This is a genomic window from Streptomyces sp. NPDC003300, from assembly GCF_040610915.1.
GTDB lineage: Bacteria > Actinomycetota > Actinomycetes > Streptomycetales > Streptomycetaceae > Actinacidiphila.
Genome location: NZ_JBEXNE010000004.1, coordinates 1 through 113434, shown reverse-complemented (window position 1 = coordinate 113434; position 113434 = coordinate 1). Strand labels below are relative to the sequence as shown.

General features: G+C 70.2%; 102 protein-coding genes, 1 tRNA gene, 1 other RNA gene and 6 pseudogenes (1 of these 110 cut by a window edge). 46 read left to right on the top strand and 64 right to left on the bottom strand.

Annotated elements, in window-relative coordinates; all coding sequences use genetic code 11:
• From ABZX65_RS07630 to ABZX65_RS07570, 13 genes are all read right to left on the bottom strand, one after another.
• Positions 1 to 554 carry the beginning of a hypothetical protein gene (locus tag ABZX65_RS07630; RefSeq protein ID WP_355336000.1) on the bottom strand. It extends 715 nt beyond the left edge of the window, so 554 of the gene's 1269 nt are visible here — the first part of the coding sequence; the start codon lies at positions 552 to 554; its stop codon lies beyond the left edge, outside the window.
• 229 nt (positions 555 to 783) lie between these two features.
• A complete protein-coding gene (locus ABZX65_RS07625) occupies positions 784 to 1125 on the bottom strand; it encodes a VCBS repeat-containing protein (protein WP_355335998.1) in 342 nt (113 codons plus the stop codon).
• A 152-nt stretch (positions 1126 to 1277) separates the two neighbouring features.
• The gene (locus tag ABZX65_RS07620) at positions 1278 to 1727 is read right to left on the bottom strand and encodes a DUF2199 domain-containing protein (RefSeq protein WP_355335996.1); all 450 of its coding nucleotides are present in this window, start codon (positions 1725 to 1727) and stop codon (positions 1278 to 1280) included.
• A gap of 289 nt (positions 1728 to 2016) precedes the next feature.
• The gene (locus ABZX65_RS07615) at positions 2017 to 2688 is read right to left on the bottom strand and encodes a response regulator transcription factor (protein ID WP_355335994.1); all 672 of its coding nucleotides are present in this window, start codon (positions 2686 to 2688) and stop codon (positions 2017 to 2019) included.
• A complete protein-coding gene (locus ABZX65_RS07610) occupies positions 2685 to 3947 on the bottom strand; it encodes a histidine kinase (RefSeq protein ID WP_355335992.1) in 1263 nt (420 codons plus the stop codon). Before ABZX65_RS07610 ends, ABZX65_RS07615 begins: the two co-directional genes overlap by 4 nt.
• A gap of 377 nt (positions 3948 to 4324) precedes the next feature.
• Positions 4325 to 5143 (bottom strand): ABC transporter permease subunit, encoded by an 819-nt coding sequence (locus ABZX65_RS07605; RefSeq protein WP_355335990.1) that lies wholly within the window; start codon positions 5141 to 5143, stop codon positions 4325 to 4327.
• On the bottom strand, positions 5143 to 6072 hold the full coding sequence (locus ABZX65_RS07600) for an ABC transporter ATP-binding protein (protein ID WP_355335988.1): 930 nt from the start codon (positions 6070 to 6072) through the stop codon (positions 5143 to 5145). Before ABZX65_RS07600 ends, ABZX65_RS07605 begins: the two co-directional genes overlap by 1 nt.
• A 286-nt stretch (positions 6073 to 6358) precedes the next feature.
• Positions 6359 to 8182 (bottom strand): alkyl sulfatase dimerization domain-containing protein, encoded by a 1824-nt coding sequence (locus tag ABZX65_RS07595; RefSeq protein WP_355335986.1) that lies wholly within the window; start codon positions 8180 to 8182, stop codon positions 6359 to 6361.
• Positions 8183 to 8370: 188 nt separating this feature from the next.
• Positions 8371 to 9654 (bottom strand): GAF domain-containing SpoIIE family protein phosphatase, encoded by a 1284-nt coding sequence (locus ABZX65_RS07590; RefSeq protein ID WP_355336427.1) that lies wholly within the window; start codon positions 9652 to 9654, stop codon positions 8371 to 8373.
• Positions 9540 to 10607 (bottom strand): RICIN domain-containing protein, encoded by a 1068-nt coding sequence (locus ABZX65_RS07585; protein WP_355335984.1) that lies wholly within the window; start codon positions 10605 to 10607, stop codon positions 9540 to 9542. Before ABZX65_RS07585 ends, ABZX65_RS07590 begins: the two co-directional genes overlap by 115 nt.
• 22 nt (positions 10608 to 10629) lie before the next feature.
• A complete protein-coding gene (locus ABZX65_RS07580; protein WP_355335982.1) occupies positions 10630 to 11178 on the bottom strand; it encodes an EF-hand domain-containing protein in 549 nt (182 codons plus the stop codon).
• A gap of 302 nt (positions 11179 to 11480) precedes the next feature.
• Positions 11481 to 12098, bottom strand: a complete 618-nt coding sequence (locus tag ABZX65_RS07575; protein WP_355335980.1) for a DUF6879 family protein — start codon at positions 12096 to 12098, stop codon at positions 11481 to 11483.
• On the bottom strand, positions 12091 to 12360 hold the full coding sequence (locus tag ABZX65_RS07570) for a hypothetical protein (RefSeq protein WP_355335978.1): 270 nt from the start codon (positions 12358 to 12360) through the stop codon (positions 12091 to 12093). The genes ABZX65_RS07575 and ABZX65_RS07570 overlap by 8 nt, the downstream gene beginning before the upstream one ends.
• Positions 12361 to 12841: 481 nt before the next feature.
• On the opposite strand from ABZX65_RS07570, the gene ABZX65_RS07565 reads away from it, so the two are divergent.
• Positions 12842 to 14974 carry a tetratricopeptide repeat protein gene (locus tag ABZX65_RS07565; RefSeq protein WP_355336426.1) on the top strand — a complete coding sequence of 711 codons (2133 nt, stop codon included), beginning with the start codon at positions 12842 to 12844 and terminating at the stop codon, positions 14972 to 14974.
• A gap of 5 nt (positions 14975 to 14979) precedes the next feature.
• Here the strand turns inward: ABZX65_RS07565 and ABZX65_RS07560 are convergent, their stop codons facing one another.
• A complete protein-coding gene (locus ABZX65_RS07560; protein WP_355335976.1) occupies positions 14980 to 17064 on the bottom strand; it encodes a UvrD-helicase domain-containing protein in 2085 nt (694 codons plus the stop codon).
• A 194-nt stretch (positions 17065 to 17258) separates the two neighbouring features.
• On the bottom strand, positions 17259 to 19268 hold the full coding sequence (locus ABZX65_RS07555; protein ID WP_355335974.1) for an ABC transporter ATP-binding protein: 2010 nt from the start codon (positions 19266 to 19268) through the stop codon (positions 17259 to 17261).
• A 318-nt stretch (positions 19269 to 19586) separates the two neighbouring features.
• Between ABZX65_RS07555 and ABZX65_RS07550 the strand changes: the two genes are divergently transcribed.
• On the top strand, positions 19587 to 20513 hold the full coding sequence (locus tag ABZX65_RS07550) for a patatin-like phospholipase family protein (protein WP_355335972.1): 927 nt from the start codon (positions 19587 to 19589) through the stop codon (positions 20511 to 20513).
• Positions 20510 to 21718 carry a hypothetical protein gene (locus tag ABZX65_RS07545; RefSeq protein ID WP_355335970.1) on the top strand — a complete coding sequence of 403 codons (1209 nt, stop codon included), beginning with the start codon at positions 20510 to 20512 and terminating at the stop codon, positions 21716 to 21718. Before ABZX65_RS07550 ends, ABZX65_RS07545 begins: the two co-directional genes overlap by 4 nt.
• Before the next feature lie 208 nt (positions 21719 to 21926).
• On the opposite strand, the gene htpG is transcribed toward ABZX65_RS07545, so the two are convergent.
• Complete coding sequence (gene htpG / locus ABZX65_RS07540; RefSeq protein ID WP_355335968.1) at positions 21927 to 23894, bottom strand: molecular chaperone HtpG; 1968 nt, start codon at positions 23892 to 23894, stop codon at positions 21927 to 21929.
• A 197-nt stretch (positions 23895 to 24091) separates the two neighbouring features.
• On the opposite strand from htpG, the gene ABZX65_RS07535 reads away from it, so the two are divergent.
• Positions 24092 to 24361, top strand: a complete 270-nt coding sequence (locus tag ABZX65_RS07535) for a DUF1905 domain-containing protein (protein ID WP_355335966.1) — start codon at positions 24092 to 24094, stop codon at positions 24359 to 24361.
• Between the two features lie 95 nt (positions 24362 to 24456).
• On the opposite strand, the gene ABZX65_RS07530 is transcribed toward ABZX65_RS07535, so the two are convergent.
• The 3 genes from ABZX65_RS07530 to ABZX65_RS07520 all read right to left on the bottom strand — a co-directional run bounded on the left by ABZX65_RS07530 (position 24457) and on the right by ABZX65_RS07520 (position 27384).
• Complete coding sequence (locus tag ABZX65_RS07530; protein WP_355335964.1) at positions 24457 to 25062, bottom strand: hypothetical protein; 606 nt, start codon at positions 25060 to 25062, stop codon at positions 24457 to 24459.
• 128 nt (positions 25063 to 25190) lie between these two features.
• Positions 25191 to 25814, bottom strand: a complete 624-nt coding sequence (locus ABZX65_RS07525; protein WP_355335962.1) for a GNAT family N-acetyltransferase — start codon at positions 25812 to 25814, stop codon at positions 25191 to 25193.
• 184 nt (positions 25815 to 25998) lie between these two features.
• Positions 25999 to 27384: a damage-control phosphatase ARMT1 family protein gene (locus ABZX65_RS07520; RefSeq protein WP_355335960.1), complete on the bottom strand. Its 1386-nt coding sequence runs from the start codon at positions 27382 to 27384 to the stop codon at positions 25999 to 26001.
• A 236-nt stretch (positions 27385 to 27620) separates the two neighbouring features.
• Here ABZX65_RS07520 and ABZX65_RS07515 point away from each other — a divergent pair, with 236 nt between their 5' ends.
• The 4 genes from ABZX65_RS07515 to ABZX65_RS07500 all read left to right on the top strand — a co-directional run bounded on the left by ABZX65_RS07515 (position 27621) and on the right by ABZX65_RS07500 (position 32728).
• A complete protein-coding gene (locus ABZX65_RS07515) occupies positions 27621 to 28487 on the top strand; it encodes a sensor domain-containing protein (RefSeq protein ID WP_355335958.1) in 867 nt (288 codons plus the stop codon).
• 205 nt (positions 28488 to 28692) lie between these two features.
• On the top strand, positions 28693 to 30006 hold the full coding sequence (locus ABZX65_RS07510) for a serine/threonine-protein kinase (RefSeq protein ID WP_355336425.1): 1314 nt from the start codon (positions 28693 to 28695) through the stop codon (positions 30004 to 30006).
• Between the two features lie 341 nt (positions 30007 to 30347).
• Entirely contained in the window at positions 30348 to 30827 is a 480-nt protein-coding gene (locus tag ABZX65_RS07505; RefSeq protein WP_355336424.1) for a universal stress protein, read from the top strand.
• A gap of 98 nt (positions 30828 to 30925) precedes the next feature.
• Positions 30926 to 32728, top strand: coding sequence for a prolyl oligopeptidase family serine peptidase (locus tag ABZX65_RS07500; protein ID WP_355335956.1), 1803 nt, complete (start codon positions 30926 to 30928; stop codon positions 32726 to 32728).
• A 353-nt stretch (positions 32729 to 33081) separates the two neighbouring features.
• Here ABZX65_RS07500 and ABZX65_RS07495 read toward each other — a convergent pair whose 3' ends face one another.
• The 10 genes from ABZX65_RS07495 to ffs form a co-directional block, all read right to left on the bottom strand.
• Positions 33082 to 33987, bottom strand: coding sequence for an SURF1 family protein (locus ABZX65_RS07495; RefSeq protein WP_355335954.1), 906 nt, complete (start codon positions 33985 to 33987; stop codon positions 33082 to 33084).
• Positions 33988 to 34186: 199 nt separating this feature from the next.
• A complete protein-coding gene (locus tag ABZX65_RS07490) occupies positions 34187 to 35590 on the bottom strand; it encodes a hypothetical protein (protein ID WP_355335952.1) in 1404 nt (467 codons plus the stop codon).
• The gene (locus ABZX65_RS07485; RefSeq protein ID WP_355336423.1) at positions 35587 to 36216 is read right to left on the bottom strand and encodes a SigE family RNA polymerase sigma factor; all 630 of its coding nucleotides are present in this window, start codon (positions 36214 to 36216) and stop codon (positions 35587 to 35589) included. The genes ABZX65_RS07490 and ABZX65_RS07485 overlap by 4 nt, the downstream gene beginning before the upstream one ends.
• 364 nt (positions 36217 to 36580) lie before the next feature.
• Complete coding sequence (locus tag ABZX65_RS07480) at positions 36581 to 37642, bottom strand: aspartate-semialdehyde dehydrogenase (protein ID WP_355335950.1); 1062 nt, start codon at positions 37640 to 37642, stop codon at positions 36581 to 36583.
• Complete coding sequence (locus ABZX65_RS07475) at positions 37639 to 38961, bottom strand: aspartate kinase (RefSeq protein ID WP_355335948.1); 1323 nt, start codon at positions 38959 to 38961, stop codon at positions 37639 to 37641. The genes ABZX65_RS07480 and ABZX65_RS07475 overlap by 4 nt, the downstream gene beginning before the upstream one ends.
• A gap of 172 nt (positions 38962 to 39133) precedes the next feature.
• On the bottom strand, positions 39134 to 39799 hold the full coding sequence (locus ABZX65_RS07470; protein WP_355336422.1) for a DUF5063 domain-containing protein: 666 nt from the start codon (positions 39797 to 39799) through the stop codon (positions 39134 to 39136).
• Between the two features lie 91 nt (positions 39800 to 39890).
• Positions 39891 to 40490, bottom strand: coding sequence for a recombination mediator RecR (recR, locus tag ABZX65_RS07465; protein WP_355335946.1), 600 nt, complete (start codon positions 40488 to 40490; stop codon positions 39891 to 39893).
• A gap of 55 nt (positions 40491 to 40545) precedes the next feature.
• The gene (locus ABZX65_RS07460) at positions 40546 to 40878 is read right to left on the bottom strand and encodes a YbaB/EbfC family nucleoid-associated protein (protein ID WP_355335944.1); all 333 of its coding nucleotides are present in this window, start codon (positions 40876 to 40878) and stop codon (positions 40546 to 40548) included.
• A gap of 277 nt (positions 40879 to 41155) precedes the next feature.
• The gene (locus tag ABZX65_RS07455) at positions 41156 to 43546 is read right to left on the bottom strand and encodes a DNA polymerase III subunit gamma and tau (protein WP_355335942.1); all 2391 of its coding nucleotides are present in this window, start codon (positions 43544 to 43546) and stop codon (positions 41156 to 41158) included.
• A 29-nt stretch (positions 43547 to 43575) separates the two neighbouring features.
• Positions 43576 to 43666, bottom strand: an RNA gene (gene ffs, locus ABZX65_RS07450) — signal recognition particle sRNA small type.
• Positions 43667 to 43742: 76 nt separating this feature from the next.
• Between ffs and ABZX65_RS07445 the strand changes: the two genes are divergently transcribed.
• The 4 genes from ABZX65_RS07445 (at position 43743) to ABZX65_RS07430 (ending at position 46440) form a co-directional block, all read left to right on the top strand.
• Positions 43743 to 43830 (top strand) — tRNA-Ser (locus ABZX65_RS07445).
• Between the two features lie 596 nt (positions 43831 to 44426).
• Positions 44427 to 45080, top strand: a complete 654-nt coding sequence (locus ABZX65_RS07440) for a hypothetical protein (protein ID WP_355335940.1) — start codon at positions 44427 to 44429, stop codon at positions 45078 to 45080.
• A gap of 51 nt (positions 45081 to 45131) precedes the next feature.
• Entirely contained in the window at positions 45132 to 45761 is a 630-nt protein-coding gene (locus ABZX65_RS07435; protein ID WP_355335938.1) for a hypothetical protein, read from the top strand.
• Positions 45762 to 45786: 25 nt separating this feature from the next.
• Positions 45787 to 46440, top strand: a complete 654-nt coding sequence (locus ABZX65_RS07430) for a hypothetical protein (protein ID WP_355335936.1) — start codon at positions 45787 to 45789, stop codon at positions 46438 to 46440.
• A gap of 242 nt (positions 46441 to 46682) precedes the next feature.
• Here the strand turns inward: ABZX65_RS07430 and ABZX65_RS07425 are convergent.
• Positions 46683 to 47491, bottom strand: a pseudogene (locus ABZX65_RS07425) (IS5 family transposase).
• 132 nt (positions 47492 to 47623) lie between these two features.
• Entirely contained in the window at positions 47624 to 48112 is a 489-nt protein-coding gene (locus ABZX65_RS07420; protein WP_355335934.1) for a transposase family protein, read from the bottom strand.
• Positions 48113 to 48162: 50 nt separating this feature from the next.
• Here ABZX65_RS07420 and ABZX65_RS07415 point away from each other — a divergent pair.
• Positions 48163 to 48666, top strand: a pseudogene (locus ABZX65_RS07415) (mobilization protein); the annotation flags it as partial.
• Between the two features lie 86 nt (positions 48667 to 48752).
• On the opposite strand, the gene ABZX65_RS07410 reads toward ABZX65_RS07415, so the two are convergent.
• Positions 48753 to 50033 (bottom strand): twin-arginine translocation signal domain-containing protein, encoded by a 1281-nt coding sequence (locus ABZX65_RS07410; RefSeq protein ID WP_355335932.1) that lies wholly within the window; start codon positions 50031 to 50033, stop codon positions 48753 to 48755.
• Positions 50034 to 50260: 227 nt separating this feature from the next.
• Here ABZX65_RS07410 and ABZX65_RS07405 point away from each other — a divergent pair, with 227 nt between their 5' ends.
• From ABZX65_RS07405 to ABZX65_RS07365, 9 genes are all read left to right on the top strand, one after another.
• A complete protein-coding gene (locus tag ABZX65_RS07405) occupies positions 50261 to 50773 on the top strand; it encodes an ATP-binding protein (RefSeq protein ID WP_355335930.1) in 513 nt (170 codons plus the stop codon).
• 65 nt (positions 50774 to 50838) lie between these two features.
• Positions 50839 to 51198: a hypothetical protein gene (locus ABZX65_RS07400; protein ID WP_355335928.1), complete on the top strand. Its 360-nt coding sequence runs from the start codon at positions 50839 to 50841 to the stop codon at positions 51196 to 51198.
• 82 nt (positions 51199 to 51280) lie between these two features.
• The gene (locus tag ABZX65_RS07395; protein ID WP_355335926.1) at positions 51281 to 51484 is read left to right on the top strand and encodes a hypothetical protein; all 204 of its coding nucleotides are present in this window, start codon (positions 51281 to 51283) and stop codon (positions 51482 to 51484) included.
• Positions 51485 to 51489: 5 nt separating this feature from the next.
• Entirely contained in the window at positions 51490 to 51900 is a 411-nt protein-coding gene (locus ABZX65_RS07390) for a hypothetical protein (protein WP_355335924.1), read from the top strand.
• Between the two features lie 79 nt (positions 51901 to 51979).
• Complete coding sequence (locus tag ABZX65_RS07385) at positions 51980 to 52159, top strand: FxLD family lanthipeptide (RefSeq protein WP_355335922.1); 180 nt, start codon at positions 51980 to 51982, stop codon at positions 52157 to 52159.
• A gap of 82 nt (positions 52160 to 52241) precedes the next feature.
• Positions 52242 to 55316 carry a lantibiotic dehydratase gene (locus ABZX65_RS07380; protein WP_355335920.1) on the top strand — a complete coding sequence of 1025 codons (3075 nt, stop codon included), beginning with the start codon at positions 52242 to 52244 and terminating at the stop codon, positions 55314 to 55316.
• Entirely contained in the window at positions 55313 to 56587 is a 1275-nt protein-coding gene (locus tag ABZX65_RS07375; RefSeq protein ID WP_355335918.1) for a lanthionine synthetase C family protein, read from the top strand. The genes ABZX65_RS07380 and ABZX65_RS07375 overlap by 4 nt, the downstream gene beginning before the upstream one ends.
• 30 nt (positions 56588 to 56617) lie before the next feature.
• Positions 56618 to 58696, top strand: a complete 2079-nt coding sequence (gene fxlM / locus ABZX65_RS07370) for a methyltransferase, FxLD system (RefSeq protein ID WP_355335916.1) — start codon at positions 56618 to 56620, stop codon at positions 58694 to 58696.
• Positions 58697 to 58780: 84 nt separating this feature from the next.
• Complete coding sequence (locus ABZX65_RS07365; protein ID WP_355335914.1) at positions 58781 to 59869, top strand: hypothetical protein; 1089 nt, start codon at positions 58781 to 58783, stop codon at positions 59867 to 59869.
• Between the two features lie 62 nt (positions 59870 to 59931).
• Here the strand turns inward: ABZX65_RS07365 and ABZX65_RS07360 are convergent, their stop codons facing one another.
• Positions 59932 to 61941, bottom strand: a complete 2010-nt coding sequence (locus ABZX65_RS07360) for a PQQ-binding-like beta-propeller repeat protein (protein ID WP_355335912.1) — start codon at positions 61939 to 61941, stop codon at positions 59932 to 59934.
• Positions 61942 to 62107: 166 nt separating this feature from the next.
• Positions 62108 to 63292, bottom strand: coding sequence for a hypothetical protein (locus ABZX65_RS07355; RefSeq protein WP_355335910.1), 1185 nt, complete (start codon positions 63290 to 63292; stop codon positions 62108 to 62110).
• 401 nt (positions 63293 to 63693) lie between these two features.
• Here ABZX65_RS07355 and ABZX65_RS07350 point away from each other — a divergent pair, with 401 nt between their 5' ends.
• Complete coding sequence (locus ABZX65_RS07350) at positions 63694 to 65262, top strand: restriction endonuclease (protein ID WP_355335908.1); 1569 nt, start codon at positions 63694 to 63696, stop codon at positions 65260 to 65262.
• 976 nt (positions 65263 to 66238) lie between these two features.
• On the opposite strand, the pseudogene ABZX65_RS07345 reads toward ABZX65_RS07350, so the two are convergent.
• A pseudogene (locus tag ABZX65_RS07345) lies at positions 66239 to 66461 on the bottom strand (site-specific integrase); the annotation flags it as partial.
• 359 nt (positions 66462 to 66820) lie between these two features.
• Between ABZX65_RS07345 and ABZX65_RS07340 the strand changes: the two are divergent.
• Both ABZX65_RS07340 and ABZX65_RS07335 read left to right on the top strand, forming a co-directional pair.
• Positions 66821 to 67330 carry an HAD domain-containing protein gene (locus ABZX65_RS07340; protein ID WP_355335906.1) on the top strand — a complete coding sequence of 170 codons (510 nt, stop codon included), beginning with the start codon at positions 66821 to 66823 and terminating at the stop codon, positions 67328 to 67330.
• 144 nt (positions 67331 to 67474) lie between these two features.
• Complete coding sequence (locus tag ABZX65_RS07335; protein ID WP_355335905.1) at positions 67475 to 68830, top strand: hypothetical protein; 1356 nt, start codon at positions 67475 to 67477, stop codon at positions 68828 to 68830.
• Between the two features lie 245 nt (positions 68831 to 69075).
• On the opposite strand, the gene ABZX65_RS07330 is transcribed toward ABZX65_RS07335, so the two are convergent.
• Together ABZX65_RS07330 and ABZX65_RS07325 are read right to left on the bottom strand one after the other, a co-directional pair.
• A complete protein-coding gene (locus ABZX65_RS07330) occupies positions 69076 to 69282 on the bottom strand; it encodes a hypothetical protein (protein WP_355335903.1) in 207 nt (68 codons plus the stop codon).
• A 150-nt stretch (positions 69283 to 69432) separates the two neighbouring features.
• A complete protein-coding gene (locus ABZX65_RS07325; protein WP_355335901.1) occupies positions 69433 to 70080 on the bottom strand; it encodes a response regulator transcription factor in 648 nt (215 codons plus the stop codon).
• A 447-nt stretch (positions 70081 to 70527) separates the two neighbouring features.
• On the opposite strand from ABZX65_RS07325, the gene ABZX65_RS07320 reads away from it, so the two are divergent.
• Both ABZX65_RS07320 and ABZX65_RS07315 read left to right on the top strand, forming a co-directional pair.
• Positions 70528 to 70830 (top strand): trypco2 family protein, encoded by a 303-nt coding sequence (locus tag ABZX65_RS07320; protein WP_355335899.1) that lies wholly within the window; start codon positions 70528 to 70530, stop codon positions 70828 to 70830.
• Between the two features lie 530 nt (positions 70831 to 71360).
• The gene (locus ABZX65_RS07315) at positions 71361 to 73958 is read left to right on the top strand and encodes a tetratricopeptide repeat protein (RefSeq protein ID WP_355335897.1); all 2598 of its coding nucleotides are present in this window, start codon (positions 71361 to 71363) and stop codon (positions 73956 to 73958) included.
• A 45-nt stretch (positions 73959 to 74003) separates the two neighbouring features.
• Here ABZX65_RS07315 and ABZX65_RS07310 read toward each other — a convergent pair whose 3' ends face one another.
• The 3 genes and pseudogenes from ABZX65_RS07310 to ABZX65_RS07300 form a co-directional block, all read right to left on the bottom strand.
• Positions 74004 to 75701, bottom strand: coding sequence for a protein kinase (locus tag ABZX65_RS07310; protein WP_355335895.1), 1698 nt, complete (start codon positions 75699 to 75701; stop codon positions 74004 to 74006).
• Positions 75702 to 76068: 367 nt separating this feature from the next.
• Entirely contained in the window at positions 76069 to 76752 is a 684-nt protein-coding gene (locus ABZX65_RS07305; RefSeq protein WP_355336421.1) for an NPP1 family protein, read from the bottom strand.
• A gap of 318 nt (positions 76753 to 77070) precedes the next feature.
• Positions 77071 to 77184 (bottom strand): annotated as a pseudogene (locus ABZX65_RS07300) (IS5/IS1182 family transposase); the annotation flags it as partial.
• Between the two features lie 33 nt (positions 77185 to 77217).
• Here ABZX65_RS07300 and ABZX65_RS07295 point away from each other — a divergent pair.
• The gene (locus ABZX65_RS07295) at positions 77218 to 77556 is read left to right on the top strand and encodes a hypothetical protein (RefSeq protein WP_355336445.1); all 339 of its coding nucleotides are present in this window, start codon (positions 77218 to 77220) and stop codon (positions 77554 to 77556) included.
• 52 nt (positions 77557 to 77608) lie between these two features.
• Here the strand turns inward: ABZX65_RS07295 and ABZX65_RS07290 are convergent, their stop codons facing one another.
• Complete coding sequence (locus ABZX65_RS07290) at positions 77609 to 78100, bottom strand: hypothetical protein (protein ID WP_355335893.1); 492 nt, start codon at positions 78098 to 78100, stop codon at positions 77609 to 77611.
• Between the two features lie 11 nt (positions 78101 to 78111).
• Positions 78112 to 78519 carry a hypothetical protein gene (locus ABZX65_RS07285; protein ID WP_355335891.1) on the bottom strand — a complete coding sequence of 136 codons (408 nt, stop codon included), beginning with the start codon at positions 78517 to 78519 and terminating at the stop codon, positions 78112 to 78114.
• A 75-nt stretch (positions 78520 to 78594) separates the two neighbouring features.
• Between ABZX65_RS07285 and ABZX65_RS07280 the strand changes: the two genes are divergently transcribed.
• From ABZX65_RS07280 to ABZX65_RS07270, 3 genes are all read left to right on the top strand, one after another.
• On the top strand, positions 78595 to 78801 hold the full coding sequence (locus ABZX65_RS07280; protein ID WP_355335889.1) for a hypothetical protein: 207 nt from the start codon (positions 78595 to 78597) through the stop codon (positions 78799 to 78801).
• Positions 78780 to 79178: a hypothetical protein gene (locus tag ABZX65_RS07275; protein WP_355335888.1), complete on the top strand. Its 399-nt coding sequence runs from the start codon at positions 78780 to 78782 to the stop codon at positions 79176 to 79178. The genes ABZX65_RS07280 and ABZX65_RS07275 overlap by 22 nt, the downstream gene beginning before the upstream one ends.
• A 674-nt stretch (positions 79179 to 79852) precedes the next feature.
• Complete coding sequence (locus tag ABZX65_RS07270; protein WP_355335886.1) at positions 79853 to 80329, top strand: nuclear transport factor 2 family protein; 477 nt, start codon at positions 79853 to 79855, stop codon at positions 80327 to 80329.
• A gap of 300 nt (positions 80330 to 80629) precedes the next feature.
• Here the strand turns inward: ABZX65_RS07270 and ABZX65_RS07265 are convergent, their stop codons facing one another.
• The gene (locus ABZX65_RS07265) at positions 80630 to 81058 is read right to left on the bottom strand and encodes a MarR family winged helix-turn-helix transcriptional regulator (RefSeq protein ID WP_355335884.1); all 429 of its coding nucleotides are present in this window, start codon (positions 81056 to 81058) and stop codon (positions 80630 to 80632) included.
• Positions 81059 to 81133: 75 nt separating this feature from the next.
• Between ABZX65_RS07265 and ABZX65_RS07260 the strand changes: the two genes are divergently transcribed.
• From ABZX65_RS07260 to ABZX65_RS07250, 3 genes are all read left to right on the top strand, one after another.
• Positions 81134 to 81616 (top strand): cupin domain-containing protein, encoded by a 483-nt coding sequence (locus ABZX65_RS07260; protein WP_355335882.1) that lies wholly within the window; start codon positions 81134 to 81136, stop codon positions 81614 to 81616.
• A 69-nt stretch (positions 81617 to 81685) separates the two neighbouring features.
• Positions 81686 to 81877 carry a hypothetical protein gene (locus ABZX65_RS07255; RefSeq protein WP_355335880.1) on the top strand — a complete coding sequence of 64 codons (192 nt, stop codon included), beginning with the start codon at positions 81686 to 81688 and terminating at the stop codon, positions 81875 to 81877.
• Positions 81878 to 82156: 279 nt separating this feature from the next.
• Complete coding sequence (locus ABZX65_RS07250; RefSeq protein ID WP_355335877.1) at positions 82157 to 82501, top strand: nitroreductase/quinone reductase family protein; 345 nt, start codon at positions 82157 to 82159, stop codon at positions 82499 to 82501.
• Between the two features lie 47 nt (positions 82502 to 82548).
• On the opposite strand, the gene ABZX65_RS07245 is transcribed toward ABZX65_RS07250, so the two are convergent.
• From ABZX65_RS07245 to ABZX65_RS07190, 12 genes are all read right to left on the bottom strand, one after another.
• The gene (locus ABZX65_RS07245) at positions 82549 to 83694 is read right to left on the bottom strand and encodes a hypothetical protein (RefSeq protein WP_355335874.1); all 1146 of its coding nucleotides are present in this window, start codon (positions 83692 to 83694) and stop codon (positions 82549 to 82551) included.
• Positions 83691 to 83999, bottom strand: coding sequence for a helix-turn-helix domain-containing protein (locus tag ABZX65_RS07240; protein ID WP_355335872.1), 309 nt, complete (start codon positions 83997 to 83999; stop codon positions 83691 to 83693). The genes ABZX65_RS07245 and ABZX65_RS07240 overlap by 4 nt, the downstream gene beginning before the upstream one ends.
• On the bottom strand, positions 83996 to 84751 hold the full coding sequence (locus ABZX65_RS07235; RefSeq protein WP_355335869.1) for a hypothetical protein: 756 nt from the start codon (positions 84749 to 84751) through the stop codon (positions 83996 to 83998). The genes ABZX65_RS07240 and ABZX65_RS07235 overlap by 4 nt, the downstream gene beginning before the upstream one ends.
• Positions 84751 to 85098 carry a hypothetical protein gene (locus tag ABZX65_RS07230; RefSeq protein ID WP_355335866.1) on the bottom strand — a complete coding sequence of 116 codons (348 nt, stop codon included), beginning with the start codon at positions 85096 to 85098 and terminating at the stop codon, positions 84751 to 84753. The genes ABZX65_RS07235 and ABZX65_RS07230 overlap by 1 nt, the downstream gene beginning before the upstream one ends.
• 2 nt (positions 85099 to 85100) lie before the next feature.
• Positions 85101 to 85925 (bottom strand): hypothetical protein, encoded by an 825-nt coding sequence (locus tag ABZX65_RS07225; protein WP_355335863.1) that lies wholly within the window; start codon positions 85923 to 85925, stop codon positions 85101 to 85103.
• A 98-nt stretch (positions 85926 to 86023) separates the two neighbouring features.
• Complete coding sequence (locus tag ABZX65_RS07220) at positions 86024 to 86719, bottom strand: Crp/Fnr family transcriptional regulator (protein ID WP_355336420.1); 696 nt, start codon at positions 86717 to 86719, stop codon at positions 86024 to 86026.
• 452 nt (positions 86720 to 87171) lie between these two features.
• The gene (locus tag ABZX65_RS07215) at positions 87172 to 87693 is read right to left on the bottom strand and encodes a Pycsar system effector family protein (protein WP_355335860.1); all 522 of its coding nucleotides are present in this window, start codon (positions 87691 to 87693) and stop codon (positions 87172 to 87174) included.
• Complete coding sequence (locus ABZX65_RS07210; RefSeq protein WP_355335857.1) at positions 87690 to 88493, bottom strand: hypothetical protein; 804 nt, start codon at positions 88491 to 88493, stop codon at positions 87690 to 87692. Before ABZX65_RS07210 ends, ABZX65_RS07215 begins: the two co-directional genes overlap by 4 nt.
• Positions 88490 to 89875, bottom strand: coding sequence for a hypothetical protein (locus tag ABZX65_RS07205; RefSeq protein ID WP_355335855.1), 1386 nt, complete (start codon positions 89873 to 89875; stop codon positions 88490 to 88492). Before ABZX65_RS07205 ends, ABZX65_RS07210 begins: the two co-directional genes overlap by 4 nt.
• Positions 89876 to 89902: 27 nt before the next feature.
• A complete protein-coding gene (locus ABZX65_RS07200) occupies positions 89903 to 90526 on the bottom strand; it encodes a hypothetical protein (protein WP_355335853.1) in 624 nt (207 codons plus the stop codon).
• A gap of 92 nt (positions 90527 to 90618) precedes the next feature.
• Positions 90619 to 91173, bottom strand: a complete 555-nt coding sequence (locus ABZX65_RS07195) for a hypothetical protein (RefSeq protein ID WP_355335850.1) — start codon at positions 91171 to 91173, stop codon at positions 90619 to 90621.
• Positions 91173 to 92186: a hypothetical protein gene (locus tag ABZX65_RS07190; RefSeq protein ID WP_355335847.1), complete on the bottom strand. Its 1014-nt coding sequence runs from the start codon at positions 92184 to 92186 to the stop codon at positions 91173 to 91175. The genes ABZX65_RS07195 and ABZX65_RS07190 overlap by 1 nt, the downstream gene beginning before the upstream one ends.
• 251 nt (positions 92187 to 92437) lie before the next feature.
• Between ABZX65_RS07190 and ABZX65_RS07185 the strand changes: the two genes are divergently transcribed.
• The 4 genes and pseudogenes from ABZX65_RS07185 to ABZX65_RS07170 all read left to right on the top strand — a co-directional run bounded on the left by ABZX65_RS07185 (position 92438) and on the right by ABZX65_RS07170 (position 98337).
• Complete coding sequence (locus ABZX65_RS07185) at positions 92438 to 93745, top strand: helix-turn-helix transcriptional regulator (protein WP_355335844.1); 1308 nt, start codon at positions 92438 to 92440, stop codon at positions 93743 to 93745.
• A gap of 8 nt (positions 93746 to 93753) precedes the next feature.
• Positions 93754 to 96996: a TIR domain-containing protein gene (locus tag ABZX65_RS07180; RefSeq protein ID WP_355335842.1), complete on the top strand. Its 3243-nt coding sequence runs from the start codon at positions 93754 to 93756 to the stop codon at positions 96994 to 96996.
• An 87-nt stretch (positions 96997 to 97083) separates the two neighbouring features.
• Positions 97084 to 97179, top strand: a pseudogene (locus ABZX65_RS07175) (IS5/IS1182 family transposase); the annotation flags it as partial.
• A 339-nt stretch (positions 97180 to 97518) separates the two neighbouring features.
• Positions 97519 to 98337: a hypothetical protein gene (locus ABZX65_RS07170; protein WP_355335839.1), complete on the top strand. Its 819-nt coding sequence runs from the start codon at positions 97519 to 97521 to the stop codon at positions 98335 to 98337.
• Positions 98338 to 98498: 161 nt separating this feature from the next.
• Here ABZX65_RS07170 and ABZX65_RS07165 read toward each other — a convergent pair whose 3' ends face one another.
• From ABZX65_RS07165 to ABZX65_RS07155, 3 genes and pseudogenes are all read right to left on the bottom strand, one after another.
• Positions 98499 to 98879, bottom strand: coding sequence for a Rid family hydrolase (locus ABZX65_RS07165; protein WP_355335837.1), 381 nt, complete (start codon positions 98877 to 98879; stop codon positions 98499 to 98501).
• Positions 98876 to 100003, bottom strand: a complete 1128-nt coding sequence (locus tag ABZX65_RS07160; RefSeq protein ID WP_355335835.1) for an enolase C-terminal domain-like protein — start codon at positions 100001 to 100003, stop codon at positions 98876 to 98878. Before ABZX65_RS07160 ends, ABZX65_RS07165 begins: the two co-directional genes overlap by 4 nt.
• Positions 100004 to 100166: 163 nt before the next feature.
• Positions 100167 to 100925, bottom strand: a pseudogene (locus ABZX65_RS07155) (creatininase family protein); the annotation flags it as partial.
• A gap of 41 nt (positions 100926 to 100966) precedes the next feature.
• Here ABZX65_RS07155 and ABZX65_RS07150 point away from each other — a divergent pair.
• A complete protein-coding gene (locus ABZX65_RS07150; protein WP_355335832.1) occupies positions 100967 to 101938 on the top strand; it encodes an ROK family protein in 972 nt (323 codons plus the stop codon).
• 74 nt (positions 101939 to 102012) lie between these two features.
• On the opposite strand, the gene ABZX65_RS07145 is transcribed toward ABZX65_RS07150, so the two are convergent.
• The 5 genes from ABZX65_RS07145 to ABZX65_RS07125 are packed head-to-tail and all read right to left on the bottom strand — an operon-like array spanning position 102013 to position 107225.
• A complete protein-coding gene (locus tag ABZX65_RS07145) occupies positions 102013 to 102837 on the bottom strand; it encodes an ATP-binding cassette domain-containing protein (protein ID WP_355335829.1) in 825 nt (274 codons plus the stop codon).
• Positions 102834 to 103748: an ABC transporter ATP-binding protein gene (locus tag ABZX65_RS07140; protein ID WP_355335826.1), complete on the bottom strand. Its 915-nt coding sequence runs from the start codon at positions 103746 to 103748 to the stop codon at positions 102834 to 102836. Before ABZX65_RS07140 ends, ABZX65_RS07145 begins: the two co-directional genes overlap by 4 nt.
• Entirely contained in the window at positions 103745 to 104653 is a 909-nt protein-coding gene (locus tag ABZX65_RS07135) for an ABC transporter permease (RefSeq protein WP_355335823.1), read from the bottom strand. The genes ABZX65_RS07140 and ABZX65_RS07135 overlap by 4 nt, the downstream gene beginning before the upstream one ends.
• Positions 104650 to 105654 carry an ABC transporter permease gene (locus tag ABZX65_RS07130; protein ID WP_355335820.1) on the bottom strand — a complete coding sequence of 335 codons (1005 nt, stop codon included), beginning with the start codon at positions 105652 to 105654 and terminating at the stop codon, positions 104650 to 104652. Before ABZX65_RS07130 ends, ABZX65_RS07135 begins: the two co-directional genes overlap by 4 nt.
• Complete coding sequence (locus ABZX65_RS07125; protein ID WP_355335818.1) at positions 105651 to 107225, bottom strand: ABC transporter substrate-binding protein; 1575 nt, start codon at positions 107223 to 107225, stop codon at positions 105651 to 105653. Before ABZX65_RS07125 ends, ABZX65_RS07130 begins: the two co-directional genes overlap by 4 nt.
• Positions 107226 to 107279: 54 nt before the next feature.
• Between ABZX65_RS07125 and ABZX65_RS07120 the strand changes: the two genes are divergently transcribed.
• From ABZX65_RS07120 to ABZX65_RS07110, 3 genes are all read left to right on the top strand, one after another.
• Positions 107280 to 108200, top strand: coding sequence for an IclR family transcriptional regulator (locus ABZX65_RS07120; RefSeq protein WP_355335815.1), 921 nt, complete (start codon positions 107280 to 107282; stop codon positions 108198 to 108200).
• A 116-nt stretch (positions 108201 to 108316) separates the two neighbouring features.
• Positions 108317 to 109327 (top strand): serine hydrolase domain-containing protein, encoded by a 1011-nt coding sequence (locus ABZX65_RS07115; protein ID WP_355336419.1) that lies wholly within the window; start codon positions 108317 to 108319, stop codon positions 109325 to 109327.
• Positions 109328 to 109448: 121 nt separating this feature from the next.
• Positions 109449 to 109964, top strand: coding sequence for a hypothetical protein (locus ABZX65_RS07110; RefSeq protein WP_355335812.1), 516 nt, complete (start codon positions 109449 to 109451; stop codon positions 109962 to 109964).
• A 121-nt stretch (positions 109965 to 110085) separates the two neighbouring features.
• Here ABZX65_RS07110 and ABZX65_RS07105 read toward each other — a convergent pair whose 3' ends face one another.
• On the bottom strand, positions 110086 to 110529 hold the full coding sequence (locus tag ABZX65_RS07105; protein ID WP_355335809.1) for a hypothetical protein: 444 nt from the start codon (positions 110527 to 110529) through the stop codon (positions 110086 to 110088).
• Between the two features lie 117 nt (positions 110530 to 110646).
• Here ABZX65_RS07105 and ABZX65_RS07100 point away from each other — a divergent pair, with 117 nt between their 5' ends.
• The 4 genes from ABZX65_RS07100 to ABZX65_RS07085 form a co-directional block, all read left to right on the top strand.
• A complete protein-coding gene (locus tag ABZX65_RS07100) occupies positions 110647 to 111588 on the top strand; it encodes a LysR family transcriptional regulator (RefSeq protein WP_355335807.1) in 942 nt (313 codons plus the stop codon).
• Between the two features lie 121 nt (positions 111589 to 111709).
• Positions 111710 to 112279 carry a SigE family RNA polymerase sigma factor gene (locus ABZX65_RS07095; protein ID WP_355336418.1) on the top strand — a complete coding sequence of 190 codons (570 nt, stop codon included), beginning with the start codon at positions 111710 to 111712 and terminating at the stop codon, positions 112277 to 112279.
• Entirely contained in the window at positions 112276 to 112779 is a 504-nt protein-coding gene (locus tag ABZX65_RS07090) for a PASTA domain-containing protein (RefSeq protein WP_355335804.1), read from the top strand. Before ABZX65_RS07095 ends, ABZX65_RS07090 begins: the two co-directional genes overlap by 4 nt.
• A 167-nt stretch (positions 112780 to 112946) precedes the next feature.
• A partial coding sequence (locus ABZX65_RS07085; RefSeq protein ID WP_355335801.1) for a putative T7SS-secreted protein occupies positions 112947 to 113434 on the top strand: 488 nt, incomplete at its 3' end.

The window sequence follows — 113434 nt, the reverse complement described above, 5'->3', positions numbered from 1 at the left end:
GAGGCGAGGTGCGACGTGGTCGCGGTACCGGACGCGAGGTCGACCACCGCGAGACCGTCGGCCGTGGTCCCGCCCGCCGTGGAGGTCTTGTAGGACAGCGCGAGCGCGCCGGTCGTGGCGGCCGCCGCCCGCAGTCCGAAGGCACCGCTGGGCAGGCCCGTGACCACCCGGTCGGTCGTGACTCCGTCAGCGACACTCATCAAGTGCGCCTCGGTGCACGTGTCATCCGTGGGATACGGCACCCGGCACGCCACCACCGTCGATTCGACGACCCCCCTCAGGGAACGGTTCCTCCCCAACGGAACGACCGAGATGTCACCGGTCCCCATGTCGTGCAGTTCCACCCGGTGGTCCGTGTCGTACTCGGTGCCGCGCTCCAGGGCCACGACGTCGGACACCGACCCGTGCATCAAGGTCGCGGTGGACCGGCCGATGTCCCTGCCGAGCGGCGTGGTGGCACCGCCCGCGTACCGGGTCCACAGCAGGTCGGAGTCCAGGCCGATCGAGAGGAAGCCGGTCGTACCGGCGCTGATGACATCCGCCGGAACCGGCAACGGCGGCGTGGCGCGGGGCGTGAGGCGTGAGGAGGGACGGTTCGAACGGTACCGATCCGCCGGGAACGTGAATCCTCCGGCGGCCCCCCACGTTCGAATTCGCCAGGATCGTAGCAGTCCACGGTCTTGATCGCCGAGGTCCGCGCGGCGGGCCCGGACCCCGACAACCTGACTGATCTGCGGCTCCGCGCCCCGGCCGACGCCGACAGTGACACCTCCCACCTGGTGATCAACTGCGCTGCGCAAGCCGGGAGTTGGCGCGTGCCGGGGTCAGAAGGTGCCGTTGAGGCCGTACCAATCGGCGCCGGTCCTCGATGCCGTCACCGGTGAAGTCGCCGTGCCGGGTCATCGCCGTCATGGAATTCCAGCCGGGGCCGATCAGCCGTCCGCGACCGCTGCTGCCGGGAACGAACCACAGCCGACCGGCCAGGTCGCGGGACAGCACGTCCGCGTACCGGTCGCCGTCGATGTCCCCGAACCCCGCCTTCACCGGGCTCTTCTCCGCCAGCCACCACCCGTAGGACGGCTCCGTGCGCTCGCGCTCGGTCTTGAAGAACTTCAGCGAGGTCATCGTCCGCAGATACGAACCACCCGCGCCTTCCCCCGCACTGCCGGGCTGCTGGCGGGACACCGATCCGGCGAGCCGATGCCCGGCGGTGGTGGGGTACTTGACGCGATCGGGAACGCGGGCGCCGGGCCATTGCCGGTTTGCCTCGGGTGTGGTCAGGCCGGGTGGAGTACCGCCGTGGCGATCTCGCGGACGCGGGCGGGCGTGATTCCGGTGCGCTGTTCGACGGCGAGGGGGTGGTCGGTGGGTTCGAGCTTGATGAAGGGGCGGGTGCCGAGCGGCCGGGTGTGGGCGTTGGTCTTGAGGTCGGTGGTGCTCTCGGGATAGAGGGACAGCTCGGTGCTGAGCCAGCCGAAGTACGGCTTCTCGGCCTCGCGGCCCTCGGTGTCCCACAGGTCGACGGCGCGGGCGAAACTGTCCTTGCTCAGGGAGACCCAGACGCCCCATGAGAAGACGTCCTCGCCGCCGATCACGGGTATCTCGATCAGGCCCTTGATGAAGAAGTGCTGGCCCCTGATGACGCACTGGTCCGACGACAGCATGCTGTTCGTATCGGCCTCGAAGGCGGGGTCCCAGACGTCCGGGGCGGGGGTCGAGTAGCTCATGGGGAGCTCCGCGTGATGGTTTCCGCAGCACGAACACGTGAAGCCGAGATCGTCAGACATGGCGGGATCCTAGTGGTCACGAAGCGCGAGGCCGCACCCCGAGGTTTCGGGCCCGCGCCCCGGGGATTCCCGTTGCCCGTACGCATCGCCGGGCGCGTACGGGTGGATCGGTTCCGTGCCGGAAGCCGCCGTCCCGCGAGACCTCGGGGCCGGGCGCGGGCCGAGTCGAGCGTGGGACGTGGGACGTGGGACGTGGCGGGAGGGCGGCGGAATCCGTACGTTCCGGCGGTCAGCGTTTGGAGCGGACCAGACCGGCGTCGTAGGCGAGGATGACGGCTTGGATGCGGTCGCGGGCGCCGATCTTGGCGAGGACGCGGCCGACGTGTTTTTTGACGGTGGACTCGGAGAGGACGAGGTGGCGGGCGATCTCGGAGTTGGTCCAGCCGTTGCCGATGGCGACGAGGACTTCGCGTTCGCGGGCGCTGAGTTCGCGGAGTCGGGGGTCCTGGGCGGCCGGGGAGTCGGGCGGGGTGAGGACGTGGTGGGCGTGGGCGTCGAGGAGGCGGCGGGTGAGGCTGGGGGCGACGACGGCGTCACCGGTGGCCACGGCCTGGATGCCCGAGACAAGTTCCTCGGGGCCCGCGTCCTTGAGGAGGAAGCCGCTGGCCCCGGCGCGCAGGCCCTCGTAGGCGTACTCGTCGAGGTCGAAGGTGGTCACGATGAGGACGCGGGTACGGCCGCCGGCCGCGATGATCTGGCGGGTGGCCTCCAGCCCGTCCATGCCGGGCATGCGGATGTCCATGAGGACGACGTCGGGGCGCAGTTCGGCGGCCATGCGGACGGCCTCGGCGCCGTGGGTGGCCTCGCCGACGGGGGTCACGCCCGGGCTGCCCTCGAGGAGCATGCGCAGGCCGAAGCGCTGCATGGGCTGGTCGTCGACGATCAGCACGGAGGTGGTCATGGCAGGTGGCTTTCCGCCTTGTGGTCGGTGGGGTCGACGGTCGCGTCGAGCTGGACATCGACGGTCCATCCGGGCTGGTCGGTGGTGGGGCCGATGGTGACCGTACCGCCGTACAGGGCGACGCGCTGGCGGATGCCGACGAGGCCGTGGCCGTGCTCGTCGTCCCCGGTGGCGGGCGCCGCGGGGCCGGCGGCGTGCGACGGGGGGCCGGTGTCGGTAACGCGGATGCGTACCGTCCCCGCGTCGGCGGTCACGGTGACCCGCGAGGCGGTGGCCGTACCGGCGTGCTTGAGGGTGTTGGTCAGGGCTTCCTGGACGATGCGGTAGACGGTGAGTTGCAGGCCCTCGCCCAGCTTGGCGAGTTCGCCCGTGGTGCGGTACGTCACCGCGAGGCCCGCCGCGCGGACCCGTGCGAGGAGCATGTCGAGGTCGCCGATGCCCGGTTGCGGTCTGAGCCGCCGGTCCGCGGCGTCGTCGTCCCCGCGCAGGACGCCGAGCACGCGGCGCAGTTCGCCCAGCGCCTGCCGCCCGGTGTCGCCGACCATGCGCAGGACCGGGGTCGAGCTCTCGTTGTTGCGGGCGGCGAGCGTCGAGGCGCCGTCGGCGAGGGTGACCATGACGGAGAGGTTGTGGCCGACGATGTCGTGCATCTCGCGGGCGATACGGGTGCGTTCGGCGGCGGCGGTGAGCCTCGCGCGCTGGTCCCGTTCGACCTCCAGGCGCCGGGCGCGGTCCTCCAGCGCGGTCAGGTACAACCTGCGGGTCCGCAGGGTCAGACCGGTGGCGACGGCGGCGGTCACCAGTCCGAGGAGGAAGAAGAGGACGAGGAACTCGCTGCCCGCGGGCTCCAGGGCGAAGACGTCGACCACGTTCGCGGCGGCGGCCACGGCGGTGGCCCAGCCCAGCACGCGCGGGGAGCTGTGCCGGGCGACATTGTGCAGGGCGATGAGCGGGCTGAACGAGGCGACGAGCCCGGCGTCCATCGCGGACTGGACGAGGAAGGCGGCGATCGTCACGACCAGCACGGTGGCCGGGGCGCGGCGGCGCCACCACAGCGGCAGGACGAGCGCGGCGAACAGCACGTAGAGGGTGGCGGTCGACGGCGCCCCGTGCGCGTCGGCCGCCGCGACGGCCGCGGGCGCGCCGCCGGAGAGCAGGTTGGGCAGGCAGACGCCCGCGAAGAGCAGGACGACCGCGGTGTCCAGCAGCCAGGGGTGCCGCCGGTCGTACTCCCGCAGGAGGCCGCTGGCTTGCAGCATGAGGTTCAGGACCGGGTGCCCCAGGGCGGCCTCGGGACCGAGGGACGGCACCGGCGTCCCCCGGTCCGGGGCGGCGAAGGCGGTTCGGGGGTCGCGGTCGGAGAATCCGGCCCCGGGGCCCCGGTCCCAGGCGGAGACCTCGACGCGGGGGTTCCGCCTCCTGGCCAGAAACCCGACCCTGAGATCCCGCCTCCTGGCCAGGAACCGCGCCCTGGCATCCCGGCCACGAGCCCTGACATCGCGGCCACGAGCCGAAAGCCCGTCCCTGACATCCCGGCCCCGGGCCGCGATCGTGGCCCTGAAGTCCCGGTCCCGGTGCATAAGCCTCATTGTCACCGCTGGTGACCCTTCCGACGAACGGTCGGCCGCCGCGACGATCAGACGTCGGACCGCTTCAGCCGGATGGCTGCGGCGCCCAGGGCCACCGCCACCCAGGCGGCGAAGACGGCGAGTCCCGCGCCGGGCGACAGGGAGTCCGACGCCTTGTGCAGGGCGTAGATCGCCGAGCCCGCGTTGCCGGGGGTGTACCGCTCGACCGCGTCCTGGAGCGAGTCGGGCAGCAGCGCGGTCAGGCCGGGCAGCAGCATCAGCAGGCCGACCAGAGCGGCGATGCTCCCGGAGGCGGAGCGGATCAGCGTCCCCAGGGCCACGCCGAACACGGCGAACAGCGCGAGGTAGACACCGGCGCCGACCAGGCCGCGCAGCACGCCCTCGTCGCCCAGGGACAGCGCGATGTCTTCGCCGCGCAGGCTCGCCGCGCCGAGGCCGAAGGTGACCACGGCGGCGACCGCGGTCAGGACCAGGACCAGCGAGCCGATCACGGCGCTCTTCGACGCCAGGACCGGCCACCGGCGCGGCACCGCCACGTAGGTCGAACGGACCATGCCGGTGCTGTACTCGCCCGCGGACATCATCACCCCGAGCACGCCGACGATCAGGCCGGTGACGCCCGCGCCCGTCAGCGCGAGGCCGACCGGGTCGTCGGGCGTCCCGGTCGCGTCGGCGCCGGGGGGACGGTAGACGGCGGCGGCGATCACGCCGAAGGCGACGAGTACGGCGACCGAGGCCCCCAGGGTGATCCAACTGGAGCGCAGCGAAAGGAACTTGCTCAGCTCCGAGCGCAGGACGCGGCGGCCGGTCACCCCCTGCCCGTCCCGGTCGGCGCGTACGGCGACGGCGATCGTGTCGGTGGTCATCAGGCGGCCTTCCGCTCGGTGCCCGCGGGGTCGCTGTGGTACTCCACGGAGTCATGGGTGAGGCGCATGAAGGCCGTCTCCAACGAGACGGTCTGCGGGGCCAGTTCGTACAGTGCGATCCCGCAGTGCGCGGCGACCGTACCGATGTCGCGGGCCGCCCAGCCGTGGACGAGCAACTCCTCGTCGGAGGAGGACGTGATGGTGACGCCGGGCGCGGCCAGCGCGTCCCGCAGTCGGGCGGCCTCGCCGCTGACGACCCGCACCCCGCCGCCGCCGGCCTGGTGCGTGAAGTCCTTGAGCGAGGTGTCGGCGAGGAGCCGTCCGCGCCCGATGACCACGAGGTGATCGGCGATCAGCTCCATCTCGCTCATCAGGTGCGAGGAGAGCATCACGGCCCGGCCCTCGGCGGCCAGCCCGGTCAGCAGATTGCGCACCCACAGCACGCCCTCGGGGTCGAGGCCGTTGACCGGCTCGTCGAGCATGACGGCCTCGGGGTCGCCGAGCAGGGCGGCGGCGATGCCGAGCCGCTGGCCCATGCCGAGCGAGAACGCGCCCACCCGCTTGCCCGCCACGCTGCCGAGTCCCGCCAGTTCGATGACCTCGTCCACCCGGCCGCGCGGAATGCCGTGCGTGAGCGCGAGCGCCTTCAGGTGCCCGAACGCGCTGCGCCCCGGGTGGACCCCCTTGGCGTCGAGCAGGACACCGATCTGGCGCAACGGCGCCCGGTGCCGGGCGTACGGGCGGCCCCCGACGGTCGCCGAGCCCCGGGTCGGGGCGTCCAGGCCGACGATCATGCGCATCGTCGTCGACTTCCCCGCCCCGTTCGGCCCGAGGAAGCCCGTCACCTCACCGGGCTTCACGGAGAACGACAGCCGGTCGACCACCGTCTTGTCCCCGTACCGCTTCGTCAGTTCACGCACTTCGATCATCGGCCTCTGGTCCCCTGGTCCTCTCACGTCCCGCGCGCACGCCTCGCGTACGGAACTCACGCGCTCACCGCGTTCGCAGCAGTCGTCGCACTCATCGCGCTCGTCGCGCTCGTCACACTCATCGCGCTCGTCGCGCTCCTCGCGCTCGTCGAGAACGCGGCGCGACCCGCACCTTCGACGTTACGAGGGCGGGCGGGGCGATCCCTGGAACCGTGGGAGACCCTTCGGCACGGCACTGGTACCGCGGTACCAGTGCGCTCTCATCACCCAGAACGACGGGCGCCGCTCACGGCGTGACGAGGGGGAAGTCCGGGTCCGGGGTGGCGAGGAGGGAGAGGAGGCGGGAGAGGGTGTCGGGGGTGCCCTCGGTGGTGACGTTGTCGAGGTTCCGGGTGGCGAGGGCGGTGAGGAGCTGGGCTTGGGTGAGGGTCAGGGTGAGGTCCGCGGTGGTGGCGGTGGGGGCGCCGGGAGTGGACCGGTAGGTGAGGGCGCCGTTGGACAGGGTCAGGCGCCAGGTGCGGCGGTGGTCGGTGACGTGCCAGTCCATCGTCAGCCGGGTGTCCCAGGCGCGGGGGCCGTCGACGCGGACGGCGAGGGAGTCGATGAGCTGGTCGACGGTGAGGGCCATGGCCATCTCGGGGTTGGCGGTGTCGAGGCGGACCTTGGCGAGGCGGCCGCGCAGCTCCATGGCACCGGTGAGGTAGAAGTTGCGCCAGGTGCCGTTCTCCGCGCCCTGGCCGAGGCGGTCGTAGACGGCGGCCAGCGCCTCGCGCGCGCCCTGGTGTCCGGGCTCGGCGAACACGGCGTGGTTGAGGAGCGTGGCGGCGAACCGCAGGTCGTCGGCGTCGGCGTACTCCCGGCCCTTGGCCACGAGGGCGTCGGTGCCGCCGTAGTCGGCGGCGAAGCGGCGGGCCTGCTCGACCGGCGGGTGCTCCCACAGGTGGGCCGGGTTGCCGTCGAACCAGCCCATGTAGCGCTGGTAGACCGCCTTGACGTTGTGCGAGACCGAGCCGTAGTAGCCGCGGGCCGCCCACGTACGTTCCAGAGCGGGCGGGAGGGTGAGCTCCTCGGCGATCTCCGGGCCGGTCAGGCCCTGGTTGATGAGCCGCAGGGTCTGGTCGTGGAGGTAGGAGTAGAGGTCGCGCTGCCCGGTGAGGAACGCGGTGATCTCCTCCTGGCCCCAGGTGGGCCAGTGGTGCGAGGCGAAGACGACGTCCGCCTTGCCCTCGAACATCGCCAGGGCCTCGGAGAGGTAGTGCGCCCAGATCCGGGGGTCGCGGACGACCGCGCCGCGCAGGGTCAGCACATTGTGCAGCGTGTGGGTGGCGTTCTCGGCCATGCACAGGGCCCGGTGGTCGGGGAAGAGGAAGTTCATCTCCGAGGGGGCCTCGGTGCCGGGGGTGAGCTGGAAGGCGATGCGTACGCCGTCGACCGTCTCCTCCTGCCCGGTGCTGGTGATGTGCACCGTCGGCGGCACCAGGCTGATCGTGCCGGTCGAGGTCGTCGCGCCGAGACCGGCGCCGATCTGGCCCGCCGGTCCCTTGGGCAGCTCCGCCCCGTACATGTAGACCGCGCGGCGGGTCATCGCGGTGCCCGCGTACACGTTCTCCGCGACCGCGTGCTCCAGGAATCCGGCCGGGGCCAGGACCGGGATGTCCTGCTCGCTGCCGTGCGGGACGATGGCGCGCGAGCCGCCGAAGTGGTCGCCGTGGGAGTGGGTGTAGACCAATCCGGTGACCGGGCGGTCGCCGCGGTGCTCGCGGTACAGCGCCAGGGCCGCCGCCGCGGTCTCCGTCGAGATCAGCGGGTCGATGACGACGACGCCGCGCTCCCCCTCGACCAGGGTCATGTTCGACAGGTCGAACCCCCTGACCTGGTAGATCCCCCGCGTGACCTCGTACAGGCCGTACCGGGCGCAGAGCTGCCCCTGCCGCCACAGCGACGGATTCGCGGTCGGCGGGCACTGCGCCGCCGTCATGAACGCGTACGCCCCGCAGTCCCACACGACCGATCCGTCCTCGGCCGTCACCGCGGTGGACGCGGGCGCGGCGACGAAGCCGCGGTCGGCGTTCGCGAAGTCCCGGACGTCGTCGAAAGGGAGGTCAGCCATGAGACGAGGCTAGGGCGCTATGCAGCTTTTGTCCTCAGGGCGCCGAGATGAATGGCTGAGGTGAACGCCGAGGTGAGCGCCGAGGTGAACAGGGGGCGGCGGCCCGGCGGCGCGAGCGGTCAGAGACCGGCCGCGCGGGGGGGCCAGTCACGGTCAGAGACCGGCCGTGCGGGGCGGGGCGGGCGGGGTCAGATACCGGCCGTGCGGGGCGGGACGCGGAGCGCCAGCAGGGCGGTGTCGTCGCTCGCCCACCCACCGCTGTGGTCGTCGAGGACGCGGCCGATCCGCTGGACGACGGAAGGGGCGTCCATGCCGTGGCAGGCGGCGAGGGCGGCGGCGAGATTCTCCTCGCCGAACAGCGGCCGCGGGGCTCCCGGGACGATGGGGCGGGGACGGGCCTCGGTGGCGCCGTCGGTGTAGAGCAGAAGCGTGTCGCCGGGCGCGAGCCGGAAGCGGACGTCGGTGAGGTGCACGTCGGGCAGGACGCCCAGCAGGCTGCCGCGGCGGCCCGACTCCTGGACGCGGCCGTCGGCGCGCAGGATCAGGGCGGGCGGGTGCCCGGCAGTGCACAGCCGGCCGGACACGCCGGTGGCGGTGGTACGGAAGGTGGCGTGCACGGCGGTCAGGAACCGGCCGTCCGTGCGCTGGTCGAGCAGCGCGGAATTGAGGTGGTCGAGAACCACGGCGGGCGACAGGTGCTGCGTGGCCTGCGCGCGCAGGGTGTACCGGGCCAGCGCCGTGACCTTGGCGGCCTCCGGGCCCTTCCCGCACACGTCGCCCATCGTGGCGCACCACCAGGGGCCGCGGGCCTGGAAGAGGTCGTAGAAGTCGCCGACGACCATGCCGCCGTCGGCCGGGGTGTACGAGGCGGCGGCGTCCAGACCGGAGACCGTCGGCAGGACGGGCGGCAGGAAACTGTCCTGGAGGCTGCGTACGAGGTCGGTGGTCGCGGCCAGCGCGGTGCGCGCCGTCTCCAGCGAGGTCCGCAGATTAATCTCGTTGCCGACCGCCCGCGCGAGGGTGGCCAGCGTGGCCAGTTCCGTCGGGCGCCAGGCGTGCGGGCGGTCGTCGATCACGCACATGCTGCCCAGCACCTCGCCGCCCGGTCCGAGGATCGGGTAACCCGCCCACGCGCCGATCTTCATCGGCTGTACGGAGGGGTGGTCGCGGGTGCGCGGGTCGGTGGCCGCGTCCTCGACGGCGAAGGGCTCGCCGTCCAGGCCGACCAGGAAGTAGCAGAAGCTCTCCCGCACCGGATTCTGCCGGCCCGCGATCTCCGTGATGTCGACCCCGACGCACGACTTCCAGAACGAGCGGCGCTCGTCGACCAGCGTGATGAACGCCCGTGAGCAGCCGGTCACCGCACCGGCCAGGGCCGCCAGGTCCTCGAACTCCGGCTCGGGACCGGTGTCCAGCAGGCCGGTCGCCGCCACCGCGGCCAGCCGCCGCGGATCGTCGAGCGCGGCGGGCAGCCCGTCCGCCCGCAGCCCGCCCCGGAAAGCCACACCCTGCATCGCAGCGCCCTCCCGGACGATCCCGGCCACCCGCGACCGGGGGCCAGAGAGGAGCCGCCGCGCACACCGACGGACGCCAAACATTTGACGTATGGCAACAATAACCACGGACGGGGGCGGGGAGCGGCCGTGCGGGCCACATTCTCCCGCCGCGGGAGGCCGGGCGGCGGCGGGGAGCCGGGCACGCCACGGCCACGGGCACCGCGACGCCGAGTGGTGTGATCGTGAGCACAGGGGCCGCGGGCGCGGCCGGTGCCTGGTCCGGGCCTGATCCGGGAGCGGCCGGGGCGTGGCCGGTGCCTGATCGGGGCCTGATCCGGGAGCGGCCGGTGGCTGGTCCGGGCCCGGTCGGGGAGGCCGGGCGTCGGGGGCGGGCGTAGAGACGTACCGCGGGGGCGTACGTACGCGGGCACGTACGCCCCTCCCGCCGCGGCCGGGACCCGCGTACCGGCTTCTCGATGCGCCGACCGCCCACCCGCCCGAGGCCGGGCCGGGCTCAGCCCGGAAGCGTCCACGCCTTGTTCGCCCCCGTTGCAGTCCCAGATCTGCAACTGCGTCCAGTCGGCCGTCGAGAAGCCCGGATCGTCGAGGCAGCGGCCCGACCGCGGATTGAGCAGCGGCCCGTCGGACCGCGCGACCCAGCGCTGATTCGCGCCGCCGTTGCAGGACCAGAGCTCCACGAGGGCGCCGTTGGCGGTGGCGGCCCCGGCGATGTCGAGGCAGCCGCCCAGCGCGCGGACCGCGCCGCCCGCGCCGGGAGTGACCGTCCGCTTCTGCGCGGCCGTGCCGTTGCAGGTGTAGAGCTGGACGGCCGTGCCGTTCGCGGTGCCGCTGTTCGCGATGTCGACGCACTTGCCGGGGATGCCGGAGGTGATCGCGCCCGCCGTCGTGACGCCGGCCCGGCGCCTCACGCACGGGCCCGCGGCGGCGACCTCAGTGCCGCTGCGTCGGGAACCGTCCGCACAGCCAGTTGCCCGGCTCCGCCGGGTCGTCGCTGATCCAGAACTGGCGCCACAGCAGGGTGAATTCCTCACGGCTGAGGTGGCCGTCCCCGTTGAGGTCGAGGAGTTCGAAGACGCCGGTCATGTCGACGGGCCGGCCGTTCCAGGTCTCCACGAGCGTGCGGTGCTCCTCCGGGGAGATGACGCCGTCACCGTTGGCGTCCACGGCCTCGAACACGGTGTCGGCGGTGGCGACGACGTCCGCGATCATCGTGGGCAACCGGTCGACGAGCGCGAGCAGTTCACCCCAGTCGACCGCGCCGTCCCCGTTGGTGTCGCCGGTCTCCAGTAGCGCCGCCCACCAGCCCATCAGCAGCGTCTCGACCCGTGCGCGCAACTCCGTGCCCGGCGCCACCGCGGGCAGCCGGTTCCAGCGGGCGACGAGCGCCCTGAAGTCCTCCTCGCGCAGGTAGCCGTCACCGTCGGCGTCGAATGCGCCGAACATCCCCCTGAGCTTCTGCTCCTGAAACGCGCTGGCCATGAGCGGTCCCCCTCGACCTCGACCCGAACCACGAAGCACCCGTGCCCGCCGCCGCGCGGCGACAGCGGGCAACAATCAACGGTAGGCCGGGACGCGCTCGCGCCACCACAAGCACATATGTATGGACATTCACCCTTCGGGGCCAGCCGCGCCCCGGCCTCCAACGCCCGTCCGCCGCGAGGCAGTCGACCCCTGACGGATGCGCGGAGACGCCGGACGGCCGCGTCCGCTCCGCGGCCCCCACCTGGCACCTCACCGCCTGCGTGGTCCTCGCGAACGCCTAGGGGCCGCCCGGCGGTCGGCTAGCCGACGCCGTCGATGACCGGCGGTGAGAGCGTGGCGATCTCGCGGTCGAAGAAGTCGCCGAAGGGCTCGCCCCGCGCGTAGAGCGACGCGAACCCCGCCCTGGTCTCGGCGATCAGGGCGGGTTCCGCGTACCGCCTGGCCCCGTCCGCGTTTCCCTCGTCGTCGTACTGCACCTCGTACATCACCACGTCACCGAGGATCACGACCTCCGGCACCGTGCGCTCGCGCTCGATGTCCGCGATCGTCCGCGCGTCCAGGACCCTGATCCGGTCGCCCACGGCCGCGCGCAGGCGCAGAACGTGCAATTCCCACTGCACGTACGGCGTCACGGGGAATTCGACGACTCGGAGCCGCCGCTGCGCGACGCCCAACTCCTCCGCCTCGGCGAACTGCCGGGCGTAGGCCGGACGCCTTTCCTCGATGAGCGCGAGTGCTTCTTCCCAGCGCCCGGCGGCGAATGCCTCCCAGCTCGCGAAACCGCGTTCCTGGAAATGCTGGCCGCGTTCCAGCTTGTCCTGGCTCCTGACGCCGCTTTTGAGGATCCGGAAGAATTCCTCGTGGTAGGCGGGCCGGGCGAGGCGTTCGAAGGTGCCGTTGGGAAAGGAGTCAAACACTGGGAATGTCCGGTTTCGCCGCGATCAGCATGTTTCTCGGGATGACGACGAGTCGCTCGTCGGAGCCGACCGAGACCCCGGCGGGCAGATTCCGCCCGAGGGAGGCCGTCAGATCCCGGCCGATGACGGCGATGTCGCCGTTCTCCAGCTCCCAGATGTCGGGGCAGTCGGGGGTGTCGGTCGTATTCCCCAGCTCCTGAGGTGATTTACCGAGGCGCTTTAAGAATGTGGTGTCGGGATTTGCTTCCCATGGTCTGGTCATGGTTGCCCCCAGGATCGGCTGCGTACTGTCGTACCGCGTGCGGATCGTACCCGCATCGGCGTCACTACAGCCGGAGCGTACCCGATAACCAGCCGTCTGGCATATGCCACGACGGCGGCGACCGCCTTCGGATGCCTATCGCAATTCGACTCCCGGTGCAATAATGATCCACGCCGGACGTGAACGGTCCTCGAATTGGCTCAAAGCCAATATGATCAGATTATTGAATGGTAGGGGGAGCTGTGGATCCGGAACTCGCGGTGCTCACGCGGACCGCCGGAGCCCCCGTGGTCGCCCCGATGGCGACCGACGCCTGGCGGACCACGACCACGCGTCACCGCGTCCTGGCACAAGGGCGCCGCGCCCGGACCGGTCGCTTCCGGACCGCTCGCCTCCGGACCGGCCGCTTCCAGCCCGGCCGCGCCCAAACCCGCCGCGACCAGCGCGTCACCGAGCGGTGAGCGGTACGACCGGCGGGTCCATGGACGGCCGGGCCCAGGACGACGGCCGGGTCTACCAGGCGTCGGGAGATCAGCACATCAGCGAGCACCACCACTACGACGGCGGCCCGCAGGCCCCGGCCGGTCCCGACTCGGTGCGCCGGCCCGCCGTCGGCCGCCCGCCCCTGGTCCTGCGGGACCGCACCGAAGTCCTCGACCGGTTGAGGAGCGCCCTCACCGCGCAGAGCGGCGACGACATCTTCGTGCTGTACGGCATGGGTGGCTGCGGCAAGACCGCGGTCGCCCACGCCTTCTTCCAGACCGCCACCGCCGAGTACGGGCGGGTGGGGCTCTGGGTGAACGCCACGGACCGGGCCAGCCTGCGCTCCGGGATGCTCGCGGTCGCCGCGGACCGCGGCGCGGCCGACGGCGAACTGCTGGCCGCCCGCAACGGCTACCGGCCCGCGGCCGACCTCGTCTGGCGGTACCTCGCCGGCTCCCCCGATCCCTGGCTGCTGGTGCTCGACAACGCGGACGACCCCGCGATCCTCAGCGACGGCAGCTGGCTGCGCACCAGCCCGCGGGGCACGGTGCTGGTGACCACCCGCCGAGCCGCACCCCGCTGGTGGCCCGGCGCGGAACTCCAGCACATCGGCGTCCTGCCGCGCGAGGACGCGGCGCGCGTCCTGCGCGACCTCGCCCCGCACACCGGCACGCTCGCCCAGGCCGCCGAGATCGCCGACCGCCTGGGCCGCCTCCCGCTCGCGCTCACCCTCGCGGGCGGCTTCCTCTCCCACCAGGTCATAGAGCCCTGGACGATGGATGTGTACGGACGCCATCTGGAGGAAGAACTCCCAGTCCAGTTGCTCGACCGAGGGGCCGATGCCTTGAGTGATGCGGACCCCCGCCATCTGGTGGGACAGACCTGGCAGTTGACGCTCGACGCCTTCGCGGCGCGCGGACTGCCCGAAGCGGTCGACCTGTTGCGTCTGATCGCCCGGCTGGCCCCCGAGCCGCTGCCGCTGTCGGTCCTCAACGACGACGGCATCAGCGCCGTATTGCCCCGCGGTCGCGCCGAGTCGGCGCTGCGCGCCCTGCTCGACCACTCGCTCGTCGAACGGGTCGACGTCGGCGACAACGCGGGGCTGCGCTGCGTTCTCGGCCACGGCGTACTGCTCGACAGCGTCGTGGCCGCCACCCCGGCGGCGCAGGCCCCTGTGCTGGACGCGACGGCCGGCCGCCTGCTCGGCGCCGCGCTGCCGGAGGTGCCCGACGCGGGCCCGTACGATCCCCGGCTGCGGCTCCTGGCGCCCCACGTACGCGCACTGCTGCGGCGGACGGGCGAACCCGCCGCCGTCGCCGAGGTGTTGGAGGTGGCCACCCGGCTGGCCACCGCGATGCACCGCACCGGCGACTACCCGTCGGCGTGGGAGACCGTCGGCGCGGCGGCGGACATCGCGGCGCGGACGCTCGGCGACGGACACCGGGCCGTACTCGCGGCACGCTCACGCGCCGGACGGGTCCTGTTCCGGCTGGGCCGCTACACCGAGGCCGAGGAGTCGCTGCGGCGCACGCTCACCGCCCAGCGGCAGCGGTTCGGAGCCGACGACCCGGACAGCCTCGACAGCGCGCACGGGCTCCAACTCGTCCTGCGCAATCTCGGCCACGCCGAGGAGTCGCTGACGCTCCTGTACGCCACGGCCGCGGGCCGCCAGGCCGCGCTGGGGCCGTGGCATCCGCTGACGCTGCGCTCCCGGTCCAGCATCCTGGCCGCGCTCGGCGCCGCGGAACTGACCGCGGAGGACGGACGCACGGGCCTGCTGTCGCTGCCGGGGCAGTGCGCGGAACACCTCGGCGTCGACCACACCGTCTCCGTGGGGGCCCGCCACAACCACGCCTGGGCGCTCTTCCAGTTGGGCCGCCTCGAGGAAGCCGACAGCGAGATCGGCGAGGTGACCGAGACCTATCTGCACCGCTTCGGACCCGACTACCCCATCGCCCTCGCCGCCCGCCAGCTCCAGGCCCGCACCCGCACCGCGCTCGGTCACACCGGCGAAGGCATCGCGCTCATGGACGACGTCGTCGCGCGCCGCGCCCAGAGCCTCGGCCAGGACCACCCCTTCACCGTCGCGAGCCGCGACCTCCTGCGGAGGCTGCGCGCCGAGCGTCCGTAGACGCGTCACGCCTGGGCGGCGGGAGTGACGCTGCCCAGCCAGAGGGTGTCACGGGCGCGGGTCATGGCGACGAAGAGCTGGCTGCGGCCGAGTTCGCGGCGCTCGCGCTCGGTCTCGGAGAGCCCTTCGGCGCCGGTCAGCAAGGAGGCGTCGTACCGCGGAAGGTAGACGCGTTTGAACTCAAGTCCCTTGGCGCGCCGGTAGCTTCCGAGCTTGACGCCCTCGACGGCGTGACCGGCGTAGCGCTCCAGCGGGCAGACCGGGAGGCCGGAAGCCGTGAGAAGGTCGCGGTAGCGGCCGATGGCCCGTACGGAGGGGCAGAGCACGGCGGAGTCGGCCCGCTCGGCGGGGGTCAGGGCCAACAGCGCTTCCAGCAGGGCCCGGTCGTGGTCCTCGACGGTCGGCCGGTCCACGCGCCGCACCTGGCCGTCGTGGTAGGTCAGGTCGACTTCCCTGGCGCCGGAGCTGCGTACGCCGTCGATGTCCTCGAAGGCGTCGTCGGCGACCACCGCGAGGGCCGCGTCGAGGATGTTCTTGCTGTTGCGGTAGTTGGTCCTGAGCACCTGCCCGCGCTCGCCGCGGATGTCGATGCCCGCGTCGGAGAGCCGGAATCCGCCGGGGTAGACGGCCTGTTGCCCGTCCCCGACGAGCAGCAGGCCGTTGGGAGCGTCGCCGATCAGGGCGTGCAGCAGCTTGACCCCGACGAGGGTCAGGTCCTGGACCTCGTCGACGATGACGGCCGCGTACGGCGCGGCCTCGGTGGAACTGCTCGCCTCGGCGAGCGCGAGGGCCAGCACGTCGTTGAAGTCGTGCACACCGCGTTGGACGCGCAGCGACTCGTACGCCTCGTAGAGTCCCCAGACCGCCTGCCGGTGGGGCCTTCGCAGGCCCACCCGACGGCGGCGGCGCGGCAGGACGGCGTATTCCTCGAAGGAGGTGATCCCGCGGCCCTTGATGACGTAGTCGATCTCGTCCTTCCAGTAGCGCGGCAGCGGGTCGAGTTCGGTCAGCGGGCTGTCGCGCCCGGCGTGCGTCCAGGCGAGGCTGAAGGCCGTCTCGGCCTTGTCCCCGTTCAGATTCACCGGCACACCGCGGTCCTGCGTGTACTGCTGCGCCCACGAGTGCAGGCTGCGGAACTCCACCCGGTCGGCGACCGCGGGGGACATCGCGTGCAGGAACGTCTCCTGCACGCGCGGGAGGTTGCTGGCGAAGGTCACGTACAGGACGCGTCCCGTGGTGCGTTGGGCGAGGTAGGACGCGCGGTGCAGACCGACGACGGTCTTGCCCGTACCGGCGGGTCCGCTGATACGGGCGGGACCGGACCAGTTGCGGCGGACGAGGGCCACCTGGTCCTGCGCGAGGAAGGTCATCCACTGCTCGATCGGTGCCCGCATGGCGGCGTCCAGTGCGGCCTCGCGCATGCCGTCGAGGTCGAACAGCCCTGCGGCGGGCAGTTCTTGGCGTCCGGAGCGCGGCACGCTGGTCGGCTCGGTGACGGGCTCTGTGGCGGGCTCTGTGGCCGGCTCAGTGACGGGCTCTGTGGCCGGCTCTGTGACGGACGATCCCTCGTACTCGGGGAACACCCGCCCCAGGTGGTCGGCTATGACGCGCACCGAGGCGGCGTTGAGCCGGTGACGCTCCGCCAGCAGATACGGACCGACCTCCCGCTCCCCCAGGAGCCGGATTCTCCCCAGCGCGGTGTCCACGCGCTTGTCGGCGAAGACCATCAGCGGCCGGACCGCGACCGGGGACATCCCCAACGAGGCGACCGCCGTCTCGGCGGCCTTGGTCACCGCCGAGAGCTTGCGCGCGTGCTCGTCCCTCACCTCACCGCCCGCGAGGAGCCGGCCGTCCTCGACCTCCGGGTCGGCGCGCCAGTTCTTGACGTCCACGACGAAGACACCGGCGGGCCCGACCAGCAGCATGTCCACGTTCGCGGACCGCGTACCCGGCCACCGCCGGTCCACCAGAAGCCGCCAGCCGCGCTCGGTCAGCACCAACAACTGTGCGCTGACGCGCTGTTCGCCCTCGCTCGCGCTCTCCCACTGCCGCGCCTGCCGCCGCGCCGCCTGCCACTGCTCCCGCAGCAACCGCTCCTGCCGACGCGCCTCTTGAGCCCGCCGCGAAGCCGATCCCCCCGCCGCCATGGCCCACCCCCTCCCACGTAGCGCGACGATCATAGGACGCTCCGCTACGAAGCGGCAGGGGGCGTCGGCCGGGGCGAAGTGCGGCCGGACCGGCGGCGTGTCGGCAATTCCGGCGCCTCCGTAGTCGTCTCTCGGCCTCAGAGGTCGGCCGTCTGCTGCTGCTCCACGGGGCCGGAGGGCTGGCCGGGGATACCGGGCGCGCGGTCGTTCTGGAGGAGCCAGAGGTCGTGGAAAAGGCCGGGGGTGTCGCGGAGTTGGGCGAAGGTGCCGTACTGGACGAGGCGGCCCTGGTCGAGGACGGCGATCTTGTCGGCGACGGTGACATTGGTGAGGCGGTGGGTGACCAGGACGACCGCGCGGTCGGCGGCGAGGGTGCGCAGGCCGGTGAAGATGCGGTGTTCGGCGCGGGGGTCGAGGGCGGCGGTGGGTTCGTCGAGGACGAGGAGACCGGCGTCGCGGTGGAAGGCGCGGGCGAGGGCGACGCGTTGCCACTGGCCGCCGGAGAGTTCCTGGCCGCCCCACCACTCGCGGGCCAGGAGGGTGTCCAGGCCCGAGCGCAGGGACGTGACGACCTCGTCGGCGCCGGAGGCGTGGGCAGCCGTATCAACTGCCCTGTGCGGGTGGTCGGTTCGGGGCTGGCCCAGCGTGATGTTGTCGCGGGCGGTCAGCGGCCACTTCGCGTACTCCTGGGGTACGACGGCCACGCGTGACCAGGCGGCGTGCGCGTCCAGGGTGCGGGTGTCGGCGCCGTCCCAGACGACGGCGCCGCGGTCGGGGAGGTAGAGGGCGGACAGGAGTTTGCTGAGCGTGGTCTTGCCCGAGCCGTTCTCGCCGACCAGGGCGAGGACTTCGCCGCGCCGCACGTCGAGGCTGACATCGAGCAGGGCGGGCCGGTCGGCGTGCGGGTAGGTGTACGTGAGGCGGTCGGCGCGTACGACGGCCGGGCCGGTCGGTACGGTCTCGCCGCGGGCGATCCGGTGGCCACCGGCCTCGTCCAGAAAATCTGACCAGTCGTCAAGGTACATCCCGGTACGGAAGATGATGGCGCCGTAGCCGATGATGCCGCGCAGTCCTGAAGCGACCGTGCGCAGCGCGAACGTCGCCGTGCCCGCGGACGCGACGGACACGCGGCCGGTGCTGATCAGGAAGAGCAGCGCCGCCCAGACCGCTCCGGCCGCGACTCCCCCGGCCAGGCTCCCGACGAGCGACATCTTCGCCGCGCGCCAGGCGGCCCGGTCGGTCGCGGCGTCCACCCGCGCTCCGGCCGCCCGGTACTTGCCGAGCAGGAAGTCGGCCATCGTGCCGGAACGGATCTGGTCGGCGTGCTGCTTGTCGACCAGATTCCACCGCAGGACGCTCAGCAGGCGGCGGTCCTTCATCGTCTCCAGCGACGCGAGGTAGTTCAGCCGCGCCCCCCGTACGCCCGCGATGGCCTGCGGCAGCGCGGCCAGGACGAGCAGCGGCAGCAACACCGGGTGGACGCTGGTCAGTACGGCCGCGGCGGCGATCAACGATGCGGCGGCGGCGAGGATGTTCTGGGACTGGTTGAGCATGTCCTGCGAGACCTCGACGCCCCGGTCGGCCGCGTCCCAGCGGTCGTTGTAGCCGGGGTGGTCGTACGCGGTCAGCTCCGCGTGGGTCGCCGCGTCCAGCAGCCGCAGCTCCGCCTCGCGCGAGATCCGCGGGGCCAGGCGCGTGGACAGACCGGTGATCGCGATGCCGAGCACCGCCCGTACGCCCGCCGCCGACGCCAACAGGGCCAGGGAGGGCGCGGCTTGGCGGAGCCGTTCGTCGATGTGGCCCGACGCGATGACGGCCGTGATCGTGCCGGTCACCGCCAGCAGGCCGAGCGCCTCCAGCACGCCGGACAGGACCTGGCAGGCGAGCAGCGCGGTGACCGCCTTGTGGTCCACGTGCCAGGCCATGCCGAGCGCCCGGCGCACCAGTTGGGGCAGTCGGCGGGCCATGGCGCGCAGCGTGATCGCGTAACCGGCCTCCTCGCTGCGGTCGCCCGGAAACGTCAGGCGCAACTCCTCGTCGGGTACGGCCTTTTCGTCGTCGCCGGCAGCAGCGGTGCGCGCCGTGGATGTGGCCGTGGGGGGTTGGCCGGTCGTCGGAGGCTCTTCGGTCGTCGGGGGTTCGGTCATCGGTGTACGCCCTTCGCCGTGACGTGGCGGTCGGCACCGGACCGGCTCGGCGGAAGGAGGACGAAGGCACCGGCTCGGCCCGCCCGGCTCGCGCCGACGCGACGCGGCCCACCAGTCTGCTCCAACCGCCCCGCCGCCACCCCCCGCTCGCGAAGCCCCGGTCGGCGCAAGGACGCAGCCGCCGCCTCGACGGCGTACGCCGGTCCGCTACGGCCCGCGCCGTCCGCCGCGAAAGCGCCCGGCCGCCGAGGCGGCACCGCGCCTGTGGCGAGTTCGGGCGGCTGATTGGGGGGAAGGAGCGGGGGCACGCGTTCTGGCATGGACCACAGTGCGGGTGAAGCGGGGGGACCGGCGTTCGTGCTGGGGGGCGGCGGGGCCCTCGGGGCGTACGAAGTGGGCATGCTCAAGGCCCTGTTCGCGCAGGGGGTGAAGCCGGGGATGGTGCTCGGGACCTCCGTCGGAGCGATCAACGGGGCCGCCGTGGCCGCCGAGCCGTCGCAGACCGCCGTCGGCCGGCTGATCGAGCTGTGGACGGGGCTGGGCAAGGCCGGGGTGTTCGCCGGTTCGCTGATGGGCCGCGTGAGCACCGCCGTGCGGAGCCGTACGCACCTCTACACCCCGGCGCCGCTGGTCGACCTTCTGCGTGAGCACGTACAGGTCGCGCTCATCGAGGAGTTGGAGGTGCCCTTCCAGTGCGTGGCGGCGAGCATCGAGAACGCCGCCGAGCACTGGTTCGACCGCGGCCCGCTGATCGAGGCGGTGCTCGCCTCGTCGGCCGTGCCCGGACTGCTGCCGCCGGTCGACGTCGACGGCGAGCACTTCGTGGACGGCGGCCTCGTCAACAGCATCCCGGTGGGCAGGGCCGTCGCCCTGGGCGCGCGCGAGATCTACGTCCTCCAGGTCGGCCGCATCGAACGGCCGCTGACGCCACCGAAGTTGCCGTGGGACGTCGCCATGGTCGCCTTCGAGATCGCCCGCAGGCACCGGTTCGCCCGCGACATGGCCGACCTGCCGTCGGACGTGACCGTGCACGTACTGCCCAGCGGGGCGGCGTCCGGTGAAGCGGCCGGGGCGCTGGGCCAGTTGCGGCACCGGGCCTTCGGGCAGACGGCGGACCGTATCGAACGGGCCTACGCCGCGTCGTCGCGGTATCTGGAGAGCGCGCTCGACGGGGCCGCCCCCAAGTCCCTTGTCCCGGAGGGCTCCGGCGCCGAGGACCCGCACTCCGCCGAGGGTCCGGCGTGACGGGCCTCGACTCCGGCCTGAACGCGGGGACGGGTCCGGCGAGTTCAGGCACGGGTCCAGCTACGGGTCCAGCGAGCACGGGCCCGGCGGGTGCAGGTACGGACGCGCTCGCGAGCGCCGACCCGGCCGCGCGGGTCCGGCCGTCGACCCGTACCCGTACCCGTACCCGTACCGGCACCGCCGCCGCTGCCGCGGGCGCCGCGCTGGTCACGGCCGCCCGGCGTACGGTCACCACCGCGCTCGTGGTCGCGCTGATACCGGTGGCCGCGGCGCTCCTCGTCACCGTGACCGTACTCAGCGCGCCCGTGTCGATCCCGTCGCGCGGCGCGTGGCGGCCCACGCGTATGGCCGGATTCCTGCTCGTCTACCTCGTCGTGGACCTCACGGGAGTGCTGGCGGCCTCCGCGCTCTTCCTGCACCACCCCCGGGCGGACCGGGACCGGCGGGCGGCCGAGGCGTTCGCGCTCCTCGCGCGGCTGCTGGCCGTACTGCGCAAGGTGGCGGACCGGCTGTTCCGGCTGGAGGTGGAGATGACGCCCGCGCTGCCCGTGGGCGACCGGCCGCCGGACGTACCGCTCGTGGTGTTCGTCCGGCACGCGGGTGTCGGCGATTCGTTCCTGCTCCTCCAGACGCTGCTCACCGACGTACGCCTGCTGCCGCACACCGTTCTGAAGGGCGTCCTGCGCGCCGATCCGTGCCTCGACGTCCTGCTCGGCCGGGTCCCGCACTGCTTCCTGCCACCCGCGCACGGCACCGCCGAGGCCGCGATCACCGAACTGGCGGCGGGGCTGCGGTCGCGCGACGCGCTCGTGATCTTCCCCGAGGGCGGCAACTTCACCCCGCGCCGCCACCGCCGCGCCATCGCCAGCCTGCGCCGCCTCGGCCAGTACCGGCGCGCGGCCCGCGCGGCCCGGCTGCGGTACGTGCTGCCGCCGCGGGACGCCGGAAGCCTCGCCGTCCTGGCCGCCGCGCCCACCGCCGAGGTGGTCTTCGTCGTCCACTCCGGCCTCGATGTCATCGCGTCCGCGCGCGCCGCCTGGGACTTCCTGCCGTTCCGCCGCCCGGTGCGGGTCCACTGGTGGCGGATACCGGCGGCCGAGGTCCCGGTCGGGGACGCGGCGCGCAGCGAGTGGCTGCTCGGGCAGTGGGAGCGGATGGACCGGTGGACGGCGGAGCAGGCGGTCGCGGCGACGCCGCACGTATAGAGGGCGCGCGTACGGCGGTTCGCGTACGGGGGTCGCGTGTGCGGCGGCTCGCGTACGGGGGTCGCGCGTACGGCGGCTCGCGTACGGGGGTCGCGCGGTGCGGCGGCTCGCGCACAGGGGCTCACGCGTACTGGGGCTCACGCGGAGAGCCGGGGGCCGTACGGCGATCCGTACGGCCCCCGGCTCCAGCGCCCTCAAGAGCCCTGTCTCACAAGGTGCGTTCGAGGCGGTCCGCGACCAGCTTCACGAAGCGGGAGGGGTCGGGGAGTTCGGCGCCCTCCGCCAACAGGGCGAGCTGGTGGACGAGTTCGGTGGTCTCTTCGAGGGCCGGGTCGTCGGGACGCTCGGCGTGGGTGCGGTTGAGGCCGACGACCAGCGGGTGCTTGGGGTTGAGTTCGAGAATCCGCTTGGCATGCGGGATCTCCTGGCCCATGGCGCGGTAGATGTTCTCCAGCGCCGGTGACACGTCGTTGGTGTCCGAGACGACGCAGGCGGGCGAGACGGTGAGCCGCGAGGAGAGGCGTACGTCCTTGACCTGCTCGCTCAGCAGTTCCGTCATACGGGCGAGCAGGCCCGCGAACTCCTCCTGCTGCTTCTCCCGTTCGGTCCCCGCCTCCTGCTTCTCCTCCTCCGTGCCGAGGTCGACCTCGCCCTTGGCGACGGAGCGGAACTGCTTGCCGCCGAACTCCGGTGCCGTGTCGACCCAGACCTCGTCCACGGGGTCGGTCAGCAGCAGCACCTCGATGCCGCGGGCCTGGAACGCCTCCATGTGCGGGGAGTTCTCGACGGCCTGCCGCGATTCGCCGGTGACGTAGAAGATGTGCTCCTGGCCGTCCTTCATCCGCTCGACGTACTGCGCGAGCGTCGTCGGCGCGTCCTTGTCGTGCGTGCTGGCGAAGGAGCTGACGCCGAGGATCGCGTCACGGTTCTCGAAGTCGCCGAGCAGTCCCTCCTTCAGGACGCGGCCGAACTCCCGCCAGAATGTGGCGTATTGCTCGGGCCGCGCGGCCATCATGTCCTTGACCGTCGACAGCACCTTCTTCGCCAGCCGCCGGTGCATCAGCTCGATCTGGCGGTCCTGCTGGAGGATCTCGCGCGACACGTTCAGCGAGAGGTCCTGCGCGTCGACGACTCCCTTGACGAAGCGGAGGTACGGCGGCATCAGCGCTTCGCAGTCGTCCATGATGAAGACGCGCTTCACGTAGAGCTGGACGCCGCGCTTGTAGTCGCGCATGAACAGGTCCTGCGGCGCGTGCGCCGGGATGAACAGCAGCGCCTGGTACTCGAAGGTGCCTTCCGCGTGGAGGCGGATGATCTCCAGCGGGTCGTTCCAGTCGTGGCTGATGTGCTTGTACAGCTCGTGGTAGTCGGCGTCGCTGACCTCGTCGCGGGAGCGGGCCCACAGGGCCTTCATGGAGTTCAGCGTTTCGAGCCGGGGCTCGGGCTTGGGAGCCGCCGCGTCAGTACCGTCCTCGGCGTCGCCTTCGGTGTCGGTGTCGGTATCGGCGTCGCCTCCGGGCGCGGGCTCCGCGGCCATCCTGATCGGCCAGGTGATGAAGTCCGAGTACCGCTTGACGATTTCCTTGATCTTCCACGGTGAGGTGTAGTCGTACAGCCGGTCCTCGGCGTCCTCCGGCTTCAGCCGCAGCACGATCGCCGTCCCCTGCGGGGCGTCCTCGACGGTCTCCACGGTGTACGTCCCCTCACCGCTGGACGTCCACCGCGTGCCCTCGGTCTCCCCCGCGCGCCGCGTCAGCAGCGTGACCTCGTCCGCCACCATGAAGCTCGCGTAGAACCCGACCCCGAACTGCCCGATCAGGCCCTCGGCGGCGCCCGCGCCCTCGGCCTCCTTCAGCTCCCGCAGGAACTTCGCCGTCCCCGAGTTGGCGATCGTCCCGATGAGCTGGACCACTTCCTCCCGGGACATCCCGATCCCGTTGTCCCGCACGGTGAGCGTACGGGCCTCCCGGTCCACCTCCAGCCCGATGTGCAGGTCCGACACGTCCACGTCCAACTCGCTGTCCCGCAGCGCTTCGAGCCGCAGCTTGTCCAACGCGTCCGAGGCGTTGGACACCAACTCGCGCAGGAACACATCCTTGTTGGAGTAGATCGAGTGGATCATCATCTGCAGAAGCTGACGCGCTTCCACCTGGAACTCGAACGTCTCGGTCGGCATGGTCCGCTGTTCCTTCTCACATCACCGGCTGACAGGCACTGACCGCAGCACTGTAGATGAGCCCCCGCCGCCCGCACGTCAGCCTTCGCGGCCCGCGATGAGTTTCCGCCTCGCCGCCGGTCCTACCTGGGTGAACGCCCGCGGACGTCCCCGGCCGGGGCGCGCCACCGAAAGCTCCTGAACAGGCGGTATCCACGATGGACAAGCGATTCACCGCGACCCTGCTGAAAAGCCCGAACAAGGGCGGCTGGACCTACGTCGTCTGGCCCGAGTCCGCCGCCTTCTTCGGCACCCGCGGCCTCGTCAAGGTCCGCGGCACGATCGACGGCCACCCCTTCCAGAGCTCCTTCATGGCCCTCGGCGACGGCACCCACAAACTCCCCGTCACCGCCGAGCTGCGCAAAGCCATCGGCAAACAAGAGGGCGACACCGTCACGGTCCACCTCCAAGAGCGCCTCCCCTCCTAGCCCCGCCCCGCCCCCAAAAAACCACAAGGCGGGTACCCGAACGGTGCTAGAGGGGTGCCGAGTTGGCGGACCTGCGCGCTCGCGGTCGCGCGCCGCTATGACGTATGCGCGCCGCCCGCGATCGCGGCTCTGACGACGGTGGCGGTGTCGAAGGCGTCGCCCAGGGAGCACAGCACGTCGCCGTCTATCGCGTGCAGTTCGAGGCGGTGGACCTGACGCGTCGTGCCGCCCTGGCCGATGGCGACGGAGTCCTCGCGCTCGACGACGCGGATGTCCGGCCAGGGGTGGACGTCGATGCGGGCCGGGCGGGTGATGACGATGCCGCCGTCGAAGACGTGCAGCCGCGGGATGCGGTTGTCGCGGCGCTTCTCGTAACGGAACGCGGTGATCGGCAGCGCGAGGGCGAGGACGAGGAAGGTGACGCCGATCGAGGTGACCACCGGGTTGTACGGGTGGAGGACCAGGCCGATGCCGGGCGCGAGCAGGACGACCGCGAGGCCGAAGGCGACGCAGCCGACGTCACCGCCGCCGAGCGCGTGGACGGCGCGGGACTCGCCGAAGCCGTGCCGTTGGGCGAGTCGGGCGACTTCGCGCAGGGTGGCCGGGCCGTTCGTCCCCGCCGCGTCCCGCGAACCGCCGCCCGTATCCGTACCCGTACCCGTACCCGCATTCGTACCTGCTGCCGCTCCCGTGTCCGTCATCGCCCCGCCGCCTCTCCCCCGCGCGCGGCCGCGTACCAACGGCCGTGCCTCTCCTGCTCCTTACCCGCGGGCGGGGGTGCCGTACCTCCGCCTAGGAGGTACGGCTGCCTGTACGGCTGCGCGTACGCCTATACGGCCGCGGCGCGCGGCTCGCGCCACATCGGCCACATGTGAGGCCCGTCCGGGAGGTCGATCGTGCGGCCGGTGAAGACGAAGCCGAGCCGCTCGTACAGGCCGCGGCTGCGCTCGCTGCTGGCCTCCAGATACGCGGACAGGCCGTCGCGGTCGCAGCGTTCGAGGACGGCGGAGATCAGTTCGGTGCCGCGGCTCTGGCCCTGCAACTCCGCGTCCACGGCGATGAGCAGCAGGTATTCGTGGGCGGGGCCCGTGGGGTGGCCCTCGCCGAGGATGCGGGCGATCTGCTCGACGCGCTCGTTGTCCGGGTCGACCGCCTCGCGGAAGGCGGCGGGGTCGTCGTCGTCCGCGTGCGCCTGGGCGTCCTCGGGCGCGTCGGTGGTCGCGGGTATCGACATCCACAGGGCGACCGCCTTGCCGTCCTCCGTCATGTCGACGTAGCCGTCGGCGAGTACCTGGTCGGCGAAGGCGCCCATCAACGACGCGTGCTTGCGCAGCCGGTGCTCCGGGTCGGGGAAGACCCAGCTACTCACGGGGTCGTTCCTGAACACCTTGTCCAGCACCCCGACCACGACCTCCCGGTCGTCCGCCCCGGCCCTCCGGATCGCCACACCCATCGCCCTGTCCGCCCTTCACGTCGTCGTCCTGTGTCGTCTCACGTTGTCGGTGCGCGCTGCACCGTACGCGTCTGATCAACTGATCATGCGCGTACGGCGGTTGCAGCCTAGAGGGTGCGGCCCGGTGTGTCCGGGCGTGCCGGGGAAGAGGGCGGAGACGGTCCTTCCCCGCGGGGCCGGAGCTTCAGACCGTACGCACCTGGACGACGGCGTACGTCCCGCTCGTACGCCAAGCCCCGCCGTTCGCCGCGCTGTTGGCGTCGAGCGCGGTGACCGTACCGGCGTCGAGGCCGACGATCACATCGGACTTGAGGGTGCGCAGGGCGGCCAGCGGACTCGGGAAGTAGCCGGTGGGCAGGGAGAATTCGGTCGTCGGGGGCCACAGGCGGTCGCCCACCAGGCGGCGGTAGTTGAGGTCGCCCTTGAGCACCGTCAGTGTGGCGCGGCCCAGTTCGGCCCGCAGATCGGCGGGCATGTCGGCGTACGGCAGCGGCGCGCAGGCGAACGGGTGTGCGCGGACGGCGAGTCGGCCGGTGCCCATCGCCGACCACAGCCGCGCGCCCGTCTCCCGCGCTCTGCGGCCCGGCGCCTGCCCGATCCGGCGCAGGCAGTCGACGACGTCCGAGGTCGTCGCGTCCGAGACGAAGTACGGGTACGGCTTCACGTGCAGGACCGCGGTGGCGGCGCGGCCGGTGTGCAGGAGATGGTCGATCAGGATCAGGTCGGGGATCAGCTCGCGGCCCGCGTTGTCGGCGATCACGGTCACTGCCGCGGTGCCGGGCGGGGCGGCGGCGAGGTGCCGCCAGAGGACGGCGCTGTCGTCGGCGAGGAGGTTGTCGGAGGGGGTGCTTGTGGGGGCGTGGGTGGGGGACGCGTTCACGGAGGGCGTGTTCGTGGAGGACGTGTTCGCGGAGGACGCTTCCGCCGTAGGAGCTTCTGCCGAAGGCGCTTTCGTGGAGGACGCGTTCGCCGTAGACCCGCGCGCCGTAGACCCGTTCGCGGAGATGCGGAAGCCGAGGTCCGCGCGGTTGCCCCACAGGGCGCCTTGGAGGACGGCGCGGTCCCGGTCGTCGGGGGCGAGGTCGTCGAGCGCGTCGAGGGCGGCCAGTTCGTCGGCGACCTCGGGCCCGGTCAACTCGGCCCGCTTGAACGGCCCGAAGGGGTCGACGCCCTGCCACGGCCCCGGCCCGAAGTAGCCGACCGCGTCGAGCAGCCTGCGGTAGAAGTAGCTCTCGGCCCACAGGAAGGGCACCTCGTACCACGACGCACGGCCGACGTACGCCTCCGCGCCCCATCCGGCCCACCGTCGGACGTCGTCGGCGCGGGTGCGGGTGTCGGTGCCGGTGTGGGTGCCGGTGTGGGTGTCGGTGCCGGTGTGGGTCGACAGCGGGCCGATCGGCGGGCCCGAGGTCGCGTCGGCCGAGGCGGGCGCGGCCGTCTCCTCCGCGAGCGCGTCGAGTGCGCGGCGCTGCTCGGGCGGGTACGGGAAGGCGTCCGCGACCTGCCTGATCAACGCCGGGTGGCGGTCGGCCAGCACGCTCCTGGCGAAGGAGCCGGGCGTACCGCTCATGACGACGGGGGCGGCGGGGGCCGCGGGGTCTGACAGGCCGGCGGGGTCTGACAGGCCGGATGGGCCGGATTCGGGCGGGACGTCTCCTGTTTCGCGCACCGTTCAAGAATGGCAGGGGGTGGGGCTGGCCCCACCCCCGACCGGCCGGGCTGCCGGATGCCGCGAGAGGGGTGCCGAGCGGGATCGTCTAGGTATCAGGACGGAACGGTCCCCACCGCGATGATTCGAGGCCAGCGATGACCGCCAGCACATTCCCCCACGCCACTCAGAGCGCCGCCGCTCAGGCGTCCGCCGCGCAGACATCCGCCACTCAGGCCGCCGCCACTCAGGCGTCCACCGCGCAGCCGCACTCCTCTCCTCCCGCCGCCGCGTCGCAGGCCCGGCCCGGCCTGCTGTCGGCTCCGGACGCCGGGCATCCCGCGTACGGTTCGCCCGCGAAGGGTCCAGGACCCGGCCGCGTCCCGCCCGGCTTCTGGCGCGCGCCCTTCTCCGCCGTCACCTTCCGCGAGGTCGGTTACACGCTCACGTCGCTGCCGATCGCCATCGCCGGATTCGTCTTCGCCGTCACGATGTTCGCCGTCGGCACCAGCCTCGTCCTCACCGCGATCGGGGTGCCCGTCCTGGCCGCGATGCTGACCGGGGCCCGCGCGCTCGGCGGCGCCGAACGCGCCCGCGCCGGGAGCCTGCTCTCCCTCCGCGTCGGCGAGCCCGCCCCCGTACCCGCGCCCCGTACCCCCGGCCGCTGGGCCGCCATGACCGCCAGGCTCCGCGACGCCTCGGCCTGGAAGGCCCTCCTCTTCCAGGTCCTCATGTTCCCCTGGCGCGTCGCGAGTTTCGTCCTCACCCTGACCTTCCTCGTCACCGGCTGGACCGTCGCCCTCTACCCCGCCTACGCGTGGGTCTTCCCCCGTTACGTCGACTGGCCCGGCTACCGCCTCTTCGAGTACACCTCCGGCGGCGTCCACCACGCCTACTACCTCTCCTCCCCCCTCCAGATCGCCGGCGCCTCCCTCCTCGGCCTCCTCCTCGTCTTCCTCACCCCGCCCCTCGTCCGCGCCCTCACCACCGTCGACCGCGCCGCAATCCGCTCCCTGCTGTCGTAGGGCGGGGCCCGCACCCGCGCGAAATGAGGGACCGCACTCCGCAGAGGGGCCGTCATACTGGGCGCCTGGCCAGACGGGGGACGCGAGGAGGCGGCTGGGCGTGCACGGCCCGAACGACACGAGCGGCACGAGCGATACGAACGGCGCGAGCGCCTCGAACGGCTCCAACGGCACAGCGACAGGCGCCGACGCGAAAGCGACCCGCATCGGAAGCTACGTCGTCGTTCGCAAGCTCGGCGAAGGCGGAATGGGCCTGGTGTACCTGGCCCGTTCGCGGGGAGGCCGCCACGTGGCGGTAAAGGTGGCGCGGCCGGAACTGGCCGCGGACCCGTCCTTCAGGGAGCGCTTCCGCGCCGAGGTCGCCGCGGCGCGCATGGTGGGCGGTTTCCATACGGCGCCGGTGGTGGATGCGGACCCGGACGCGGAGGCCCCGTGGCTGGCGACGGCGTACGTGCAAGGTCCGACGCTCGGCCAACTGCTCGCCGCGCGGGGCCCGATGGGCGAGGAACAGCTCAAGGCGCTGGGCGCCGCGCTCGCCGAGGCGCTGGAGGCGATCCACCGCTGCGGTCTGGTGCATCGCGATCTCAAACCAGGCAACATCATCATGGCCGAAGACGGCCCGCGCGTACTGGACTTCGGCATCTCACGCGCCGTCGAGAACACCCGGATCACCACCACGGGCACCTCCTTCGGCACCCCCGGCTTCCTCGCCCCCGAGCAGGCCGAGGGCCGTGACGTGGACGGCGCCGCCGACATCTTCGCGCTCGGCGCGGTCCTGGTGGCCGCCGCGGGCGGCAGCGCCTTCGGCGGCGGCACGCCGGTCGCCCTGATGTACCGCTCCGTGCACCACGAGGCCGACGTCTCCGCCGTCCCGGAGGCGATCCGCCCGATGGTCGCGGCCTGCCTCACGAAGGAGCCGTCCCACCGCCCGAGCACGGACCAACTCCTCGACTGGTTCGGCGATTCGGGTACGGCCGAGGCGGGTACGGGCGACGCCCCGCACCGCACCGGGGACGCGGCCCCCCGTACCTCGGACCCGCGGACTCCCGTACCCCCGCCTCCTCCGGCCGCCGCCAACCCGTACGCCTCAGGGGCCGTTCCGCCGCCTCCCTCGTACGCGCCCGGCGTCCCCGGTCCGTCGATCCCGCCGTCGACCCCGCCGTCGACCTCGCTGGCCACGGCCTACCCGGCGCATTCGCCCGCCCCGGTCCCGGGCGTCCCGGCCTGGTCGCCGGAGGACGACGTCCCCGAATTCCTGGCGATGGACCGGAAGAACGCACTACTTGCGGACGATTACGGCATCTCCCTCGGCGAGAACGGCCAGACCGTCGACCTCCCCTGGCCGATGATCCGTTTCGCCGAGTGCGTCGTGGAGGACCACGAATCCGTCTTCCGGATGGCCGTCGTCCTGACGAACGGCACCATCCGCACCGGCCGCGTGTCCAGCCGCAGCCTGGCCGAACTGACCGAGTGGGCCATGCGGTTCACCCTGGTGCGCGACCGCTACCTCCGCCAGTAGCCGTTTCCCACGGCCGCAGCGGTGAGCCGCGCGGGCGCCAACTCCGTATCCAGCGGAGGCGCGAAGGCCCCGCGCCTCCGCTTCCACGACGGCTCGGAGCCGCGCGCGCCGCCCCGGCCCGGAAGCCGGACGCGTATCCGACGCGGACCGGCGACCGCCCGAAATGCCCCGCCACGCACCGCTTGTCACGCACGCTTGGCGTGTGGGCCGGCCGTTTCCGGGTCGGACGGGCAAGCGAGGCGAGGGAGACGGCCATGGGCGAGGCGGCGCGGAACACGGAGACGGGCACGGCAGCGGGCGCGGGTACGGGCACGGGCACGGGCTCCGGCGAGGGCTCCGGTATCGGCTCCGGTACGGGCACGGCCGCAGGCAGGATCGTCGTCGGGGTCGACGGCTCGGAACCGTCGCTCAAGGCGCTGCGCTGGGCCGCGCGGCAGGCGGCCCTGACCGGCGCCGCGCTGGAAGCGGTCATCGCGTGGGAGATGCCGTCGGCGTACGGCTGGGCCGGGCTGCCGGGGCTGCCCGACGACGTCGATCTGGAGGCCAACGCGGACCAGATCCTGGCGCGGGCCGTCGAGGCGGCCCTCATGCCCGAACAGGCCGCGGCCGTCACCCGCCGTACCGTGCTCGGCAACCCGGCCCAGGCCATCCTCGACAGCGGTGAGGGCGCCGACCTGATCGTGGTGGGCGTGCGCGGCCACGGCACCTTCCGATCCACCCTCCTCGGCTCGGTCAGCCACACGGTCACCGTGCACGCCTCGTGCCCTGTCGTGGTCGTACGCGGCACGGCGGGCACGGCCCCTGCGGGCGGCGCGTCGTAGCGGCGGGGCGATGATCCGCGGCGGCCGGGGCACGGAGTTATCCACAGGCTGTGAAGAGTGGGTGCCCGAATGTGGTCGGGGCGGAGCATCATGGGGGCATGAACGAGATCACCGGATCCCCGGCGGGGTCCATGCCGGAGTGGGAGAAGCGCTTTCGGGCGCCGCGGGTCGGGCTGCCCGAGTGGGCCGAGGACGCCCCGGACCGCAGCCTGTTCGTGTCGAACGTGACGGGGACGTACGAGCTGTACGCCTGGGACCGGACGACGGGCGGGCGACGGCAGGTCACCGACCGGCCGAACGGGACGACGGACGGCACGCTGAGCCGGGACGGCGCGTGGGTGTGGTGGTTCTCGGACACGGACGGGGACGAGTTCGGGATATGGATGCGGCAGCCCTTCGCGGGCGGTGAGGACGTACCAGCGGCGCCCGGTCTGGAGGCGTCCTACCCGGCCGGTCTCGCGCTGGGCCCCGGCGGCCTGGCCGTGGTCGGACGGTCCACCGACGACGAGGGCACGTCGGTGTACGTGGTGCGGCCGGACAGCGAGCCGGTCGAGGTCTACCGGCACGCGGAGTCGGCGAGCGTCGGCGACCTCTCGGAGGACGGCACGCTGGTCGTGATCGAGCACACCGAGCACGGCGACGCGATGCACAGCGCGCTGCGGGTGCTGTCGGTCGCGGACGGCTCGACGGTCGCGGAGCTGGACGACACCGACGGCGGCCGGGCCGAGCTGGGCCTGGACTGCCTGGGATTCGCCCCCGTCGTCGGCGACACCCGCCTCCTGGTCGGACACCAGCGGTCCGGCCGCTGGCTGCCGATGATCTGGGACACCGCGACCGGCGTGGAGACGCGGCTGGCCATAGACCTGCCCGGTGACGTGCACGCCGAGTGGTATCCGGACGGCTCGGCGCTGCTGGTCGTCCACGACTACCAGGCGCGCGGCGAGATGTTCCGGTACGACCTGGCGGCCGGCACCCTGGCGCGGCTCGACACCCCGCCGGGTTCGGTCAGCGGCGCCACCGCCCGGCCCGACGGGACGGTGGAGTACCTGTGGTCGTCGGCGCAGCGCCCGCCCGCGGTGCGGTCCACGACCGGCGCCGTCGTGCTGGAGGCGCCGGGGCTGCGGGCGCCGGAGTCGGTGCCGGTGGAGGACGCGTGGGTGGAGGGTCCCGGCGGCCGGATCCACGCGCTGGTCCAGAAGCCGGTCGGCGAGGGGCCGTTCCCGACCGTGTTCGAGATCCACGGCGGTCCCACCTGGCACGACTCGGACTCCTTCGCGGCGGGTCCCGCGGCCTGGGTCGACCACGGCTTCGCGGTGGTCCGGGTCAATTACCGCGGTTCGACCGGCTACGGCCGGGAGTGGACGGACGCGCTCAAGCACCGCGTCGGCCTGATCGAGCTGGAGGACATCGCGGCGGTCCGCGAGTGGGCCGTGACCTCGGGCCTCGCCGACCCGCGGCGGCTGGTCCTGTCCGGCGGCTCCTGGGGCGGCTATCTGACCCTGCTGGGCCTCGGCACCCAGCCGGAGGCGTGGACGGTGGGCATAGCGGCGGTCCCGGTCGCCGACTACGTGGCCGCCTACGCCGACGAGATGGAGGCCCTCAAGTCACTGGACCGCACCTTCTTCGGCGGCTCCCCCGAGGAGGTCCCCGACCGCTTCGAGGCGTCCTCCCCGCTCACCTACGTCGAGCGGGTCGCCGCCCCCGTCTACATCAGCGCGGGCATGAACGACCCGCGCTGCCCGATACGCCAGATCGACAACTATGTCGAGCGGCTGCGGGAGCTGGACAAGCCGCACGAGGTGTACCGGTACGACGCGGGGCACGGTTCGCTGGTCGTGGAGGAGCGGATCAAGCAGGTCCGTCTGGAACTGGCCTTCGCGCTGAAACACGCGGGCGGGTAGGCGGCAGGGCGGTGGCCCCGGGGTTGGACCGGCCCGGATCCGACCCCAGGGCCAGCCCCGGGCCTCCGGCCAAGCGGCCGGGCGGGCGGATGCGCGTACGGCCGGACAGCTGGACGTGCGCCTCGGCGGACGAAAGGCGTCCGGACAGTCAGCCGGGCCAGCGCACGGCTGGACATGCGGCTGGACGTGCGGCCAGGGTGCGCCTCGGCGTCCGGCCCTGGGCGTCGGCGGACGCAGACGCGGTGACCACAGCGTCCGCCCGGCCCGCGCCGGAAGCGTCCGGCCCTAGGCGTCGGCGGACGCAGACGCGGTGACCACAGCGTCCGGCCGGTCCGCGCCGGAGGCGTCCGGCCCTAGGCGTCGGCGGACGCAGACGCGGTGACCACAGCGTCCGCCCGGTCCGCGCCGGAGGCGTCCGGCTCTGATTCCGCCTTCGGCCCGGACCCCGGCTCGTCGTCACCGTCGTCGGGGACAAGACCCAGCGCGGCGTCGGCGCGTGTCTCGGCCTCGCGGCGGGCCAGTCGGAACCACATGAAGACGACGAAGCCGGCGAAGACGAACCACTCACCGGTGTAGCCGAGGTTCTGGAACGCCTTGATGTCCAGGCCGCTGTTGGGGGCCGCCGCCGGGGGCACCGCCTTCAGCGGCGCGGCGGGGTCGCTCGCGGTGATCCAGCCGCTGTAGACGGGGTAGGGCAGCACATTGACCAGCGAGGCGGCGCTGATCATGCCGAGCTGTCCGGAGGGCAGCGCGCCGTTGGACTGCACGCCGTCGGTGCCGGTGCTCTCCGGGTACTGGAGGGCACCGGTCACGGTGACCTCGCCGGTCGGCGCGGCCGGTACGGCACCGGTACGCGCGGCGGCGGAGGCGTCGCCCGGCAGCCAGCCGCGGACGACGGGCAGGGCGGCGCCGTCCGCGCCGACCCGCAGGGGGGTCAGTACGTAGTAGCCGTCGTGGCCGTCGAGGGTGCGGCCGGGGACCAGGAGCTGATGGGAGGAGTCATAGCGGCCGGTCGCGCTCACCGAGCGCCCTGAGGCGCCGTCGGGCACCTGGGTGCGCGGCTGCGGCAGCAGTGTCGCCAACGGCACCGCCGCCTCGGCGACGGCCTTGCCCTGGGCGTGCTCGGCGCTCTTGTGGGAGTCGACCCGCAGCTCGAACCGGCTCAACTGCCAACTGCCCATGAAGACGCAGAACGGCACGGCGAGCAGTGACAGCACGCTGACCGCCAGCCAGCGCGGGGTGAGCAGGAACCGGTACACACCACAACGGTACGGGGGGCCGTTCGCGGCCCCGCAACCGGGGACCCGCACCGGCCCGGAGCCGACGCCGGGCGCGCGGCCAGGCGCAGGGCTCGGCCCCCGGTGACCAGGAGCGCCGGTCCTGGTCCCGCGAGGTGCGGGGAGGGGGTCCGGGGAGAGTTCCCCGAAGTCGCCGAAGTACCCGCAGTGCCCGGAGGCCCTACGAGCCGGAGCCGGTCGCTCCCGAGTCGGTTCCGGTGCCGCCGCTCGTCCCCGTACCGGGGGTGGTGTTGCCGCTGGTGGTGCCGGGGAGCGCGGCCGTCGTGTAGAGGGTGCCCGCGCAGGCGTTCTGGATGACGGGGCCGTCGACGACGGGGGCGCCCGCGGCCGGGGTGTGGTTGAGGGCGACGCTGCCGGGGGGCGGGCTGGTCGGCGGGTCACCGCTGCCCAGCTGGGTGGAGGCGCCGTTGCTGCCGCTGCCACTGCCCGTGCCGGTGCCCGGGTCGGAGCCGGTGGGGCCGCCGGTGCTCGCGGGGTCGCTCGACGTCGGCGTGGGTGTCGGGGTGGTCGGCGGCGTGGTGGGCGTCGTGGGGCAACCGCCGGTGCCGTTGCCCGCGGGGATCCACGCGAACTGCACCTCGTAGGTGTCGCCCGGTGCGAGCACCACGGGTCCGTCGACGCCGGAAGGCAGCCTGCTCGCCGGGTCACCCGGGGTGTGGCCGACGACCTGGATACGGGAGGGGTCGGCCGAGCCCTCGGCGAGGACCTGCACCTGCCCGCTGCCGGGGACCGTACAGGGGACGCCGGAGACGTTGGCGACGCGGAACCAGCCGTAGACGCGGCCGGAGGAGTCCGGGGAGTCGGCGGAGCTGGTGCCCTGGCCGAGCTGGACGCTGGAGCAGTCGGGCGCGGAGACCGCCGCCGAGTCCGAGGGGGTGGTGGTCGCGGGCGGCGGATCGTCGGTGGGGCTCTTCGTCGAGGTGCCCGCGCCGCCGGTGCCGGTGGCCGCCTGGCCCGAGGAGGGGCCGCCCGCCCAGTAGTTGGTGTGGCCGTCCTGGCCGGGGGCGGAGGCGTGGGTGCTGGAGACGTTCGCCGGGAGGGCGTTGGTGCTGCTGGAGGTGTCGGCGGCGTGGATCAGCGCGGGCACCGCCATGCCGGCCAGGACCACGGCCGCGGCGGCACCGGCCAGCGCCTGCCGACGGTGCTGCCTGCGGGCCGGGACCGCGCGCCGCAGGTGGTCGAGCGCCTCGGGGGACGCCTCTATGCCCTGGACGGCGTTGTGCAGCAGCGCCCGCAGCGCCGCCTCCTCCGGGGTGTGCTCGACGCCGTCGGCACTGTCGAGGTCGAGTTCGAGACTGGCGAAGTCGAAGCCGCCGTCGAGGCCGAAGAGGCCGTCGGCACCGGAGCCGTAGCCGGATGCACTGTCGGAGCCCGAGGCGGAAGTGCGGTCGGCGCCGGAGCCCGAGGCGGAAGCGCCGTCCGAGCCCGAGGCGTCAGCGGCGTCGGGGGAGCCGAAGCCCAGGTCGCGGCCCCGGCCCTCGCCGTGGTCCGCGCCCTTGCCCTGGTCCTGATCCTGGTTCTTGTTCTGGTCTTCCATACCGTGCGCGTCGTCGGGGGTGGTCATGCCGTCGCCTCCATCGCGACGCGCAGCGCCGCGATGCCTCGCGAACCGTACGCCTTCACCGAGCCCAGGGAGATACCCAGGGTCTCGGCGACCTGCGCCTCGGTCATGTCGGCGAAGTATCGCAGCACCAGCACCTCGCGCTGCCTGCGCTGAAGCGTACGCATCGCGGCCTTGAGCTGGTCGCGCTCCAGGATCTCGTACGCGCCCTCCTCCGCGCTCGCCATGTCGGGCATCGGCTTGGAGAGCAGCTTCAGGCCCAGGATGCGGCGGCGCAGGGCGGAGCGGGAGAGGTTGACGACCGTCTGGCGCAGATAGGCCAGGGTCTTCTCCGGCTCGCGGACCCGGCTGCGGGCGGAGTGCACCCGGATGAACGCCTCCTGGACCACGTCCTCGCAGGAGGCCGTGTCGTCCAGCAGCAGCGCGGCGAGGCCGAGCAGTGAACGGTAGTGCGCGCGGTAGGTCTCGGTGAGGTGGTCGACCGTGGTGCCTACTGCCATCGCCGAGTCAGAGTCCTCGCCTTCCGCGGCCGTGACCCGCACGACCGGCCAGGGCGCGATCACCGGGATGCCACCGGAGAGCGCACCGGACGCCGACGTGCGTGGACGCGGCAGCCGGGGCGGCGTGATCGTCCCGTGCCGTCCGAATGCCGTCTCGATACCCAGTGCCTCCGCCACGACTGTTGGACACGCATCCCCCCCTCAGGGTTGTACGCGCAAGACACGCCGCTCGACGGAGCGTCAAATATCCCCATGCGTACCAGCTCTTCCTCAACGCCCTGTTTGCACCGACGCTTCCCCCCGGACCACGCTCGGTGTGCAGCACCTTAGGGACCAGACCATAGGGCAGTGCGCTGACACAAAGACGCTCCCCCGAGCGAGTCGGTTCCCGCGGGGGAATGCAAAGTCTCCAACGTTCGGGTACGTGAGTTCAAGTGGTCCAGACCAGCAACTTCGTCCCCGGGCACATTGCCGAGGACGCGCCCGAGCGGCCTCAGACGGCGATGTCCGCCGCCACCACCTCGGCGATCTGGACGGCGTTCAGCGCCGCGCCCTTGCGCAGATTGTCGCCGCAGACGAACAGTTCGAGGGCGCACGGGTCGTCGAGCGAGCGCCGTACGCGCCCCACCCACGTGGGATCGGTGCCGACCGCGTCCGCGGGCGTCGGGAACTCACCCTGCCCCGGGTCGTCGGAGACCACGACACCCGGCGCGTTCCGCAGGATCTCGTGCGCCCGCGCGACCGTCACCTCGTTCTCGAACCGCGCGTGCACCGACAGCGAGTGGGTCGTGATCACCGGCACCCGTACGCAGGTCGCCGTGGCCCGCAGACGGGGCAGCCCGAGGATCTTGCGCGACTCGTTGCGTACCTTCATCTCCTCCGACGACCAGCCGTCGTCGCCCGCGAGCGAGCCCGCCCACGGCACCACATTGAGCGCCAGCGGCGCCGCGAACGGCCCGAAGTCGCCCACCGTGCGGCGCAGATCGCCCGCCTGCGTGCCCGCGTCCGTCCCCGCGACCTTCGTCATCTGGTCGCGCAGCGCCGCGATCCCGGCCTGCCCGGCGCCCGAGGCCGCCTGGTACGACGAGACGATCAGCTCGGTCAGCCCGAATTCGGCGTGCAGCGCCCCGACCGCCACGATCATCGACAGCGTCGTGCAGTTGGGATTGGCGACGATGCCGCGCGGGCGCATCCGTACCGCGTGCGCGTTGACCTCGGGCACCACCAGCGGCACCTCGTCGTCCATCCGGAAGGCGCCCGAATTGTCCACCACGACCACGCCCTTGGCCGCCGCGATCGGCGCCCACCGCGCGGCCACCTCGTCGGGCACGTCGAAGAGCGCGACGTCGATCCCGTCGAAGGCCGCCTCGTCGAGCGCGACGACCTCCGCCTCGGTACCGCGCACCGGCAGCAGCCGCCCGGCCGAGCGCGCGGACGCGACCAGCCGGATCTCCCCCCACACGTCCTGGCGCGTGCTGAGGAGTTCGCGCACCACCGTGCCGACCGCTCCCGTCGCCCCCACCACGGCGAGCGACGGTCGCGGCGCGGCGCTCATCGCCCGGTCCCTCCGTAGACGACCGCTTCGTCGCTGTCGCTGTCCAGGCCGAACGCCGAGTGCACGGCCTGCACGGCGGGCTTCACGTCGTCGACCCGGGTCACCACCGAGATACGGATCTCGGATGTCGAGATCAGCTCGATGTTGACGCCCGCGTTGGACAGCGCCTCGAAGAAGGTCGCCGTGACACCGGGGTTGGTCTTCATGCCCGCGCCGACCAGCGAGATCTTGCCGATCTGGTCGTCGTAGCGCAGCGAGTCGAAGGCGATGACCGTCTGCGCCTTGGTCAGCGCCGCCATCGCCTTCTGGCCCTCGGCCTTGGGGAGCGTGAAGGAGATGTCGGTGAGCGCGGTGGCCGCGGCCGACACGTTCTGGACGATCATGTCGATGTTGATCTCGGCGTCCGCGATGGCCCGGAAGATCGTCGCCGCCTCGCCCGGCTTGTCCGGCACGCCGACCACCGTGATCTTGGCCTCGGACGTGTCGTGCGAGACGCCGGAGATGATCGCCTGCTCCATCGGACTGTCTCCCTGTGCTGACTCGTACGCGGCACGCGCTTGCTGCGGTCGCGGAAGGTTCGCGGGCCGTTCGCTGCTCACCCAGGTGCCGGGCAGCCCGGAGAACGACGACCGTACGTGGATCGGGATGTTGTAGCGGCGCGCGTACTCCACACACCGGTGCAGCAGCACCTTGGAGCCGGAACTGGCCAGCTCCAGCATGTCCTCGAAGGCGATCCAGTCCATCTTGCGGGCCTTCTTGACCACCCGCGGGTCGGCCGTGAAGACGCCGTCGACGTCCGTGTAGATCTCGCACACCTCGGCGTCCAGCGCCGCCGCCAGCGCCACCGCGGTGGTGTCGGAGCCGCCGCGCCCGAGCGTGGTGATGTCCTTCTTGTCCTGCGAGACGCCCTGGAATCCGGCGACGATCGCGATGTTGCCCTCGTCAAGCGCCGTACGGATACGGCCGGGCGTGACGTCGATGATCCGCGCCTTGTTGTGCACCGAGTCGGTGATCACCCCGGCCTGGCTGCCGGTGAACGACTGCGCCTCGTGCCCGAGGTTCTTGATCGCCATCGCCAGCAGCGCCATCGAGATGCGCTCACCGGCGGTCAGCAGCATGTCGAACTCGCGCCCCGCGGGAATCGGTGACACCTGCTCCGCGAGATCGATCAGCTCGTCCGTCGTGTCGCCCATCGCGGACACCACGACGACCACTTGGTGGCCCGCCTTCTTGGTGTCGACGATCCGTCGGGCGACGCGCTTGATGCCTTCGGCATCGGCGACGGAGGAGCCGCCGTACTTCTGCACGACAAGGCCCACGTGCGCTCCTCGCTCAGGGATTCCCAGGGGGTGCCGGGGGATTTCCAGGGGTTGTTGCGGTCGGCCCAGTTTAACGAGCAGGCACGATCCGCCCCGCACGTATCGCATGGTGAGATACGTCGCCCGAGGCGTGATCAGCCGCAAGTTTTACGGCCGGAGGCGCGGGGGCGTCCTACGTCGCCGGGCGCAGCCCCAGCGTCCCCAGCTCGGCCTCCATGACCTTGCCCGCCTCCTCGGCCAGCTCCTCCTCGTCGTCCCCGTCGCCGCCGGTGTCCAGGCCGTCCAGCTCGTCCAGCGGGCTGTCCAGCCGTACGTGGGCCACGAGCGACTGGAGCGCGCGCAGGCTGGCACTGGCCGTGGAGCCCCAGTTGGACAGGTACGAGAACTGCCACCACCACAGCGCCTCGGAGATCCTCCCGGCCCTGAAGTGCGCGAGGCCGTGTGTGAGATCGGCCACGACATCGGCCATGTCGTCGGAGATACGGCAGGCCACCGGCGTCGACCGCGGCACGTACGGGTCGAAGACCTCGGAGTAGACGTCGATCGGTTCGAGGAGTGCCGCGAGCCGCTGCCGCAGGTCGTCCTCGTCCGGCTCGGGACCGACGTCCGGCTCGTACCGCTCGTCCGGGACGATGTCCTCGTGCGCGCCGAGCCGGCCGCCGGCCAGCAGGAGCTGCGAGACCTCCAGCAGCAGGTACGGGACCGCGCTGTCCGGATCGTCGCCCTTGGCGACCTCGCGGACCGAGAGGATGAAGCTCTCGATCTGGTCCGCGATCTGTACGGCGAACTCGTCCGGTTCCTGCTCCGTGCCCGCCACGTCCTGTGCCCGACCCCGCATCTGGTCCTGCTTCTGCTTCCGGTCCTGCCTCTGGCCCTGCGCCTGAGCCTGCTTCTGGCCCTGGTCCTGGTCCTGCTTCTTCGTCACGGTCTCAGACATCCAGCAACCGCCTCCCTTCGAAGGCCCGCCCCAGCGTGACCTCGTCCGCGTACTCCAAGTCACCGCCCACGGGGAGGCCGCTGGCCAGTCGCGTGACCCGCAGTCCCATGGGCTTCACCATCCGGGCCAGGTACGTCGCTGTCGCCTCGCCCTCCAGATTCGGGTCCGTCGCGAGGATCAGCTCGGTGACGGTGCCGTCCGCGAGACGGCTCAGCAGCTCCCTTATCCGCAGGTCGTCGGGGCCGACGCCCTCGATCGGGCTGATCGCGCCGCCGAGCACGTGGTACTTCCCGCGGAACTCGCGGGTCCGCTCGACCGCCACCACGTCCTTCGGCTCCTCGACCACACAGATCACCGAGGGGTCGCGGCGCGGGTCACGGCAGACCCGGCACTGCTCGTCCTGCGCGACATTGCCGCACACCCCGCAGAACCGCACCTTCGCCTTCACCTCGGACAGCACGTGCGCGAGGCGCCGTACGTCCGCCGGATCGGCCTGAAGGATGTGGAAGGCGATCCGCTGGGCGCTCTTGGGACCCACGCCGGGCAGCCTGCCCAGTTCGTCGATCAGGTCCTGGACCACGCCTTCGTACACGCCGACGAGCCTTCCTCACGGTTTCCGCGGTTCTCCGGTGGGGTTTCCGGAGGGGTCAGAACGGGAGGCCGGGCATGCCGCCCAGCCCCTGGGCGAGCGGGCCGAGCTTGGCCTGCTGGATCGCCTGCGCCGCCTCGTTCGCGTTGTGCACTGCGGCGACCACCAGATCGGCGAGCGTCTCGGTGTCGTCGGGGTCGACCGCCTTGGGGTCGATGACCAGGCCGCGCAGCTCACCGGCGCCGGTCACCTTCGCGGTGACCAGGCCGCCGCCCGCGGTGCCCTCGACCTCGGTCTCGGCCAGCTCCTGCTGGGCCGTGGCGAGGTCCTGCTGCATCTTCTGGGCCTGCTGGAGCAGCGCCTGCATGTTCGGCTGACCACCGGGAATCACGGTTTCACTCCTGACTGGCGTCTGCGGTGCGGTGCCACCTTTTTCGTGACAGGGCGAGCCTACGTGTTCGTACGGCCCAGCGCCCTACGCCGTACGGAGGATCGGAACCGGGCGGAGACCACCCGACGGGAGTACAACGCGTCCACCAGCGGTGGGGTGCCCGAATCCGGTGGTGAACTCGGCCGGGGACGGGTCGGGTCGTGGGCCGAGTCCTGGGCCGCGGACGAGGTCGGGCCCCGCGCCGTGCCCTGTGCGCCGCGCTGAGGGCGCCGCGCCCTCAGTCGTGCGCGATCTCCTCTATGACCGTGGCCCCCAGCTCCCGCACGAAGAGGTCGTGGCCGCTGAGCGCGGAGTCGACGAGATCCGGGTCGTCGTCCTCGGGGACGTCGTCCTCCAGCGGAGGCGGCATGTCGTCCATGGGGGGCGGCCCGGACTGGTAGGACGCGGACGGCGCCTGGGACGAGGAGTGGGACTGGTACTGACCTTGGCCCGGCCCCTGGTCGTGCCCGTATCCCTGTCCCTGGCCCTGGGACGAGGGGGGTCCGGCCTGGAAGTCCGGTCTCGGGGCGCCCTGGGGCCGGTCCTGCCCCTGGCGACCGGCCGACGGCTGCGGCGGGCTCGAGGGGCGGGGGGCGCCACCGCCGCCTCCGTAACCGCCGCCTCCGCCCTGCCCGCCCGCTCTCCCGGCGCCGCCGCCCCCGTTCGGGGCCACGATGGCCTCGATCTTCCACTGCACGCCGAGCGCGTCGCTGATGGCGGCCTTGAGTACGTCCTCGCTGCCGCTGTTCGCGAAGCTGTTGCGGGCGCCGGGGTTGTCGAAGCCGACCTGGAGGGTCTCCCCGTCGAAACCCGCCACCTGGGCGTTGTTGAACAGCAGCATCCAGGTCAGGCGGCGGCGGTTCTTGACCGCCTCCAGGATGTCCGGCCACATCTGGCGCACCCGGCTGGGGTCGCCGAGCGAGGCGGTCGGGGCGGGGGCCTGGGTCTGGGCCTGGGCCGGTGGGGTCTGCGGCGCGGCGGGCGGGGGCGCCTGAGCCGGGGGCTGCGCCGGGGTCCGGTTCTGCGGCTGGCCGGGCGAGGCGGCGGACGGCCAGGCACCGGGGCGCTGGGCGGGGGGTGCCTGGGCGGGCGGCACCTGGGCCGGGGGTGTCTGGGCGGGGGGCGGCGGCACGGGCGGTGCGGCGGGCGCGGCGGCCTCGGCGGCGGGTGCCTCGGAGGGTACGTACGCGGGTACGGCGGGGGCCGGGGGCTGGGCCTGCGGTTGGACCTGGTGCGAGGGCGGTGCCTGGGCGGGGGCGTACGCCGTACCGTTCTCGCCCGAGGTACGGCCGCCGCCGAGTGCGGCTCTGGCGGCGGCGGGTCCGACGGCCTGCGGCGCGCCCGTGCCCGTACCCGTACCCGTACCCGGACCCGTACCCGTACCCGTACCCGTGCCGCTGGACGGGCCGCCGCCCTGGGCGAATCCGGCGGAGACCCCGGCGGCGACGCCGCGCTCCAGCCGTTCCAGGCGGGCCTGCAACGAGCGCTCGTCCTCGTAGGCGGCGGGCAGCAGCACGCGGGCGCAGATCAGCTCCAGTTGGAGGCGGGGCGAGGTGGCGCCGCGCATCTCCGTCAACCCCGTATTGACCAGGTCGGCGGCGCGGCTCAGCTCTGCGGCGCCCAGCACGGAGGCTTGCGCCTGCATCCGCTCCACCACGTCGCGCGGCGCGTCGATGAGGCCCTTGTCCACGGCGTCCGGGACGGCCGCGATGATCACCAGGTCCCGTAGCCGTTCCAGCAGGTCGGCGACGAAACGGCGCGGGTCGTGCCCGCCCTCGATCACCCGGTCGACGATCTCGAAGACCGCCGCCCCGTCCCCCGCCGCGATCCCGTCCACCACCTCGTCGAGCAGCGCGGCGTCCGTGTAGCCGAGCAGCGCGGTCGCCATGGCGTACGTCACGCCGTCGGCCGCCGCGCCCGCCAGCAACTGGTCCATGACCGACATCGAGTCACGTACCGACCCGGCCCCGGCCCGTACGACCAGCGGATACACCCCGTCCTCCACGGCGATGGCCTCGCGCTCGCACACCTGCGCCAGGTAGTCGCGCAACGTGCCGGGCGGCACCAGCCGGAACGGATAGTGGTGCGTACGCGACCGGATCGTGCCGATGACCTTCTCCGGCTCGGTGGTCGCGAAGATGAACTTCAGGTGCTCCGGGGGCTCCTCGACCACCTTCAGCAGGGCGTTGAAGCCCTGCGGGCTGACCATGTGGGCCTCGTCGATGATGTAGATCTTGTACCGACTGCTGGCCGGGCTGAAGAACGCCTTCTCCCGCAGATCACGGGCGTCGTCCACACCGCCGTGCGACGCCGCGTCGATCTCGATCACGTCGATCGACCCCGCGCCGCCCCGCGCCAGGTCCACGCACGACTGGCACACCCCGCACGGCGTCGGCGTCGGCCCCTGCTCGCAGTTCAGGCACCGCGCCAGGATCCGCGCGCTCGTCGTCTTCCCGCAGCCTCGCGGCCCGCTGAACAGATACGCGTGATTGACCCGGTTGTTCCGCAGCGCCTGCTGCAACGGGTCAGTGACGTGCTCCTGTCCGATGACCTCGGCGAAGGACTCGGGACGGTAGCGGCGGTACAGAGCAAGGGACACGCCTACGAGGTTATCCGGGCCCACCGACATCCGGCCCCGTCATCCCCGCCGGCCCACGCAAAGACCCCCCACGCACCCGCCAGAGCCCACCTACCCTTGCTGCCTTCCGGCCCTGGGGGAGTTCAGCGAGATAGCGCCACGTGAGGGGCTGCCGCCCACCCTACCCGATCCCCCACCCCCCCATCGAGTTCGCAACCACCCCCCCACGCCCTGTACTGTTCCTCCCGGAGGATTCGCCTAGTGGCCTAGGGCGCACGCTTGGAAAGCGTGTTGGGGGCAACCCCTCACGAGTTCGAATCTCGTATCCTCCGCCAGTGCCTCACCGGGCACGATGTCGAAGGGCCCCCTCGTCCGCGAGGGGGCCCTTCGACATCGTGGTCTCAGTTCTGGTCTCAGTTGACGCCCTGTGCACTACGCGTTCGAGGTCCGCAGGGTCATGACCGCATTACTCGGCTATCTCCGCACGGGCACGACCGCAGAGCGAGCGGTGCCCGGCGGCCCTGGAATTCCGCAACCGGCCCCGGCGGCTTCTACCGACGCCCGCGCTTCGGTGGACCGAGGAGTTCAAGCGATGCGTGGCGTACAGGACCTGCACTCGGAGCTGGCGGCGTACCTCGGGCGGAGCATTGAGTACCTCGAAGATGTCCTCCACGACGTCGAAGCGGTCGCGAAGCAGCTTGGTCGAGCCACCACGACGATCGCTGCTTGAAGGGATGGTCGAGCACGAGACTGACGTGTGGGCCGCCGCCATGAAGCACCAACTCGAGGCTGCCACCCGGGTCGCCGAAGCTTGGCGCTCCCAGATGGAGGGTCTGGAGTCGTAGGTCGGGGAAACCACCTGTCTGCGGCCGCAGGGTGGTTGTAGGCTCGCCTGTTCAGCTCTTGACAACTGACGGACGGAGGCAGGGCGTTGGCGGACATTAGAGCGCTGATAGAACAACTGCACTTCTTGATCGGATCATCTCAGACCTATGTTGCGAACGATGGTTGGACCTTTTCCAGCGGCGACCAATCTGACCCCGTAGCGCTTTGCAATCGACTTGATTCTGCGATCGAACGAATTGCGCTACCAGGCTCGCCGTATATCAAACAGTTGGAGGCTGCTCGCCGTCTTCCACAGCCGTACAAGCTCACGGAGACGCGCGCCGTTGCATTGGGCTTGCGCGACGACATGATCGCCGGATGGTTTACGTCTACGGTTGAGCTTGTACATGCCGAGACACACAGCGACTATCTTGAAATGTCGGAAACACTGCTTCGGTCGGGGTACAAGGATGCGGCTGCCGTCATTGCAGGGACAGCCCTTGAGGTTCATATCCGTGCACTTTGTGTAAAGCATGGCGTTGACACGGAGGTAGCTGACGGAGCACCGAAGAAGGCAACCGCCATGAACGCCGAACTCAAGAAGGCTGACGTCTATGCGACGTTGCAAGAGAAGCAAGTTACCGCTTGGATGGATCTCCGGAACCAGGCCGCACATGGAAACTACAAAAAGTACGAAATCAATGAAGTCCGAGCACTGGCAAGCGGCGTCCGAGAGTTCATGCTCAGGTACCCGGCGTAGCCTGTCCAACAGATATAAACCTACGGAGGCACGACGTTGACTATCAACGACATGGTGAAGCAGCTCGATGAGCTGATCAAAGAGGCTGAGAAGCTGACGGGGACGAAGGTGCGTTATGACGACCCAAAAATCCCGCGAGTTCAGATCCTCGCGAACCGCTTGGAGGCTGCGGTTACTCGACTTACAATGCAAGGGTCGGTATACGCACAACAGCTCAAGCGGGGTAGCGGATTTAGCGCTCAAGCACGTATGGAGCACAATCAGCAGGTCGCCGTTACCTTGCGGGATGACCTCCAAGCCGGCTGGACCGAGACGGTAGTCGAACTAGTGCATGCCGACACCTACGGCGACTACTTGGAAATGGCCGATGCGCTACTCGCAAAGGCATACAAGGACCCTGCGGCGGTCATCGTGGGTACGTCGCTTGAAGTCCACCTGCGCGCATTGTGCGTGAAGAACAACATCGCGACGGTCGTCGGTGCCAACCACAAGAAGGCCGACACCATGAACGCCGACCTCAAGAAAGCGGGCGTCTACGACGGGCTGCAGCAAAAGCAGATCACCGCGTGGCTGGACCTGCGCAACAAAGCAGCTCACGGCAACTACGCCGACTACGACAAGGAGCAGGTCGGACTATTCGTAGACGGCGTGCGGGCGTTCATCATCAAGTACCCGGCGTAAACAAGAGGGGCACGAACGGGGAGACATGCAGGACCTGGAAAGCATGGTGTTTCAACTGGACGACCTGATCGTCATCGCCGACAAGGTGATCGATGAAGACTGGAGCGACGATAACCCGAGGGGAAACCGTTTGGCGCGGATCGCATGCAACCGTCTGGAGGCCGCGATCAACCGGATCGCCCCCACTGGTACGCTTTACGTGGCGCGGCTCGACGAGTGGCAGAACGAAGTCTTAGAGATGAAGTTCGAAGACGTCTATAGCATCGCCGTAGCGCTGCGGGACGACCTCAAAGCGGGCTGGGTCAGGTCCGTCGTGGAGTTGGTACACGCGGACACGTATGACGACTATCTCCTTATGGCGTCGTATCTTATCGAGTCCGGTTACAAGGACGCGGCGGCCGTCATCGTGGGAACCTCGCTCGAAGTGCATGTGCGGTCCCTGTGTGCGCGGCATGGTGTTGAAATCACCCTGCCGAAGGGATCGCCGAAGAAGGCGGACGTCATGAACGCCGACCTCAAAAAGGCTGGCGCCTATAACGACTTGCAGCAGAAGAGTGTGACGGCCTGGTTTGGGCTCCGCAACAAAGCAGCTCACGGAGACTACGACGACTACGATGAGCGCGATGTGCTGCACCTCATTCAAGGCGTCCGTGACTTCATCCTGAAGTACCCGGCGTGACGTGGGCGAACCCCGTAGGGCACGGTTAGGCCAACCGTAGGTCTGCCCCTGCACCCGTAGCTAATCTTGACGAGCAAGAACGCCATGGCCGATCCGGACGGAGGATGGACGGTGGAGCTAGCTCAACGAAACTACGAAGCCTGAAGCCACCCGAGGCTTTTCTCAGGTGGCTTCAACCCACTCGACCGAGCTGCTGCCCGCTGATGTGTCGCACAGCATCCCGGACAGAGTGCTTCCAGCGGCTAACACTGTGAGTTGATCTGTCGCAGGGCGATCAGGAAGCAGGCGAGTTTGAGGAAGGCTTCGTGGATGTCGGCTCTGCGTTCCCAGCGCATGCGGAGTCGCTTGAAGCCGTGGAGTCAGGCGAAGGTGCGCTCGACGACCCAGCGGTGGATGCCACGGCCGGTGCCGTGTCGCGTGCCGCGGCGGGCGATGGCCGGCACGATACGGGGGGCGCGGACCCTGGTCGCGGTAGATGTCGTGGTCGTAACCGCGGTCCGCAAAGAGCGAGTCCGGCCTTCGGCGAGGGTGACCGCGCCGGCCGCGAATGGTCGGGATCGCGTCGATCAGCGGCAGGAGCTGGGTGACGTCGTTTCGGTTCCCGCCGGTGAGGATGACTGCCAGCGGTGTGCTGCGGCCGTCGGTGATCAGGTCGTGTTTCGAGCCCGGTCGGCCCGGTCGACCGGCGAGCGGCCCGTGTGGAGCCCTCTTTTAGCGCCCTGACGTGCGAGGAATCGACCACGGCTCTCGACCAGTCCAGCCGGGCGGCCTCGTTCAGCTCGGCAAGCAGGACTTCGTGCCGCTGCCACACGCCGACCTCGTTCCAGTCCCGCAACCGGAGCAAGCAGGTCATCCCTGATCCGAGACCGAGTTCCTACGGCAGGTGCTCCCACTGGATGGCCGTGTGTAGCACGAACAGGATCCCGCAATGCACCTCACGGTCTGCTACCAGCTTGCGGCCCGGATACCGGAACCGCCGCTCCCTCCTCGGCAACAGCGGCTCGATCCGCTCCCACAGCTCATCCGACACGATCCACGGCGAGGCTCCCACGACCAGCCCAACACCCAACTTGCACACCAGACTCGGCCACCAGCACCGCTCCACCTCATTGTGTTAGCCGTTGTTACGAGCTCGTGCATGGTTGTGATCGGGGAATGGTGGCTCAGCAATTGGCCTCGTTGATCACGTTGTTCGTCGTGCGGGAAGTGTGGCCTTGATGGACAGGTCGGCCGTCTGCTGATCGGAAAGGAGGCCGGCGACGGCTTGGACGGTGTCGGGCAGGTGATGGTGGCCGTGGTGCCGGGCGAGTGCCTTCCAGTTCTTGAGGTGGGCGATGCCGTGCTCGACGGGGATGCGCCGTGAGGAGTGGGCGAAGCGGGCCTGTTCGTGGTGGGCCATCAGCCATTGCAGGTGTTCGAGGTGCTTGCCGCGGCGTTTTCGCGGTGGGGTGACGACCTGGCCGTAGGTCTGTGCGGCCAGGCCCTGGTAGCCCGCGTCGGCGAGTATCTCCAGGTCGATGGTGCCGGCCAGGAGGTCGACCAGTCCCGCGTCCCGGACCTGGGTGATGTCGGCAACCGACCCGGCCCGCACCTCGCCGCAGAAGAGGATCCGGCCTCGGGCGTCGGTGACGACCAGGGCTTTCATCGCGTTCATCCGGCTTTTGCCGGACACGAACCTCGCCCGTCCAGGCTGATGGGCTGCCGGTCGTCGGACCCGGATCTCGGTGGCACACGGCCCGAGGCCACGCACAGCAGGCCGCCGCCGCCCACCAGAGCGTCCAGCACCTGCAAGCCGCCTACGCCCAGGCAGCCGCACCCCAACTCGCCACCCTCGCAAAGCGCCAGCCCAACCCCGACACCCGCGCCACCCTCGCCAACGACCTACGCGCCGCCATCCCCGACCACGCCACCCGCATCCTCGCCGACCCCGACTGGCCCGCCCTCGCCACCGTCCTCGCCGACGCAGAAGCGGGCGGCCACAAACCAGCCCGCCTCCTCACAGAAGCCGCCGAACAACGCGAACTCCACACCGCCCGCCAACCCGCCCGCGTCCTCATCGCCCGCATCCAACACACGGCCCGCAACCCCGCCCCCAACCGTCGAGCTGAGGCAGCCCGCCTCCGCTCCCAATCGTGGTCATCGTTCAAGCCCGCACAGGGACGAGTGCCTGAGCCTCCCGCCCACGTCTCCCCGTCCGAGGCGCAGAAGCCCCAGCGTCGGCGGTGACGTAGTCCGTCGATGGCTGCCACGGAAGGCGATCAGCCAGAACGTCAGCCGGTCCCATCTGTGAGGGAGGCTTGAGCACCCGGCCGTCAGCTCGCGAGCGCCTCGCCGAGCCTGGCGTGGGCAGCTCCCGGAAGCACTTGGTGCAAGATCTCCGCCCGAGCCCGTACGAGTCCGTCCCGGTACGCCTCCGGCAGCCGCTCCCAGATGGCGACCGCCTTGTCGGCGGCCGCGGTCGGGTCGCCGTCGGTATGGAGGCAAATCGCGGCGTCCATCTCCAGCAGGGCGCGGGTCATGACGGACGGCGAGCGGGTGAGGGCGAGGGCGGCCTCTTGCTCGGCGTAAGCCTCACGTGTGCGGCCGAGGAGGGTGAACGCCTGGGAGAGGTGGACGTGGTGCTTCTGGAGCGGGTAGCCGAACCAGGTGTCGGCGGCCTGGGTGCCGTCAAGGTGTTCCGCGATGAGGCGGGCGTCGGCGACGGAGCGAAGCGCTCCCCGCTGGTCTCCAATCGCGGCCAGAGCCCGCGCGTTGACGGCCGCCGCCAAGGCCGCAGCGGCGGACGGGTTCGGCCCGGCCTCGACTCGGGCCCGGCCGGCGAGATCGGCGGCGGCCTTCGGGGCACCGTAGTTGAGGGGGACCATCGCGTGACGGGCCAGCGCCCAGGCGAGCATCTGCCGGTCGCCGGACTCGCGGGCGGCCTGCTCGGCGGTGGTGAACCAGCCATGCGAGTCACGCTGGTCGCTGCGGTCGTGTTGGATGATCGCCACAAGCCCGGTGATGCCAGCGGCCGTTCGGGCAAGGTCTGCTCGCGCGGCAGCCGCGTGCGGACGGCTGAGGACGGCGCGCAGCAGGTCGAGGTCATCGCGCATCTGCGTCAGGACGACGGTGGGAGGACGGCCGCGATAGCCGCCGCGGTGCCGCTCGAAGGCGCCATCGAGGTAGGCGAGGTCGCCGGCATCGGAGCCAGTCAGCGCCGCGTTGATGCCCTGGCGCGCTTCCGCGATGCCGGGCAGAGCCACCGCTCCCGTTGCCGCCGCCGCTGCCGCGCCAAGGAACTGTCGTCGGTCCACCTCCGTGCCCTCCTCTCCCCCCTCACCACTATCCGGGCGATTCTGGAGTCTGCGCCACTGCTTACTCGCCGCGACCGCCCTGACGATCTTCTCCACCGGCAGGCCGTACGCCTCGGCCAGAAGCGGGTGCCAGGCGGGGACGGGTAAACGACGTTCGGTTTCCCAGCGTTTGAGGTTCTCCCGGTCGAACCAACGGCCGCCCTGCGCCTCTTGCAGGACCAGCGCCTGTTCCTCGCGGGTGCGCCCTGCGGACTCGCGCGCCGTCCGCAGCATGGCGCCGATGCCATCTGGTGCCATCATGCCCGCCTCCCCAGTGTCTCAAAGTCCGGCAACGGATCCTGGCCCCCCAAAGCGGCCCCCCGGTGAAAAACGCACCCCCCGCCGGCACCCGCAATCATGCACAGCCAGCAGTTGACTGAGGGCTCGAACGACAGCAACGGTACGCAATCGGACTACTACGTCTTCCCCTTCGCGCACCGATCCCACTCCTCCATCACGGCTTGCCCCCGGTCGAAGGGTCTCTCGTCATGCGCGCCCACTCCAGCAACTTCTCCATGGTCAGCGATCCCTCGTCCGTGCCTGCCGCCCGGCGACGAATCGAAGAGCTGACCACCGAGTGGGGCCTGCGCCTGGACGAGGACAGCACCCTCGCGCTGGCCACGGTCGTCTCCGAGATGGTCACCAACGCACTCCAGCACAGTGGGGGACGGGAATTCGCCGTCAAGGTAAGGGCCAGCCCTGACAACCGTCGCATCCTCATCGAGGTCCACGACGACTCCTCCGCCTTGCCGCGAACGCTCTCGGCCGCGGACGACGCAGAGGACAGCCGGGGAATGTGGCTGATCAATCAACTGGCCACCGCGAGCGGCGCGGAGCCCACGAAACGCGGCAAACGCGTCTGGGCCGCGATCGCAATCCCCGAGCAGCCGCTCACCCGGCGCAGACTCGCGCTGCGCTCCGGACGAGCCACGCGAGCCGTCGTCAGTCGCCTGGCCTGTCCTCGCCACCGACCGATATCGGCCGGCGCCCGTGCCAGTTGATATCGCGGCCCGCTTCGGTATCGACGCACAGCCGCAGCCCGCACCCGCAAGGAAACCCACCCGCCATGACGCTCTTCCCCATCTGCGGCGAGACCACCCGGCTCCCGGTGCCCCTCGTCCAGCAAGCCCTCCGCCTCGCCGGGCCACACCGAATGCCGGAGGACGCCGATCTTGAGCTGGACTTACGGTGCCATCTTCAGAAGCACAGCGCCGACGATCACTACGCGCTCGTCCTCAGCCTGCCCGGTGTAACCAGCGGTGCGTTGTGGGCCCACTGGACGGGGGGCACTCATCCCATCGCCCTCAAAGTGCTCCCGGACTGCCCGTCGATCGACCCGGATTCACGTGAGCCCTGCTGCGAGTTCGCCGACCATCCAGGTGCGCACAGCTTTCAGTTCGACCCCGCGTCAATCGAGTCGTTCTGACGGCGGCCTCGATCACCCTCTCCAGGGACGAGCGCCAAGGGGCCGTCACCCAACCGCCGCCCGTAGAAACGGAGCAGAAGCCATGACCATCGTCTCAACGATCGCAAGACCCGCCACCGCCGCGTCGCCCACCCGACAGCCGTCCATGGCCGGAGCCTTCATACGGGGCAGCACCTGGTCGATCAGCACCAGGAATGGCATCACCGTCGTTGGCTACCTGCCCTCCTGGGCCGCCGAAGATCCCAGCAAAGCGGATGTCCTCCCCCAAGGCTTCCCGCCGAACTGATCGATGTGGCGCACTGGAGCCCTTTCGACGGGCAGCCGGTACGCATCCACAACCCCGCCCACGCGGACGACGACAACCGGGCCGGCGAGGCCGATGACACCGTCTTCAGCGGCAACATCACCTGCTACCCCCACAGCGAAGACATACGGGAACGCACCCCGTACGCCGACGTCCGCGTGGTCGGTGACCTCTGGATCAACCACCTCACGCCCGCCGACGTCGTCACCCTCGCCGCCAAGCTCCGCTCCCAAGCCGACTACTTCGAGAAGGACGTCGCTCCGGCTCTCGAACGCGCACGCAGCGACTGGGTCGCTCACCGTCCGGATCACGAGGTTTCCGGCTCGGGGGATGCCGCTGAGCCCCGCTCACTGGACGACATGACCCCGACCGGTAGCTGGGAAGCGGCAGACGCGTAGTCGCCCTCACGCCCTCCGCAGACCAGCGCTTTACCCGAAGCACCACCCCGTAATTTCCATCCTCAAAAGGAGAGTTGGCATGAGTCCCAACATCGTGCACACCACGAGCGCGAACCCCGTGGTCACAGACGCTGCCACCACCGACGGCTTCGACCTGGACGTCACCTTGGTCGAGGTCGGCGACGTCGCTGGCCTGATCAGCCTGACGGATGACGGCTGCGGCGAGACCTGCGGCGCCTGCACCACCAACGTGGCCTGACCGTAGGCACACGCAAATGCAGGCTGGTGCCTTCGTCACCCCGTAGGACGAAGGCACTGGCCGCCCGGACCAGGAGGTAGTGATGGCTTCGAGCAGCGCGTTCCGCGCCGGTGGGACCGCGCTCATCCGTGCGGTCGCTCGGCCGAAACTCCCTGTCCCCCCGGTTCCTGACCTCAACGACGCTTCCCCCCACGGTGCGGCTCTCCGGCTGGCGTGGCTACGGGAGGTCTGGTCCGAGGAGGACGTTGCCGAGGCGCTGGAGCACGCCAGCCCGGTCCTCGCCTCCCAGGTACGGGCCCTGTGTTCGTCCGGCGATCCCTCCGACCGTGATGTGCGGCGCGCCGCCGCCTCGATGGCCCGCTACGTGTTGCGTGCCGAGCAGCGGGCAACTCCCTTCGGCTTGTTCGCCGGCGTAACCGCAGCCACCATCGGGACAGGAGCAGGGGCGACGTGGGGTGCGGACCATACGGTCATCGCGCGGGCGAGCGCGGAGTGGCTGACGGCCGTCGTCGAACGGCTTGAGTCATGTCCCGAGCTGCTGGAGCGACTTCCGGTGATCCTCAACAACACCGCCCAGGTGCGCGGTGAACTGCTGGTCGTGCCGTACGAGTCCGACATCCACAGCGACCGGCGGCGTGCGGTTGAGGCATCCATTGCATTGACCGAACCGGTGCGAGTGATCCTGGATGCAGCAGCCCGCGAACCCATCTGCGTGGGCGTCCTCTCCGACAAACTGACTGCGGGCTTCCCCGAGGCAGGTCCGGGACGGGCCCAGCGACTCGTGCAAGGACTGATCCACAACCACGTGTTGATCACCAGCCTGCACGCACCGAGCACCGAGACCGACGCCCTGGACTACCTGCTGGGCCAGCTCGACGCCGTCAACGCCGACACGGTCGCTCCGGTCGCCGACACCATCCGCGAACTGCGGGCCGTACGGGCCGACCTGCGCAACTGCAACTCCCTCGGTGGCCGGGCCCGCGCCGCAGCACGGATGCGGGCGCTGGTCCCGGGTCTGCGCCGCCACCCCCTCGCCCTCGACGTGCAGCTGAGCGCCGAGGTGGAGCTGCCCGAGGAGGTCGCCCGCGAGATCGAACGGGCCGCCTTCGTCCTGACCCGGATCAGCGCCGCGCCGTACGGGACCGCAGCGTGGAAGGCGTACCAGCGGCGCTTCTACGAGCGGTACGGCATCGGCACGATGGTGCCGCTCACCGAGGTCGTCGCCGACAGCGGCACCGGCTTCCCCGACGGGTACCCGGGCACCCAGGCCGCCAAGGACCGCTCCCGGCTCTCCGTACGCGACGACGCCCTGGTGCGGCTCGCCCAGGCTGCCGTCCTCGATGGCCGCAACGAAGTGGTCCTCACCGAAGAGCTGATCGCCGCGATGGAACTGGGGCCCGAGCACCCCAGGGTCCCGCCGCACCTGGGAGTCGGCGTCCGGGTGCACGCTGCCAGCACCGAGGAACTGCGATGCGGCCGGTTCCGGCTGGAAGTGGCGAGCTTGTCCCGCGGCGTCGGCGTCACCATAGGCCGGTTCCTCAGCGTGCTGGCTCCCGAAGACCGCGAGCGGCTGGCAGCAGAGCTGGCCGACTTGCCGGTCGCCGACGCCGGCACCGTCGCCGCCCAGTTGTCCTTCCCGTCGCTGCATCCCACCAGCGCCCATGTCACGCGCGCTCCCCAGGTCCTGCCCACGGTGATCAGCGTCCAGGAGCACCGCGCCCCGACCGGCGACGTGCTCACCCCGGCCGACCTGGCGGTGGCCTGTGACGGGCGCCGGATGTACCTGGCCGCGCCTGCACGTGGGCAGCGGATCGAGGCCATCGGGATGCACGCGCTGAACCTGAAGGAGCACACGCCGCCGCTGGTACGGTTCCTCACCGAGCTGTCCCGTGCCCAGTGCGCGCAGGTCACCCTGTTCGACTGGGGCGCCGCGAACGCGATGCCGTTCCTGCCGCGGCTGCGCTACGGCCGTACGGTGCTCGCCCCGGCCCGGTGGCGGCTGGAAGCCCCCGAGCTGCCCGGCCGCGACCGCCCGCAAACCCAGTGGGACACCGCACTTGAGGACTGGCGGACCCGGCGGCGGATGCCGCAGCGAGTCCACCTGGCCGAAGGCGACCGACGCCTGCTTCTCGACCTTGGCCACGGCGCGCACCGAACCCTGCTGCGCCAGCATCTGAACCGCGCCACGTCGGCGGTCCTCGTGGAAGCCCCGGACGCCGATGCCTACGGCTGGTGTGACGGCCGCGCGCACGAGGTCGTCGTACCGCTCAAGGCGACCCGGCCCCCGGCCTGGCCCGCGCTGCCGACCCCCACCCCATCCCGGGCCTTCTCCCCGACGCAGATCCAGACGCCTGGCGCCTCCTCGTTGCTGCTGGCCACCCTCTACGGCAACCTGCGCCGCCAGGACGTTCTCCTCGCCGGGCACATCCCCGACCTGCTGGACCGACTCGGCTGCCCGCCGTGGTGGTTCATCCGCTTCCGCGACCCCGACCACCACCTGCGGCTGCGCATCGCGCTGCCCGATCCCGACGCCTTCGCCGAGACCGCACGTACCGTCGCCACCTGGGCCAACGAACTGCGCGCAGCCGAACTTCTGTCGGACCTGTGCTTCCCCACCTCCTACCAAGAGATGGGCCGTTGGGGCTCCGGCCCGGCCTGGGACGCCGCCGAGGAGGTGTTCCGTGCAGACTCGCGCGCCGTCGTCACCCAACTCGCCCAGCGCCAAAGTCCGCCGCAGCGCGCACTGGTGGCCGCGCACACCATCGCCATCGCCACCGCGTTCCTCGGCAGCACCGAGGCCGCGATGCGCTGGCTGATCACCCATATCCCCTCCACCGCGCCCGCCCCCGTGCCGCGTCCGCATTTCACCGAGGCCGTACGGCTGGCCGACCCGTCCGACGGCTGGGCGGCGCTGCGCGACGTAACTGGTGGGCAGGCCATCGTGGAAGCGTGGGCCGACCGGGACGCCGCGCTCGCCGCCTACCGGCCCCACCTCCCCGGCCCCGACACCCAAGGCATCCGCCTGGACGACGTCCTCTCCTCACTTCTGCACGTCCACTTCGTACGGCACGTCGCGGTCGACTTCCCCGAGGAGGAGATCTGCCTCTATCTCACACGCGCCGCCGCCCTGGCCTGGCTCTCCCGGAGGGCACGATGACCGTTCCCCACGCGCTGGAGGTGGCCGATGCGGTCGCCGACCTCCTTGCCGACCCCGACACCGCCCCGGTAAGTCCGCGCACCACAACCACCGACCGGCAGCAGCTCGCGTACGGGCCCCTGGGGATCGCGCTGCTGCACATCGAACGCGCCGCGGCCGGTCTGGGCCCGTGGCAGCGCGCCCACGCCTGGCTCACCGCCACCGCCCGGGAGCCGTTCACCAGCGGACCCGACAGCCATCCCTTCTACGGCGCTCCGGCCCTCGCTCATGCCGTGGCCTGCGCCACCGAGCACGAACCCGGCCCGTACCAGCGCGCCCTCGCCAGCCTCGATGCGCAGATCGACCGCGACGTCCGCCGGCGGCTCGACACCGCCCACCGCCGCATCGACGCCGGTGGCCTGCCTGAGCTGGCCGAGTTCGACGTGATCCGAGGACTCGCCGGCTACGGCCCCTACCTGCTGCACCGCGACCCGCTCAGCTCCACCCTGAGCAGGGTCCTCCACTACTGCGTCCGCCTCACCGAGCCGGTCGCCCACGACGGCGAGGCTCTGCCCGGTTGGTGGACAGCCTCCGGCCCTTCCGGCCGCCCGGACGAGCGGTTCCCCGGCGGGCACGCCAGCAACGGCATGGCGCACGGCATCGGCGGCGTGCTCGCGCTGCTAGCCCTCGCCGCCCGGCGCGGAACCACCGTCGGCGGCCACCACGAAGCGATCCGAACGATCCTGGCGTGGCTGGACCGCTGGCAGGAAGAGACCGGCACCGGCGTTGCATGGCCCTACTGGGTCACCCGCGCCGACCTCCGCGAAGGGTGTCCCTCCCCTTCCGCACCGCGCCGCCCCTCATGGTGCTACGGCACAGCCGGCCTCGCTCGCGCCCAGCAACTCGCCGCCCTCGCCCTCGGCGACGCACGCCGCCAAGTCGAGGCGGAGGCTGCCCTCGTGGTCGCCCTCACCGACTCCGCGCAGCTCAAGGCCACCACGGACGACGGCCTGTGCCACGGTTACGCCGGGCTCGCCCACGTCGCGGCCCGCATCGCCGCCGACGCCCGCCCTTCGACCGCCGGGCAGCTCCGCGCCGCGATCCCGGGCCTCTTGGCCGCGGTGTGCCCACCGGGCACCGATCCCGCCAGCGTGGCCAAGGCACTGGTGCAGGACGAGGAAGCCGGACCGGGGTTCCTCGATGGCGCCGCAGGTGTGGCCTTGGCGCTCATTGCCCCCGCCACCGCCTCGCCGCCCCTATCCACCTGGGACTCCTGCCTGCTCCTCGCCTGACTGATCCCGCCGATCGAAGGACCCCTGCCCATGGACCCGGACCGCTGGTACCAGCACAACGTCGTCTTCGCCGACCGCGAGAGCGGCCAGCGCGCCATCACCGAACGCCTCGGCCCCACCCTCCTGGAGGCCGAGGAAGCCGGGCAGCTTGACGGCTGGTGGTTCATGAACAAACAGCCCTGGCCACTTCGGTACCGCGCCGCGCGGCCGTCGTCGCTGGTCCAGTCAGTCTTGAGCGAACTCGTCGACAGCGGGCCGGTGAAGGCCTGGCTGCCTGGCATCTACGAGCCGGAATCCACCGCCTTCGGCGGAGCCCTTGCGATGGACGCCGCCCACGACCTGTTCCACGAGGACAGCCGGCACCTGCTCACCTACCAGCCCGGCCCTGGGCACCTGGGCCGCCGAGAGACCGCCGTCCTCCTGCTCAGCGCCCTGATGCGCGCCGCCAACCTGGATTGGTTCGAGCAGGGCGACGTGTGGGCGAAGGCCGCAACGCTACGACCGGCCACCGACTTCGCCCCGGAACAGGCCGCTGTCCTGATCCCGGCGATGCGCACGCTGATGACCGTTGATGCCCGCAGCCTGTGCCGTCCGGACCGCCCGTTCGACGGGCGCGCCGAGTGGGTGGCCGCCTTCGAGCGGGCCGGAACGACGCTGGCCTACCTCGCCACCGAGGGCAGCATCACCCGCGGCCTGCGCGCCGTCATCACCCACCATGTGATCTTCCACGCCAATCGCGCGGGCCTCCTCCCGGAGGACCAAAGCGCCCTGTTCACCACCGCACGAGAGGCAGTCATGGGATCGAGTGACAACGCCGCGTCGTCCACCGAGGCCACGCCCGACACCACTAGCGTCAAGGCGGTGACCACCGACACGATCACCCCCAACGGGGCCGAAGCCGCTCGACTCCGCAACGCCCTGGTCGACCAGATCCGCACCTCCGGATACGCCCGCACGCCCGCCGTCGAGACCGCGCTGCGGACCGTTCCCCGCCACCTCTTCGTGCCCGACGCGACCCTCGAAGACGCCTACGCCAACAGCCCGGTCAACATCAAGTACGACAACGACGGCACGTCGATCTCCTGCGCCTCCCAGCCCGGAGTCGTCGCCCTCATGCTCGACCAGCTCGACGCCCGCCCCGGCGAACGCATCCTCGAACTGGGCGCCGGTACCGGCTACAACGCCGCACTCCTCGCCCACCTCGTCGGCGAGAAGGGCCACGTCACCACGATCGACGTCGACGACGACCTCGTGGAAGGCGCCCGCGCCCACCTGGCCGCGGCCGGCTTCAGCAACGTGGAGGCCCTGACCCGCGACGGCGCCGTCGGCAACGCCGCAGGCGCACCGTACGACCGGATCATCGCCACCGTCGGAGCACACGGCGTCCCCCACGCCTGGCTCGACCAGCTCGCACCCGGCGGACGCCTCGTCGTCCCCCAACGGCTCAAGGGCAGCGTGTCCCGCTCCATCGCCTACGAGCAGCACGACGGCCGCTGGACCAGCGTCAGCAGCAAGATGAACACCTTCATGCCCCTGCGCCGCGGCATCGCCGACGACGACCGCCGCGTCATCCCCCTCAGCACGGACGGCACTGTCCGGCTCCAGGCCCCCGCCGGACAGCCCATCGATGCCGACACCCTGGCCGGCGTGCTGGATCAGCCGCGCACCGAGGAGTGGACGGGCATGACCGTCCGCGCGATGGAGTCACCGGAGTGGATGGAGCTGTTCGTTTCCTGCTTCCTGCCCTCGGGTCTGATCCGGATGCTGTTCCCGGCCGACGCGAAGGGCACGCTGCTCACCGAGGACCCTTACCCGTCCTCGACTGCGGCCGTCGATAAGGGCGCCGTCACCTACCTCGCCCGCCGCCTCTTGAAGACGACGACGGCCGAGGGCGACAAGCTCTGGGAATTCGGCGTCATCGGCCACGGCCCCGGCAGCGACGAACTAGCCGCCCAGGTCGCCGACGCGATCCGCACCTGGGACCGCGACTACCGAGGCCGTGAAGCCACCTTCGAGATCCAGCGACTCGACGCACCCGCGATCGAGCAGCGGCCCGGCCTCTTCGCCATCGACACCCCACTGAACCGCATCGTCGCCGACTGGCGGTAACGCCCGCTCACATGAGGGGAGCCCGCACGCGTAGCCGACGGGCTCCCCCGGTCCCTACCCACACCGTCACCGACAGGCGGACTCATGGACCCGCACGGCCCGATAGCAAAACGCTTCCCCCTCGTCGCCCGCTTCCGCCCCGCCTGCCTGCCCCCGCCCGACCGCGTGCAGGCACTGGCGGACCTGGCCAGCCGGGCCGCTGAGCAGAACGATCAGGGCTTGGCCTCCACCGTCTTCAACCAGGCGGCACTCCTCGCCTCAGACGTCGGCCTCCCCGACCTCGCCCGGTCGATCTGCCACCGCCACGCCCAGGCATACCTGACCGCAGGCCCGCTTCCCGCCATGAGCGCCATCCGCGGCCTCGAACCCCTGATCAACCTCGCCCGCCTACAGATCCGCGCCGGCAACCCCGACAACGCCCGCCAACGCCTCCTCGACCTCTACGAAGCCGTCGGCACCGGCACCCCCGTCACCTTCGAGGGCATCACCGTCCCAGACAACCTCACACACACCGACAAAGACCGCCACGAAGTCCACGCCTGGCTCTGGCGCGTCCTCCTCGCCGACGGCACCCGCACCCTGACCACCACAGGCCGCTGGCCCGAAGCCCTCGCCCACATCGAGCGCCACCACGGCATCGGCACCCGCATGCTCGACGGCCGCCAAGTCGCCATCGTCGCAGCCCTCACCGAAGGCCGAACCGACCGCGCCGCCGCTCTGCTCACCACCACGGCCCCGGGCGAACCGTGGGAGCAGATCGTCACAATTTGCCTGACGGTGTTCTGCCGCCGCGACGCCGACCAAGCCGTCGATGGCCAAGTCGCACACCTGGTCAACGTCTATCTGGGCCACGTGGCAAAGCCGGGCCTGACCATCTTCGATATCCGCCTCGGCCTAACGGCCTTTGATGCGGCTTGCACCCCAGCCCATCCGGAAGCACGCAAGCTCGCCGAGGACATCGTCCGCCGAGCTATAGATGCCCACGACGGATACGCGGCTCGCGAACTCGCGATGCATCCTGTGGCCGTCGCGCTCGTCGCAGCCACGCAGGCCCAGGACTGCCGTGACCTGATCCGAACCTGCGCACTGGGAGTCGGCACCATCCCAGATGAGCTCCAGGCAACTCTCTCCGGCGCCCTCGACACCGCCGGACGGGTACTCACCGCCCGGTGACCAAGACTCGTGCGGTGAGCAGCCGCGTCGACCTCAAATCCCCGACTAACACATGCGTCAATTCATACAAGCGGTAGCGCTCGAAGGAAGCCTCCGCTCACCACGTAGAGAACTCCGTCGACAACTGGGGGTGGCTGCGCGGGATCGTGGGACCAGAGCGCATCTGCGACGGTGCGCCTCTTCCCGGTGCTCTCGTCGAATGCGAGGAGTTGACCGGCGCGGTGTGCGGCGAACACGGTTTCGCCGACAGCGAAGGGCTGCTTGTCGAATGCGCCCGGGCCGCGGTGGGTCCAAAGGACTTCTTCGGCGAGGTAGTCGTAGGAGGTGAGCCGATGAGGATCCCGGGTGGGAACGACGACGGTCCGGCTCGTCGCCAGAGGAGCAGCGCTTATTCTCGCGCCGCCCTCGATACCCCACCGGGTGGTCCCCTTCGTCGCGTCCACGGCGAAGAGCCGGCCTTCCCTGTCCACGAGGAACACCACGGGGCCTGCCTCCTGCGGTGCCACCGCTGCCTGCGCCGTGGCGTGTTCCCACCGAGCGGTGCCGTCGTCAAGGTTGAGGGCAACTGTCCTGTCGCAGGAGTTGCCAGCGCTCAACACCATGTAGGCGGATGTCTGTCCAACCGTCCAGTGCCGGATCGAAGGCAGATCGACCGATCGCCAGCGTTCCTTGCCGACGGTCGCGTCCAATGCCACAAGGTGGGACGCCCCTGGCTGGGAGGAGGCGGAGCTGTCTGTCACCAGCACGTACACGTTCTCGCCGCGAACGACAGGCGGGGACCCAATCGTTCCGGTGCTATCGCGCCACGACCAGAGCCGTTCCCTGGACTGGCAGTCGATCGCCATCAGTCCGCCGGCTTCAACCGCGAAGTACAGGGTTCCGCGATCGTGAACGACCGCACCCTCTCGGACCCGAAACGGCAACGGTCCCCGACGCTGTCCCGACCGAAGATCCCGGGGACGCAACTGCCGCATGGCAGCGACCTCGTAGACCGTCCCCGCTCCGACCACCGGAAGGCCCGACGTGCGTGGGTGCTTCCACAGTTCCTCTCCGGTAGCCGCGTCGACGGCGCGCAAGAGACTGCGGTCGCGCACGACAATGACCCCTTCGGAGAACTGCGGCTGGGTCGCGCCCTCGCCGACCTTGAGGGGCGGCCAGAGGTCAGCACTGTCACGGACTAATCTCCCTTTGGTGCCACGTGACGTCCGCTTCGCCACGGGAGTGGCGGCCCGGGATCCGTTCGGTTCCGGGAGCGCAGAAGGCTCGCCGGCAAAGGCGGCGTGTCCGTACAGGTCGGCGCGGATCATCGAACGCGTGACCTCGGCTCCCCGTGAGGCGTAGGTGCCGGCCAGTTCCGCCAGGCGCGAGAACAGTGCATCAGCCTCGTGGTTCGACCGGTTCGGCGTGCTGGGCAAAAGTCGTTCGACCGCGCTCGTCCTGTCGGAGAGGTCAGCTCCCTCAAGTCGGATCGGCAGAAGGCTGAGTCGATACAACAGGCGCCATGTCAGCTCCTGTACCGACACATCCGCAGTCCCGCTTCCGCCCCGGACTGCCGCCTCAACGATCGCGTCCAACTGCACAAGCCGACGACGAGCCCTGCTGTCAGCATCGCTCGCGGCCTTGGCGCGGAAGACGCCCTCGGTTCCGGACGAAACCGCGATCGTCGCCAGCGCCCCCAGTTCGTGCGCGGGTACGCATCCGGGCACGACCGCCAACCCGAGGGCCCAGCGCCCGCTTCTCAGGAGCGGCCACCGCTCATGGACAACGTCGAGATACGCGCCAATGAGCCGAACGGAGGACTCGTCCGCCGCGGTGAGTTTGGGCCGCCGCCGGACCCCGATGGCCAGCGCATGCGGAGTGCCGTGCACCCCCACACCTCGCACCAGCAGGTCATCCACGCTGCTGTCCGACCACGCCTGGAAACGCACCGACTCCGGACTCACGCCGTCGCCGAGACCGGGAACCGGTGCCCTCGTCAGCAGGTGAGAGAGCAACACCGCCCCCTGCTGGTGCTCAAGCCGGGTACCGCCCCCGCCCGTGGCGTACGGGTGGACTCCAGCAACCTTGCCCATCAATGCTTTCCCTTCCCGCCCGCGGTGGGTCCGCTGGCTCCGTCCATCGGCCGGGAAACGGCAGCGTTCCTCCTACCCGCACCTTGCTCGCTATGGGGGGAAAAGATAGTGGCCATACGCGTGCAGCGGCGCACTTCGACATCTTCGCCCAGCCCTGCGGGCGCAGTCAGTCGGAGTTACTCGTGTGATGGCGGGGAAATGCCTCGCCGACCGGCCAAACCTCTGGCAGACCGAGGACAGCATGGACAGAGGAAGCCGCTGGCTGGCGTGTGACTTGGACGCCGACGAGCTGTGCAGTTGCCCAGGTAGGAAGGATGGGGGCTGGAAGTGAGCTGGGGTCTGGGCTTTGCCAGAGGACGGGTGGGTTCTTCGTCCAAGTCCACGGTGCTGGGTTGTGGACGGTGAGTACGCCGCTGACCCGGCCGTGGCCGTGGGCGGAGGTTGCAGTCCAGTAGCCGTCGCGCTTTCGGCCGAGGGCAGGTGTGCCAGCGTGGGCATACTCGACGGAGGTTCCGTACAGCGCCGTCTCGGTGTCCACATCTTCAGGGAAGAAGGCCGCATGGCCAACTGCCACGATGAACGGCAGCGCTAGGTCGCCGTACTTCCCGCCTTTCCTCCTGACCGCGTCAAGCACCCGACCCGGCTGGTCGTCGAGCCCGTCTGACACGGGATGGATGCCGATCGTCCTGCTTGTTGGGTTACCTCGCGCACCGGGATCGCGGGGGAAGGCCTGGAATGTGACGCTCCAGTCGCCGTCCTGCCAGGTGTGTTTCGGCAGTGGAACCTTGCGCTCGTGTTCGGCAATGACTTGGTCGGGATCCAGGCTTGCGAGCCACCGCGTCAGCTCGGCCTTCAGCCGCTTCTGCGGCGGCGTTGCCGATCCGGCTCTTTCGAGCTGGTAGGACACGAAAAAGTTGGGGCTCGGCACACGATCGATGGCGTCGGCCAGTTGGGGCGGGAGCGGGTTGGACGCGTAGCCACTCAGGCGCTGGGCCGTCCAGATCGCCTCGACGACAAACTGCTCGCCGTCGCGGGTGACCAGGAAGTCAGGGTTCTTGCCACGGGTGCCTATGCCGGGCTCGATCTCCACGGTGCATCCGGAACCGAGCAGCATCTCGTGTAGGTACAGCTCCCATAGCGCGGAGAAGACGTTCGTGTCGGAGTTCCGGTCCAACAGCCGGCTGCACACGCCGGGCTGAGCGTGGTCCGGGAGGTGCGACCACCACTCGTTGATCACATCCCGAACCTGGTCCCAAAAAGGACCGGCGATCCTCTCGAAGAACTCGGCGTCCCTCTCCGCCGCTCTCTTCGGCGACGCATCCGTACGGTCCCAGTTGGTGTAAACGACCATGGCCAGCGATCGTAGATCACTCGGCCGACTACTTCTGTTTGTTTTCCACTGCGCTGCAATGGATGGCAGGGCTCACCAGATTTCCGAGTCGTGCAGCAAGGTCGGCGCAGGTGCTGTCCAGCTTCCGACGCTGCCGAGACGTCGGCGGTCAGCCTCCAGCCGTCAGGAGCTATCAACGGCAGCCACTGACCGGGGGACGGTCAAGAACGAATGTGCCATCCGCTGCCAGAAGGGTCGCCGAGTTGCCCCCGAGGAAGACGACATGGTGTCCGGCGATAGCTCCATAGGGCTGTTCGTGACCAGGGAGCCGCTCGACGAGGGCCTACTGACGCGATCCACTCGGTGCGGGATACTACGGAACGGCTCCGATTTGAGACTCACGTACAGGGCTGGGGGAAGCGGTGGCGGGGGCGAACGACCCATACGCACGGGAGGTTGCGCGGCAGGCCAGAGAGCAGGAGAGGGCCCGCAAAGCAGCCGAGACCGAGGCCAAGCGGAAGGCACGCGAGGAGAAAGTTGCGTACGAGGCAGCCCGTGCGCAGGAAGCTGTCGACCGGACCAGCGTCACCGAGCACGACGTCGAACAGTTGTCAACGCTGCTGCGCGCGGCGGTGCTGGACGGAGAGCCACTGACGTTCGAGCGACTGCGGCAGGAGTTCGTCCCCGCTCCGTTCGTCCCACCCGTCGGACGTACCAAAGCTGCACCAACACCTCGTTGGGAAGAGTTCGAACCAGAGGCGCCACGCGGGTTGCGGGGGGCACTCGGGTTCGGGCGGCGTGGATACGAGGCAGAGGTCGAAGTGGCTCGCGAGCGCTTCGACAGGGCGCTGCGGGATCACGCACGCGACGAGAAGAAGCGCGGTAAGAAGCTGCAGGAGGCGCGCGCTCGGCACGCTGAACACAATCGGGACGAGGCCGCGCGGATCGGGGCGTGGAATGACGCACTTGAGCAGCGTCGCAACGCCTATCGTGACCGGGATGTCGAAGCGGTCGAGTGGTTCGTCGACCAGGCCCTCGCTGCTTCCGCGTACCCCCACGGCTTCCCGAAGGCGCATAAGGTCTCCTACCAGGCAGACACGGGTGACCTCCTCGTTGAGATCGACCTCCCCCTGGAAGACGTGGTCCCCGCTGCTCGTGCCTACCGCTACGTCAAGACGCGCGATGAGATGACGCCCGTCCCGCGCCCTGAGAAGGAGCGGAAGGAGCTGTACGCGTCGGTCCTGGCCCAGACGGCTCTGCGCACGGTGCACGAACTCTTCGCGGCCGATACCGACGGCGTGGTCCAGTCGATCGCACTGAACGGGCATGTAGCCACGATCGACCGGGCTACAGGACGAAAGGTGCACCCGTGCTTGATCACGCTTCAGGCGGAACGCACCGAGTTTAGCCAACTGGTGCTGACCCAGGTCGACCCACGGGCTTGTCTGAAGCGGCTTCGCTCGCTTATCTCGCCGAATCCGTACGAGCTCGAACCGGTGCGCCCGCTCGTCACGTTCGACTTGTCCAAGTTCCGGCTCATGGACAGTTTGGACGTCGTGGCTGGCCTGGACAGCCGACCCGTGCTGATGGACCTGAAGCCCACGGAGTTCGAACACCTCATCCGGCAGCTGTTCGAAGCTATCGGCCTCGACAGTGTGAACACTCAGCCTTCGAAGGACGAGGGCGTCGACGCAGTCGCGATGAACACTGACCCGGTCATGAAGGGCCTGTGCATCATTCAGGCCAAGCGCACCAAGAACGTAGTGCCCTTCGAGACCGTCTCCGCGCTCGCCGGCGTCGTGGAACACAAGCGAGCAGCCAAGGGCATCCTGGTGACCACCTCCTGGTTCGGCCGAGCCAGCGAGGCGTTCGCCAACGAGCACGGGCGCCTCGAACTCCTCGACGGAGCCAACCTGGTGCACCTGTTCAAGGAGCACATGAATCTCGACGTCATCCCCGGGCCGGTGCCACCGAAACGGCGCCCTCGGTAGCCGCGGAGTCGCACCCGACATCCTCGCGAGGCACGGGGCATGGTCTCGGCTCCGGCCTCATTCGCCGCCATCGGGCCCCGTCCGACAAATCCGACGCAGACCGGGCGTTACCACCAGCCGTTACGGGAACGCCAGATCGGCGTGTGCTGACCCGCCACCTTTCGATGCACCAGTACCCCAGCGATATAGAGGGGTTTGAAGGCCCACCAGCACAGCCACAGTTCGCCTAGCAGCAGGTATCCAAACAACTTGAAGCCGCCTGCGATGCAGCCCGGCCCCCCGCTGTTGCTTGTCCCGCGGCGGCGTGACCTACCGCCGACGTGGCCGCTGATCGAGAACGGACCAGGGAGCGGGACACGCCAGCTCATGCGCACTGAGCCTCCCCCCTCGCGCGCACGGCAGCTAACGCAGACAGGGCGGTGCAACAACGCATGGATCCCCCAGAGATGGCCGTAACAGCCGGATATACCCGACCGAGGCGTCGCATTTTGCCATACTGCGCAACCCGGAGTGTGCGGATTCGAGCTGACTCGATGCCGCCGACCCACCTTCCCCCAGACAGATTGCTTTGGGGGGCGCCCGGTCTTCTCCCGCGCTGCGTCGAGGAGACCGAAAAACCACTGCTGTTGTCCGTCTCGTCCCGCCGTACGTTCGACCTCGCACCGCTAGGCGCTGGCCGTCGTGGTGGCACCCGGCCATGCGCCCCCTCTGGCCGGCAAGAACGTATGGTTCGCTGGTCTCAGTTCTGGTCTCATTCAGCCGCGTTCGGGTCCGTCCGCCACCCGCCCATGCGTCGGATCGGCCGCAGGTCAGACCGCCTCCGCTTCCTCCCGCACGCCAACGTGACCCGTTGGAAAGCGTGTTGGGGGCAACCCCTCACGAGTTCGAATCTCGTATCCTCCGCCATTGCTCTCACCGGGCAATATGCCGATGGCCCCCACCGTTCGCGGTGGGGGCCATCGGTGTCTTCCCAGCCCCCGTTGTCCTGGTTTTTGTCCACAGCGGGCGTTCCCGGGTGGCCCCAGATGGCACCGGCGATCTTCCGCGCCACGTCCTTGAGCATGGCGTCCGGCACACGCAGGTAGCGCGCCCGCATGCTGGCATACGTGCCCGGCTCCCACCAAGGGCCGTTTCCCGTCGTGGTAATCCGTGTTCGGGCTCAGCGGGCCGCCCAGCGGTTTGATGAACACGTAAGTTGACCCTCACCCTGGCCAGGTCAGAGTGTCGGCCCCAGTTGATATGGTCCATCCCCGCGGGCGCGGGGAGCAGACGACCACGCCGTGGACATCGCCGATGTGGGAGGGTCCATCCCCGCGGGCGCGGGGAGCAGTCTGCTTGACCTGCGGTCGTTCCGTGGATGTCGGCCGTGCAGAACCAACTTCAAAGAAAGCCGCAAAAAGAATATTCCTCCCATGGGCCGACACCTAGTCGTCCAGCAAACAGAATACGGACGGCAAGCGAGGCACCTGGCGGGCGCATCACGCCAACGGCGCGCACACCACGTGGCACAGTCGGCGATCCGCTTCCGGGACAACCTGTCTGCCCGTACGGTGCAGGTGTGCTCGCTCCCCCGCCCCGGCCCCTCCTCTTTCTCGACGTCGACGGACCACTCATTCCCTTCGGGGCGACACGGGAGGAGTACCCGGACGGATATCCGACGTACGTGCCGCAGGAAGCCGGTGCGAATCCGCTGCTTGCCAGGGTCGATCCGGCTCTCGGGCGCAAGTTGCTGGCGCTGCCCTGCGATCTGGTGTGGGCGACCACGTGGGAAGCCGAGGCCAACGAGTGCCTCGCGCCGCTCCTGGGGCTGGCGCAACTCCCCGTGGTCACCTGGCCGGAACCCTCAGAGGAACGCAATCCGTCCGGGCTGCACTGGAAAACGCGCACTCTTCTCGACTGGGCTGCCGAGCGCCCCTTCGCCTGGCTCGACGACGAGATCTCCGACGCCGACCGCACGTGGGCGCAGGCGCACCACCCCGCACGAACCCTTCTCCACCGCGTCGACCACCGCCACGGCCTCACCGACACGGACCTCGCCGCTGTTGCGATGTGGTTGCACGGCAGTTAGCGGTCCCCGCCCGGCGGTCACTGACAGAGCCACGGTCTGGCCAAATACCAACCTGCGCCGACCTATGCTCACTTGCTTGCGCTCCCCCGCCTCGTCCTACCGTCCTCCGGCTCACGTCATATGACATCAACGGAAGGGCTGTCGGTGAACGAGGACGAGTCCAAGGCCATTGCCGAGATCCTCGAAGAGCTGAGCACCACCTCCCATGTCCAGGTCCGCTCATCCGCCGAACTCGCCGACCAGGTCAGCAAGGCAGCAGCGGAGGAGGACAAGAAACGGTTGGAGGACGGGCGGGGTCCGCAGCGCCGCCGCACCGACTACCGAGCCGTTCGGACAGCTCCGCAATCGTTGGCACTCACGCCGTGGCAGGTCATCCACGCCATCAGCCTCGGTGCCGCCGCGGGCCGCCAGGGCGCGGGGCGAGGTCTCGCCGAGCACTGGGGCAGCCTCCGCTACAGCCAGGCCATGGAAGCCAACCGGGGCCGTTACCTGCAGCTATCGTCCGAGGGACGCGATCTCCTGCGCTTCTACAAGGCCACGCAATCCGGGGAAATCGGCACCGGCTTCGCTTCGCTGCTGGCCGAGAACGTCGTCAGGTCCCGGTACCCCGACCACTCGGTCTCTGTGATCCCGGCGGATGTCGCCCTCAAGGCCGACTGGACTCTGCGCAGTTCCGGTACCGACGGCCGCCCGGAGGCGCTACAGCGACGGCCCCACTTCTTCGTCGAAGCCTGGCAACCGGGGCAGCCGTCCCACGTCCTCCTGCTCGCATCCAAGGGCAGACACAGCAGCGTTCGTCAGGTGCACAAGCAGCTCAGCACGGCCAGCGCCCACGTGGAGTCCGTGCACATCGGACCGTACGGCACAGTCCCGTACCTGCTCATCGGCACCGAGATCCCCACAAAGGAAAGCCTCGCCGTGCACGTTTTGGAGGTGCCGGGCGCCACCGCTCTCCGCCCGCCCGGGAAGCCATCGGCGCCCGATCTCGACCTCTACCTGGAACAGGAGAACCGCGCGGCCGACACCGTACGGCCCGCGGGTCACGGAGAGACGACCGTCCCCGGATTCCAGATAATGCCCGACTCCTTCGCCTGGTTCAGCTCCGTGCTGGCACTGACGGAAGCAGCCGCTCTCATGGCCTTCACTGGAGGCGGCAAGCCCACTGTCCAGTATCTGACCAAGGAACAAGGGAAACGCCACTTCCAGCACGACGCCAACGCCAACACGGCCAGGCTGCGCGACGCAGAGCACACCATCCACGGCATCGACTTCGTCGGCACCGATCACATCTATCGCCTCAACGGCACCCGAGTAGAGGCGTTCTCCGGCCTCCGGAGGAGCCTGTACCTGCACCTCCACCATGGGCGCGTCAACGAATACCGACGCGAGGTACACGACTTGCGCGGGCAGTGGCCGGACCACAGCACATCGAAGCAGTGGAACGCGGTGTCCGTCCGCGCCGATGGAACCGTCATGGCCATCCGGCTCCGGGGCGAGTGAGCTGGAGGGCAGACACAGCTACTGACCGGTCATCCCCGTGAGCGCGGGGAGCAGCCGACCATGGGCTGGCTCTTCGACTTCGCGCGGGGTCCATCCCCGCTCGCGCGGGGAGCAGGGCGGTCGCAGCTTCCTGCGCGGCGCGGGCTTTGGTTCATCCCCGCTCGCGCGGGGAGCAGTCTGACTGACCTGCAGTGATTGCGTGACGCGAGCCGCACAGAACCAACTTCAGAGAAGTGGCGGCGTCCCTATCCCAGCATCGCCCGTGTCATCACGGGCGGCGATGCGGTGAGATCCAGCGCCGCCTCCTGCTCGGCGTAGGCCTCGCGCGTACGCCCCATGAGGGTGAACGCCTGCGAGAAGTGGACGTGGTGTTTCTGGAGCGGGTGGCCGAACCACGTGTCGGCGGCCTGACTCCCGTCGATGCGCTCCGCGATCAGGCGGGCGTCGGCCACAGAACGAAGCGCGCCTTGGTGGTCCCCGGCGGACGCGAGTGGCCGAGCGGGTCGCGCTGGTCACCGGGGTGGTGCTGGATGATCGCCACCAGTCCGGCGATCTCGGCGGCCGTGGCTCTGCGGCCACTCCCTGTGGGACACCGACCGTGTTCAGTTCCCCTCCAGGCGCCGGTAACTCTCCTGAGTGATGAGGCGGTATCCGACGTTGCGCACCGTCGCGATGAGGCCGGGGACGGCCAGTTTCGACCGCAGTTCGTGGATATGCACTTCGAGCGCCCGTTCCGGGTCCTTCGCACCGTTGCGTGACAGGCAGTTGACGAGATGGTCCCGGCTCAGCGCCTGGCCGGCCCGACGGGCCAGCGTCACGAGCAACTCGTATTCTGTCGGCCGCAGTTCCACTTCGGTCCCGCGCACGGTCACCCTCCTGGACTCCTGGGAGATCCGGAGCGGTCCGTAGGCGATGTGGGAGCTGCTGTTTCCCGTCGTGACGGCGGGGGCCGGGTGTCCCGCGATGCGCAGCCGTGCGACCAGTTCATCCAGGCTGAACGGCTCCACGAGGAATTCGTCGATCCCCGCCTCGCGCCCGGCTTTCCAGGCATCCGTGTCGGCGTGCCGGGTGATGGCGACGATCGGGGCGCCGCAGGCGGCACGCAGCCGTCCGCACTTTCCCAGAACCGGATTGTTGATCGTGTCGCACTCCAGCAGAACGACGTCCGGCCAGTGGCCCGCCAGCGCCAGCTGGTCGATCCGCGGCACCGTGAGAAGGGCGAACCCCATTGGCTGCAGGAGGATCACCATCTCCCTGTGCCGACGGACGGGACCTGTGAGCAACACCTTCATGACGGTCAGTCAACACCACGCCGAAGCTCATCGTCAGCTCAACGCGGGAGGTGCCCCGCGGTCATGTCGTGGTGAGCTGGGAACGCAACACTGCCACGTCGGGGGCTGCTCGAAGTGGCCGGTTCCGGCGCGGCCGGCACCGCAGGAAACCACGGGGGGACACGCACTGATCGGGCCCCCTCGCCGAAGAGAGAGCTGCCGAGGACATGAACAAGAAGAAAAGCCGCGGACCGGGGAACACCAGGCGCAGGGGCGCTCTGGGCTGCGCGATCTTCCTGCTGGGAGTCGCGTCACTGTGCGCCTGCAACGACTCGAACATCTCGAAGTTCGATGCGGCTCCGGCCCTCCCCCGCGGTGTGGCCGCACCGCTCCATGGACATGGCTTCCCTGCCTGGGAGCACATTCGTGGACACTGACGCGAGCGTGGGCCTCGCGGCGGCGGTGCTCGGGGTGCGCGCCGAACTCCAGGCGGCGATGGCTGAGGGCGCGGGGCAGGACCTGCGGTTCAGGGTCGGGCCGGTGGAACTCGAATTCGACGTGTCCGTGGTCCGGTCGGGCGGGGCCGGGGCCAAGGTCTACGTGCTCAGCGGGAAGGTGGACCGGACCTCGACCGTGACGCACCGCCTGAAGCTGACGCTCTCCCCGCTGGACGATCGCGGCCACGACATCCTGGTGAACGGCACCCTCCCCGCGATCCCGGAGTTCTAGGCCGAGCCGACGGAAGGGACGCCATGAAAAGCAGTGGAACAAGTCGCGTGATGGAGGTCTTCGCGGAGCCCCTGCCGCGCGGCGAGGTGCGGATCGGGACCGGGACGTGGATCGGGGGAAACCTGATCCTCACTGCCCGGCACGTACTGCTGGACGAGGAGCGGCATCTGGAAACCGTCGCGGTGCGTTTCCTGAACCGCCCCGGCCTCGTCCGCGCCGCCGTCGCCTGGCTGGGGGACGGCGACCTTGACGCCGCTGTGCTGCGGGTCGTGGAATCCGCCGACAGCGCTTGGCGGCCGCCCGATGTCACCGCCGAGCTGAGGTGGGGTGTGCTGAGCGGGAGTTCACCCGTACGTGTCAGCGCGGTTGGGCTGCCCGCGAGTGTGCGCCGTCATCCCGACAGCGGCGGTGATTCCGATCAGGTCGAGGGGTCCATCGGCCCCCTCGCCGGGCAACGCGCGGAGCGATATCAGTTGGGTTTGGTCATCGCCCCGGACCGGGACCCGTCCGGCGGCTCGGGATGGGCCGGCATGTCAGGGGCCGCGGTGACCTGCGGCCGCCTGGTGTGCGGCATCGTCATCGAGGATCGGAAGAACTTCGGAAGCAGACGGCTGAGTGTGCTGCCGGTGTACGTCATGGCCCGCAGTGCGGAATTCCGCGCGCTCGTGGAGGAGGCGACCGGGCGCCCCCTCATGCTGGAATCCGCCGAGCTCCAGGGATACCTCGCCCCCTGGCACCTCGACATCCGCCCGAGGACCCCGGCCTGCCTGCTCCGACCGGAATACGAGACGGTGCCTTTCCGGTCGCGCGCGGAACTCGTCGAGCTGAGGGAGTGGTGCGCGGCCGACGGAGCCCTCTCGGGACGCCTGGTGATCGGGAAAGGCGGCCAGGGGAAAACCCGGCTGGCCCGCGAGCTGGCGGCGGAACTTCTGAGCGAGGGCTGGACCGTCGGCCGTCTCCGCACCCCGGAGCACGCGGCCGCCTGCGCCGCACCCGCTGAGGCAGGGTCGCGTGACGTCGCGGAGGCAGTCGCCCGCACCACCTCCAAGGTATTGCTGGTCGTGGACTACGCCGAGAAGAACGTCACCGCGATGCGGGCGCTGATCAACACCCTCGCCCTCGACACACCGCTGAGCCAGGTCCGTGTCCTCATGCTGGCTCGCAGCGACGGGGAATGGTGGCAGAAACTTCAGCAAGAGGACAAATACCAGGTCCTCTCGCACCCGCCCCTCGAACTGGGCCCGCTCGCGGAAGCGGACCGCGCCGAGACCTACGCCGAGGCCGTGAAGTGCTTCGCGGCGGCACTGCGGAGCGTCGAGGGCTACGCACACACCGACCTCGATCCCCTGCCGCTCGACGCCCCCTCCCCGGATGTGCTGCGTGACGGTCATCCGCTGACGCTCCACAACGCCGCGCTGGCCGCCGTGCTTGAAGCGGCGTCGGTCGACGGGAGAACCACTGGCGGGAAAGCGCCCATGGACGTCATCCTGGCCCACGAGACTCGTTACTGGGCGTCTATGGCCGAGTCCCGGGGTCTCGGTCACGAGCCGCCCGTGACCGCGCTGACCGCCGCCCTCCTGGTGGGGGCCGCAGACAGGGACGAGGCCGAACGCACCCTTGCCGCCTTGGACACCGGACCGAGCCCCGCCGCCACAGCCGATCGCCGCCGCCTCGCCGCCACGATCAGCGACCTGTACCCGTCCTCCGGAGGGCAGGAGTACTGGGGCAGCCTGCAACCGGACAGCCTCGCGGAACACTGGTTGAAAAAGGCGCTCACCGAGGAGCTCGACGGGCGCGCCCTGCTGTCCAGAGTCCTTCCCGCCGTCAGCGACCGGCAGGCAGGGCGCGCCCTGGGAATCCTCGGCCCGCTGGCCGACGAGACTCCGCTCCTCGAAGGCCCTGTCCGGGAGCTGATCGCCGAGCACGCGGAGCGGCTCGCCCGACCGGCTGTCCAGGTGGCGCTCCGTTCCCGGACGAGCCGCGTCCTGTCCGAGGCCCTCCGGGAGGTGCGGATGGAATCCTTCACCGACGCCCGGGCCGTGACGGCTCTTCTTGAGGCAATTCCCCAGAGCACGCAAATGCTCGCCGAACTGGCCCTGTCCGCGGCGCTCCGCCAGGTGTCCGACCGCCGCCGGTCGTACAGTCGCCACGGCTCGATCCGTTCGCTTCAGCGCCGCACACGTCTCGCGGACCTGGCACGGGCTGAGAGCGAGGTCGCGTTCAGGCTGTTCGACGCGGGTCGGTATTGTGACGGTCTCGCGTACGCCGACCGGGCCGAGAAAAGGCTCGAACGACTGACGCGGGCCAGGGCCACAGATGAGGAGAGGTCCCTGTACGCCTCGGTGCTCAGGACCCGCGCGACGCTGTTGAACTGCGTGCGCCGACGGGGGAAAGCACTCCGTGTCATCGATCACGCTATCGCGATCCACAGGAAGCTGGCCGACTCTAGCCCTGACGGGCAGGCAGAGTTGGCGTCCGCCCTCCGCAACCGGGCAGCGTACCTCCACGGGCTCAAACGGCACCCGGAGGCCCTTGCCTCGATCGGCAGCGCAATCGGCATCCAGGAGCAGTTCCGCGACGTCCTCCCCGACACCCGGGCCAGCCTGGCGAAGATGCTCAGTATTCAGGGGCGGTGCCTGACCGCACTGTCGAGATCCGAGGAGGCTCTGGAGGCGTTCGACAGAGCCGTCCGGCTCCGCGAGGACCTCGCCGCACGGTTCCCCGACACCTACCGCACCAGCTTCGCCGACATCCTGGTGGCCCGATGCGGGACGCTGACCCACCTTGACCGGTACGGCCCCGCTCTGCGGGACCTCGACCGCGCGGCGGGAATCCACGGGATGCTCGCCTTCCGCAACACCGATGACCGGATCGAGATCCTCCAGTCCCTCCTCCGGCTCCAAAAGAACGTCAGGGGGCGATGGCCGAAGGGGGCCGACCGGATCGGCGAGCACCTCTCGGCGCTCACCCCCGACGACCGAGAGACGGAGCACCGGTTCGGGAGCGCCCTGCGTCGGTGGACGAGCCCCGTGTGCGAGCGTCCGCGCGTCACCTGCCGCTGGACCTGCTCCGCACGCCGTCCGCCTCGCACCGCAGCCCCGGCCCGTCGGTCCGCACCGGCGCCGTGACGCCCGTCGGCGTCCCGGCCTCGCTGGAGATGCCCCCATGCCGGGCTACGCCCCGGGACGCTCCTCGCACTTGCCGTATCCCGCGGCCCCTTGGACGTCGTGACAGGCGAAGGCGTGGTAGGTGCCGGTCACCCATTCGGTGTGCAGACCTCGCGTCCCGTCCGACATCAGGGGTTCCCATTCACGGTTCGCGTCGGTGCCGCAGCCGATGTGCATCGTGTAGTACTCGCTCTTGGGAAGCGTGCGCCGCCACGTCGTCACACCGCCCGAGACGACCTTGGTGGCCTCCCCCCTCCCCGTGTCCGCCTGCACGTAGAGGCCGTCGTCCACCGGCTTTCCCGAGTCGCAGGTGACAGAAGCGGTGATGGAATACGGGCCGCCCGCCGGAGTGGTCGGGGCCCGGGTGGGCACCGTCGACGGCGTGGTGGGGTCGGTCGTGGCAGGGTCGGTCGTGGCAGGGCCCCCCGTGGGAGGGCCGCCCGTGGCCTCCGTACCGGGTCCGACGGCGGGGCCGCCCGCCGCGCCGTGGTGCGTCGGGCGCGGCGAACGGGACGGATGGGGCGCGGTGGACAGCGGGCCCCCGGCCGTGGGGGCCGAGTTCGCAGAAGCGGGGAGCGAGGGCGGGCCGGACGCACTCGGACGCGCTCGGTGGTGCTGGGGCGTCGTCAGGACTGCCGCCACGCCGACGCAGAGCACCACCGCGGCCGCCGTGAGCACAATCGCGCGCACGCGGCGGCGACCCGGCTCCGCGCCCAAGGACACCGACGGGGTGGGCCAGGGGCGCTGTTTGGGCACCGACGTGCCGCCCCGGCCGGCCTGGGCCCTGTTCCGCAGTACGGCGGCGAGGCGACCGGGCGCGGTGCGGGAGGCCCGGTCCGCAGTGCCATCCCCCTTTCGCCACCGCGATACGCCATCGGCGCCGAGGCCGACCAGAGCGGCCTGAACGGCGTCCGCCATCTCCGCCGCGTCGGCGAACCGGTCCTCCGGAGCCTTGGACAGCGCGCGCAGCACCAGCTTCCGCACGGCGTCCGGGATCCCCTCGGGCATGTCCGGTACCGGGGCCGAGGCGTGCAGGGCGACGTAGGACTCCGGGTCCTCCGCGTAGAAGGGCGGCTGACCGCACAGACACTCGTACGCGATGACCCCGACCGCGTACAAGTCGGCTGACGCCGTGACCTCGCCCGGCCCGGCCTGTTCCGGAGCGCTGTACTGAGGGGTGCCCATGACCATGCCGTGGGAGGTCAGCCGGGCCGCTCCCACCGCCCGGGCCACGCCGAAGTCGGTGACAATCACCTTGTCACCGTCACCGAGCATCAGGTTCGCCGGCTTCAGGTCCCGGTGCGTGATCCCGCGCTCGTGCACTGCCCGAAGGGCGTCGAGGACCTGCACGACGATCGACAGCGTGCGGACGACGCCCAGCGGCTCGCCCAAGTCCGTGAGTTCGCTCAGGGGACGCCCGTCGAGCAGGTCCATCACGAGGAAGGCGGCACGCGGGTCGTCGCTCTCGCCGAAGTCGTGGACGGTCACGACGCCGTGATGCTTCAGGCTCGCCAGAATGCGCGCCTCGTCCCGGAAACGCTCGGAGAACCGGGGACTGTTCATTAGGCCTGAGTGAAGAAGTTTGACGGCGACCTCGCGTCCCAGCACAAGATCCCGTGCGCGCCACACCTCACCCATCGCCCCCGAACCGACGTACCGCACTAACCGATACCGATTCCGCAGAACGACGTCTTGTCCGCCCATGCCTATCCCCCGCGCTCCGATGTCCCGCCCTGTCCCGTGGTCTGGCAGGATAGGTCACCTCGTATGGCTGACCGCACATATGCGCCACCTCTGCGGCTGCCTAAGTCCGGCCTCCGAGTTCGGCGTTGGGCTGGTCGGGGGAGCCTCGCCGTGAGTCGTATCGGATGCGCCGTGGGAGCGGATCGAGCCGCTGTTGCCCAAGTGGGAGCGGCGGTTCCGGTATCCGCGCCGCCAGCGGGTTCGACAACGGACCGACACGCACGACGCCCCCGCGTCGGCGGGGGCGTCGTGGTAGTCAGGGCTGGCCGGGGTGACCACTCTGGAGCGCACCGTGGTTAACGGGGCGCTTCCGCGTGGGCGGCAGGCGTCATGCGCCCTGGAGGTCGAGGGGGATGTACCGGTTTCCCCTGGCCTGGTTGAGCTGGTCGCCGAATGTGCCGGTACCGAGCTTGATCGTGGCGCTGCCGAAACTCGTGTGATAGATGAACTTGTTCCGGAAAGCGACGCTGGGATAGCCGTTCCAGCCGACCAGGCGCGGGAAGAACCAGTTGCCCGTGACGTTCTCGACCGCGTCGTCACCGCTGTTGGCGAATCGGAAGCAGTGCGTTGAGCCGCCGTCCTTGTGGTAGACGACTTTCGGGTGACCGCCGGGGTCGAAGCGAACCTGACTGCGGTCGTGGGTCTCCCAGCCCTTGTGCTGCGAGACCGAGACGTACTGGATCTGGTTGTTCTGGACCCAGACGATGACGTGCTCGAAGTCATGACGGTGGCCAGCGCAGGCGCCGGAAACGCATGCCGAGACCTGGTCCTTCTCGAAGTAACTGGCGTACATGATCGCGCACCATCCGTGGTTGCACCACTTGCGCGAATAGGTGTTGGACTGGTCGAGTTGACCGTAGTCGTGGCAGTGCCCATTTGTGGCGCCGCCCGGCTTCAGTCCCGGATTGACGTATCCGTCAGAGCTGATCGCCGCTGTCGCGTAGCAGCCGTCCCCGTCGTAGTCATAGGCGGGAGAGAATGCCTGCTCCGTGCCGTCTGCGTTCTGCGGCATTTTGTTGATCACATTGGCCTGCGCGGGCGCCGAAAGGGCCAGGATGAAGGCGATGGCGGCGAACACGCTTACCGCCGCTGCTCCCCACCGCCCACGTGGCGCGCGCCGCGTTCGAGGTCTGGGAGCCGACCCCTCGGTCCGTTCGACTGCGCTAGAACCTTCCACTGAATTCCTCCCTGGGCTCGGAGTCGTTGCCTCACGCGAATCTGCTGGATCCGCGGGATTTCTCCCAAGGCGCCTTGGGACAAGCACATTTCACCACCCGCGGATCTGCGGTCTTAACAGCGTTGAGGTAATGCTGAGCTTTATAGCGGAAGGGGACTTTAGCCGTGCGATGTCGCGTTCGACGGGGGTACGTGCCTGGGCGAGGGCTCGGTTGACGGTGCGCCGGGTGGGGGTAAGTGCCCCGCAGGCTGGTCGTCTGAGACCGGTGGCAGCTGGTTCGTCTGGGAGGCGGACTGCTGGATGAGCCCCGAGCCGAGGGACGGCACCGCCGCACGGGTGCCCGGCATCGCCTTCCCACTCACCAAGGAGTGGCAATGGGAGTACGACTACTCCGACGACACCCTCCACTCGCCGCTGCTCCACGAGACCTACCTACACGGCTCGGCGCTGCTGGGCAAAGGCAGACCAGGCGCGTACTGGACCCTGGTGGTGGCCGGGCCGCAACGCGGCCAGGTCTGGTGGCTCAGAGACGGATGCGCCGCGCCCTACGCCGATGCTCCACATGATCAGCGTGCAGGCGACTTCCTGGCCTGGGCGACCGACTGGCACACAGGACGCGGCTGGTGGCGGACCGAGTAGCCCCGCCACTCGCAACTCGCGTGCTGGGAGCGACAGTAGGGACGCGTTGAGGTCACGCGATACGCCGTGCGGCGCCCGTCGGCCAGATGACGGTGACGGGGATGCCGAGGGCGCGGGCCTCTTCGACGACGTCGGCGGTGCCGCCGCCTTCGGTGCCGGGCGGCATGCCGTTCCAGACGGCGACAAGACGGTCGGCCCGGCGCAGCAATTCGCTGTTGGCGGCTTCGTACGCGTCGCGACCGGCGGTGGCGTGATCCATCACCACCGCCTCGGTGGCGGCAGCCAAAAGCCGGTCGAATTGGGCGGCGTGCGCATCCTTGACCTTCGTCTCGCGGTAGTCGCGGGAAGGGATCACGGCGACGAGGCTTCCGCCGGCGTCGAGGACGGCTTCGGCGAACAAGGAGTCCGCCCCGGCGGCGATACAGGAGACGCCGACCAGTTCACCGTCCGCCACGTCACGCATCAACTCGCCGAGGGCTGCTCGAAGCAGGGGGACAGAAGCATCGGTGAGGTCCATGTGGCCGGTCACGGCGAGGATGGTCACAGCGTTCCTTGTCAGTCGGCGAGTTGCTCGCGGAGCCTAGCGCGCGCTTCCCGTACGGGTGCCGACGTTCCGTGACCCCCCGTGTAGACGTACAGCTCCGCCATGCCCTCTCGCACGCGCCCGGAGTGGACGCCCTCCGCGACGTCGCAGGCTGCGTGGGTCTCCGCAACGGCCGCCGTGAGGTCGCCGGAGTGGAAATAGGCCTCGGCCAGACCAAGTCGGTCCAACGCGTGCGATCTCCCGGCCTCCGGACCCCGACGGGTGAGCGCGGTGCGGCTCTGTTCCTCGGCATGCCCGGTGTGGAGCCGAGGGTCGCGCCGGGCGAGTTCCAGCAAGCGACCGCCGGTGACACCGGCGAGTTCCGCTTGATCGAAGTAGCCGATCCAGTACGGCTCGTCGAGACCGGCGGCTGCAAGCACGTGCCGAGCTTGCTCCGTAGCGAGGTTGAACGCGGCCGTCCTGCCCAGCGCGGCCAATGCCCATGCCTCTCGCGTGTGGAGCATCGCGCGGAGCCGGGGTCCGGCTTCGTCACGGACACCCTCTGTGCGGAGGGGTGGATCACCACTCCCGAGGTCGAGGCCGTGATGCGCGCCGTCTCCCGGCACGCGTTCACCCCCGAGGTGAGCGTGAGGAAGGCGTACGAGCCGTACGCGGCGGTGCCGACGGCCAGGTCACCACGGTGGACATCGATCCCGTCGTGACCGACCGGGCCCGCCTGCCGCTGGACGCGCACGGCTACGGGCGCGTCACCGTCGTCACGGCCGACGCCGCCCAGCCCATCCCCGGCCTGGGGAAGGTCGACGTCCTGATAGTGACCGTCGACGCCTGGGACGTCCCGCCGACGTGGATCGACCAACTCATGCCCGGCGGTCGCCTGGTGGTGCCGCTGCGGATGCGGGGCCTGACCCGTTCCATTGCCTTCACCCGCGTCGGCGACCACCTGGAGAGCGAGTCCGCGAAGATCTGCGGTTTCGTGCCGATGCAGGGCTCCACCGCGCACAACGAGGAGTTGCCGCTGGTCAACGGCACGCCGGAGATCCGGCTGCTCATCCCCGCGGGCGCGGGGAGCGGTATTTGATCACCGCGCTGTGCAGGGAGGTGGCGGGCCCATCCCCGCGGGCGCGGGAGCAGCGTCGCCGTTGCCTGGCGGAAACTCCAGATCGGGGTCCATCCCTGCTCGCGCGGGGAGCCGGCTGCCTGACCTGCAGTCATTGCGTGGACGCAGGCCGCACAGAACCAGCTTCAGAGAAAGCCGCAAAACATGTATTTCCGCCCTCGGGCCGACATCACCCAGCCTACGGCCACCAAGAGGGCCCCGGCTACGCGAACCTGGCCGCCTTGGCCGCACCAACTTCCAGACGGCCAACCCACGAGCGCAGCTGGCAGAAGCAGCAGGGATGAGACCCACACCTCCCCCAGACCCAGATTGCTGAACCCAGCCCACCACACGACACACCGGCTTGACAGGGCCAGCGCCCGCACCCCCGAAGGTTGCAGGTCGGGGGCGTTCGCCCCCGTCCACGAGCGTCCAGCAAGCCCTGGAGCCACCACCCCGGCCCAGCTCAGACCATCCACGCCCCGGCGCACACCAAAGCAGAACGTCGGAGAGCGTGTTGAAGGCAACCCCTCACCGGTTCGAAAGCCATATTCTCCAGAAGGCTCGCCGGCCACGACGGGAATCGACCGGGATCAGGCTGGGGCGGATCTCGTACGGCGGCGGTGACCGTTCCAGCAGTCTCCGCCAGCCCCTCGATGCTGGGACCGCTGAATCCGGCGAGGTGGGTACCGTCGCGATCGGCCGAGGATTCACAGGTCGGCAGGGCGAGGAGGATGGGGATGGGGATGGATCAGGTGGCTCTTGAAGCCGCTCTTCACGATGCCGAGCAGAGGTTGCAGGCCGCGGTTCGATCAGGTGATGCGCGGGCATTGGACGTGCTCCTGGACGACCGTGTCGTCTACACGGGGCCGGACGGCAGCACCGTGACGAAGGAGGAGGACCTGGGGGCGCACAGGTCCGGGACCTTGGCCGTCGAGGTCTTCGAGCAGCAGGACCTGGACGTGACCGTGGTGGACTCCACCGGGATCACCCGCGTACTGGCCGGGCTTGAAGGCACCGCCGGCGGACATCCGTTCAAGGCGCGCCTTCGCTACACCCGCACCTGGATCCACGTTGACGGCACCTGGCGCGTCCTGGCCGCCCACGCCAGCGCCGTACCGGATCTCGGGTAGAGGCTTACGGATCGGCCACGCACTCGCGGGCGACGCGCCCTCGTCGGACCCCGATGCCGCGTTCGCCGTTGCCGCGGGCGGCCGTCCGCTCGGCAGGTAACGTCTGCTCGGCCGTCGCTCCACCCAACACCCGCCGCAGGTCGGAACCCCCGTGCTTCCTCGTGAACGACGCCGTGGCCCGTGGGAAAGCGTGCGGGGGCAGCACTCCACGAGTTCGGATCTCGTGTCCTCAGCAACTCACCGGGCAATACGGCGTCGGCCCGTCATGGCGGCGGGGGCACGGAACCGCGCGGCGGGTGGTCAGTCGGTGACGTTCGAGGCGAGGCGGTCGAGGGCCGCGGAGACGGCGGCGAGTTCGGCGGGGGTGAAGCCGAGTCGGAGGCGGCGGTCGAAGTCGACGGCGGCGTCGCGGAGTTGGAGGAAGAGCGCGTGGCCGGTCTCGGTGAGTTCGACGACGTGGACGCGGCGGTTGTCGTCGGCACGTCGACGGGTGAGGAGGCCGTCGCGTTCCATCGCGTTGAGGTGGTGGGTCAGGGTCGCGCCGTGGATGCCGATGGCGGCGGCGAGACCGCGCTGGTTGCCGAACCGTGTCGTCTCCAGCGACATCAGGATCAGCCACACCGGCAGCGACCCACCGGCAGCGGTGAGCGCCGCGTCGAACTGTCCTGAGACGACCTTCGCCACCCGGGTGAGATGCATCCCGAACGGCGGCCCCTGCGGCGCTGGCATGGCCGCGAGTCTACAACGGATCCTTGCTGACCTAATCGTTTGACCTCCAACGCTTAGAGATCCTACGGTCCTCTGATGAGCTGTCCAGCCGTGGTCCATACCGGCGAACCGGCTGCCAGCGCCACGCTGCGCCGGTCCGACGCCGAGCCCGAACTCACCTACCGCTCCGGCGTGACCGTGAGCTACTTGTCACCCGGCGGCCGGAGCAACGGCGGCTTCGGCCTGTTCCGATGGGACTTCAACCCCGCCGCCACCGGTCCCGACCCGCACTTCCACCGCACGATGTCCGAGGCGTTCTACGTGCTCTCCGGCGTCGTCCGGCTGAACGACGGCACCGGCTGGACCGACGCGCACGCCGGCGACTACCTGTACGTCCCGCCCGGCGGCGTCCACGGCTTCCGCAACGACTCCGGCGAGGCCGCCTCGATGCTGCTGCTGTTCTCACCGAGCGCTCCGCGCGAGGAGTACTTCGAGCGGCTGACCACCCTGGCCGAGGACCCGATGGGCGACGCGGAGCGCGACGAGTTCATGCGCCGTCACGAAACGTACTGGCTCTGACGGTGTCCGTCACCGACGCGTCGACGCCGCGCCCGTACCCGTACCCGTACCCGTACGAAGGAGAGTGTCATGACGACCGCAACGGGCGACCCCGCCGCGTCGCTCACCGAACTCACCGACCGCTGGGCCGACGCCGAACGTACCGGCGACGCCGACGCCCTGGCCGCGCTCGTCACCGATGACCTCACGATGGTCGGCCGTTCGGATTCGTCCTCGACCGCGGGCAGTGGCTCGATCGCTACGGCGGCGGCGACCTCGTGACGTACGCGTTCGACTGGACGCTCGACTCCATCCGCGTCCACGGGGACACCGTGATCGGAATCGGCCACGCCCGCCACGACTGCGCGCACCGCGGCCAACGCGCCGGGGGCGACTTCCGCGTCACCGTCGTCGCCGTGGACGCCGACCGTGACGCAAGCGGTAACGGCGGGGACAGCCAACTGCGCCTGGCGGCATCGCAGTTCAGCCCAATCGCCGACCCGCGCGGCAGCGGTGACGGCGAGCGCACGAACCGCACCGCGGCACAACGGAGGACGCACCATGAGGGAGCTGCCTCCCACCGGCACGCGCGGCAACACGATCGGGTCGGTCGACCGCACACTCACCCGCGCCGTCACCGGCCTGCACCGCCACGTCGTCACAGCGTCGAACGGGCGCCTCGCCGCCACGATGGGCGGCCACCCGCTGTTCGTGCTCACCGTCCGCGGCCGACGTACCGGAAACGAGCTGCGCCACCCGGTCATCGGTATCCGCGACGGCGCCACCTGGCTGGTCGTGGCCTCCAACGGCGGCGCGGGCGGCCACCCGCTGTGGGCCCTCAACGCGGTCGCCGCTCTCGGCCATTGCCCGCACCGGATCACAGAACGTTGGTGGCCCCCACTGTGAGCAGTGGGGGCCACCAACGTTCTGTGATCCGGTCAGAGCCGCTGTGGTCAGCGCATGCTGACTGATTCGTCCTCCTCGGCCAGTCGACGGGCGTGGGCCTCCCACTCGTCGATGCAGGCCATGGCTGCGGCCATCCGATTCACCGCCGACGAAATATTCCGCACCGGCCCACGCAGATACCGGCTCATTCCTCCCATTCCTTCAGCCGCCTCTCCGAAACCACTGACCTCCCTGATGCTCTCCCGCGCCGCGTGGGCGAGGCTCATCAACTGACCCAGAAACTCCCGGCTCTCACCACGCTCTTCCGACGGAGTCATCTCGATCAGTGCCAACGCCGCACGAACCCCACTGTCCAGGGTGATCATTCGTTCAGCGAATGTCCGTGCCGTGCCGTCCAGATCCTTGGACGGTTCGGCAATCGACGCCGAGTAGTGCGCCACCGCCGCCATCCGAGCGCTCATGGGGGCACTCCGCTCGTTCAAGCCCTGGAACTTCTGGCTCGATCGTTCGGTGATTTCCCCAATCGTCTCGATCGTCTTCGCGATCGCCTCCACGTCGGCCGTCATCGATTCCAGGCCGTCCTCGATCGCTGCGAAAGAGTCGAGAAGGCCGGGAGCATCCTCGTCCTCCGGTTCCCCGGAAAGATCTGACACAACGCCTGGCATTTGCAGACCTCGCAGAACCCTCGCCGGCGTGAGGAGGTCGAATCCTTCAGATATTCCAGCCTGCAGGGCGTGTTCGATCTCTGTCCGCGCATCGGCGAGGCCACTGAAGGAGAGGTCATATTGGATGGTCCTGATGGGGGCAATGTCGAACGGCAACTGGCCGTGTTCCCCGATGTGAATGGTCGGCTTTCCCGTGACGTGACGAAGCCCGAGTTCGTACATCACATTGGGGTTGCCGCCGGTTACGTCGGCGATGACGAGGTCGTCCTGGAGCACGTGCCGACAGATCTGCTCGTTGATGTCTCCCGCATGGCTGATGCGGTCGGCGCGGATAGCGTCCATGCTGAATTTCGCGCAAGCCGGGAGGATCACCTTCTCGAAGATCCGAACGTGCCGCTCAAACGCTTCCCGCTCAGGGGACCCGGCCTGTGTGTGCCGGTCGCCGATAGGCCCGATAACAAAACAACTCCACCCGGGAGCCTGCCCCTGTACAGATTCGTCCTCGGCGAATGGGGTCGTGACGGTCATGTGTGATCCTCGCTTCCGGGTCGGTACGTACGGTGGGGATGAGTGGAGTGGTCGACTCCCGCTTCGAGGTCGACCGCGTAGATGGGCCGCTCATCGATGCCGAGGGCGCGAAGCATCCCGGCGGTCGGAATCCGATAGCGGCCTCCGAGTCGAAGCACGGGGCAGGGGAAGCGGCCAAGTCGGATCAGCTTGTACGCGGTGCCAGGGCAAACCCCGAAGGCACGGGCCGCAGTACGGAGATCGACTGCGAGAGGGAGGTCGAAGGCCTCAGCGAAGGACAACGAGTGTCCCGGATCAAGGTTCACGTTCTGTCCTCCTCACGTCGCAGCGACAAGGTCCCGACGCGGACGTCTTCTCCGGACCTCCGCGCTCGGTGGACCACGTCGCTCAGCCCCAGCCGTCCGGCCAGCGCGCCAAGTCGTAGCCCTTCGGCGTGGGCGGGGGACACAGTGAAGCGGAGAGGCGCCGAGAGCCCATCAGGCCGGTCTGGCAAGCCGATATGCAAAGCCCAACCGTCTTCCTCTATGAGCGGACCATCCTGGCTAGGGTGGAGAAAGCCGCGTGTCGTGGCAGTCGTACCGATGTCGGCCGTGGGCCGCTCGCGCCGGGCCTGGCGCGCGAAGCGCCACAGTTCCTTGCATGCTCGTTCCACCAATGTGCCGTCGAGACCCGGCTGTCGTGGGTCGATCGTTTTCACGCACTCGAGCAGAGAGAGCACTGCGTCCGACTCCAGATCTCTCAACTCAACGGAGAAACGGCCCGCTGCTTTGCGCATGGTGCGGAACAGCCGGGGAAGAGCGAACCACACCACGAGCAACCTGTACGGCCCTGCTGGATCCGTCTCCCGCTGAGCCGCCTGGACTGCCTCTTTCCATACGGCCCCGTACAAGCGGACGTCAGACTGCCGGCCGTACAGCACATTGCGAGCCTCCGTCGGCGAGAGGCACAGCGGGCCGTTTGCGCCAGGAACGACGAGGCATACGCCGTCGGTGAGTGCGGCAGTGTTCATCCACTCATCGACGACGTCGGAAAGCAGATTGAATGGGATTAGTGCCATCAAGACACCTTCCGATCGGGAAAAGCGCACCGCAGCACTCGGGTGGCGTCGCCGCAAACACGCTGCAACTGAACCAGCCGACGGCGCAGCTCGTCGTACAGCGCTGGCGAGAAGCCGACAGGCCGAGGTCGCCGATAGAGAACCTGATAAGTGACGGACGGTCCCGTGTGGTTATTGACACTACCAAAGACCGTTCCGCTGAATGCCATCCCCTGACTCAGATGCTGGCTGTTGTCGTGCCTCTGGTTTTCACGGCCCCCAATCCAGTTGCCGCGCAGTTCTTCTTCATCCCGAAAAGAATTCGGGTAGAGCCGCGACGCCGACCAGTTGTCCTCTCCCCCCTCCATCATCACAGGTTCTCCGACCGGCCATCCGAGCCACACGAGGGAACACCGAAGTTCAGATCCCGCCCGACAACCGAATCCTGAATCGCGATACCCTTGCCGACCCATTGTGAGCGGTCGTATTTTCCCGAACTCGGTTCTGCCGCTACCTCACTCCTACCCGGCCCGACCGACTGGATGATGTCCAGGGACTCGACGACAGCACGTACTTCGTCGGGATGACGGCCTGGCACTTGAATCCAGCCGTAGTCACTGAACTCCTTTTGTCGAACGTGAGCCCGGACGTATTGGTCGGGGTCCAGACCACGACAGCGCGATTTGACGACGTCCTCATAGAGGCGGCCGGAGACGATCACCGCGAGGTCCGCTGCGAAGATTTTTTCGAGAACCGCCCTCAGTTGAGGTGCGTTGAGATAGCGGGCCACCGCAATGGGAGCAGGCCCCGCGTGGCCCAGGGCGGCGAGGGCCGCCACGCCGATATCGATGGCCAGCCGCAATCGCATCCGATCCCTCGGAGGCCGCGAGGCGTTGCGGATACCCAATCGGTCCGAGAGGTGCTTCGTGAATGTGCCGAGCACCACTGCTTCTGAGACGTCGGCGGGAAGCACCGAGAGCTCTTGATCGCCCTGCGCTTGGCGTATCCAGCCTGCTCGGTCCAATCCGCTGAGCGCCGTTGCTTCTTCCAGCACCCCGACCAGGTCGTGCTGGGCGGTTGCCTGGCTCGGGATATCTCGATGGCTGTACTTCTCCACGTCGGCCGCTATGCACAAATGACGTCTGATGGCGCCGTTCGGCCATTCGTGAGGTTGCGATGCCATGAACTTGTTCACCTGCCTGCTGTGGTTGGGGCGGGTTTCGCCACCACTGTGCGGGCAGGAGCCGATGACCTTTGCGAAAGCCGCATAAATGCGGCTTTCGCAAAGGTCTACTACTCAGGATCTTCCAATCGTGCAATTTGACATAAACGGTCCAAGTTCATAATGATTTGACGAGCATAATGCACCTCAACAAGACCAGCGTCGCGCAATTCTGCTAGCGCTTTGTGCGTGGTCTCCTTCGTTGACCCGACGAGTCCCGCGAGTTCGGACTGGCTGAAGGCGATCCCAATGATGATTCCCCTCCGACCATGCCGACCATACAATGCGGCCAGATCCACCAATGCTCGGGCGAGCCTGACTTTCACCGGATAACTACCGAAGTCAATGCGCCAATTGTTCGCACGGCGCAGCCGCTGGATGATAATTTCCGTTATTGTCTGCATCGCCTCTGGGCGGGCTTTCAGGAAAGTGCGCAGATCTTCCCCTCGCACGATGCGTGCGTGGACCTCGCCGCAGGCAGTGACTGTTGCCGACCGGGGGGCGTTATTCAGCGCGGCCATCTCACCGACGACGTCGCCATCGGCCCTGACCGCCAACAGCCCCTCGTTGCCGTTTCCTAGCCGCTTCGTGACCTTGACCAGCCCGGAGAGCAGAATCATGACGTCCGGAGAGCGCTGCTCCCCCTCGCTCATCAGAACCTCACCCGTGCGGTATCGGTGCTCACTACTCAGGTGAAGAAGTTCCCCCCGATGAAGCTCTGGAAGGCGCCGGAGGAAAGTCTCATTGCCTCCTTCTTTCCGCTTCATGGTTCGCCGTGATCGCATTGAGGAAATTACCGACGGATCTGTCATCTGCGTGGCCCTTCTTTGCCCGCGCCGTTCGCGTCAACCACCGGGATCGCTCTCAAAGAAAACAGATCGGGGGCATGCCAAGCTAGCCCTCAGGCGTGCAGACTTGGGGCGCCTGAGAGCACCTCAGGGGCGCACATACAGCGCACGACGATCGCGATATCCCGTGCATTCAACGGCTGGTGGGATCTCCATCGTCCGAACAGATAACGCTACGCCGTTTTCGTTTCGGGTCTCATTCGGCCTCGTCCGGGTCTGACCGGCAGTCCGGCCTCAGCCGCGCTCCCGGCAGTCCGTCAATCCTCTTTCGCGGCTCCCGGCCCGGAGTCGGGCCCGGTGCAGTGCTCACGCAGGCATCCGCCAGCGTCACGCCGTCGACCGGGTGCCAGGATAGGTAAATGATCCAGCGTCTATCCGATCAGGCCCGCCAAGAGGGCAGCGGTGCAAAGGACAGCCGCCGTGCCGAAGAGGAGAAGCGCGCGCCGGATGAGGGTGTACTTAGTGGCGGCGATCCTCGACACCTCATAGATCTGGTCGATGACGGAGGCGCCCGGCGTCCGCAGGCTCCATACGAGCCGATCCTCCAGCATCTCCTTCGGGCGGGCGACGACATCGCCGAAGTAACTCACCAGGTGCGCTGGAGTCGCCGTGGTGCGGCGGGTGCGGGGGCAGACCGCCCAGCCGAGGAGGGTCACCCCCGCCACCGCCGTGCACAGCCCTGCCCACCACAGCCAGGCGACGACATCGTTGACGGGCCGGTCGTACACCCGGCCCGTGAGTGCTGTGGAGAGGGCCGCTCCGAGCGCGACCCCCGCCCCGGCCAGCAGCAGTGACGCCTTGGCGTCGGCCTGCCGGACCTCGTCGCGGGCCTCGGCCAGTAGTCGGCCCGCGTAGGCGCGGAACTCCGCGCTGTCCGGTCCCGGGCCGGTCATCGCGGATCCGGGGAAGCGGGTCCCAGAGAAGCGCGGTCCGATGCCGCGGGTTCCGACACGGTCGAGTCTGTGGCGGCGATGAACTGGCGGCACATCAAATCCTGTTCTCCGTCACTCACCACGCGCCGTACGCTGGCCGAAGAACCCCCACCAGGGTGGCCGAGCAGGACATCGGCGGCCCCAGTGACCGGCAAACTGAGTACCGCCAAGGTGGCGCAGAACCGGTTGCGCGCGATGGGCGTCGCATGGAACGTACCCACCGGGACTTCGTGCCAGGTCCCGGCCGGGAAGCGGGCGGCGCGCAGCGTGGGGACCACATCGAGGTCCTCGCCCGTCTCGTACAGTTCGTCCTTGCCCATCATCCCCGTCGGCCGGACCTCGTAGACGCGTAGGCGCCGCGCGCCGGGCGGCGCCCCACGCGGGCCCGGGTCGACGGCTCCGTACTGGGACTCCCGGTATTCGCCCGCCAGGACTCGGGAGTACAGACGGAAGCAGTGCTGGTGGATGGTCGGGTGGCCGGGCAGGCCCCGGCGGAGCCCGTGCGGCCAGAAGTGGACCCGGACGAGGCCCAGCCCAGGCACTTGGGCGATCTCGAAGGTCGCGAAGCCGGTGGGGTGCCAGAGCCCTCGGCCCAGCCGGCCCGCCCGGATCGTGGCCACCGTGCCAGCCAGCAGATCCTCGGTCACGGCGGCGGCCTCGCCAAGAAAGCTCAGGTGCGCGGGCTCCCGTCCCGGCTCGGGTATGGACAGGGAAAGGGGTACGGGTACGGCCGTGGGGTCGCCAGCCGGGGTTGAGGTCACAGCGCCTCTCCTTCCGTGGGCGGCCGCTCGGTCTCCGCCCCCAGCACCTGGTACACAAAGGCGACGCCCTCATACTCCTTGGCAGTCAGGGACGTCTCGCCCAGCGCAGCCCAGTCGCCGAACGGCGACCCCGACTCCGACGGTTTCACCTGCTCCGCGAGCTGCCCGCTCACCGCGATCAGATGCGATCGCCGAGGAAGGGACGCGAACATGGGTGCATTCCTCTCTTTCGAGGCGGTCGCCAGCCCCTGTTCCAGCCGGACCGCCTCGATCACCGCGGTGCCGTCGAACGCGGCGGCGAAACTGCGAGTGCCAGCGATCCGGCCGTAGCTGTAATCGCCCTGGTGGAGCACCATGCGGGTGCCCACGCGCTTCTCGGGCACGCGTATGGAGCCGTTGAGCTGCTCGATGAGGCTCACGAGAGCCTCCCAGCGGGTGACGATGTTCGTGATCAGCGCGGTGGTGTTGGTGAATGCGCGGTCGGGGAAGGCCGCCACGAACCCGTCGCCCGCGAACTGCGCCTGGGTGGTACCGAGGTCGCCCAGCATGGTGTGCAGTTCGTGCGCGACCCGCTTGCGGAAGTCATCCTGCGCCCGGTCTGCCGTGGTGGAGAAAGTGTGCATGTGCTCGAACGCGTACCGCAGCGCCGTCCCGTATCCGGCGAGGTCCACCACGCACAGCACCCCGCGCTCCTCGCGGTGGAACAGCTCCGGCGGTACGTCGAGACCCTCTTCTCTGATGACGAGTCGGCGCATCTCCTCCCGGAGAACGTACTCGACGTTGCTCATCAGCGGCTTGCCGAGGAACCAGCGTTCACTCCGGCCGTGCTCCTCGCCGGGACGCACCTCAGTCGCCGTCAAGTAACCCCGCAAGGGCAGGAAGACATAGCCGCGCCGCTGCTCGGGGTCGGCGAGGTTGCGGGAACTTGAGGCGTCCACGCCCACCAGGCCGTGCCGGAGGATGTAGTACGCCTTCACCGTGCTCGGGGAGCGCGGGGACACCTTCAGTTCCAGGAACGGTTTACGAGGCCGGAGTTGAGTGTCCCGCAGTCCCATCTGGTACGCGAGGTGGTTGAGGTCCCGCTCGATGTCGATGCGGCCCGCCGCCTCGGTGGCGAGCCGCAGCAGGGACCCGGCTGTCGTAGGCGGCGAGAACTCGATCGGGACCGGGTAGGCGACGAACGGCGGTGCCCAGTAGCCCTCGTCGTGCAGCGGGCTGTTGTGCTGTCCTGCGAGCGGATAGCTCGGGTGGACGAGCATCAGGTGGTGGTCGTCCTGCCAGGAGACGGCTATCTCCAGGGTCGATATGATCCACACCTGGGACGGGGTGACCGGGAGCGGCATCTTCCCCGGGCTTTCGTCGGTCAGGACCTGGTAGGTCATCTGTTCACCCTCACGGCCCGCTCGGGGTCAGATACCTGACCGGATGGCGGGCAGCGCGTCCGCCACATTGGACGACACCTTGCGACCGAACGGCGTCTCGGACCGGACGAGTTCCTCCGCCAGTCGGGACGGCTCGATCCACACATGCGGCAGCTCCAGATCGAGCGCGGCGACACGGTTGAGGAAGTAACTGAACTCGTAGGCGGTGTAGCTGTTCGACGTCTTGGAGAACTTGAGGGAGTAGTTCGTGTAGAACGGTGTCCCGCTCCAGGTCCCGTTCAGGTCGGCGATGACGTTGTTCACCCCGGTCTGGATGGCCGATACGTAGGCGTCTTGGCGGCCGACGCGCAACTGTTCCAATGCCTCTGAGAGCGCACGGAACGTGGATCCCTCTGTGAGCGCCAGGACCGGGCGGGTGCCGCCGTCCGGGGCGGCGGCCAGTTCGTCACGGGTGAGGATGAGCGACGCGTAGGGGAACATCCAGGTATCCCAGGTACCCGCCGGGTGCGGATCCACCACGAGGATCTGCCTGGCGTTGTTGACAACCACCTGGGGGGCGGTGAGCGCGTACCTCTGGGGGACGACGGCGGCGTCCAGGCTGTCGTCGTTGAGGTCCGAGTCCTGGTCCCAGGAGTAGTCGGCGTTGGTCATGGGGTCCTCATCTCTGCTTACTGCTTGATGTCCCCGCGGTCCGCGAAGACGTTCTTGTTCTGCGGTTCCCCGGTCTGCGGGGCGGTCGCGCTCTAGGGGCCGCGCAGGTGTTCGATCTCCTGCTGGGCGCGGGTCTGCGCCCGGGAGAGGAAGTCGTCGGTCGGTCGGAAGTCGGGGTTGCCGGTGTACCGGAACAAGGGAGTGCGGGTGCGCGCCGACCCGGAAGGCATGACCTCGGTGAGCGGCACGGGCGATCCTGCCGGAGGCGGATGGGTCTCGGCGGTGAGCACCGAGACCCACACGGTGCCCAGCCCCTGCTGAAAAGCAGCCAGACAGCGGTGGACCCCGTCAAGGATCATCAACCCGTTTGGGTGACGCTCGACCAGCGGGCCGAGCAGCAGTGTGCCGCCGGGGGGCGGGCCGGTGAGGACGGGCCGGTACGGGGCGATCCCGGCTCGGGTGAACGCACGTAGCAGTGCTTGGGCCGATGCGTAGGGGGCGGGTGCGACCAGCCCGATCACGCTGCTGAGGCAGCGGAGACCGACCCGTTCGTGTGTCACCTCAACCGCCCCGAAGCGGTCGCTCCAACACTCGGCCACCGCCTGTCGCCAGGCCCGCGCCGCCAGGTCCGGGGAGAGCGGGGTCATCAGCCACCCTCCGACGGCGCGGGGCGACCGGGGATCGGCCAAGGCGACTCGTCCAGCCGTGAGTCTGCCCCGTCAACCACCGAGAGGACCACCAAGTCGCCTGCGGGGGTGCCTAGATGGCAGAGGTCCCCTGTGAACGTACCCCGGTCGCCCTGGTGGAAGTCGCCACGGTCACGCATGTGACTGACGAGGACTGGGAGCCGGCGGGCCACCTCACCGGGCAGCGCGGCCGAAACTTGTTCGGGGACGATGCCAAGCAGGGTCGGCAGATAAGCGCCGTGCGCGTTCGCCACCACCCGGCCGCTCACCGTCACGCCCCGCAGCAGCGTGCGGGCAGTGGTGAGGCCGGCGAGGGGCGCGTCGGCGGGGTCCTCGTAGCGAAAGAAAGGGCAGAGGATGCCCGCACCGGTGCGCAGCCGGATCCGCCAGTCCTTGCCGTGCTCTCGCAGACGGGCCTCGGGGTGGGCGCAGCCGTGGGCCATCAGCCGTCGGGTGATACGGATGGCCGCTTCCGGACCCACGTCGAACACCACGTCGTAGTCATGCATGCTCCTCACGGTGGGATCCCCTATCTGCAGGCGGGCCGATCCCGTGAGTCCGAGCGGGCCCGCAGGCAGCGTGTCGCCCAGGACGCGGGCCAGCTCGGCGAGATGGGACTCCGCGTAGCGGCGCAGGAAGGAGTCGGGCACCGTGTCGGTGCGCGGGTCGACGGCGGCGGACAGGTGCAGGTCGACCTGGGAGAGCGGCACGATCGACTTCGCTGAGAAGGGGTGCGCGTGATCGAAGCAGGTGCCCGTCGGAAAGCGGACCAACTCCCTCTTCCGCTCGGACATCCCTCGCCCGTCCGCTACGTATGCCTTGCGGTACCGAGACCCGAACAACGCATACCCGCCCGCCGAGGACGGTACGAAGGCCAGTTCCCCGACCACGTGTCCGGGTGGGTGGCAGTGACCGTGCACCGCCAGGATCCGGCCGTCCTTCAGTAAGACGTAATCCTGGTCCCGGATAAGCATCCTGTTCCCTTCAGCGCCGTCCGGGCGCCGCGGTGCCCGGGGTCCGTGATCCCACTCGCATTCCACCTGCGCCTTTCATCGTGTCGGAGGTGGTACCCGCCGATGGTTTTCCGGCGCACTACGAGCTACTGCCCGCGCGACCTGTCGGTCGTGATCCACAGTCCTCCCAGGATGGGCCGATACCGCACGCGTGCCCAGGTATTGCCCGCTAGCCTTGTCATTCGGCAACAGGCAAGACCTTGGAGCGCACCGTGGAATCCTTCGGCACGCGACTGCGCCGGTACCGGGGCGAGCGGCAGTGGTCCCTGTCGGATCTCGCCGCGCGGACGCACTACTCTCCTGGACACCTGAGCAAGGTGGAGAACGGCCGGCGCACGCCAACTCGGGAACTGGCAGCGAGTTGTGACGCAGCGCTGAGCGCCCGTGGCGGCCTCCTCGCGGTGCTAGGTGCGGGCCGAACCGACGACACCGCGCGAAGCGCGGGCGGCCCCGCAGGGTTGGCGTCCGCGGGGGCGTTATCCGACGAGGCCGCCCTGCCCGCACTGCCCGCCACACTGTCCGACGGTGCAGCCACCCCGGTCGTCGCGGCGCTGACAAGCGTCCTGGACGGTCTGCGGGCCACCGCGCAGAGCGCCGGTCCGGGGGCCGTACTGGAGAGTGCGGCCGCACAAGTGCGTGCCCTGCGCGGCATGGCGGCGCACGCCCACGGCGCCGAAGCCGAGCGACTGCTGTCCCTGGCCGGCCGCTATGCGGAGTTCATCGCCTGGATGTGCCAGGAGGCCGATGACGAACGGTCTGCCTTAGCCTGGGCGCGCACTACGACTTCCCTCGCACGGCACGTCGGCTCGCCCGATATGGAGGCCAACGCCGTCCTGCGGCGCTCCCTGCTCGCCCTCTACTGCGACGACGGCGCCGCCACCGTCGAACTCGCCTCCGCTGCGGCGTGCTTCACGGCGTCCCCGGCCACGCAGGTGCGGGCGTTGCTACGCCTGGCCCAGGGCCACGCCCTCAACGGCGACGACCTTCGCTGCCGCCGCGCGCTCGACGAGGCGGACAGCCTGCTCTCCGGCCCGGCCATGCGTTCGCCGGCGGGTCCGGTTCAAGGCTCGCTTCCGGGTACGGCGCCGGCCGGGACCGCCCTCGCCGCCGCGTCGGGCACCATTTATGCCGGCGGTCACGCGAGCAGCCGCTACGGCACCCGGCACGTCGCGGATCCCGCCGCCATGGCGAGGGGCTGGTGCCTCCAAGTGCTCGGCCACCACAAGGAGGCACTCGGTCTGCTGGGTGCCGAGGCGCGGCGCATCCCGGCCCACGCGCACCGGGCCCGAGCTCGGTTCGAGGTCAGGGTCGCGCTCGCCGCGCTCGGCGCCAACGACGTCGACCGGGCGTGCGCCACGCTGCGCGACATTCTCACAGTCGCGCCGGGCCTCGACTCCGCCACCCTTCGCACCGATCTGCGCGGCTGTGTCCGGGCCCTGTCGCGGCACCGCCGCGATTCGACCGTGGCAGAGCTACTGCCTGAGGTCGCCCGTCAGGCGTCCCGCCGTCCGGCCGCGTGACCGCTCCCGTGCCCACCGGCATCTTCATCAACTACCGCGTGGGCGACTGCGAAACGGAGGCGGCGCTACTGCACCGTCTGCTGGCTGACCGGTTCGGCGACGATCAGGTGTTCTTCGCCAGCAGCTCCATCCAACTGTCCGCCGACTTCACCGAGGCTCTGCCCCAGGGCCTCGCCCGCTCCTCCGTCCTGATCGCGCTGATCGGACCGGAGTGGCTGACCGTCACCGACGCCCACGGAACCCCGCGGATCCAGCTGAAGGAGGACTGGGTCCGCCGCGAACTCGCCTACGCTTTTCTGCACGGGATCCATGTTGTCCCCGTTTTGGTCGACCGAGGGCGGCGTATCCGGATGCCCTCGGCCGCCGAACTTCCCGACGACCTGGCCAGGCTGGAACGCTGCCAGTACCTGCGGATGCACTACCAGAACCTGCGGCTGGAGCGCCTCTTCAAAGAACTCGCGGTGCTGACACCGCAGACCTTCGCCCGCCGCGTCTTTCTGCCCGCCGAGGAGCTTCCCCCCGAGCCCATCCCCAGCATGCTGCTGCGAGCTGAGTACGGCGTGGTGCCCTTCCACGGCAGGGAGGCCGAGCAGGAGGAGTTCCGCACCTGGTGCGAGGAACCCGCGGGATCGGCCGTACGTCTGGTCACCGGCCCCGGCGGCCAAGGCAAGACCCGTCTCGCCCTGCACCTGTGCCAACAGGCGACCGACCGGGGCTGGTTGGCCGGGTTCGTCGATGAGTCCTGCGCGCCGGACGACCTCACCGTGCTGGCCCGCTGCACCGCACCTCTCCTGCTGGTTCTCGACTACGCCGAGGCCCGCGCCGAGCAGTTGCTCCTCCTCGCCACCGAGTGCGTACGCCGCGACGCCGAGGCCGGGCCGGTGCGTCTACTGCTGCTCAGCCGCGCTGGCGGGGAGTGGCAGCGCCCGCTCGCCGAACATGCCGACGACCGGGTCGCCGTCATGTTCGGGGCCATGACGGAACGCCGGCTCGCCCCACTCGTACCGTCCGAGGCCCAGCGACAGGCCGAGTTCGTAGGCGCGGCACAGGAGTTCTCGGCACACCTGTCCGGCACCCGCCCTGAGACTGCCGTGGTCCCCGCCGACCTTTACGCCACCCGCTATGACCGAATCCTGGACGTGCATGCCGCCGCCATGGTCGCGCTGCTCGAACAGGACGAGTCGCTGGGCAACGCTCCTCCGGCTTCACCCGACCCGGTGGCTCGGGTGCTCGCTCACGAACGCCGTTACTGGAAAAGGCTGCTGGCGGTACACGGGCTTCCGGAAGACACCTCGCTGCACGCGGACGCGCTCATCGCGGTCGCGACGCTCTTCGGGGCCGGCACCGAGGAGGGAGCGCTCGCCTTGCTGTCGGGCACCCCCACCTTCGAGGACGCATCCGTGCCATTCCGGCGCCGCCATCTGCGCTGGGCCTCGGCCGTCCTCCAAGGCGGCCCCGGACTGCACCCTCTGCGCCCCGACCGGCTCGGCGAAGAACACATCTCGCACGTCCTGGCCTCCCTCCCCGAGGTGGCCACCGCCCCCCTGCCGGGGCTGGATGACGGCCAGGCTCGCCGGGCGCTGACCGTCCTCGGCCGCGCCGCCGTACGTCACCCGGTGGCGGCCCGCGCCGTCGCGGCGCTGCTCGCCCACGACATCGACCGTATGCTCCCCCTGGGCATGGAGGTCGCGCCCCAGTTGGAGAACCCGCGCGTCTTCGCCCGGACACTGCTGGACAGCCTCCAGGCGCACGACGATGACGACACTGTGCGCTTGGTCCTCACCCACCTGCCCGACGAGAGTGTCGCCCTCGCGGACCTGGCAGTGCTCGCCAGCGAACTCACGCTGGACAACGCCAAACAACACGCGTCCATCAGCCCGGCGGCCACCGCCCGCCTGCTGCTGCATTACACCTACCACCTCAAGAGCAGCGGGCGCCGTCGGGAAGGCCTGCGCGCGGCCGAGGAGGCGGCGGGGCTCTTCGAACAGCTCGCGGCAGCCAGCCGCCAGACACATCTGGCCGACCTCGGCCGCGCCCTGCACAGCCTCGCCGTCATGCTTGACGAGACGGGCGAGCGGAAGCGGGGTCTGCGCACGATCCGCCGCGCCGTCGAGGTGCGTAAGGAGCTGTGCCAGCGGAGCGACGTCTACCTTTCCGAATTGGCGCTGTCGCTCGATGTCCTCGGTGCCGACCTCGCCGAAACGGGCAACCGGGCCGATGGCCTCGCGGCTGGCCGTGAGGCCGTACGAATCTTCGAAGGGCTCGCCGCCGAACGCCCAGTGCTGTACGAGGCACAACTAGCGACTGCCCTCGGCAACCTGGCACTTCAGTGGGAACGCTTCGGCGATTCCGGCGAGGCGTGCGCAGTCTCCGCGCGCTGCGTGAACGTATTACGCCGCCTGTCCGATCAGAACCCCGACGCGCACCTGCTCAAGTATGCCGACGCGCTGAACCATCACGCCTCCGCGCTGGTTCGGGAAGGCCGGCGCACGGAGGCGCTCGACCCCGTCGCGGAGGCGGTCGAACTGTTGCGCGGCCTCGTTGAGACGGACCCGGGACTCGCCGAGGACGCTTCCAATCCGAGTGTCCGGCTGGCCTCGGCGCTCGTCAACCAATCGATCGTGCAGTCCGCGAACGGCCTGCAAGCCGAGGCGCTCGCCTCGGCGGTGGAGGCGGTCGAGGCCCACCGGCGCCTGGCCGAGGCCCTGCACGGCGTGTACCGGCCACGCCTGGCCGTCGCGCTCACCACGCTGGCCGCCCGGCACGGCGCGGCCGGCAATCTCAAGGAGGCGCTAGCGGCTGCCGTCGAGGCAGTCCGTATCCGCAGATCCGACGAGGAGGGCCGCCCGGCCGACCTCGCGCACGCGTTGGGCAACCTCGCGGCGCTGCTCGCTCGGGCGAAGCAGTGGCCGAGCGCCGAGCAGACCGCTGCCGACGCCGTGGCGGTCTACCGCTCGCTTCCCGACCTCGACGAGCAGGCCCACGTCGAGGCCCTGGCGAGGGCGCTTCATACCCGCGCCGCGGCGGCTAGCCACGTCGAGGGGGCCACCGACCGCATGATCGAGGCCATCGACGCCTCAGTGGAGCTGCGACGCGCGCAGGCCGCAAAGCGCGGGGGCAGCCACGAAGCGGTCCTCACCAGTGCCCTGTTCGCCCAGGCAGTCCTGCACGAACGGGCTGGCCTGCCTGATGCTTCCGCGATCCGCACCGAGGCGAAGCGCCGGGACGATCTTCAGAAGCCCACGCCCTAAAGGGCGTTGCGGAAGTGTTGGTTTGGGGCCTTCCTCCCGTGTGGGTGGGTGTTGAGGGCTGAGCGGGCGTGGGGCGGTGAGGGGCCGCGGCTGGGGCGGCCGTGGTGTCTGCCGCTGGCCGAGCGGGTACTGCTGGGGGTGGTGTGTTACCGCACCAATCTCACGATGAGGCAGTTGGCTCCGTCAGTTTGGGGGCAACCCCTCATGGGCTCGGATCTCGCGTCCACCACCGGCAGATGGTGACGGATCGCATGGCGAGGACCGGACCGTCGTCCCTCCCTGGCCCCAGCCGTCATAAGGCGTGATCTGCCTGCAGACGGGGCCTCTTGTCCGAGGTGTGGGGCAAGATCGCACGGACGACATGGCCTCGGGGCTCCTGCGGGCCGAGAGAGGAACCTCCGGAGGGAAAGCATGCCGAAGATCTCGAAGGGTCGGCGCGTGGGCCAGGCGGCCGTGAACGCGGTGCCCGGCCTCCTTGAGGTCAAGGGCGGGGAAAAGTGGCGTCGCGCCAACGGCTGAGCGGTGCCTGTCGGCCACCACGGCGACACATGGGCGGACGGGAACGTCCCGGTCTTCTGCGTGGTGTATGAGCCGGACAGCAAGAGGCTCTTCTGGGCGAACGCAACACAGCAGCTCCGCCGATCCGGACCCTTCAAGCGTCCGAAGGCGATCGGTGTCAGCACCAATTCGGTACTGGCTGACGGCACCATGGCGTCGTTCGTCGCACACGCCCGACGCCAGGCTGGACGTTACCGGGGCAGGCAGGCCGCTCTCACCCACCTGGGAGAGATGTCCGGGATCGACTTCGAGCCGACTGACCACGTTATGCACTTCGTCAATGGACTCGACGAGGACCTCATCTTCTGGAAGCGCAGAGGGGACGGACTCGCCACCCTGCTGCACAGCGCACTCGACTGGGAGCCGCATCTGGTGACCCTGGCATCCCTCATGCGCTCCGAGATGCCGCCCCCGGACTGCGGAACGGACGACGGGGCCGCAACGCGTACCTGGAATGACCTCGATCTGTCGTCTGCCGACGACTTGGAATTGAGCAAACCGGAGATCATGTGGGTGGCGCCTTGTTTCATGTCCGCACAGCAGGCAGACGAGGAATCAGATGATCTCTTCGGTTCTGAAGAGTGCGACGGCTGCCCGAGTTGCACGGGCGAAGAGTCCGCGGAGCACGCGAACATTGCTGCGAACTCCTCGACGGATACGTCATCGACCGCATTCTCGCCCGGATCGACGCCGAGCCCGACCTGCTCCGTCGCTCGAATTCGGCCATGCCCGAGAACGGTGGACTTGAACCGGAAGCACGACGGTTGGCGATGTTCTACCTGATCGACTGCGTCTACGTCGGCAGTCCCACACTCCTTCTTGACCAGCAGGTCCGGATCAGGAACGCATGCCGTGGCCCCCGCTGCTCTCAGCGGGGGGCCAACGACGTTCTGGCATGTCGGACAAGGCCGTCGTATGCACCCGACGGCGGAGCCCGGGCGGGGTCAGGTCGGGAGGAGGGCGACGACGTCGATTTCCACGAGGATGTTCATGAGGTCGGAGCCGACGGTGGTGCGGACGGGGTAGGGGGCGGTGAAGAAGGGGCGGTAGGCGGCGTCGAAGGCGGCGAAGTCGCGGTGGAGGTGCTGGAGGTGGACCGTGACCTTGACGACGTCGTCGAGGGTGAGGCCGCGCTCGGCGAGGACGGCGGTGAGGTTGCGGAGGACCTGGCGGGTCTGGTCGCCGACGAGTTCGGGGACCTCGCCGGTGAGGGGGTCCTTGGGGCCGAAGCCGGCCGTGTAGAGGAAGCCGCCGGCGACGACGCCCTGGCTGTAGGCGCCCGCGGGCTGGGGCGCGTGGGCGGTGTGTACCGCTTCCTTGGTCATCCGGTCAGATCCCCGTCCCGCTCGTTGGCCTCGGCGAAGTGGCGCAGCTTGTCCTCGTCCACGCTGACTCCCAGGCCGGGCCCTGTGGGTACTCGCAGACGGCCGTCCGCGAGGTGCAGCGGCTCGATGATGTCATCGGCGTGCAGGTAGTACATGCTGTCGATCGCGCGGGAGAGCACGGGGGTGCTGGAGACGACCGCGAGATGCGCGGCCGTCGCGATGCCCAGCTCACCGCCGCTGTGCAGGTTCATGCCGAGCCCGAACGTCTCGCAGTGGGCGGCGAGCGCCTTGGTGGCGGCGATACCGCCCCACTTGTAGACGTCGCCGTGGATGACGTCGACCGCGTTGAGCCGCATCGCGGGGGCGAAGTCCTCGAACCGTACGACGCACATGTTGGTGCACAGCGGTATCCGGACCTTCGCCTTCACCTGGCTCATGCCCTCGATGCCGACGCAGGGGTCCTCCAGGTATTCGAGGTCCAGCTCCTCGAGGGCGATCCCGGCGCGTACCGAGTCGGGTACGGACCAGGCCGCGTTCGGGTCCACCCGCAGATTGATGCCGGGCAGGGCGGTGCGCAGCGCCCGCAGGATGGCCACGTCGCCCGCGACATCGGTGGTGCCCTTGAGTTTGACGGCGCTGAAGCCGCCCTCCTCGACCACCCGCGTCGCGTGCTCGGCGAGCTGTCCCGGCAGGGCGGCGGCGCTCGCGCCGGGCGCGTCGGCGCGGGTCACCAGGGCGGTGATCGGCACCTCGTCGCGTACGGGACCGCCCAGCAGGTCGGTGAGCGACTGGCCGGTGGCCTGGCCCATGGCGTCCCAGCAGGCCACATCGAGGGCGGCGATCGCCGCGTACCCGAGGTAGCCGTGGAAGAAGGGCACCATGTGCTGCTTGCGGTGGAAGCTCTCCAGGGCGAACGGGCTGGTGCCGATGAGATCGTCGGCCATCGCCCGGACGATCGCCGCGACGGGCCGGCCCCACATCGTCTCGCCCCAGCCCTCGACACCGTCGTCGGTGCGAATCCGCACGACCGTCCTGGTCTCCCCGGTCTTGGTCTCGAAGGAGCTGGTGAACGGGTTGAGCAGGGGCAGATTGACCACCCATACGTCGACGTCAGTGATCTTCATTCTTCTCCTCAGCTCGGATGGTGGCCGCGTCGGGGACAGCGGTGGCCGCGTCGGCCGCGGGGACAGTGGTCACGTCGTCGGCCCTAGGTACGGTGACCGCGTCAAAAGCCCCTGCGATCGCCTCGTCAAAAGGCCCCGCGGTCGCCGCGTCAAAAGCCCCCGCCGTCGCCTCGTCAAAAGCCCTGATCGCCCGCGCGAGCCCCACCGCCCGGTCGGCCAGCAGCCGGCGCCCGGCCCCCGCGTCCGCGCCGGAGGCGTCGTCGGTCGATCCGCCGACCCGCCCCCACTCGCCGTGGCGCTCCACGGTCAGGCCCGGATACGGCGGGTTGTCGAAGAGCGGCGGCGGATCGACCGGGGCGCGGGCGGCGACCGGGGTACGGACGAGCTCCGGGTGGGCGGCGAGCATCAGGGAGGTCTCGAACCAGCCCGCGTGCCCCGGAGTCACCTCGGGCCTGCCCCCGTCGGGCTCGCCGTCACCGGACGTGACCGTCCAGTACGAGCAGGCCGCGACGGTGACGTCGGCGCGCAGCGCGAAGCGCTTCACGGCCAGCCGCATGATCTCGTCGTTGCCGCCGTGCCCGTTGACGACCATGATCCGCCGGTAACCGCTGGTCACCAGGGAGTCCAGGACGTCGTCGAGTACGGCGCCGAGCGTGGCGGCGGACAGCGAGACGGCGGCGGCGAACAGGTGGTGCGGGCTGTGGCCGAACGGGAGGGCGGGCAGCCGTACGAGCTCCGAGGGCGTCGGGTCCCGGTCGAGCAGCGCGGCGGCGGCGTCGAGGACGGCCTCGGCGAGGAGCGTGTCGGTGCCCATCGGCAGGTGGGCGGCGTGCTGCTCCTGCGATCCGATGGGCAGCAGGGCGATTCCGGTCGCCCCGGCCCCGCGGACTTCGCGCCAGGTCAGCCGGGTCAGATCTCTCACAGCGCTACCTCCCGGAAACCGTGTCGTGGCAGAGTCGGCGCATGGTCCATGAAGGTTCTCCGTTGCGGCTGGTGCCCGAGCCCGCGCCGGGGACGGTCGCGCCCCGGCCGCCGCGGACGCTCGGAGCTGTCGAACTGGTGCCCGGACGGGTCCGGGCGGCGGTGCTGACGATGTCCGGCGCGGTGCTGCGCCGGGCCGAGGCGTCGTACGACGCCGCCACGGCCCTGCCCGCCGACATCGACGCGGCGCTCGCGCTGGCCGCCGAGGTCTTCGCCGGGTACGAACCGGTCGGGGTCGGCGTGGCGGCGGCCGGGATCGTCGATCCCGGCGCCGGTCTGATCACCGAGGTCAACGACGTACCGGCGCTGCACGGCTATCCGGTGACCGCCCGGCTCGCGGCGCTGACCGGCGCCCCGGTACGGGTCGAGCACCGGGCCAGGCTCCAGGTGCTCGGCGACCGGTGGTTCGGCGCCGGGCGTGGCCGCCGTACGTTCGCGTCGGTGTCCACCGGTGAGGTGCTGGGCGTCGGCATCCTGTACGACGGCCAGGTGCTGGCCCCGGCCGGCGGGCGCAGCGGCGCCCATATGACGGTGTCGGCCAGCGGCGAGGCGTGCACCTGCGGCGGGCGCGGCTGCTGGAAGACGGTGGCCACCACGCGCTGGCTGCGCGAGCGCGCGCGGGCGGCCGGGCTCGGCGACGGCGCCACCCTCGCCGCGCTGGTGGAGCGCGACGACGAGGCGGCCCGCCGGACGGTCGAGGAGTACGCGGAGAACGTCGCCCTGGGGCTGATCAACGTCCAGCACTTGTTCGCGCCCGGGCTGTTCGTCCTGCACGGCGAGGCGCGCGAGGGCGGCGAACGGTTCCGGACGCTGATCGAGGAACGGCTGCGCTCCGACGTCGCCTCGGCCGGAGCCTCCGCGGGGGCCGAGCTGCCGCAGGTGCTGGTGAGCGGCGCGGCCGTGGACGATGTGGCGCTGCTGGGCGGCGCGGGGCTGGTGCTCTCCCACCTCTAGGACCGGCCCCGTCGCCGAACCCGCCTCCGGACGCACCACACGCCGCACCTCAGGTCCCGCTTCGGACCCCACCTCTAGACCGCCTCCGTACGGGGGCGGGACCGCGTACGGCGGGCGCGGCGCGGGTCGGGTACGGGCACGGCGTCCAGCAGCTGCCGGGTGTACGGGTGCTGCGGATCGCCGAAGACATCGGCCGCGGCGCCGACCTCCACCAGCTTGCCGTGCCGCATGACGGCGACCCGGTCGGCCACCTGCCGGACGACGGCGAGGTTGTGCGAGACGAAGACATAGGTGAGGCCGAGGCGCTGTTGCAGCTCCGCCAGGAGGTCGAGCACCTGCGCCTGCACGGAGACGTCGAGCGCGCTGGTGGGTTCGTCGAGCACCACGAGCCTCGGTTCGAGGGCGAGCGCGCGGGCGATCGACACGCGCTGGCGCTGGCCGCCGGAGAACTCGTGCGGGTAGCGGTCCTGGATCGTCGCGGGCAGGCCCACCGACTCCAGCAGCTCGCCCACGCGTTCGCGGGTACGCGCCCGCCCGCGTCTGCCGCGGGCGTCCGGATCGTGGGTGATCAGCGGCTCGGCGACGATGTCGGAGATCCGCATGCGCGGGTTCATGCTGGAGTACGGGTCCTGGAGGACGACCTGCATCTGGCGCCGTACGGACCGCAGTTGGGCCGGGGAGAGGGCGGCGAGATCCTGGCCGTCGAACCGGACGCTTCCGGCGGTCGGCTCCATCAGCCGGAGCAGCAGCCGGGTCAGGGTGGTCTTGCCGCAGCCCGACTCGCCCACCAGGGCGAGGGTTTCGCCCTCGGTCACGGTCAAGGACACGTCGTCGACCGCCACATGGACCGGCCTGCCGCCGAACTCCTTGCGCAGTCCGTCGAGTTCGAGCAGCGTCATGCCGACTCCAATCGTGGGGTGGCGTCCAGCAGCCGCCGTGTGTAGTCCTCGGCGGGGTGGTCGAAGACGTCCATGACGTCCCCGCTCTCCACGACCCGGCCCGCGTTCATGACCACGACCCGGTCGGCCGTCTCCGCGACGACTCCGAGGTCGTGGGTGATCAGCACGACGGCCATGCCGTGCTGTTCCTGGAGTGCGACGAGCAGGTCGAGGATCTGCCGCTGCACGGTCACGTCGAGCGCGGTGGTCGGCTCGTCGGCGATGAGCACGCGCGGCCGTCCGACCAGCGCCGTCGCGATCATCACGCGCTGGCGCAGGCCGCCGGACATCTCGTGCGGATACTGCCGGTAGCGCCGCTCGGGGTCGGGGATGCCGACCTCGTCCAGCGCGGCGACGGCCGCCTCCTTGGCCTCGGCGCGGGAGACGCCCCTGTGGTGCCTGAGCACTTCGGCGACCTGGGCGCCGACCCGCTGGAGCGGGTCGAGGCTGGTCATCGGGTCCTGGAAGATCATGGCGATGTCGTGGCCGCGGACCGCGCGGAGTTCCTTCTCGCTCACGGCGAGCAGGTCGCGTCCCCCGAAGCGGATCTCGCCGCCCGCGTACACGCACGGCGGCTCGGGGTTGAGGCGGAGCACCGACAGCGCGGTGGCCGTCTTGCCGCTGCCCGACTCCCCCACCACGGCGAGGGTTTCGCCCGCGCCGACCTGGAGGCTGACGCCCTGGACGGCGTGCACGGTGGAGATGTCGAGCCTGAAGTCGACGCTGAGATCGGTGATGTCGAGTACGGGTTCGGGGCGGGCGGGTGCGGCCCCGGCCCGTGTCGTACGGTCGGTCGGCCTCGTAGGGTCGGTCGGCTTCCTGCGGTCGGTCGGCTTCGTAGGGTCGCTCGGCCTCGTGCGGTCGGTTGTCATCGGCGGTACGCCTTCGGGTCCGCGACGTCGCGCAGGGCGTCGCCGGTGATGTTGACGGCGAGCGAGGTGACCATCAGGCCGATGCCCGGGAACACCGCGACCCACCAGGAGGTGCCGAGGTAGAGCTGGCCGTCGGCGAGCATCGAGCCCCAGGTGACGGTCTCCTTGGGCACGCCGAGTCCGAGATAGCTCAGCGACGCCTCGGCGACGATGGCCGCCGCGATGTGCAGCGTGCCGATGGTGGCCAGCGGCGCCATCACGTTGGGCAGCAGGTGGCGGCGCATGATCGCGCCGTCGGTGACACCGATCGCGCGGGCCTCGGTGATGAAGTCGCGCGAGCGCAGCGACATCACCTCGGAGCGCACGACGCGGGCGTACGAGACCCAGCCGGTGAAGCCGAGCACGAGGATCACGTACCAGAGCCCGGAGCCGAGGAAACCGACGACGGCCAGGGCCAGCAGGATGGAGGGGAAGGCCAGTTGGACGTCGGCGAGCCGCATGAGCACCCGGTCGAGCCAGCCGCCGAAGTAGCCGGAGGCGAGTCCGACGGCGGTGCCGATCACTCCGGCGAGCAGCGCCGCGCCCGCGCCGACCAGCAGCGAGATCCGGGTGCCGTAGATGACGCGGGAGAGCATGTCGCGGCCGAGCTGGTCGGTGCCGAGCAGATGGGCGCCGCTGCCCCCGGACTGCCAGGCGGGCGGCTTCAGCCGGAGCAGCAGGTCCTGGGCGTTGGGGTCGTGCGGGGCGATCAGCGGTGCGAAGACCGCGAAGACCAGCATGACCGTGAGTACGGCGAGCGCGACGACGGCGAGCTTGTTGCGCAGCAGGGTCCGCAGGGCGGCGGCGCGCGGGCCGGGCCCCGCCGTCGTCGCCGGTGCGGCGACGGCCGGTGATGTGACGGTCATCGGGACGTCCTCACCCTCGGGTCGAGGAAGCTGTAGGAGAGGTCGACGAGCAGGTTCACCACGACGAAGGTGGCGGCGAAGAACAGCACGGTGGCCTGGACGAGCGGGAAGTCGCGGTGCGAGATGGCCTCGATCGTCAGCTGTCCGACGCCGGGCCAGGAGAAGACCTGTTCGGTGAGGATCGCGCCGCCCAGCAGGCTGCCGACCTCCAGGCCGACCACGGTCACCACCGGCAGCGACGCGTTGCGCAGGCCGTGGGTGAGCACGACCTTGACCGGGCCGAAGCCCTTGGCGCGGGCGGTGCGGATGTGGTCGGAGGACAGGACGTCGATCAGCGAGGAGCGCAGCAGCCGCGCGACGACGGCGACGGAGTACACGGCGAGGGTGACCGCGGGCAGCACGAGGTTGGCGAACGTGCCGTAGCCGGAGGCGGGCAGCGCGTGCAGTCCGACGGCGAAGACCAGGATCAGCAGGATGCCGACCCAGAACGGCGGGGTCGACTGGCCGAGCAGCACGCCGGTCATCACGGTGCGGTCGGAGGCCCGGCCGCGGCGCATCGCCGCGAAGATGCCCGCGGGGACCGCGACGACGAGCGTCACCACCAGTGCGGCGGCGGCCAGTTGGAGCGTGGCGGGCAGCCGGTCGGCGAGCACGGTGCGTACCGGCTCGTTGTAGAAGAGGGAGTTGCCGAAGTCCAGGCGCGGCAGCCCCCACAGGAAGTCGAGGTACTGGGTGAACAGCGGCCGGTCCAGGCCCAACGACCCGCGCAGCACGGCTTCTTGCTGGGCCGTCGCGTCGGGCGGCAGCAGCAGCTTGACGGGGTCGCCGGAGAGCCGGACGAGGAAGAACGAGACGGTCGCCGTGCAGAGCAGGACCAGCAGCGCGGTGCCGAGCCTGAGCAGGACGGTGCGCAGCAGCCGCAGTCCCGCGCGGTCGCGGGTGCGTTCCCGCGGCTCGCCGTCGGCGGCGGACGGCCGCCGCTGGAGGGAGATGTCGGTCATCGGGAGACCTCCGCGCTCGACATGTCGAGGACGCCTGCGGGGCCCGGCTTCCAACGCGGCCGTCGGTTGCGGGCGTAGATGTTGTCGAGCTGGTAGAGGAAGACGAACGGCGCTTCTTGCTGCATCAGCCGTTGCAGGTCGGCGAACGCCTGGGTGCGCTTGGCGGGATCGACGGAGAGTTCCTCGATGTCGACGAGGCGGTCCGCCTCCTTCGAGTGCCAGCGGCTCTGCCTGCGGTCGCTGCGGACGTTCGACTGGATCATGCTCTCGCCGTCCAGCGTCCAGATGGTGCTGGCGGCCAGGTACATCGGGCCGAGCGCCGAGTGGTTGGTGGAGGTGAGCCGGCTGGCGTACGTGCCGGGGTCGAGAAGGCTGACCTTGGCGCGTACACCGGCCTTGGAGAGGAGTCCGGACAGCGCCTCGGCGACGTTGGAGTCGTTGTTGGAGGCGGTGAGCGTGGTGCTGAAGCCGTGCGGGTATCCGGCGTCGGCGAGCAGCGCGCGGGCGGTCTCCACCGAGCGGGTGAACGGCTTGACCGAGGGGTCGAAGCCGAAGGCGCCGTGCGGGATCATCGCGGGCACCTCGCGCGCCTTGCCGCCGAGCACCGCCTTGATCAACAGGGGTACGTCGATGGCGTGGTTGAGGGCCTGGCGCACCCGCCGGTCGCTGAGCGGCCCCTTCTCCAGGGTGTTCAGGGACAGGTACGAGGTGCGGATGCCGGTGTAGGCGTCCAGGGTGACGCCGGGGTAGCCGTCGAGCTGCTGCGCGGCGTCGGGGGTGAGTCCGGCGACGAGGTCGACGCCGCCGCTCTGGAGGGCGGCGAGCGAGGACGAGGCGTTGGGCGCCGGGCGGAAGACCAGTTCGTCCACGTGCGGGCGGCCTGACCAGTGCTTCGGGTAGGCCCGCATGCGCAGTTCGTGGTCGCGCTGCCAACTGACGAACGTGAAGGGCCCGGTGCCGACGGGGTGGGCCGCGAAGCCCCGGTCGCCGACCTCCGCGAGGTAGCGCGGCGGCACGACGACGCCGCCGAACAGGGAGAGTTTGTCGGGCAGGATCGGGTCGTGCAGCGTGGTGTGGACGTCGATGGTGAGCGGGTCGACCACCGAGACGCTCTTCACGTACCGCAGTTCGACGATCGGTGACTTGGTCTTGGGGTCGAGCAGCCGCTCGATGGAGAACTTGACCGCCGCCGCGTCGCACACCTCGCCGTTGTGGAACGTCACGCCGGGGCGGAGCGTGAACCGCCAGGTGCGCTCGTCGCGCGCCGTCCACGTCAGCGCGAGCCGCGGGTGGAGGGTGTTGTCCTGCCCGCGGGTGGTGAGGGTGTCGAACATGTTGATCAGGGCGTTCATCGAGACCATGTCGCCCTGCTTCTGCGGGTCCATGGTCACTGGGTCCCCCGGCTGCGAGACCCGCAGGACGTTGCCCGCGCCGCTCGCCGGGTTGGCGCCGCATCCCGTCAGCAGCCCGGGCGCGGCGATGGCCGGCACGAGCAGGCCGCCGAGGCGCAGGACGTCGCGGCGGCGCGGACGGCTGCGGTCCACGGCCCGCCCTTGACGTATTCGTTCCATTGAACAACACATCCGTTCCGGCAGATGGAATGCGGTTGGGTTAAGCTAAGCGACATGTCGAAAGCGGTCAACACCCGAGCCAGCGAGCAAGAGCCCGCGAAGGGTCCCGTCGACAAGGCGATGGAGGTGCTCGAAGCGCTCGTACAGACCGGTGGCCCGCACCGGTTGGGCGATCTCGCACGACGCACAGGACTGACCAAACCGACCGTCCACCGCCATCTGAGAACGCTGGCCGAGTACGGCTTCGCCCAGCCCGCCGAGGGCGGCAGCTACCGCGCCGGACCCCGGCTGCTCGGGCTCGCCGCCGCCGCGCTGCACGACAGCCGCGACCTCGCGCTCGCCCGCCCGGTCCTGGCCGACCTGCGGCGGCGCACCGGACTGCTCGCGCAGTACGCCGTACGCCACGGCGACGAGGCCGTCCTGCTGGCGGAGTCCGAGCCCGCCAGCGAGTACCGGATGAGCGGGCGGCCGGGCGGCCGGGTCCCGCTGCACAGCAGCGGGGTGGGGCTCGCGATGCTCTCCGCGCTGCCGCCGCACGAGACGGCGGCGCTGCTGGACGCCGGGCCGCTGGCGGCGCGCACCCCGCGCACCCTCACCGAGGCCGCGGAGCTGCGCGCGCTGCTGCGGGACGCGGCGAGCACCGGTTACGCCGTGGACGACGAGTACGACGAGCCGGACGTACGGTCGGTGGCCGCGCCGGTCCTCGACGGCGAGGGGCGGGTGGTGGGCGCGATCGGCGTGCGCGGCCTGACCTTCACGCTGGACGAGCGGAGTGTGGAGATGTTCGGTCCGATGGTGCGGGCGGCGGCGCGGACGGTGTCGGGGGGGCTGGGCGGTGTGGGCGGCCCGGGTCGCGTGGGCGGCTCGGGCGGTGTGTCGGGCAGGGGCCCGGTCGGCGCGGCGGGAGGCATCTTGGGCAGCGTGCCCGCGACGCCGTTTCTTGTGGTGGACACCGAGGCGGGTGAGCTGGCGTGAGCGGGGTCGGGGACGGGGCTGACGCCGGAGTCGAGAGCGGGGCCGGAGTCGGGGCCGGGGCTGGCGTCGAGGCCGGGGTCGGAGTCGGGGCTGGCGTCGGGAGCGCGCTCGGGGAGATCGTCGCCGCCGGGCGTACGCGCCGCGCGTACTCGGGCGCCGCCTGGTCCGTCGGTACGGCGGCGGGTCCGCTGGACCGCGGCTGGACCGGCACCCGCGCCTGGGACGGACCCGCCCTCACCGGCGACGAATTGTGGGACCTGGCGTCGGTGACGAAACCCGTCGTCGGCCTCGCCGTGATGGCCCTGGTCGACCGCGGCGCGCTGGACCTCGCGGGCACCGTCGGACGGTATCTTCCGGCCTACCGGGGCGGCGACAAGGCGGACCTCACCGTACGGCAACTGCTCACGCACACCTCGGGGTTGCCGGGCCAGGTCCAGCTCTACCGCGAACACCCTACGCGCGAGGCCCTGTTGGAGGCGCTGCGCCTCCTGCCGCCGCGCTCGGCGCCCGACACCCGGGTCGAGTACTCCTCCCAGGGCTTCATCCTGCTCGGCCTCATCGCCGAGAGCGCGGCGGGCGAACCGCTGGACGCACTCGTGGACCAACTGGTCTGCGCGCCGCTCGGGTTGAAGGACACCGGCTTCAACCCGGACGAGGCGGGCCGCGCGCGGGCCGTCGCCACCGAGGACTGCCCCTGGCGCGGACGCGTGGTGGCGGGCGAGGTGCACGACGAGAACGCCGTGGTCATGGGCGGAGTCGGCGGCCACGCCGGGCTGTTCGCCCCTCTCGCGGACGTGGAACGGCTCGGCCGGTCGCTCGCGGGCGGCGCGCGCGAACTGCTGCGCCCCGAGACCTTCGCCGAGATGACGGCCCCCCACACCGACCACCTCGCCCTGCGCCGCGGCCTCGCCTGGCAGGGCCAGGACCCGGTCGGCTCCCCCGTAGGCCCCTCCCCCGGCCGCGACTCCTTCGGCCACACCGGCTTCACCGGCACCAGCCTCTGGATCGACCCCGCCACCGCCCGCTACGCCGTCCTCCTCACCAACCGCGTCCACCCCTCCCGCACCGCCGACGGCATCACCGCCGTCCGCCACGCCTTCCACACGGCGGCGGCCACTGTGGAGTGACGGGCCGTCAACTCCCCGTACGACAGGCGCGATACGGACGGCGGCGCGTTACGGACGGCCAACGAGTCCGGTCCCGGCGTCCTCTGGCGCCGCCGTCACGCGATGGCCCAAGGTGGCCCGCATGGACTGGTTGCCACTGCTCTCCACCCTGGCCGGCGCCGCGATCGGCATCGTCGCCACCCTCATAGCCGACCGGAACCGCTGGAGGCGCGAGGACGACAAAGAAGCCCTCCGGCTGCGGCTGGACATCTACACGCAGTACACCAGCACCGTGAAAGTGCTCGGCGAGACCCTGCGGGCCCTGGCCGGACGGGACCACTCCTCCGACGACGCACGGGCGTTCGCGCTGCGCGAAGCCTTCCGGGAGTCAGGCATCGCCACCGCCTCGGAACGCATGTGGCTCATCGCACCCGAACCCGTCGTCAAAGCCTCCAACAACGTCTTCCACTGCCTGCGCCGCATCTGCGACGGCTACGCCGCCGGCACCGCCCTCGGCAGCACCGAAGACCGCGCCCGCTGGGAAGCACGCGGCAAAGCCGCCGCCGACATGCGCAAACTCATGCGCGAGGACCTCCGCGTCGGCCCCCTCACCGAACGCCACACGAGCACCCTCGACGCCGACACCCCCACCGCGTAGGACCCACACGTGCGGCGGTTGGACGTCAGCACCCCCCCTGCGCCGCTGACGTCCAACCGCGGTCACACGTACACCGGTTCAGACCGAGACGGCCGTGATCGGTCGGTGGCGTCGGGCCGGGTCAGTTGGCCTTCCCGTGCTCGGTGGCGCACCACTTGCGCGCGCCGTTCGCGCCGTCCTTCAGGCAGACGGTGATACTGATGGCGGTTCCGCTGGGGATGTTCGCCGAGTCGTTCTGCGCGCAATTTCCATTGGCGCCGTCCGCGTCCTCGACCGTCACGACATTGCTCTTTCCCGAACCGATCCAGATCATCTCCGCGAAGGCGCGATAGCCGTCCGCCTGGATGTCACAGGCAAGGAGGGTGTCGCCCGCGCCGGTGTAATACGCCTCCCCGCCCGGATTGCCGTCCGTGGTGTAAATGGCGCCGGTACCGGCGCTCGCGGGTCCCGCCGCCACGACAGCCGCGGCGGTGGCGACGACGGCGACACCAGCCGCCTGCGCCAACCGGCCCGCCCGGATCCGCCGCCTTCCGACACGTGCCTCCGAGCGCCCACGCAATTTCATCGCGTCCCCTCCCTGGGGCGCACCATGCGCCCCGCGTGACCCAATCGTTTCAAGGGCCATTCGGGAATTCCAGGACGGGGCGATGACACTCAGGCCCTGATCCATAAACTGACGGTTATGACCGAAGCCGAGGACGGTAGCGGCAGGGCGAGCAGGCCGGGTCGGCCCGAACCCACTGTCCACCAGTTACGGCTCCTGCTCGTCATCGCGCAAGAGTTGCATTTCGGGCGAGCGGCGGCGCGGCTGTTCATGTCGCAGCCGGCCCTCAGCAGACAGGTGCGGGCTCTGGAGGAGCGGCTCGGTTTCCCGCTGTTCGAGCGCGGCAGCCGGAAGGTGGAGGCGACCGAGGGCTGTCTGGCGCTGCTTCCCCAAGCGGAGTCCGTGGTACTGGAGATGGACCGTCTGCGGGAGGCCGCGCGGGAACACGCCAGGGCGCCGTCGGGACAACTGGTGGTGGGGGCGATCGGCGCCGAGACGTCAATGCCGCATGCCCGGGCCGTCCTTGACGAACTCCGCCGCCGTTACCCGCGGATCACCGTGGAGATCCGCAACCTCAACTTCGTCGACCACATGACCCGGTTGATCGACGGCGAGGTCGACGTGGTCTTCTCGCGCCCGCCGGTCCCGCCGGGGGTTCAGTCGCTCCACATGGCCAGCGAGGCGCGGGTCGTCTGCCTGCCCGCCGACGACCCGCTCGCGGCCCGCACCTCGGTAGCGCTCGCCGATCTCGCGGGTCGGCCGGTGGTGGACGTTCCTCCCGAAGTACCGCGCCCGTGGTGGGACTTCTGGGTGACCGATCCGCGCCCGGACGGTTCGCCCGTCCGGTACGGCCCGGTCGCGGCCGACCTGGAAGCGCTGCTCCACACCGTTTCGGCCGGTACCGCCGTGGCGTTTCTCCCCGCGGCGGCCCGCGGCTTCTTCCCCCGTCCCGGGGTCGCGTACGTCGATCTGAGCGACGTGGCACCCTGCACCTCCGCCCTGGCCTGGTCGGCCGCCTCCCGAACTCGCCCTGCTGTGGCGGCGATCCGGCAGGCGGCGTCCGCCGTGCTCGCGCGGTAGGCGACCGGCCGTACCCGACCGGAGAGGCCAGATCCGTGATCCAGGTCACACCGGGGCCGTGCAGCAGACGGGGCCGCTTCCACGTCAAGGAGGGGTGACAGGAAGGGAGGAGCGTGTGGATCTGGAACTGGCAACCGAGCGGATACCGCGTACGGAACTGAGCGGGCCCGAGCCGGTGGAGAACGACTTCCACGCCTTCGTCGTCGCCCGGTCGGCCGTACTGTTCCACGGCGCGCTCGTCTTGACGGGAGACCGGCAGACGGCGGAGGACCTGGTCCAGGAGACTCTGGAACGGGCGTGCCGCAAGTGGCGCACCATCGCCGCCAAGGACTCCCCGGACGCGTACGTACGGCGGATCATGGTGAATCTGGCCAACGACAGATGGCGCAGATTCCGCCGTACGGTCCCGTATCAGGACGGCGTCGACAGGGCCGCTCCGGGGGACCAGTACGGACAGGTGGACACCCGGGACCAGTTGGTCCGCGCTCTTCAGGGTCTGCCGATGCGCATGCGGACGGTCGTGGTGCTGCGGTATTTCCACGACCTGTCGGACGCCCAGATCGCAGCCGATCTGGGGATCTCGCTGAGCACCGTACGGTCCCAGCTCACTCGCGGAATCGACAAGCTCAGAGGCCGGTTCCCCGCGCCCTCCGCCCCTTCGCCGCCGCAGCCCACGGAAGGAACACGATGACGTCACACGGTTCGCGGCCTTCCGGCTGCACGGGTTACACACCCTTCGAGCAGGAACTGGTGAACTCCATGAACGACTTCGTCAACGGCGCCGAGGCGCCGCACTTCGACACCGCGGCCATCGCGCGCGGGGCCCGTCGCAAGCGGGCCACGGCCATCGCCGGTATCGCCACCGCCCTCGTCGTGGCCGGCACCGGCACCGCCCTGGCCATCGGCACCACCGGCGGCTCGCACGACTCGCGGCCCGCCGCCCACACGTCCGCCACGACCGACAAGAACCGCACCACCGTGCAGTACGGCGAGATTCCCATCCAACTGGCGGGCTTCACGCTCGACTTGGCCAGGCCCGTCCTGGTGGACAAGGCCCAGCTCAAGATCGGCCGGGTCATCAAGACGGCCTCCCCCGGCTGCAAGCCGGGCACCGTCATCGCCGTCTCCCCGCACGCCCCGACCGTCGTCCACAAGGGCGACACCGTCAATCTGACCCTCTGCGCGGGGTGACCTGACGGATCGTCACAGGGGTGGTGGCCCCGCCGATACCGGGGCCACCACCCCTGCCCCATGCTACGGAGCGACCGGCTCGGGCCGGGGCGCCGGGAACTATGAGTTGCCCGTGGGACGTCGGAGTGGGCAGGGGCGTCTTTCGAGGGCTGTGGGCCGTTGGAAGGATGGGGGCGTTCGCCGAGGCTGATGGGGGTGCTGGCGGGGTGACGGGGCGTCCGACGGATTGGGATGTGCTGGATCTGGACCGGGATCCGGTGCCGGGTGATCCGTTCGAGGTGAAGGAACTCGCGCGGAAGCTGGGGGATTTCGCCGATGATGTCGCCTCGGCGCTGCGGTCGGTGCGGGGTCTGAGCGGTGACACCGTCGTCCAGGAGTGGGCGGGGCTGTCGGGTGACGCGTACCGGCAGCAGTTCGGGGATCTTCCCGGTGAGCTGGACAAGCTGGAGCGGTCCTACCGCCTGGCGTCGGGTGCTCTGGATGATTACTGGCCGAAGCTGGAGACGGCGCAGGGTGACGCGGACCGGGCGCTGGCGCAGGGGCGCACCGCCCGCCAGGAACTGGACACCGCGCAAAGCCAGTTGACGAACGCTGATGCGTGGGTGAAGCGGGCGCAGGACAAGTCGAAGTCCTACCAGGAGGACCCGAAGCCGGA

Excerpts from the sequence above, each read along its gene's own strand:
- ABZX65_RS07625 (WP_355335998.1), bottom strand. The coding sequence starts at position 1,125 with ATGACCTCGCTGAAGTTCTTCAAGACCGAGCGCGAGCGCACGGAGCCG.
- ABZX65_RS07620 (WP_355335996.1), bottom strand. The coding sequence starts at position 1,727 with ATGAGCTACTCGACCCCCGCCCCGGACGTCTGGGACCCCGCCTTCGAG.
- ABZX65_RS07615 (WP_355335994.1), bottom strand. The coding sequence starts at position 2,688 with ATGACCACCTCCGTGCTGATCGTCGACGACCAGCCCATGCAGCGCTTC.
- ABZX65_RS07610 (WP_355335992.1), bottom strand. The coding sequence starts at position 3,947 with ATGCTGCAAGCCAGCGGCCTCCTGCGGGAGTACGACCGGCGGCACCCC.
- ABZX65_RS07605 (WP_355335990.1), bottom strand. The coding sequence starts at position 5,143 with ATGACCACCGACACGATCGCCGTCGCCGTACGCGCCGACCGGGACGGG.
- ABZX65_RS07600 (WP_355335988.1), bottom strand. The coding sequence starts at position 6,072 with ATGATCGAAGTGCGTGAACTGACGAAGCGGTACGGGGACAAGACGGTG.
- ABZX65_RS07595 (WP_355335986.1), bottom strand. The coding sequence starts at position 8,182 with ATGGCTGACCTCCCTTTCGACGACGTCCGGGACTTCGCGAACGCCGAC.
- ABZX65_RS07580 (WP_355335982.1), bottom strand. The coding sequence starts at position 11,178 with ATGGCCAGCGCGTTTCAGGAGCAGAAGCTCAGGGGGATGTTCGGCGCA.
- ABZX65_RS07570 (WP_355335978.1), bottom strand. The coding sequence starts at position 12,360 with ATGACCAGACCATGGGAAGCAAATCCCGACACCACATTCTTAAAGCGC.
- ABZX65_RS07565 (WP_355336426.1), top strand. The coding sequence starts at position 12,842 with ATGGACGGCCGGGCCCAGGACGACGGCCGGGTCTACCAGGCGTCGGGA.
- ABZX65_RS07555 (WP_355335974.1), bottom strand. The coding sequence starts at position 19,268 with ATGACCGAACCCCCGACGACCGAAGAGCCTCCGACGACCGGCCAACCC.
- ABZX65_RS07550 (WP_355335972.1), top strand. The coding sequence starts at position 19,587 with ATGGACCACAGTGCGGGTGAAGCGGGGGGACCGGCGTTCGTGCTGGGG.
- htpG (WP_355335968.1), bottom strand. The coding sequence starts at position 23,894 with ATGCCGACCGAGACGTTCGAGTTCCAGGTGGAAGCGCGTCAGCTTCTG.
- ABZX65_RS07535 (WP_355335966.1), top strand. The coding sequence starts at position 24,092 with ATGGACAAGCGATTCACCGCGACCCTGCTGAAAAGCCCGAACAAGGGC.
- ABZX65_RS07530 (WP_355335964.1), bottom strand. The coding sequence starts at position 25,062 with ATGACGGACACGGGAGCGGCAGCAGGTACGAATGCGGGTACGGGTACG.
- ABZX65_RS07525 (WP_355335962.1), bottom strand. The coding sequence starts at position 25,814 with ATGGGTGTGGCGATCCGGAGGGCCGGGGCGGACGACCGGGAGGTCGTG.
- ABZX65_RS07520 (WP_355335960.1), bottom strand. The coding sequence starts at position 27,384 with ATGAGCGGTACGCCCGGCTCCTTCGCCAGGAGCGTGCTGGCCGACCGC.
- ABZX65_RS07515 (WP_355335958.1), top strand. The coding sequence starts at position 27,621 with ATGACCGCCAGCACATTCCCCCACGCCACTCAGAGCGCCGCCGCTCAG.
- ABZX65_RS07500 (WP_355335956.1), top strand. The coding sequence starts at position 30,926 with ATGAACGAGATCACCGGATCCCCGGCGGGGTCCATGCCGGAGTGGGAG.
- ABZX65_RS07490 (WP_355335952.1), bottom strand. The coding sequence starts at position 35,590 with ATGACCACCCCCGACGACGCGCACGGTATGGAAGACCAGAACAAGAAC.
- ABZX65_RS07480 (WP_355335950.1), bottom strand. The coding sequence starts at position 37,642 with ATGAGCGCCGCGCCGCGACCGTCGCTCGCCGTGGTGGGGGCGACGGGA.
- ABZX65_RS07470 (WP_355336422.1), bottom strand. The coding sequence starts at position 39,799 with ATGCGGGGTCGGGCACAGGACGTGGCGGGCACGGAGCAGGAACCGGAC.
- ABZX65_RS07455 (WP_355335942.1), bottom strand. The coding sequence starts at position 43,546 with ATGTCGGTGGGCCCGGATAACCTCGTAGGCGTGTCCCTTGCTCTGTAC.
- ABZX65_RS07435 (WP_355335938.1), top strand. The coding sequence starts at position 45,132 with ATGGTGAAGCAGCTCGATGAGCTGATCAAAGAGGCTGAGAAGCTGACG.
- ABZX65_RS07430 (WP_355335936.1), top strand. The coding sequence starts at position 45,787 with ATGCAGGACCTGGAAAGCATGGTGTTTCAACTGGACGACCTGATCGTC.
- ABZX65_RS07410 (WP_355335932.1), bottom strand. The coding sequence starts at position 50,033 with ATGATGGCACCAGATGGCATCGGCGCCATGCTGCGGACGGCGCGCGAG.
- ABZX65_RS07405 (WP_355335930.1), top strand. The coding sequence starts at position 50,261 with ATGCGCGCCCACTCCAGCAACTTCTCCATGGTCAGCGATCCCTCGTCC.
- ABZX65_RS07400 (WP_355335928.1), top strand. The coding sequence starts at position 50,839 with ATGACGCTCTTCCCCATCTGCGGCGAGACCACCCGGCTCCCGGTGCCC.
- ABZX65_RS07395 (WP_355335926.1), top strand. The coding sequence starts at position 51,281 with ATGACCATCGTCTCAACGATCGCAAGACCCGCCACCGCCGCGTCGCCC.
- ABZX65_RS07385 (WP_355335922.1), top strand. The coding sequence starts at position 51,980 with ATGAGTCCCAACATCGTGCACACCACGAGCGCGAACCCCGTGGTCACA.
- ABZX65_RS07380 (WP_355335920.1), top strand. The coding sequence starts at position 52,242 with ATGGCTTCGAGCAGCGCGTTCCGCGCCGGTGGGACCGCGCTCATCCGT.
- ABZX65_RS07375 (WP_355335918.1), top strand. The coding sequence starts at position 55,313 with ATGACCGTTCCCCACGCGCTGGAGGTGGCCGATGCGGTCGCCGACCTC.
- fxlM (WP_355335916.1), top strand. The coding sequence starts at position 56,618 with ATGGACCCGGACCGCTGGTACCAGCACAACGTCGTCTTCGCCGACCGC.
- ABZX65_RS07365 (WP_355335914.1), top strand. The coding sequence starts at position 58,781 with ATGGACCCGCACGGCCCGATAGCAAAACGCTTCCCCCTCGTCGCCCGC.
- ABZX65_RS07360 (WP_355335912.1), bottom strand. The coding sequence starts at position 61,941 with ATGGGCAAGGTTGCTGGAGTCCACCCGTACGCCACGGGCGGGGGCGGT.
- ABZX65_RS07355 (WP_355335910.1), bottom strand. The coding sequence starts at position 63,292 with ATGGTCGTTTACACCAACTGGGACCGTACGGATGCGTCGCCGAAGAGA.
- ABZX65_RS07325 (WP_355335901.1), bottom strand. The coding sequence starts at position 70,080 with ATGGTGATCCTCCTGCAGCCAATGGGGTTCGCCCTTCTCACGGTGCCG.
- ABZX65_RS07315 (WP_355335897.1), top strand. The coding sequence starts at position 71,361 with ATGTCAGGGGCCGCGGTGACCTGCGGCCGCCTGGTGTGCGGCATCGTC.
- ABZX65_RS07310 (WP_355335895.1), bottom strand. The coding sequence starts at position 75,701 with ATGGGCGGACAAGACGTCGTTCTGCGGAATCGGTATCGGTTAGTGCGG.
- ABZX65_RS07305 (WP_355336421.1), bottom strand. The coding sequence starts at position 76,752 with ATGCCGCAGAACGCAGACGGCACGGAGCAGGCATTCTCTCCCGCCTAT.
- ABZX65_RS07295 (WP_355336445.1), top strand. The coding sequence starts at position 77,218 with ATGAGCCCCGAGCCGAGGGACGGCACCGCCGCACGGGTGCCCGGCATC.
- ABZX65_RS07270 (WP_355335886.1), top strand. The coding sequence starts at position 79,853 with ATGCTGGGACCGCTGAATCCGGCGAGGTGGGTACCGTCGCGATCGGCC.
- ABZX65_RS07265 (WP_355335884.1), bottom strand. The coding sequence starts at position 81,058 with ATGCCAGCGCCGCAGGGGCCGCCGTTCGGGATGCATCTCACCCGGGTG.
- ABZX65_RS07260 (WP_355335882.1), top strand. The coding sequence starts at position 81,134 with ATGAGCTGTCCAGCCGTGGTCCATACCGGCGAACCGGCTGCCAGCGCC.
- ABZX65_RS07255 (WP_355335880.1), top strand. The coding sequence starts at position 81,686 with ATGACGACCGCAACGGGCGACCCCGCCGCGTCGCTCACCGAACTCACC.
- ABZX65_RS07250 (WP_355335877.1), top strand. The coding sequence starts at position 82,157 with ATGAGGGAGCTGCCTCCCACCGGCACGCGCGGCAACACGATCGGGTCG.
- ABZX65_RS07245 (WP_355335874.1), bottom strand. The coding sequence starts at position 83,694 with ATGACCGTCACGACCCCATTCGCCGAGGACGAATCTGTACAGGGGCAG.
- ABZX65_RS07235 (WP_355335869.1), bottom strand. The coding sequence starts at position 84,751 with ATGGCACTAATCCCATTCAATCTGCTTTCCGACGTCGTCGATGAGTGG.
- ABZX65_RS07230 (WP_355335866.1), bottom strand. The coding sequence starts at position 85,098 with ATGGAGGGGGGAGAGGACAACTGGTCGGCGTCGCGGCTCTACCCGAAT.
- ABZX65_RS07220 (WP_355336420.1), bottom strand. The coding sequence starts at position 86,719 with ATGAAGCGGAAAGAAGGAGGCAATGAGACTTTCCTCCGGCGCCTTCCA.
- ABZX65_RS07215 (WP_355335860.1), bottom strand. The coding sequence starts at position 87,693 with ATGACCGGCCCGGGACCGGACAGCGCGGAGTTCCGCGCCTACGCGGGC.
- ABZX65_RS07205 (WP_355335855.1), bottom strand. The coding sequence starts at position 89,875 with ATGACCTACCAGGTCCTGACCGACGAAAGCCCGGGGAAGATGCCGCTC.
- ABZX65_RS07200 (WP_355335853.1), bottom strand. The coding sequence starts at position 90,526 with ATGACCAACGCCGACTACTCCTGGGACCAGGACTCGGACCTCAACGAC.
- ABZX65_RS07195 (WP_355335850.1), bottom strand. The coding sequence starts at position 91,173 with ATGACCCCGCTCTCCCCGGACCTGGCGGCGCGGGCCTGGCGACAGGCG.
- ABZX65_RS07190 (WP_355335847.1), bottom strand. The coding sequence starts at position 92,186 with ATGCTTATCCGGGACCAGGATTACGTCTTACTGAAGGACGGCCGGATC.
- ABZX65_RS07165 (WP_355335837.1), bottom strand. The coding sequence starts at position 98,879 with ATGACCAAGGAAGCGGTACACACCGCCCACGCGCCCCAGCCCGCGGGC.
- ABZX65_RS07160 (WP_355335835.1), bottom strand. The coding sequence starts at position 100,003 with ATGAAGATCACTGACGTCGACGTATGGGTGGTCAATCTGCCCCTGCTC.
- ABZX65_RS07150 (WP_355335832.1), top strand. The coding sequence starts at position 100,967 with ATGGTCCATGAAGGTTCTCCGTTGCGGCTGGTGCCCGAGCCCGCGCCG.
- ABZX65_RS07145 (WP_355335829.1), bottom strand. The coding sequence starts at position 102,837 with ATGACGCTGCTCGAACTCGACGGACTGCGCAAGGAGTTCGGCGGCAGG.
- ABZX65_RS07140 (WP_355335826.1), bottom strand. The coding sequence starts at position 103,748 with ATGACAACCGACCGCACGAGGCCGAGCGACCCTACGAAGCCGACCGAC.
- ABZX65_RS07135 (WP_355335823.1), bottom strand. The coding sequence starts at position 104,653 with ATGACCGTCACATCACCGGCCGTCGCCGCACCGGCGACGACGGCGGGG.
- ABZX65_RS07130 (WP_355335820.1), bottom strand. The coding sequence starts at position 105,654 with ATGACCGACATCTCCCTCCAGCGGCGGCCGTCCGCCGCCGACGGCGAG.
- ABZX65_RS07125 (WP_355335818.1), bottom strand. The coding sequence starts at position 107,225 with ATGGAACGAATACGTCAAGGGCGGGCCGTGGACCGCAGCCGTCCGCGC.
- ABZX65_RS07120 (WP_355335815.1), top strand. The coding sequence starts at position 107,280 with ATGTCGAAAGCGGTCAACACCCGAGCCAGCGAGCAAGAGCCCGCGAAG.
- ABZX65_RS07110 (WP_355335812.1), top strand. The coding sequence starts at position 109,449 with ATGGACTGGTTGCCACTGCTCTCCACCCTGGCCGGCGCCGCGATCGGC.
- ABZX65_RS07105 (WP_355335809.1), bottom strand. The coding sequence starts at position 110,529 with ATGAAATTGCGTGGGCGCTCGGAGGCACGTGTCGGAAGGCGGCGGATC.
- ABZX65_RS07100 (WP_355335807.1), top strand. The coding sequence starts at position 110,647 with ATGACCGAAGCCGAGGACGGTAGCGGCAGGGCGAGCAGGCCGGGTCGG.
- ABZX65_RS07090 (WP_355335804.1), top strand. The coding sequence starts at position 112,276 with ATGACGTCACACGGTTCGCGGCCTTCCGGCTGCACGGGTTACACACCC.